We start from the raw sequence: 115,343 nt of genomic DNA, 5'->3' as shown, positions 1-115,343 counted from the left end.
GAGTTGGATCACGCCCTGGACGCGATCCTGGACTCCGGTGAGTCCGGCAGCATGCCGACCACGGTGGTGGACCTGTCCGAAGGCGACGCCGAGGTGGTCCGCGTCGGGGCTGGCGACCCCGCGCCCTTCCAGTGACTCAACCAGGGCGGTCGATCGCGGCAGCCAGGTGCCCCGGTGCCTGGACGCAGTAGGAGTCGATGAGGAGTTCGGCCAACTCGCCCCAGTCGGTCCGCCCATCGAGGACGAGCCCGACCACGTTCTCACCCCACTCGGCCCGGAAGTACGGTTCACCCAGGTGCTCGAACGCCATCACCTCGGCCGGCTCGGCGCGGAACATGATGCGGAAGAGTTGGTCCTCACCCCCGAACACGTGCGCCACGGTGGCGTTGGCGACCCGCCAGCGCACACCGGTCCAGGCGTCCTCGATCTCACACTGCGGCAAGGCGGCCAGGATCTCATCGATCCGGTCGACCCAGGCGCGCGGCACGGTGGGGCGATTGGTCACCTTGGACAGTGTGCCCCAGGCCACCGACATCCGGTGCCGGGGCCACCGGGGCGGGTGTGAGTCAGGTTTGTGGTGCCGGGGTGGGCCAGAGGATGTGAGTGCGGTGGGATTGTTGCAGGGTGCGGATGGCCAGGACGGGGTCGAGGCCTTGGATGGTCCAGTGCATGCCGGCTCGTTTAGCGCGTTGTTTGACGATGGTGTTGCAGGCTGATTCCACTGGTCCGGAGCCGATGTAGTAGCCGTTGGCTTTGAAGTCGGTGTATTGCATGCGCTGGTGGTTGCCGGTGAAGTAGCCGACCTCGATGGCGGCGGGTGCGACTAGGTCCGGTGCCCGGTGGGGTAGGTCCAGGTTGGCCACGGCGGCGGCGATCTGGTCGGTGTGGCCCAGGTCCAGGTGGGTGATCAGGTCTCGCTCGAACACAGTCGCATCGCCCAGGATGGGGGTGAGGAGTTTGGTCAGGTCGGCCAGGTGCTCGCGGGCGTGGAAGTAGTCCACGATCTGGGTAGCGGCTGGGAATCGTTCACCTGCGATGGTCCAGATCCACTTGGCGCCATCGCCGATGATGATGGGCTGGCGGATCTGGTGAAAGCCGCGCCGGCGGTATTCGCCCATCAGGTGGGTGGCGAAGGTGGCGGCCGGTTCGAAGGTGGAGATGTAACTGGCCGATCCGGGGTCCTGGACCGGTTCACCGGTGGCGCCATCCAGGCCCGATTGGGTGAATAGACAGGCGATCTTGACCTCCCGGGTCCTGGCGCGCACGCCGTCTTTGCCCGCTCGCCCGTTGGTTTCAGAGGGCAGCATCGGCGCGCCGGTGCCATCGAGGACCAGGTAACACAGGCTCATATCGCCCTGTGGTGGGGCCGGGGCCGGACCGATGCTGGGTTCGGCCATCGCGGCAGCCTCAACCTGAGCGATCACCGCCCGGGCGCGGGCCCCTTGGGCGCGGGTGACCCGGCCCAGGGTGGAGGTGGAGGCCAGATCCAGGCCTGTCACTGTGGTGATGAAGTCAAAGCCCTTGGCATAGGCCATCTCGGCCCCGGCCAACGCGCATGCCCGGGAAAGGCCCGGGGACAGGCTGGTGCCGGTGATGCCCAGACGCTCATCCAGAGGCGCAAACCCCCGGGCACATGCCCGGCAGTGATAGTAGCCACGGATCACCTCAATGGGCCCCAGCAGAGTGCGCACCGTTTTAGGCCGGGTGGCCACCAATCGCACGGTATGGCCGCTCCCACCCTTGCACACGGTGCCGGCACCCGCCTGCTGCTCAGCGGCCCAGTTGACCACACCGGCAACGGCGGCCAGCCCAATTGCCGCAGCAGACCGTTGGGCGGCACGTTCGATCGCCTCCAGCACCCCACCCCGGCCGCTGTGGGTCAACTGCGCCGCGGCGTGCACCAACGCCCGGGCCTCGGTGGCGGCCAGTTCCGCGACCGCATCGGCCAGCGCGTACAGCCCGCCGGAGTCTACTTGGCTCCCGCCCTGGCCGCAGAGCCCCCTTTTTCCCCGCCTAAGGCCGGGTCGGTCCTGCGCTCCCTTGGCCGGCCCGGTGGCCCCACCCGCGCCTTGCACAGCGCCTCGTTAATCTCCACATAGTCCTCGATCAACTCAGCGAACTGGGCGTAGTTCTCCAGTTCCTCCCGGACCTGATCGACCTGCTCCACCGGGATGTACTGACCCCGCGAACCGGCGCCCTTGGCCGTCCGCGTCCACAACCCCCGCGGCCCATGGCCCCGCTCACCCGGGCGCGCGCACCGGCACGTCTTCTTGCCGCACTTGCGATACCCCACCTGCAACGATCCCCGTCGAAACGCCGGCACCGACCCGATCCGGTCCAACGCCACCGACCGCAACCCCTCCAACTCACGGATCGACATCGCCGAATAGTCCCTGGTCATCACGCCCTCCTCAATCTGATTATTGCAGCAATAATCAGACTACGAGTTGACCAGCACAAACACCGGGACCGACACGTCCATGACTCACACCCCACCGGGGCGCATCGGCACCAACTAGGCTGGTCCGACCCCTACGAGAGAGGTCACGCATGCCCGGCTCCTTCACCCTGCTCCCGCAACCCCGGTCCACCGAGGTTGGGCAGGGGTCCTTCACCTTCGCCGAGGATCTGGCGATCACCGGCCCCAGGGAGTGGGCCGCCGTCGTCCGCCGCCTGCTGGCGCCCGGGACCGGCCTGGACCTGCCCGGCAGGGATGATGGCGCGCTTCGCTTGCACCGGGACGAGTCGCTGCCGGACGAGGGTTACCGGCTGGAGGTGACCGGCGACGGGATCGACGTGCACGCCGGAGATCACCGGGGCCTGACCTGGGCGGTCCAGACGTTGCGACAACTGCTGCCGGCGGCGGTGTACCGGCCCGCGCCCGTCGGCGCCCAGTGGCAGGTCCCCGCGGTGACGATCACGGATGCCCCGCGATTCGCCTGGCGCGGACTGATGCTCGATGTGGGCCGGCACTTCATGCCACTCGCGGACCTGTACTCCTTCATCGACCTCCTGGCGATGCACAAGTACAACGTCTTCCACCTGCACCTGAGCGAGGACCAGGGGTGGCGGATGGAGTCGAAGTCCCACCCCCGGTTGCATGAGGTAGGCAGCACCCGGCACCAGACTCGCAGACCTGGGGCTGAGGACGGCGACGGAACCCCGCACGGCGGCTACTACACCCAGGACCAACTCCGCTCACTGGTGTCCTACGCCGCCCAGCGCGGCATCGAGATCGTGCCCGAACTGGACTTCCCGGGCCATGTGCGCGCCGTCCTGGCCGCCTACCCCGAACTGAGCAACAACCCCGGGGAAGGGCACACCGTCGCCGACACCTTCGGCATCTTCGATGAGGTGCTGAACCTGTCCGATGAGGCGATGGAGTTCGTCTTCTCGGTGTTCACCGAATTGCTGGACGTCTTCCCCTCCCGCTACATCCACGCCGGCGGCGATGAGGCCCCCCGCACCGAGTGGCTGGCCAGCCGGGCCGCCGCCGCGCTCGCCGAACGCCGCGGACTGCCCGATGCCTCCCATCTGCAGAACTGGTTCACCCGGCAGGTGCGGGACTGGTTGGCCGAGCGTGGCCGGGTGTTGGTGGGGTGGGACGAGATCAACGACGAGGGTCACCTCGACGGTGCGGTCACGATGGCCTGGCGAGGCGCCGGGTACGGGGTCGAGGCCGCCCGCGCCGGGGGAGAGGTGGTCATGGTCCCGACCTCCCACCTGTACCTGGACTACTACCAGAGCAACGATCCGGACGAGCCGTACAGCATCGGCGGACACCTGCCGGTCGAGAAGGTCTATGCCTTCGACCCCCTCGAGGGTGTGCCACCGGAGCACAGTGAAAAGATCCTGGGCACGCAGGCCAACGTGTGGACCGAGTACATCCCCACGATGCGCCGGGCGCAGTACCACCTGTTCCCGCGCGCCTGCGCCCACGCCGAGGTCGCCTGGTCCGACCCGGCCGGGCGCACCTGGGACGAATTCACACCCCGTTTGATCGGGCACCTGGAGCGTCTGGACGCCGTGGGCGTGAACTACCGGCCCCTGGGCGGCCTGCAGCCCTGGCAGCGTGGCGGCACCGGGGCCTTCGAGCGTCCCGCGGCTCACCTGGGCGACGCCGACGGCCAGGTGGGGGAGTAGTGGCCGCACCGCAGGACCCATCCCGCAGGCGCTACTAGGCTGGGTGGACCCGAGGTAAGGAGCCGATGTTCATGTGCAAGCCGGTCCAGTGCGCGCGTTGTCGCAAGACCACGTGGGAGGGCTGCGGAGATCACGTAGCCGAGGTCCGTGCCCAGGTCGCCGACGCCGACTGGTGCACCTGCCCGCGCTCAGTACCTGCCTAGCCCCTGCGCACGCTGAACGCGGCACCGCCCCGGTATCCGCGAAAGGGGCTCATCATGACCAAGCAGGAACCTTTCCCACGGCGTGTCCGCGAACGGATGGCCAAGACCGGGCAGAAGCACGGCGCCGCCCGCCGGAGGTTGCCGCCGGCCGCCGGCGAACCCGGCTGGGTACACCAGCCCCAGCACAGCGACGAGCAGGTCGTGGAACGCACCGGCCGCACCTGGAACCAGTGGCGCGAGGTGATCGACGCCGGTCCGGGCCGTGGCGCGGCACACGCCGCGATCGCCACGTTCCTGGAGCAGGATCACGAGATCAGCGGCTGGTGGGCGCAAGCGGTGACGGTCGGGTATGAACGGATCACCGGGATACGAGCGGCTCATCAACGCGCTGATGGCTCCTTCGAGGCGGGCGTCTCACGCACCCTGCCGTTGGACGGCACCGCACTGCGCGCGGGCCTGCTCGATGAGTCCGACCGCGCCGATCTGCTCGGCGGGTTGGCCTCCGCACTGCGATCCAAACCGACCTCGAAGGCAGTACGGCTCGGGGTGGACGAGGGTGTGGTGCTGTTCACCTTCGACCCGCGCCCGGACGGCCAGGTCCGGGTGAGCGTCACGCACAGCAACCTGCCCGGTCCGGCCGCTGTGGCGCATTGGAAAGCGTTCTGGGGCGAGTGGCTGCAGGCACTGCATGAGGAAGCCGGCGACGACGGAACCTGAGACGGTCCGGCCACCCCCTGGAGGTCCGCGGCCGGCTTACCTCCGAGCGCCACGCCCGGAGTTTTCACAAGTTGACCTAGAAGAATGCCGTGACCAGCACTAGGCTGCGAAACCGGGGCCATTTCAACGGTCCTCGACCCATCGATGCACACATGGAGGCGGCTGTGGCCCTGGTACCGGACAACACACTCATCACCGATACGCCCGAGCAGGGCCGCGAGTTGGCGATCATGCTGGCCCGCAAGACCGTCGGTGCCATGCAGCCCGACGCCGGCGTCCGTCAACTGCTTCGTCCTGGCTACGCCACCAACCCGGACTCGCTGACTGCCGCCGCGCACGTGGTGGCGGTGGAGTTCGCCACGGTGGCGGCGGCGAACAACTACTGGCGCAACTGAGCACCGCTGGCGGCTGGGCGCTCGCCGCTGGTGGCTAGCCCGGGCCGACGGCCAGAACCTTGTGCAGGTCGGTGGGGCGCTCGGCCAGATCGACCAGTGCGAGGGCGTAGTCCTCCATCGAGATCACCGAGGCCCCATCGGGTGCGATGACGAGTTCCGCCTCGGCCAGGGTGTACCGACCGGTGCGGCTACCAGGTGCGAAGTGTGCCGCGGGCGCGAGGTAGGTCCAGGTGACGTCGGTGTACTCACTCAGGACCTCCAGCTGGCGGTTGCTCGCGATCGCGACGGCCCGAAACTCCGACGACACCCAGTGCGGGTCGTCGAGCACCCGGCGCCCTGATCCCGGTAGGCGCAGGGGCGCGGCACCACCGACCACGAGCAGCCGGCTGCCGGCGTGGCGAATCCCGGTCGCCAGTCCATGGGTGAGGTCGATGATGTCGCCCTCCATGCCCGCAGCAGGGCGGGTCGCACCGACGACGACGTCATGACCTTCGGCGCGGGAGGCCACCGCATCCACGTCGGCGGAGTCAAGTCGGACGGTCTCCACGCGCTCGTGCCCGCCGAACTCACCGGGTCGGCCGCTCCTGGACGCGATGGTCAGGCCATGTCCGCGCTCGAGCGCCTCACGGGCGATCCGGGAGCCGGCGCTGCCGGTGCCACCGATGATGAGGATCTTTATCGCTGCAGCTCCATTCTGGGGGCGAGTTCTTCGTGGCGGGCAGGGCGTGGGGAGGTCCGCTGCGCGGCCGAGACGGCGATCAAGGCGATCGCGAAGCCGACAAGTTGAACCTGGGTGAGTTTCTCGCCCAGGAGGGCCCAGCCGAGGAAGGCCGCGACGAGCGGCGAGATGAGTGGCAGGAATGACACCGCACCGGCGCGGAGGCGCCCGACGCCGCGGAACCAGAGCACGTAGGCGATGAGTGCGCCCATCAGGGACAGCCATAGATAACCAGCGACTGCCGGGGCGTCCAGGGTTGGGGGAGGCCCCTCGACCACGAGGGCGATCGGAATGATCACGAGCCCTCCTGCGGTCAGCAACCAGCCCGCGTAAGGGACCGCTCGGTCCGGCCTGCCCCACTTCTTGGACGTGTCCCCGTTTGCGGCCAACAGACCGATGTTCCGGGGATTCGCCACGATCAGTTTCTACGCCGACGACCTCGCCAAGGCGTGGCGCGCCCTTCCGGAACCTTCCGTGCGGACTCCGCGGCCGCCGCCGACGCCGTGACCGCCGACACCGCCGGATGGGGCGCGGACGGCCGGGCACGGCCGCCAGTCCTGGAGACGCTGCAAGAGGCTGTCGTCGGCCGCCGCCGACTCTTGCTCGAGTACGAGGGCCGCACCCACGCGGCGGCCACGCGCACGGTGGACCCGTGGGGGCTCGTCGACAAGGGCGGCGTCGGGTACCTCGTCGCCGGAACCCAACATGGCCGGCGCACCTTCCGGGTGGACCGGATCCGCGAGGCGACCATGCTGACGGAGGCGGCGGCCCGGCCGGCGGGCCTGGATCTGGGCCGGGAGTGGGAGCAGGTGGTCGAGGAGGTGGAGCACCTGCGCTCGGGCGTCGCCGCGACGGTGCTCGCGCCGGCCCGCGCGCTCCCCGTCCTCGAGCGCCAGTTCGGCCGGCACTGCGAACTGCTCGAGACCTCCGGGGACGGGCGCGTGCGCGTCCGCTTGGCGGCCCACCTGCCGCTGTCGATCGCCGAGCGCCTCGCCGGATGGGGCGCGACCGTCGAGGTCCTCGAACCGGAGTCGGTGCGGGCCGAACTCGCCCGGTTTGGCGCGGAACTGCTTTGCCGGTACGGGGCTCCTGATGGTGCCTACGAATGCCCCGATCGCCGTCGCGGGTTCTAGTCCTCCCGGCCCAGAACCCGGGCGACGGCGTCACATTGCCGCTCGGACAGGTGCACCCGGCCGGCGGACGCGTTGGTCTCCAACTGGGCCGGGGTCGAACTGCTCGGGATCTGGGTGCCCATTCCCGGCAACGTGAGGAGGTAGGCCAGGGTGAGTTGGCTGACCTGCAGGTCCCAGGATTGTGCGAGTTCGCCGAGTTGGCGCACCACCGCGATCTGAGCGGGGTCGATCTCGATACCCTCATCGTGCAGCCGGTCTCCGGGGCCGACCGCGTCGGCATCGAGGTAGCGGTCGGTGAGCAGCCCTTGGGCCAAGGGGGAGTACGGCACGAATGCCAGGCCCTGGTCGGCGCACACCTGGAGAACCCCGGGCAGCACCTCACCGTTCAACGGGTCGAAGCGGTTCTGCACCGCGATCGGCCGGGTTCGCCGGGAGATGCCTTCGCTGACCTCCAGGTAGGCGCGCACTTGATCGGCGGTGAAGTTCGAGACCGCCAGGTAGTGCACCTTGCCCTGGCTGACGAGGTCGGCGACCGTTTCCAGGCTCTCCTGGATGGGGACCACCGGGTCGAACCGGTGGAACCAGAGCACGTCGATCCAGTCGGTCTGCAAGCGCGCCAAGGAGGCCTTGACCGACTCGGTGATCTGCAGCCGGGACAGCCCGGAGTGGTTCGGGGTGTACCCGTCCATACCGCCATGGGTCTTGGTGGCCAGCACCACGTCCCGCCGGCGGCCGGGGTTTGCGCTGAGCCACCGGCCGATGATCCGCTCGGAGTTGCCCGAGGCGGCGTTGTAACGGTTCGCCGTGTCCCAGAACAGCACGCCCAGCTCGTGTGCGCGGTCCAGAATCTGCAGGGCGGTCTGCTCATCGGAGCGGGCACCGTCTCCGGTGTCGGGGAAGCCGAATTTCCACGTGCCCAGGCCGATCGCGGGGGAGCGCAGGCCGGAGGAACCCACGTAGCGGTAGGGCATGCCCTGGAAGTCCTCGGCCTGGTAAGCGACGTTGTACAGATCCGGGTTCGGGGTGAGGTGATCCATTGATCGAGACTACCTGGGCGCGACGCTGGAGACCGCTGACGTCATCCGGGGGAGCGGGGCGAACCCGGCGCAGCAGGACCGCCGAACCCCGCTGATGCCGTGCTAACCTACCCCTCCGGCCGGAGGGACCAGCGGTGCAGAAGCGCACAGCGGCGATCACCACCACAGTCTTCGCGTTCGCCGCGCCCGGGATGGTGGCCGGCGTGCTGCCGTGGCAGGTGCGAGGGGAGGCCTCGCCACACCTTCCGAGCGGCCCGCTGTCACGGATCCTCGGTTCGGGGCTTGTTCTCGGCGGTAGCGCGATCGTGACGGACTGCTTCGTCCGGTTCGTCCGCGCACGGGGGACACCCGCGCCCGTCGCCGAGACCGAGGACCTGGTGGCCACCGGGTTGTACCGGTATACGCGGAACCCGCAGTACGTGGGGGTGTTGTCGGTCATCGCCGGGCAGGCAGTGCTATGGCGCAGTCCGCGGATCCTGGCATACGGCGCCATCGTCGCGACATGTTTCAACCTGACCGTGCATCTCTATGAGGAGCCGCGGCTGCATCGACGCTTCGGCGATGACTACGTTCGTTTCACCGAGCAGATCCCGCGCTGGCCGCTCCCGCGCCGGTTGCTGCGGAAGCCGGGTCGCTGATACCCGTCCCCATGAGGGGAGTGGCTGTCCGGTCTCACTCAAGATGACCTATCTGACCTGCCAGTGGACAGATTGAGCGGGACGCACTGGCGGTGTGGCGTCTCACTCAACCTGTCCACTTCGTAGGTGCAGCAACGCGAGGTTCTGGTCGTCCGCAGGACTACTTGCGCTGGTCGTCGCCGTCGCGCTGGTTCCCGTCACGGTCCTTACGGATCGTGTCGTACTCGGAGTCCTGGGTCTCGACTCTCTGGGGTGGCTCGTCCTGCTCGCCGTCTGCTCGGCGCCACCGCTTGTTGTCGCGTTGGTCACTCATCTTGCTGTCTCTCCTTCTGTTCGTTCCGGCCATCTGGAGCACCGCTCCCTCGAATGGACTCGTACTTCGACTCCCACGGCTCCACGCGTTCGTCCGAGCCGGCGGTCTTCGCCTTGGGCTCATCCTTCTTCTTCTCTTCATCAGGCACGTCGCGACCTCCGCTTCTAGATGAACTCTTGTAGCCCGAGCATGATGACAGCGGCCCCAAACATGAGACCAAAGGACACGTACGCTCGACCTAGCCACTCCATCCGATCGTTCGCATGGTCCCGTGAGACGTTAAGCGGTGAAGGCTTAGTCAGCTCACCCGCTCGGAGAAGGTCAACCGCGAACTGGGTCGCGGGCACGGGCATTCGGTCTTGGGCGTTGTGTCGAGCAGCGAACTTGCGGAGCTGATCGACCGACGGCATCCCGTCCTTCCTGTTCAGGGGACGAAGAACCATGACGCAGCAGATCACCGTTGTGACTGCCGCGAGCAGGACGAGACCAAGCCCGGCCTTGTCGGGACAGGACAGGGTCTCCGGGATGATCTGGATGAGCAGGCCGACCGCAGTTGCTGTCAGCGTGAGGACCACCGCGGCCCTGGCCTGCGCGTTGTCATGCCGTTTCTCGTCTTGGTCGAACATCCACCGCGCCTGCTCCAGAATCTCGCGCGATACCGCCTCTTCGGCGGCTCGGTCGTATGGCGGCACGACTGACTGCGTTGGGGCCTTGCGGCGCTTGGATAGCATCTCGTTGCCGCCTAGCCCATGGACCAGTCGTCGTCGCTAAACCCGAGAGTGTTGAGATTCTCCCGGATCGCGGTTCGCTGGTCGGCCGACAGTTTGTCGAGCTGGTCCGACTCAACGTCGATGGTGACGCTCACCTCGACGCCGCTGGAGACGAAGTGGGACACGATCTCTTCGTAGATCTGGGCGACGTCGCGCACGACGCGATCACTGGTAAGGCTCTTCGTGGCGTGGAACCGCGTGGGCACTGGTGCGGGCGATGTTGCACCGCCGCCAGGTCCCGGAGTGGGACTGGTGCCTCCACCGCCCGGTGGGGTCGGGTCCTTCGGGTCATCCTCGTCGGTCGGGGGTGTGTCGTCAGGCTTCGTGTCCTGCTCGATCTGCTGCGCCGCAGCGTCGGGGGCGACGAGAAGGCCGCCCTGCCGGACAGCGGCCGGCTTGGTAGTCGTGAGCCCGGTGAACCGTCCGTCGTCGTACGCGTCTGCGTAGGCGAACCCGTCAAGGTCGATGCTGAGGACCTCGTCCAGGTGCCAGACGCAGTCAATGACGACTCTGGGTTGGGTGACCTTGGGCATGTAGACGTACTGGCTGAAGTACCCGGTGAGCACGTCGATCGGGACGTATGGCTTGTCCTTCCACAGGTTCAACCGGTCGATCTGCAACCGCAGGAGTGAGGGTGAGAAGGAGCGGACGACGAACTCGCCGCTGTCGGCCTTCTTCGTCACACGCTCGGCCAGGGTCCCGTCCCCGTTCATGAGGATCGGTTCGATGTCGATCTCGGCGGAGCCAGGCTCCTGTGTCGGAACGAGGATCCACCGGTATGCCTCACGGATGGAGCCCGCGACAGTCTGTTTGGACTGGGCGACCCGGGACTCAGCGACCTTGATGTTGTGCTGGTCCAGGTTGAGCGAGTCCTTGTTCGCCAGGATCGACTCCCACGCCATGCGTTGGCGGACGGCGTTCAGGAGCACGTCGACCCGGTCCACCTCGGGGGCCAGGAAGACGAGGCTGTTCTTGTGGATCCTCGCGTTCGTGCCGCGCTTGTTCAGGAACGCGAGGGCTTCTCCTTCGGCGGTGGACTTCGCGCGCTTTGAGAACGCCCGGTCGGGCCCGAAGATGACAAGTCCGATCCCTGGATCGTCCTCCACGTCACCACTGGTGGGTGGGAACCGGTGAACCCGTTGGAACAGGCCCTTGTCGGTTTCCTGCCGTACCACGGCGGCGAGCTCGTCGAAGACCTGCTCGTCGTGGTAGGAGTCTGCTCGTTCCTGGACGATCTGGGCGACGGTCTGCTGCAGCGAGAGCCAGTACCGGTCCTGGTCTCGGTTCATGTACTTGCCCTGATCCCCGAGCCGGCGTAGCCCGTCGGTGACGTGGGCCGGGTTGTCTCCCGGGTAGGTGGACCCGAGCACGACTCGCTTCTGCTCGATGCCGCGTACGGGGGCGTTGCTGCCGTCCCGTTGCCGCAGGTTCGCCATCGGGGCTGACCCGATGAACACGCACCTGGCGGCGCGTTTCGTCGCCATGGTCTTGCCGAGGATCTTGATCTCGCTGTCGATGAGGTTCGCGGTCGAGGTCTCACCAGCAATGTCCGCGTCGACGATCGGCTTCCAGGCATCGTCGAGGTGGTTCGTGAGCTCGTCGATGACCTTGGCGTTGTCCAACGGGACGAGCGCGGGCAGGATCATCGGGGACTTGTCACCGCTGCTCCAAAGAGCGGCCACGACGGTCGCCATGAGCCGCAGCACGCCACGGGTCCGCTGGAACCGCTCGAGGGTGGACCAGTCCTTGTAGAGGCGGTCGAACAGCTCGGGGTGGATCGGGTAAGCGGTTCGCATCACGGATCGGTATCCCGGCTGCATGACCTCGCTCGGAACGTCGGACGCATACCGCAGGTAGTGGTCCATGAACTTCTGCACCACCAGGTCACGGGCGGCGTCCTGCTCCCGACCGAACGGCTTGAAGATGCGTCGTCGGACGATCTCCAACGACTCCTCGATCGTGGCTGGCTGCCACGCGGACTCGAGCCGGTGGATCACCGACCGCAGGTGCCGCAACGCCTCCAAACCGGCAGTGCCGCCGATCTCGTGCTCGTTCTCGATCGGAGTCTCCGCAGCCGGCATGTCCCGCACCACGTCCGACGCAGGCAGGGACACCACCAAGAGCGCGTTCGGGACCGACTTCACCGCCTCGGTCAACGACTGGACGAACGTCATGTGCGCATCGAACGTCCCACCAGGTGGGGTCTGCTCCAACGACCACAACTGGCGCAGGTACGCGACCCACTCATCCACCAGGACGATGCACGGACCGAACGTCGACAGCACCTTCGCGAGGTCAGTGGTCGTCGGCGGGACGGATTTCTCGTCGTACCGCGCCAACATCTGGTAGCCCTCACGGCCACCAAGCTGGTACGCGAGCTCACCCCACATCGTGTTCACGACGGTCCCGTCAGCCTTCTCGGACCCTAGAACGGAAATGTCGTTCCCGACCAGCACCGCACGGTTCACACCGGTCGGCAGCTCAGCCACCCCCAACCCGTCCAGGATGTCGCGCATACCCGGCAGGTCGTCCGCAGACGCCCCCGAAGCGGCGTGGTACACCGCCAGCAGGGAGTGTGTCTTGCCGCCACCGAACGTCGTCATCAGGTCCAAGACCGGTTCCCCACCAGTCCCCGTCAAACGCTTCACGGCCTGCTCCAACAGATACCGCAGACCACGCGTCAGGTACGTGCGACCGAAGAACTCCGCAGGGTCGCCATACTCCGCAGACGCGATCCCCTGGTGCACCTGCCGCAGGTCAGCCGCGAACTGAGCCAGCTCGAACGTGCCAAGAGCGACATCGTCATGAGGTTCGACCACGTCCCGCCACGCCGGCAGACCCGCCGAGTCCACCTGCACCGAAAGCGCCTTCTCACGGGCACGCTGTAGGCGCTTCTGGTCCTCCTCAAAAATGATCCGCCGGTACTCCCGGCGCATCTCATCAGCCTTGTCCGCCTGCTCCACCGCACCGATCGACCGCAGCAGGTGCTCACCGTCCATGAGAACCCGCTCGGTCCTCTCCGAGCTGATCCTCTCTCCGTGCGCCCACTCCTTCCGGGCGTCCCACAACGCCGACGCCGCACGCTTGTCCTCGTACGACAGGACATCCTTAAACACGGCATGCCACTGCTTGTCGAACGCCCAGAACAAGTACGCCGGGTCAGCGACCTTCGGCGTGGAGTCACGACCAGTCAACCCAGCGGTCTGACCCACGACGGTCGCCCAGTCATTCCCGTACTTCCCTTCGAGCAACGTGACCATCCAGGGACCAAGCCCCTCGGCGACCAGGTCAATGGCGCGCCCGACCCGTTCCTTGTTCGTCAACCCAGCCATGTCAGAACAGCTCCTCCATCGTCGTGGCACCGTCGCCGCTGAGCCTCACCAGCTCGGCCCATGAGTTGATCAGGGCGTTGTACCTCTCCTGATCGACCGTGCGGCCCTTCTTTGCCGCAATGTCGTGCAGTCGGTATGTGAGCGCCATCGTTGAGTCCTGCAACGGACCGAGCCGGGCCATCAGCTTGGCTGCCTCCAACTCGCCACCACCGTCGATCAAACGATCGGCCAAGTGATGCACAGCCTCCCAGGCAGTCGGGGCACTGTCCCTGCCCGGCGTCCAAGCTCGGTCGAGCGCACCATCGCCGTTCAACTGGACCCGGTTGGCATGACTACTAGCAACCTGAGCCCGCACCACGTCATCGACGCTGATTCCCAAAGGTCGAGCGGTCTTGTCCGCCTCCCCAAACGAGGCGCTGCTCCACGCGTGCGACTCCCACCAGCGGACGGCGAAGCGTGACTCAGGATCCAACTCACCCTCCTGCTCGTCCAGAACCTCGGACAGCGCGGCGTTGATCAGGTGCAGGGCCTGCTCGACCGGAACCGCACGACCAGACTGATCTAGCACCGCGCGGTAGCGCGAGAAGATCTGCATGCCTGGTCCCATGGCCGCCTGTGCAAGATCAACGGGCAAGATCGAGGCCGCCTGGAGGTCCCGGATGGCAGGACCGAGTTCACGGCGGAGAGCCCGATTGAAATCGGTCACGCTCGACGTATTTGCGGCAAGGTCGCGAGGGCGGCAGACCATCACGATGTAGCTTGCAACCGCATTAGCCCCGAGTCCGATCATGCGTGTGGAGCCAGTGCCATGGATAGGCCAGGTGCCCACGATCTCCAGGTCTGCGCGCATCATGGCCGTCAGGATGGAGGACCAACGGGTTTCCTCGTCGCGCCCTCCCTTTTGTTCTTTCGAGGCATACACAACGAGCATCGGGAGGTCTGGGTGTGCAGACTTCTTCAAGTTCTCGAAGGTTTCCGTGAACCCGTCGATGAAGTACGTGCGAGCAGCATCACGCTTGCTCCCATGCTGGCTCGGTAGGGCTGTGAGCTCGCCCGTCTTGGGCGTTGCGACCGTCTGGTAGAGGTCTGGGTGGATGTCCCGTAGCGCCCGTCGGTGCCACACGTAAAAGTAGTCAGACAGGTCTGCGTACGCGATGGCGTCGAAGTAGGGGGGATCTGTCGCCACCAGGCCAGGACTTGGGAGAGCGCTCGTCCGGGCATCCGCACGGACGACGATTCCGGCCCCATGTGCGGTGTACTTCGTGGCTGCCGTGACGCGCCGCACGATGTTGAGCCAATCTCCGACGGCGCCGCCCATGAAGAAGGTCTCAGCAAAGTCCCATGTCACGGGTAGGTCGTTCCGCCCGAACGCAGGCTCTGCCTTTGATGGGCCTGTGACGCGATCGCGCCAGCGCGTCTGGGTCGAGCCCGTGATTGCCAGCCCTCCGAGAGCAAGTCCGAGCATCGTCGTGATGAGGTCGGCCCACTGCTCGTCTCCACCGTCGTCCATGACGCGCGAACGCGTGCTGCGGATGAGGTCGCTCATCACGGATAAGGTGAGCATCTGGCGTGGGAGGTAGAGATCCGCTTGTGTGGCGAGACCAAACCGATTCCGGCTGCCCCCATCGGATGCAGGAACTGAATCGGGTACGTCAACGCCTGAGAGGTCTACCGACTGGGCGGCGACTACCTCCTCCTGCGTCGGTTCCCGGTAGTAGCGGCGGCCGGCTGCCTCCGCGACCACGGCCGTCATGCGCAATCCGAGGCCACCAGCACGTACCTGCTTGTCCAGGTCCGTGTCCTTCACAGGATTGCTGCATCCCAGGCACCGGAACGTTGCGCCACGCGCCGACTTTGTGGCCTCCGTTGGGCCACCAGACCGTTGATTACTGACGACCTTAATGGCCACGACACCCTCATCCACTGAGGGTTCGATCCATGCGAGGTCACCCTTCTTCTTGGACAACCACCAGGACGTGGTCAAGACTGTCTCAACCCCGCATGTGGGGTTGGGGCACGTGGCCGTACGAGCCCAAAGCCACGCGAGCGGCTTCTCTCCGGCCGCCATCGGGTAGTGCGGAGCGACTCGATCCCAAGCAGCGAGCATCACCTCCTCTGCGTAGTGCGACACGTCGCGAACGATGCCCTCGTAACCGACATAGGTTCGACGCACGGTCGTTGAGTCGCCCAACGCAAGGGTCTCCGGGGCGCTGGACTTCCCCCGCACCTTCGTGGCCGTGTGCGCCTCCCCATGAAGGGGTTGACGCCCGTAGGCCGGGGGCAGCAACTGGGTGAGGGTGCGCGAGATGAGCGTCGGAATCGGGTTCAGATCGCTACCAAACGTCTCCAGCCCGAGCCGCTGTGCCTCGACGAGCGTCGAACCCCCACCACAGAACGGGTCGAATACTGTCGGGGTCCCTTGTGGGTAGGCCCGGGCCACGAGCGCCTTCGCTTCATCCAGGTCCGCTGAGGCAGGAAGGTCGGCCCGTTTTGCCACCAGCCGCTTGATCAGGTCGAGCAGGTACACGCGCTGGTTGTCGTCCTCGGGGTCATCGACCAATGCGGCAAACAGCAGCGCACGCCAAGCGGGGAGAGGCATGGGGGCGAACCACTTGTGGATGTTGCGGAGAGTGCCGACGCCGCGCTCCTTGTCGGCCTTGCACGCGGCATTGATCTCCTCGAGCGGTAGGGCGACTTCGATGAGTTTTCTCTTGCGAGGGGTGCTGTCGGTCACTGCTGGCTCATCTCTGTGGCGTCGTTCCAGAATGGGTCCCAGTCGAACTCGACGCGGGCTGCTCGGGGGTCGATGGGTTGGGTGATGGGGTGTCGGAGGTATCGGACGGTGGTCGTGTCGTCGTCACCGACGCGCACGAGCGCGAGCACGGATCTGTCGCCCTTGTTGAGCGCGGTGACGGCTTCCTGCCTAGTCAACACGAAGGTGGTGCCACCGCTGACCCGTCCCTTCACCTCGATGAAGTCCAACCCGTCCGGGGTCTGGGACTCGATGTCGTACCCGGGGTTTTTGTGCGGCATTTCCGTTGGGTCGTGACGGAGGGTGTTCTCGACCCGCAGGACTGCGTCGACGGCGAGCCGTTCGATACGGATGGTCTCTTTCGCGCGGTGCTCTGCGGCTTCGGGGTCGACCTGGGCGTCGAGCCAGCCTTGGGTGATGACGAGGCAGGCGCCGGTCACGCGGGGTGGGCGGACGGAGATGTCACGTTCCTTGTCGAGGTCGGCCAGGCGCCGGTCGAGCCGGCGGGAGAGAGCCTCGGCCCGTTGACGCATCTGAGAGGCAGGCAGTCGAGTCTTCTTGCCTGCGCGTTCCCGTTCCGCGAGCTCGAACGCACGCTGGTCCCAGTAGTTGATCTCCCGGGTGAGCCGGTCCCGGACGAGTCGTTCGGTCTTATCCACCTGGGCGATCGTGCGCTGGGTGACCGTCTCTGCGTGCTGGCGGGCGAGCGTGACGGACGCTTCGCGGACGACCCGGGTGTTCAAGTCGGCCGCGTTGGCCCACGACTCTGTGAGGATCTGCTGCGCCGCTTCACGTTCGTCGTCACTGGTGGGGTCGTAGTTCGGGATGGGTGAGCCGTCCAGTGGGCTGATCGTCCCGTCCGGGTCCACCCGTACGTACTGGGCGCGTCTGGAGAGCACCCACGGTTGGCCGTCACGTCCAGTGCGTCCGTCGGTGACGTCATGCTCGAGCAGGCAGACGACGTACGGTTGAGTGTTGAGGTCGGCCCGGTCCACTAGGACCGCGCCGCGGCGGAGCGCGTCGTGGTGCCGGTCGGTGGTGACGCTCAGGGTTGCAGCCAGCAATGGGTGACCGGGGTGCAGGAGCGTGGCGACGTGGTTGTTCCCAGGAGCCTTCACGTACTTCGGGTCGAACGCAACGCGGTGGTAGGAGTTCACGACGGGTTGCCCGTAGCCGGTGATCCTGTCTCGTTCCTTGATCACCGCAGGGACGGTTCGGATCTCGAACCGGTGGCTCTCCCGCATCCGCAGTTGTCCGCCGACGTCCGCGAACGCCCGGTGGAAGAACGCTTCCACGTGGTGTGGTTGCAGACGAGCAGCCTCGGCGCGTTCCATGTCGCGCCGAATCTCGTCGATCTCGCCCTGGTCAAGGCTGGAAGGAACGAGCTGGTTCGCCTGTAACAGCTCGGGGATCCCTTCGGCGATCTTGGGGTCAATGACTTCCTCTAGGTAGCGTTGCCGTTCGGGGCCGTTCGCTTCCCGGATCGCGGCAACCATGAGGTCGCGCAGGGCGTTGCCCTGGAACAGCTGGCCGAGGACGTCGTAGACACGGTCGTTGTTGAGCGCTGCACGTTGGGTCTCCATCTTCTCCAGGAGCCGGATGTACACGTCGCCCTCGCGGGTGTCCTGAGCGACAAGGGACCACATGAAGCAGGGGTTCGGTTGACCGATGCGGTGGATCCGGCCGAACCGTTGTTCGATCCGGTTCGGGTTCCACGGCAGGTCGTAGTTGATGAGCAGGTGCGCGTTGCGATGCAGGTTCACGCCCTCACCTGCAGCGTCGGTCGCGATGAGGAAGATGCACTGCTCGTCCTGCTCGAACGTCTCCTTGGCCTTCTTCCGGTCCTCCCGCCTGGTCCCACCGTGGATCGTGGCGACGGCGTCGTCACGTCCTAGGTACTGGGTCAGGCGGGTCACGAGGTCATCGAGGGTGTCCTTGTGTTCGGTGAAGATGATGACCTTGCGGCGGGCCCCGGTGTCGTCACGCATCTCCTCGGTGTCGTCGAGGGTGTCCCGCAGCGCGTCCCACTTGGCGTACGTGGGCGAGGTCTTCACCGTGGTGGACTTCACGATGAGCTGGTCCAGGACGGCGATCTCAGTCTCCAGCTCCTCCGGGGTTCGGGATGCTGTGGCGCCGGCGACCGCACGTTCTTCGAGCGCCTGCTGCTCCTCGTCCGTGAGGTCTTCCAGGTCGTCCCAGTCCGGGATGTCCACGTCGTCGCTGATCGTCTTGGGCCGGAGCCGGGCTTCCCCCAGTTCGGACTTCAGCCTGTTGCGGCGACGTTCGAGGGACCGGTGGATCGCTGCCGGGGAGGACGCGAGGCGACGTTGCAGCGTGGTGAGGGCGAACCCGACCGCGTTGCGGCGGCGACCGTCGGTGTTGGTCTCATCGACCCGATTCATCTCTTCCCGCACGTAGTCCGTGACTGCGGTGTACAGGTCCTTCTCCGGCTGCGTCAACTCATATTCGACGGTGGATGCGAATCGCCGCGGGAAGAGGCGTTTCCCATCGAAGGTGCGCAGGTCTTCCTTGATGAGTCGTCGCATCAGGTCGGAGACGTCTACCTTGCGGGTGCCCTCCCTGGCGACTCCCTCGAACCGGTCGGAGTCCAGCAGTGCCATGAACAACTGGAACTGGTCCTCCTTGCCGGAGTGCGGCGTCGCAGTCATGAGAAGCAAGTTGCGGGTGTGCTTCCCCAGTTCCTCCGCCATCTGGTACCGCTTGGTCTTGTTGACCGCAGTGCCCCACACGGACGCGGACAGCTTGTGGGCCTCGTCAAAGATGATCAGGTCCCAGTCCACGTCGCACGCCTTGTCCAGGATCCCCTCGCTGTTCCGGGAGAGCACATCCAGGCGGGCCAACCACAACCCGCCCCTCGCGAACGGGTTTCCCTCGTGGGTGACCTTGTCCCGGGTGAGGACCTCGAACTGAAGCCCAAACTTGGTCCGCATCTCCTCATCCCACTGGTCCGCCAGGACACCGGGGGCGACGACCATGACGTTCGCCGCGTCGCCGCGCAGGAGAAGCTCTTTGATGAGTAGGCCGGCCATGACGGTCTTGCCCGCACCGGGGTCGTCCGCGAGGACGTAGCGCAACGGTTGTTTGTCCAGCATCGTCTTGTAGACGGCACGGAGCTGGTGCGGCAACGGTTGCACATCGCTGGTGCCGAGTGCAGCGAGGGGATCGAACAGGTGCGCAAGGCTCATCCTTCGTGCCTCGGCTGCCAGGAGGAACGCGTTCGGGTCAGCGTCGAACGTGAACGCCAGCCCCGCGCTGACCGACCGGACGTGGTTCAGGTTGTCGGCGAAGACGATCTTCTCCACGATGCCCGTATCCGTGCGGTAGGCCACGTTCGCGGAGTCGTCGGTGAGGCGTTCAACCGCGATCAGTTGCACGGGCTGCGGACCGGCGAGCCCGGTGACGGTCGCCCCCACGGTGAGCGCGTCAAACATCGACTTCGTCTGTGTGCTCGTTACGCCATCGTTCACGTTGTGACCCTATCCGTCCGTCCAAGTGGCTTCTTGCCTGGCCACGCCGACCTGCTTCGTTGGCGCACACCTGGAGTAATCGGCGCACCTGTCTCCTCAGTGACATGGTGGCCGGGCCCTCTGACAGACCTAGGATCAACCGCCCGTCCCGGACGCGCCCGCTTGGCATACGGCGAGGGCAGTAGCATCAGCGTCAGCCTCGCCAGCTGAGCTGAGGCCGACCCCGGATCCATCAGGAGGGCCGATGCCGACGATCCAACCCCAGTTCGACATTCCGACAGACATCGCGGACCGGCTGGCGTCAGGGGAGCTTGTCCGGTGGGGTGGCGTGGTGCGCGACCACGGTGGGCAGATCGTGAAGCATCTCAAGGAGAGGGTCCCTGAGGATGCTCCTCAGGAGCTGGCCGAGAGGCTGTCCGCCGCGGTGAAGGATCAGAGGCTCGTCGTCATCGGCGTTGGGGTCGTCACCTTAGTGGCCGCGGCGGGAGGAGTGGCGTACTGGGCGAAACGCAGGAAGTCACCACACCGTCCAGCGGTCGCGGTGGAGGTCCCGCCCAGCTTTGAGCGCTACAGCGCATCACTCACGCGGTACCTAGAGGCGGCGCGAGACGGCAACCTGGATGCTGATGTGATCGACCGCCTCGTCGCAGACCTGGACGCGATCGAAGCTGAGTCCGAGAACGGTGCCATTCGCATTGAGGTGACGCCGGAGGATGCTCGCACCCTCGTCCAGCTCGTCGCAGACCACACGCACCGGCTCGCCCAGGCCAATGACCGCGATCTAGGTGAGCTGCCCGCACTGTCGGGTGGGGATGGGGCAACCATCATCGACCTTCGCCCCTACCTGGCAGCCCAGGCCGCCATCTTCCGTGAGGATGAGGCCCCGGTCCCACCGGAGCACCCGGCGGGCTCCGCAATGTAGGGGCTGCGCACGGCGAGTCGGCTGGTCCCGGATCCTGTTTGCGTGTGAACTGGTGTGGTGGTTGTCCCTGATCCGCGCTGGCTCGTGTACACGCTCACGGATTCGGCGTCGTCGATCCCGGGGATGTTGCATGTGGGCGCGCACCCGGCGTTGGCGGCCCGTCCGGTCCCCGCTGTGCTGGACTCGTCTTGGCTTGCGTCGGGGGAGGACTTCCGGGTCACGAACCCGGGCACGTACGAGCGGGTGCAGGAACTGTGGAACCGCGGTGAGCCGCCGACAGTTCATGTGATCTCCGACCACGGCACGTGGGGGACCGACGCTGAGGCGTTGGGTGAAGGCTTGGTCGCGGAGGTCGAGGGGATCGACGCATTGGAGGGGCTGGCGTTTCGTGGCCGTCCTGGGTTCCGCTACTCGGGGAACACCCTGGATCGGGTCGTGCTAGCGCGTCGTGGTGTCCTGCCAGACTGGACTCGGATCCTGGTGTTTCAGGTGCAGCGACCGGACGGGTTGGGGTCGGTCGAGGAGATGCTGGGGTCCCCGCCGGTGAATCAGTTCGCCCGGTTGCGTACCCAGCTCGGCCCGGATGTGACTGCGTCCTTCCGGACGGCGTCGGAGGACCATCCGGCGTTTCTGCTCGCTGTCGCAGGCCCTCGCCTGGGTCCGCACATGATCCCGACAGGGTTTGTGCTCGGCCTGTGGGAGATCCGAGGCAGGTTCGGGGACGCCCGGGAACGTGGGGACTACTACGCGGTGGAGACACCCAAACTGGCGGCGTTGCGGGCGTCCTTGGTCGGGACTGTCGTTGATGCCCCGGCCGTGACGCACAAACGCTGGGCCTGACCGTCGGTCGCGGGGCCTGTGTCAAGGGTTGTGTGGCGGAGCAGACCCCACGGATCAGTGACCGGGGCGCCTGGGGGTGCGTTGCGGGCGAAGGAGCGGACGCGGAACAGGATGGTCTGCAAGCGGGTGGACGCGCGCCATGGCTCGTTGTTCCCTTCTTCGGGGACGACGTGACGAGCGCGAGCGTCGAGGAGGCGCCGCACGGCTGCGGGGTCCGTACCCGGGTCGGTGACCCAGGTGAGCAGGCCGGGACTGGTGACGAGGCGGGCGAACGCGACGTGTTCGGGGTAGATGACCGCGTCCAGGGACAGCCCGGCCCGGTCCTGTCGGGCAGTGATGGTGCTGGGGGAGAGGGCGACCCGGGCGCACTCGGCGCCGACGAGCATGGGTGGTGAATCGAACATGACGTCCCTAGTCGCGAGCCGGGCCCGGTAGTGCCGTTCCGCGGTGAGCAGCTCTGGGTGGGCGTGGAGACGTGGTTGTCCTGGTGCGCCGAGCCAGCGACGGTGACGGACGCACACGAGACCCACCCGGGGGAGCTGGCCGTGCGCCGGGTTGCCGCGCGTGCACTGGATGCACAGGTCCCGGTCGGTCACCCATTCCCCGTTGATGGTGTCCGGGGTCGTGAACGCGGACTCGTGCAGCCCGCCGAGTTCACGCCACGCCTGCAGGCGTGCCGGGTGGTGGGGTGAGAGCGTCCGGGCGGTCCCGGTCTCCCAGAGCATCTTGTCGATCCACCGTGCCTGCGTGCCGTTGCGGGTCGCCGCGCGTCGCGCGTACGTGTCCACGCCCTCCCCGCCGTACACACGGGTCGGGACCGGTAGCGGGGTCAAGGTCATTGGGCGCGTTTCAGCTTTGCGCGTCCAGAACGTGGGGGCGTGGTCGTGGTCGCGCGGAGCTGGCCTTCGGCGTTCTGGTCGATGCGGACCCTGTCGAGCTTGGCCCGGTCGACCTTCTCGGTCCCGTCGTCCATGGCGAGCTGGGCTGCCTTGGACACGAGGAGACGCAGTGACCCGATGGACCCGCCGGTCCTGTCGAACAGGTACCCGGCCAGGCCCTCGAGCGTGCCGGTCTTGTGCTTCGCGAGGGGGATGAGGTCTTCGATGGCGGCGACCAGGTCGGCCCAGTCGTCCCTTTGCTGCTGAGTGGACGCCCCGAAAGACTGCATCTCGTACATGGTGACCCGCCCGGCGAGCTGGGCACCGATGGTGCCGGTGAACAGGTCGGAGGACGGCAGGTCGATCCCGGTGTACACGAAAACGGCGTCGAGCCGTTCAGCGAACCCCTTCAGTGCGGACGCGGCGTCCGCGCCGGTGCTGGAGCGGGTCTTCAAGTTGTGGATCTCATCGAGCAGGACCATGGACGTGCCCATCGTGCGGAGCACGGTCACGACCTGTTCGGTCAGGTCCTGTGCGGTCGCCTGCCGGTGGATGGGCAGGCCGAGCCACTGGCAGAACGCGGTCATCATCCCCTTCGTGGTCGTCCCGGCGGGGGTGGGCACGTACACGACTGGTGCGTACTCGGGGTCGTCCCCCCGTCCGGTCTTCTCGCGCATCCGTTGTTCGTGCTGCTTCGCGACCCACATGGTCGCGGTGGACTTGCCGAGGGTGGACTGCCCGGACACGGCCAGGCCGGGCCGTGCGGTGAACTTCTTCGACGCGAGGGACCCGACGAGCAAGCGAGCGTTCAGGTCGATCGCGTCGGTGTCTGGGGTGGACAGGACGATGTTCCCGTCGAGGAACGCGACCCTCGCCTCGTCATGGGCGGTCTTCTCCTGCGGTGACAGGCGTCCGAGGGTGGCGGGGGTGAGGGTGTCAGGTTCGACGGGTGCGTCGGCCACGTACTCACGCCACGCGGTCAGGGTGTCGGGGATCGCCATGCGTGTCTCCTAGTTCAACCGTCGGGTGCGACGCTTGCGTGGCGCCGGGTTGTCGGGTCCCTCCGTGTCGGGCGGGGGAGGGGAGTGCTTGTCGTCCGCTCCGGCCTCGTCGCCGGGCTGCTCGTCTTCCGTGACGTGTTCGTCGGGCAAGAGTGGGTGGCCCAGCGCGGAGCGGCGTGCAGCCCGCTGTTCCTTGGCAGTCAGGCCCTGGTCGAGTGTCTGGATGCGGTAGACGGCTTCGAGGATCTTCACCGGGTTGTTCGTGTCGCGCTCGTCCAGCCCGGAGCGGGCCACCTTCAGCACGTCGAGGGAGAACGGCGGGGCCTGGTTCGCGAGCGTCCACGGCACCTCGATCCAGGTTCCGGCGATGTGGTCACGCACCCAGATCGTGTTCAGCCGGCCAGGGTCGTACCTCACCTCCCACTTGCCTGCGGCCGCGCCTTTGAGCCCGGACTTGCGTCCGCGCAGGTGGTGCAGGTCGGGGGAGTCGTACCGGAGCCCGGCGAAGTTGATCCCGTACGGTTGCACGCCCCGCCACGAGACCGGGAGCAGCTCCAGGTAGTCCGCCGCCTCGAACGCGACGTGGACCGGTGGTGCGACCCCTGCCAGGGCGGCGTACATCTCGTTCGGGGTCAGGTCCTTCTGCGGCATGGCAGGGTGACGCAGGCCAGGGTGCGGTCGGTTCTGCCACTCCGCGACGACCCACTGGTCGAGTAGGTTCTGCACCTCCTGCAACGGCCAGACAGCCTCCGCTGCAGGGTCTTTCCCGCGGCGGGTGACGGACCGTCCGGTGTAGCCCGTCAGGTACTGGACGAACAACGTGTTGACCGCGGAGAACAACCGTTCGATGTGAGGCTTGTCTGTCGGTGTGCGGGGTGCGGACTTCACCACGGAAATCTGCAGCCGTTCGCAGGCGGCCGTGAACGTGCGCCCCACGTACACCTTGCCCCGGTCGATCGTGATCGACTCCGGCTGGATGATGGGCCGGGCAGCGATCTTCTCCGTCAGCTCGTCAGCCTCCATAAGGACACCCGGCGGGAGGATGCTGCGGGAGAACGCCAACGACGCGTCCCACCCGGGTTGCATCGGCAACGGGGTGAGCGCCTTCGCGAGCAGGAACGCGGCCACGTCCACGGACTTCGTCGCGTCAGCACGCAGCATCGTCGCGGACAGGGTGCGGGTGGCGATGTCGAACAGGATCGTCAGGTCGGGCCGGCCGGTCGTCCCGTCGGGGTAGAGGACCATCAGGTCGAGCGGGGTGGAGTCGATCTCCATGAGCTCACCGGGCCGAGACGGTGCGCGCCGCCCGAATGTGCGGTCTGGCCTGTTCGCGAGGGACCGGCGAGTGGTCGCGTCCCCGAACGGGTGCCGGTTCCCTTCGAGCACCCCGACGGTCCGGTACATGGTCGCGCGTGAAGGGATCGGCAGGCCCTGCTGCTTCGCTGCGAGGGTGACGTTGTGGATGACCCGGCCACGGGTGCCCGTGGACTTGTCCGTCTGGCCGTGCAGCTCGGCTTCAATGAGAGACACGACGCGCGGGTCCACGCGCCCGGTCGTCCCGGACGCCCGGGTGGATCGGCCATCCACGAGGCCGGCGACGCCCTTGTCTCGGTACGCGTACACGTGCCGCCGCAGGGTCCGTTCCGTCATAGGGGAGCCGAGATTGGCGAGCTCAGCCACCTTCACGCGGACGCGCTCCATGAACGGCACCCCAGGGTCGTACTCCGCACGTGGCTGCGCATCTGGCACGTCGTCTGGTCCAGCCCCGTCGTGGTCCGGGAGCTGGGCCCCGTACAGCAGTTCGTGCACGTGCCCGTGCAGGAACCTCACCCGGGCCGCAGCAGCAGGCTCGAGCGTCTCGTACACGGACAACCCAGTCATGTCCGGCAGAGAAGCGGGGGAATCATGCAGGTAGGAGTCGTCATCCAGGAGAACGCCGACCGCGACCTTGCGGATCCGGCCAGTCGTCAACGACTTCAACGCCAACGTCGGCCCGTCCTGGGCGACGACCTGCCACGAGTCACCGTCGAACTGGATGAAATCCCACAACCGAACCGACTTCACGACACCACGGCCTTCGTGCTCATCGACAACGGCCGCGTCAGGTCAACGGTCAACGTCCGGTCCCACAACAGGTGGTACACGTTCGCCAGCACGATCTCGGCCGGGACGGCAGCGAACCGCACCACCTGCTCCACGCCGTCGCCGAGCCTGGCCCCGTCCGCGAACGCTGCCAGGATCCGGTCGTGCGTCTCAGGGGAGGGGGCACACCGGTCCTGCCGGTACCCGGCGAGCCACCGCAACGACTCGGCCATCCCAGCGGGCAGGGCGGGCCAGACCTCGTACTGCCAGCCCACCAGGTTGCACACCTCGCGGGTCAGAGCGAACTGAGCGAGCGCCTTCTTGGACTGGTGAGCCTCAGAGCGGACGTCCACGAGCTTGCCGTCGCCGTCGGCGAGCCGGACAAAGTAGTCCGGGACGTGCGACTTGTGACCAGGCGTGCCCTTCGGCCACAGGAACGCCAGCGGCTGGCTGCTGATCGCGACGGCGTCGGTGTCCCAGTCGAGCCACAGGAGCGCGTCACGCTCCAGGAGGCTCTCGAACCCGATGTGCGCCCTGGTCGTGGAGGACCACCACAAGCCCTCGTAGTTCCGCTTGCCCGGCCAGGACACGAACTCACGAGCAGGCCGGGCGCGCTCAAGGCGGACGCCCGCAAGGTCAGGGCCCACCGACTGTGTCTGCCAGTCGGCGGCCTCGTCGGAGGACCACAGGGCCAGCGTCGTGTCAGTGACGTTCGCCGGGAGGGAGCGCAGCCGAGCAGGCATGGTTCCGCCTCGCGTTGGATAGTTCTAGTCAGACTGATTATACGATCCGTAAGAGGACATGTCTACTGCGACAGAGGACAGGTTGAGTGAGACCGGACAGTGGCGACGCGCACGCAGGTGTGCACCCCTCCAGGTGGAATGACATAATGTGCATTATCGGCTATCGGGACTCGTCGTGCGTCACCGAACATCGCAGGACTACCGCCCTGGCCCAGGCCCAGGCCCAGGCCCAGTCGCTAGTTGCAGCAGCCGGCGCGCCACGAGCACGGCGAACACCGACCACGGCACGAGCGATGCCAACGCGAAGACGAGGCCGACTGTGCCGAAATTCGACGGGACCGCCATGAGTACCGCCGCAACGAGGCCCCAGAGCGCGGTGGCGCGGCTGAACACCGTGCTGCGGTACATCAGGACGGCCAGGATGAGTAGCGTGACCAGGTTGAAGAAGTAGTAGATGTCGAACGCCGTGCCCATCCACGTCGCGAGCATCCCGTCGCCGGTGGCGACGAGTGCGACCCGCTCGGCGGCGTCGGCCTCGCCGTAGGCTTGGGCGAGCCTCAGCATCTCCACTGCTCGTGGCGAGGCCATGTACGCGGCCATACCGAGCACGCCGAAGGAGAGTGCCACCACCACCGCGGACCGGCTGACTCGCCATAGAACGACGGCAAGGGCGAAGTACAGCAGGAACGCCAGGAGGTTGCTCACGATGTAGAGCACGTCCAGAGCGATCACGCCCCGGAACGGGTTGTTCAGGAGCACCTCGAAGTACTGCACCGTAGTCTCTGGCGGCGGCCAGACGAGGTAGATCGCGATCTGCACCACGATCAGCACCACGCTGGCCAGCGTCACCCACGCCCCGGTGACCACAAGCCCCGTCCACTCCTGGACGTCCTTGCGCACTATGCCCTCGTCGACGACCATCGCGATCCTCCGTTCCCGGGGCCGGGAGTCTCGCCCGGCCTCCCGTCAATCACGTCGGCCGATGAGTTCTTCAGCGTCTCCGGGGCATCCAGCACCCGGCAGACCCGGAGGTCGCGATCGACGGAGTCCACCGGTTCCTACGAACAGTGCAGGACCGGCGGCGGTGAGTCCGCGGCGCCGGACTGCCACGCCGGGGACAACTCCATACGTGCGAGCCTACGTGGCAACCCCTCACTTAGCGAGAGTCTGAGCGACCCGCACCGCACCACTTCCGTCGGGTCCTTCACCGGCTCTGGATGTCACCGTAGAGTGAACGCCATGAAGCAACGAACAATCGGTAACGGCACAGTCGGGCGCGTCGAGGTCGGTGCGATCGGCCTGGGCCTGATGACCTTCGACCAGACCGGCGAGCAGCCACGGGAGCAACTCGCCGAGACGATCCGGACCGCACTCGCTGCCGGAGTGACACTGTTCGACACTGCCGATGCCTACGGGCCCGGTGAGCAGCTGGGTGCGGCGGCACAGGGCGAGAACGAGAAACTGGTCGCTGGACTGCTCGACGAACTCGGGGTCCGGGACCAGGTGTACCTGGCCACCAAAGGCGGCAGTGTGCGCGGCGACGGCGGTTCCTGGTCCCAGGACAGTTCACCGGAACACCTGCACGCCGCGGTCGACGCGAGCCTGTCCCGGCTCGGCGTTGACCAGATTTGGCTCTGGCAGCACCACCGTCCTGATTCGGCCCGTGACTATGACGAGACGATCGGGATCCTGAAGGAGATCGTCGACACCGGTAAGGTCCGCATGGTCGGTCTGTCCAACGTCGACCCAGCCCAGATTCGGTCCGCGCACGCCGTCCTCGGTGACTCTCTGGTGAGTGTGCAGAACCAGTTCAGCCCGAAGTTCCGCAGCAGCCTGCCCGAGGTCGCTGTCTGCGCCGAACTCGGCCTGGCGTTCCTGGCCTGGAGTCCCCTCGGTGGGCTGACCGATGCCAAGGAACTGGCGGCGAAGCACCCGGCATTCGCGCAGGTGGCGCAGGACCGCGGAGTGAGCCCGCAGCAGGTGGCCCTCGCCTGGGAACTCGCCCAGAGCGAGGTGGTCATCCCGATTCCTGGGGCGAAGCGCCCAGCCTCGATCGCCGACTCCGCCGCTGCGGCGGATCTGGCGCTGACCGCCGAGGAGATCGCGCTTCTCGACGCCGCCTGAGCCAAGGAGCGCGAACGGTATCGGTGACCGGGGGTGCGAATCCGGTGTCACACTCGCGGCGGCGCAGGCGTCCTCTGGGATGACACCCGATCCCGAATGCCAGGAGGACACGATGCCCCGCATGCACCTACAGAAGGTCATTCCGCTCGCCTACGCCCCCGTGCTGGCGCTGGAGAGTTACGCCCGCAAGGTCAATGACAAGCGCACCTACGAACTGGTCAAGATCAGGGCCTCGGCCATCAACGGGTGCAGTTACTGCCTGGCCATGCACACCCGCGACGCCCGCAAACTCGGTGAGTCCGATGAGCGCATCGCCGCGTTGGAGGCCGGATGGAGCGGGCTGGACCTGTGGTCCCCCGCCGAGGAAGCCGCGCTCGCCCTGACCGATGAGGTCACCAGACTCGGCGAACACGGAGTCAGTGATGCGGTCTGGGACGAGGCGGTGCGGCGCTGGGGGGAGAAAGGCACTGGACATCTCATCATCGCGATCGCGACCATCAACGTATGGAACCGGATCGCGATCGCCACAGGTATGGAGGCGCAGGATCTGTGACCTCGGCCCCGGCCGAGCCGCTCGGACTGACCAAGGAGGAGTTCGAGCGGCTCAATGGGCGGATGCTCGGCGTGGCCTACCGGATCCTCGGCAGCTGGGCCGATGCCGAGGACGTCGCGGCCGAGGCCTGGATCCGTTGGCAGACCCGACGCCCGGAGCACGTGCGCGAGGTCCAGGCATGGCTGACCACCGTGGCCACCCGGCTGAGTCTGGATCGGCTGCGCACCATGCAACGTCGCCGGGAGGACTACGTGGGCTCCTGGCTACCGGAACCGATCGACACCGCGCTGCTGCCGCATGAGAGCGCGGAGCAGCGCCAGAGCCTGGACTTCGCCCTGTTGCACCTCATGGACCGGCTGGGTCCGGAGGAACGCGCGGTGTACGTGCTGCGCCACGCCTTCGACTACCCCTACACCGAGATCGCCCCGATGTTGGGCCGCACCCCGACCAGTTGCCGCCAACTCGGTCACCGCGCCGGGGCCAAACTCGGTCCCCTCCCCCAGGAGGCCGACCTCGACCGGCACCGGAGCCTCCTGAATCGGCTCGGCACGGCGATCATGGCCGGCGACGTGAGCGAGGCGATGTCGCTGGTCTCCCCCGATGTGGTGCTGCTCAGCGACGCCGGCGGCAGAACACGCGCCGCGCTGCGCCCGATCTACGGCCCCGATCGTGTGGTCCGGTTCCTGGTGGGCGTGACAACCAGGACACCACCGAGCCGATCCGTCCTCATCGGCGTCAACGGATGTCCGGCGTTCCGACTGATCTCCGACGGCGTGGAGCGCGTCTTCAGAATCGACATCGGTGACGGTGTGGTCACCAGGGCCTATGTCCTGGGCAACCCGGACAAGCTCACCCGGCTGCGCTAGCGGAGTTCGGTCACGAGGGAGCCTTGCTGCCTCGTACCGGCGTTTCGGTACCACGTCGTCGTGGACGCCTGCCGGAAACCGAGGCCGTGGTAGAGCGCGGCTGCGGCGCCGGACTCATAGGAGACCTTCACCCGCCGTGCCCCGGCCCTGGCCAGGCGATCGATACCGGTGCCCACCATCGCCCTGGCGAGCCCACGCCGGGCGAACTCGGCCTCGACGCGTACCGGTTCCACCAAACCCACCCTGGTGAGCGGGTCGAACCAGTACAACGAGTACCCGGCCGGACGGCCGTCATCGGTCTCCACCGCCAGATCGAGCGTCGGGTCATACAGCGAGCACTCCCCCAGTCGGGTCTCGACGTCGTCGCCGTTCCGGTGGCGCATCGGATGCGGAGTGCCGCGCCGTTGCGTGCGATCGACCAGCACAAAGCCCTCCGGAAGCCCAGGAACCTGCGGCCGCGCGGAGGCCTCCATCCACGCGGTCCCGTCCCCCTCTCCGGCTATCAGCCCGGACTGTCTGGCGAGGGCGGCGAAAACCGGGTCGTGGTCACCCACCGGGACCTCGAACCCCTCCCCCGCATGCTCGCCGGCGTGTTGGAGTGCCCGGTGCCACACGTCAGCGGGCTCGAGGCCGAAGGCCCCCGGGACGAGGATCGGATCGCATTGCCAGCCGGGGTTGTCACTGGTGAGCCACACCCCGGCGACCGGTCCGTCATCGTCGACCCAGAAGAGTGTGTCGACTCCGTCGGAACTACGCGGCAACCGCCAGGACCACTGCACATCGGCCGCTTCCCACACCCCCGCCCGGGGATCCTGCAGGCGGGCCCGCTGCAGCAACGTCGTGGTCAGAGACAGGGCTTCGCGGCCGTTCGCGCGGATCTGTCGGGGCGATCGGGAGGACACAAGGCATGACTCCACCACGAGAGGTGCTCCCGGACAACCGAATATTCGGCGGACACCAGGAGCACCTCGTCCGGCCCCACGCGTGTGCAGCGCTACATCTGATGCGTGTGCCCGCCGGGTAAAGTGGATCAGTCATCACAGCCGGATGACCTGGACAGCAAAGGTGGTACGGATGGCAGGCGACGAGAGGATTTTCGTGGAGACGGTCAGCGAGGACGGCCGGGCGATCGGGGTGGCGGAGAAGCTCGAGGTCCACCGCGAACCCGGCACGCTGCACCGCGCGTTCTCGTTGTTCGCTTTCGACGACGACGGCCGGCTGCTGCTGCAGCGGCGGGCCGCGGTGAAGTATCACTCCCCCCTGATGTTGACCAACAGCACCTGCGGGCACCCCTTCCCCGGTGAACCGCCGGCCGACGCCGTCGCGCGGCGCCATCAGGACGAACTCGGCGCCCCGGTCACCGACCTGGTGGAACTGGGCACCGTCCGGTACCACGTACATGACAGCGCCAGCGGCTTGTACGAACACGAGTACAATCACGTATTCGCCGGGCGGGTCGACCCGGCCTCGCTCGTGCCCGCGCCGGGCGAGGTCGACGAGGTGGTCTTCGTCACCGGGGACGACCTGGCCCGGTTGCGCGCCGCGGAGCCGTTCACGGCCTGGTTCGACCATGTGTGGCAGATCGCTCGTCCCCGGCTCCCCGAGTGGGGTTTCAGCGCCCGCTGAGTCATTAGGATGGTCTCCGTTCACGTCCGCCTTGCCGAAAGCCGTTGGATGCCCCCACCCGCCGTCCTGCCCACGGGCTCGGCGCACGCCAAGGCGATCCTGGTCGGTGAGCACGCCGCCGTCTATGGCCACCCGGCCATCGCACTGCCGATCACCCCGCTGCGCACAGTTGCCGAGGTACACCACTGCCCCGGTCCGCTCCGGCTGAGCACGGGCGACGCGAGCCTGCCGGTGACCGAGTTACCCCAGCAGTTCGCCTCGGTGGGCGTCGCCGCGGTCGAGTCGCTGACGTTCTTCGGATTGCCGGCCGAGGATGTCGAGATCGTCGTACGCAGCGGAATCCCACCTCAGGCGGGCCTGGGGGCCAGCGCGGCTGCCGCGAACGCGATCGTCGAGGCCGTGCGGGCGTATGCGGGGGTAGCACTGGACGATGCGAGCCGCTTCGCACTCGTGCAGACCGCCGAGCGGGTGGCCCACGGGAACCCCAGCGGCATCGATGCGCACGCCACCCGGGCCCGGGAACCGCTGCTGTTCGCCGACCACGTCGCCACCCCTCTGACCCTGGGCGCCCCGGTGTGCTTCGTGGTCGCTGATACCGGCGTGCGGGCCTCCACCGATGATGCCGTCGCCGGCGTGCGCCAGATCGTGGACGCCGACCCGGCCCTGGGCCGCTCGCTGCTGGCCCGTCTCGGGGATCTGACCCGAGCCGCGGTGCTGGATCTGGAGCAGGCGCACCTGACCGCGTTCGGCCGGCGGCTCACCGAAGCGCAGGACGCGCTCACCGACCTGGGCGTCGGGCACCCGGCGATCGACCGCCTGGTCACGGCAGCCCTGGACGCCGGCGCAGCGGGAGCCAAACTCACCGGCGCCGGACGCGGAGGCTGCGTGATCGCCGTGACGCCGGACGCCGCCAGTGGGCAGGTGGTGCAGTCGGCGATGACGGCCGCGGGTGCCGTCGCCGGGTGGATCGTCACGCTGGGGGCGACATGAGCATCACCGCCGTGGCATATCCGAACATCGCGCTGATCAAGTACTGGGGCAAGCGCGATGAGACGTTCAACCTACCGGCCACCGGAAGCCTGTCGATGACTCTCGACGTGGCCCCCACCCGAACCACCGTCACGCTGGCGCCCGGGGCCGACGACGACGTCGCGACCTGGCGCGGAGAGGCCATGAGTGGCGATGACCTCACCCGGGTGCGCTCCTTCCTCGATCTGGTGCGCGAACTGGCCGGAAGCCGGGTTCGGGCCGTCGTCGAGACCGCCAACGAGATGCCCACCGGCGCCGGATTGGCATCGTCCGCCTCGGGCTTCGCCGCACTTGCCGCTGCGGCGAGCGGCGCCTACGGACTGGACCTGAGCGAGCGGGACCTGTCCCGCCTGGCACGCCGCGGTTCCGGCTCGGCGGCCCGATCCGTCTTCGGCGCCCTGGTCCAGTGGCACGTCGGCCGCGACGACGCCTCCTCCTACGCCGAGCCCCTCCCCGCGTCAGCGCTCGAGCTGGCGCTCGTCGTCGCAGTCCTGTCCCCCGGGCGCAAGCCCGTGGGCAGCCGGGAGGCGATGCGCCGCACCGCGGCGACCTCCCCGTTCTTCCCGGCTTGGGTGGCCTCGGTACCAGCCGAACTGGAGGCCATGCGCCGGGCGATCGCGGACGCCGATTTCGGGGCGGTCGGGGAACTGGCCGAGGCCAACGCGCTGCGGATGCACGCCACCATGCTCGGCGCCGCACCGCCGGTGCGGTACTGGAACGCCGACACGGTCGCCGCGCTCGACCTGGTCGCGCAGTTGCGCGCCGACGGCGTGCCGGCCTACGCCACCATGGACGCCGGACCCAATGTCAAGGTGCTGTGCCGCCCATCGGACACGGCAGCCGTGACCGAACGGTTCGCCGGGGCGTTCGAGGGTGTAGACCTTCTCATCGCCGGCCCCGGGCCCGGCGTGCGCGTCGAGAGCACCCGATGATCCACGCGCCGGGCAAACTCTTCATCGCCGGTGAGTACGCAGTCGTCGAACCCGGCGGCAGCGCTGTGCTCGTGGCCGTCGACCGGTACGTGAGCGTGCGCGTGGCCCCCGCGCAGCGGCACGGCACCGTCCGCTCGGCGCACTACGGGCCGCAGCCACTGCGCTGGGAGCGGGACGAACGTGCCCGGGTGGTGCCCGAACCGCGGCACCGTCCGCTGGACCACGTGCTGTCGGCGGTCCGCACGGTCGAGGCACTCGTGGCCGATCTGGGAATCGAGCCCCGCTGGCACAGCCTGGACATCACCAGCGAACTCGACGACGCCGACGGCCGCAAGTACGGGCTCGGCTCCAGCGCGGCGGTGACGGTCGCCGTGGTGCGGGCGCTCGATCAGTTCTACGGACTGGGCCTGACCGCGTTCGAACAGTTCAAGGTGGCGCTGCTCGCCACGGTCGAGGTGGCGCCCTCGGCCTCCGGGGGCGACGTCGCGGCGAGCACCTTCGGCGGGTGGCTCGCCTACCACTCCCCCGACCGGGCCGTGGTCGCGGCTCTTCGCCACCGGGTGGGTGTGCTCGCCGCGATGCGTGCGTCGTGGCCGCTGCTGCAGGTCACCCCGCTGCCCGCACCGAGTGGCCTGGACCTGATCGTGGGCTGGACCGGCGCGGCGGCCTCGACGACGTCGCTGGTCGCTGAGGTGCGGGAGCGAGGTCGGTCCCAGGATGTGCGCTACGAGACGTTCCTGGCGGGTAGCCGCGCCCGGGTGCAGGACCTGATCACGGGCTTGCAACAGCACGATAGTGCGGCCGTGCTCGCGGCGGTGCGGGAAGCGCGGAACCTGCTGATCGGTCTGGGCGCAGGACTGGGAATAGAAATCGAGACACCGGCGCTTGCTCACCTGGTGACCTCCGCCGAGCGCATCGGGGCTGCCGGCAAGGCCTCCGGGGCCGGCGGGGGTGACTGCGGGATCGTGCTCGCCCCCTGCGGCAGCGACCTCGAGCCGATGTTGCGGGACTGGGAACGGTCCGGTGTGCGCCGGCTGCCGCTGGCCGCGGCCCCACGCACGAGCGCCGTGACGGCGCAGTGAGGATGATAGAGCGATGAGCGAACAGGCGGCGCCCGTACCCCTGAGGTGGGTCGGGCCGATACGACTGAGCGGGAACGTCATCACCGGCGAGCACGAGGTCCCGCTGGCTACCTATGAAGCCCCGCTGTGGCCCTCGGTGGGCCGCGGGGCCCGGATCTCCCGGCTGATCGAGGACGGTATCGGCACCACTCTGGTGACCGAGCGGATGAGCCGTTCGGTCTACTTCGAACTCGACGGCGCAGGCGTCGCGGTGCAGGTGCTCAGCGAGATCCGCAGCCGATTCGCCGAGTTGCAGCAGGTGGTGTCGGCGAGCAGCCGGTTCGCCGAACTGATCGACATGCACAGTGAGATCGCCGGGCGGCTGCTGTTCCTGCGCTTCGAGATCCTCTCCGGGGACGCCTCGGGCCACAACATGGTGACCCTGGCCAGCGAGCGGTTGATGACGCACTTGATGGCGCAGTGGCCGCAGCTGCGCTACGGCTCGATCTCGGGCAACTACTGCTCGGACAAGAAGGCGACGGCGGTCAACGGAATCCTGGGCCGAGGCAAGCACGTGGTCACCGAGGCACATATCCCCCGCGAGGTGGTGCAGAAGTGGCTGCGCAGCACCCCGGAGAAGATCGCGGAGCTGAACACCCGCAAGAACCTCGTGGGCACCATCCTGGCCGGTGGTATCCGGTCGGCGAACGCCCACTACGCCAACATGCTGCTGGCCTTCTACCTGGCCACCGGACAGGACGCGGCCAACATCGTGGAGGGCTCGCAGGGCATCACCCAGGCCGAGGTCGACGGTGGTGACCTCTACTTCTCCTGCACCCTGCCGAATCTGATCGTGGGAACGGTCGGTAGCGGCAAGGGTCTGACGTTCGTGGAGGACAACCTCACCCGCCTCGGGCTGCGCGCCGATCGCGCACCGGGGGAGAACGCGCGTAGGCTCGCCGGATTGTGTGCCGCCGCGGTGTGGTGCGGGGAGTTGTCCCTGCTCGCAGCCCAGACCAACCCCGGTGAACTCATGGCGGCACACGTGGCGATCGAACGCAAAGAACGCAGCACCCAGACATCCAACCCCTCGAACCAGGAGTGAGCAGTTCCGTGATCGGTATCGACGACCTCGCGATGTCCACCGGCGGCTTCCGCATCGACCTGGCGGACATCGCCGAACGGCTCGGGGCCGACCCGGCGAAGTACTACCGGGGCCTCGGCCAGACCGAGATGAGCGTCGTGGCCGAGGACGAGGACATCGTCACCCTCGGGGCGGCGGCGGCTCTACCGGTGGTGGAGCGGGCCGGTCGCGAGCGAATCCGCACCCTGTTGTTCGCCACCGAAACCGGGATCGACCAGTCGAAGTCGGCCGGTGTCTACGCCCACCGGCTGCTCGGCCTGCCTCCGAACGTTCGGGTGGTCGAACTCAAACAGGCCTGTTACTCCGCTACCGCTGCCATGCAGTTCGCCGCCGCGCTCGTGGCCCGTAACCCGGCCGAGAAGGTGCTGGTCATCGCCAGCGATATCGCCCGCTACGAACTGGGCTCGACCGCCGAGCCCACCCAGGGTGCCGGGGCGGCCGCGTTCACCGTGTCCGCCGATCCGGCGTTGCTCGCCCTGGAGCCGGCCGCCGGGGTGTTCACCGAGGACGTGATGGACTTCTGGCGCCCCAACCACCGGGTGACCGCCATCGTGGACGGGCACAGTTCGATCAGCGCCTACCTCGACGCCGTCGCCGGTGCCTTCGATGACTACCGCGCCCAGGGTGGATCGGCATTCGAGGCGATCAACCGGTTCTGCTACCACCAGCCGTTCACCAAGATGGCCGCCAAGGCCCACCAGTACCTGGCGAAGCACGCCGGCGCGGATGTGCCCACCGAGACGCTCACCGCCCAGGTCGCGCCGACGATGGGTTACAACCGCCGGATCGGGAACAGTTACACCGCCTCGGTCTACCTGGCGCTGCTGGCCCTGCTGGATGATCCCGCGGATCTCACCGGTGAGCGGGTGGCGATCGCCAGCTACGGGTCCGGCGCGGTCGCGGAGTTCCTCACCGGCACTGTCATGAGCGGCTACCGGGCACAGATCCGCAACGGCACCAACGAACAGATCCTGGCCGATCGTCCCCGGATCGATGACAACACCTACCTCGCGCGTCAGCGCATCATGCCGCGCAGTGACCCGTCGAACTACAGCAACCGGCACGAGACGCGCGGCCCGTTCCGCTTCGCCGGCGTGCGCGACGATCAACGCATCTACGAGGCCACCGCTCCCCGCTGAGACCCGCTGTCGGGCGTTCGCCGACCGGTGCCTCCGTCAGCCACGTCGGCGAAGCGGCGGCGCAACGACGGCGTCACCGGGTTCTGAGGTAGTCGGCCAGGTGCCGGCCGGTCAGGGTGGCCCGGGTGGCCACCAGGTCGGCGGGGGTTCCCTCGAAGACGACCTGCCCGCCTTCATGCCCGGCGCCCGGCCCCAGGTCGATGATCCAATCCGCGTGTGCCATCACCGCCTGGTGATGTTCGATCACGATCACCGAGGTGCCCTGCTCCACCAGGGAGTCCAGCAACTCCAGCAGTTGCTCCACGTCGGCCAGGTGCAAACCGTTGGTGGGCTCATCCAGCACGTACACTCCGCCGTTCTGGCCCATCCGGGTCGCCAGTTTCAGCCGCTGTCGCTCGCCGCCGGACAATGTCGTCAGCGGCTGGCCGAGGGTGAGGTACCCAAGGCCTACGTCGACCATCCGGCGCAGGATCTTGTGCGCCGGCGGGGTCCGCGCCGGACCGTCGGCGACGAACTCGGCGGCCTGGGCGACCGACATCGCCAACACCTCGGCGATCGTGCGCCCATCCAGGGTGTACTCCAGCACCGCCGCCTGGAACCGGCGGCCCTCACATTCCACGCACACCGACTCCACGGTCTCCATGAAGCCCAGTTCGGTGTAGATCACCCCGGCGCCCTTGCAGGCCGGGCAGGCGCCCTCGGAGTTGGCGCTGAACAGTGCGGGCTTGACGCCGTTGGCCTTGGCGAACGCCTTGCGGATCGGCTCCAGCGCGCTGGTGTAGGTGGCCGGGTTGGAGCGCCGCGAGCCCTTGATCGCACCCTGGTCGATCACGACCACGCCGTCCCGGCCCGCCACCGAGTCCTCGATGAGCGAGCTCTTGCCCGACCCGGCCACCCCGGTGACCACGCACAACACTCCCAGCGGAATATCGATGTCGACGTCCTTGAGGTTGTGCGTGCCGGCGCCTCGGACCTCCAGAGCGCCCGCGGCGGTGCGCACGTGGTCCTTCAGGGCGGCTCGGTCATCGAGGTGCTGGCCGGTGATGGTCCCGCTGGTGCGAAGATCGGCGAGGCCCCCCTCGAACACCACCTGCCCCCCGGCGCTCCCGGCGCCCGGGCCCAGGTCCACGATGTGGTCGGCGATCGCGATCACCTCCGGCTTGTGCTCGACCACGAGCACGGTGTTTCCCTTGTCACGCAGCCGCAGCAGCAGGGTGTTCATTCGCTCGATGTCGTGGGGGTGCAACCCGATGGTGGGCTCATCGAAGACGTAGGTGACATCGGTCAGCGCCGAACCGAGGTGCCGGATCATGCGGGTGCGCTGAGCCTCGCCCCCGGACAAGGTGCCGGAGGGGCGGTCCAGCGACAGATAGCCCAGTCCGATCTGGACGAAGTTGTCCAGCGTGGCCGCCAGGGTATCCAGCAACGGCCCGGCGCTGCCATGCGCCTGGTGGGTACCCCCCGTGCCGCCGTCAGCCTCGTCGGCGAGGTCGCGCACCCACCCCGCCAGATCGGTGATCTGCATCGCGGAGACCTCGGCGATGTTGAGGCCGTTGATCCGAGAGGACCGGGCGGTCTCGTTGAGCCTGGTGCCCTCGCAGTCCGGGCAGGTCCGGAACGTGATCACCCGGTCGACGAAGGCCCGCACGTGCGGTTGCATCGCCTCCTTGTCCTTGGCCAAGATCGTCTTCTGCAGCTTGGGGATCACGCCTTCGTAGGTGACGTTGACGCCGTCGACCTTGATCTTGGTCGCCGGTTTGTACAGCAACGCATCGAGTTCCTTGGCCGAGAAGTCCGCGATCGGCTTGTGGGCGTCCAGGAAGTCGGTGCCCTGGTAGATACGTCCGTACCAACCGTCCGGGCCCCACCCCGGGATGCTGAACGGCCCCTGCGCCAGGGACTTGGAGGAGTCATACAACGCCTCCAGATCGAAGTCCGAGACCGTTCCCCGGCCCTCACAGCGCTGGCACATCCCGCCGACGATGGTGAAATCCCGCCGTTCCTTGACCTCGCGTCCGCCGCGTTCGAACGCCACCGCCCCGGCGCCGCTGATCGAGGCGACGTTGAAGGAGAACGCCTGTGCCGAGCCGATCTGGGGCTGCCCGAGGCGTGCGAACAGGATCCGCAGCATGGTGCCGGTGTCGGTCACGGTGCCGACCGTGGAGCGGGGGTTGGCGCCCATCGGCTCCTGGTCGACGATGATCGCGGTGGTCAGACCATCCAGCAGGTCCACGTCCGGGCGGGGCATGGCGGGCATGAAGCCCTGCACGAACGCCGGGTAGGTTTCGTTGATCATCCGCTGGGACTCTGCGGCGATCGTGTTGAAGACCAGTGAACTCTTGCCCGACCCCGACACTCCGGTGAACACGGTCAAGCGGCGCTTGGGGATCGTCAGGTCCACACCGGTCAGGTTGTTCTCCCGCGCCCCGTGGACCCGCAGCAGGTCGTGACTGTCTGCCGGGTGCCTCTCGACAGAAGCGGTGGTTGCTGTCGCCGTGGTCATACCGCTCCATCCGATCGCCGAGGTGCAGGTCTCGGAGATTACTCCTTCCGACCCACGCCCCCAAGGGGAATTCCTGTCCACCCGGACCGGAGTGACCGTGCTCGGCTCCGGACGCGGACGTCGATTACGTGGCCGTGTCGGTGATGCGATCCAGTTCGGCCAGATCGTCCGGCTCGGGGTGCCACAGGGCCGCGGCGTTGGAGCGCACCTGCTCGGGCCTGGAGGCTCCGGAGATCACCGAGGCAACGCCGGGTTGAGCCGCCAGCCAGCCGATTGCCACCTGCAGCATGGACAGGTCCCGTTCCTCGGCGAAGTGCTGCAGGGCTTCGATCATGTCGAAGTCGGCGCCGGCAAGCCGGTCCGGCCGCCGCGCCAGCCGGGTGCCCTCCGGGGCGTCCTGCCCGCGCCGGTACTTGCCGGTGAGCAGACCGGAGGCGAGCGGGAAGAACGGCAGCAACCCGCCGCCGATGTGCTCCAGCGCCGGGATCACCTCGTCCTCCAGGCCCCGGCTGAGTAGGTTGTACTCGTTCTGGGCCGAGACGAACGGCGTCGTTCCGGCGGTGTGCGCGGTCCAGTCCGCATCGATGATCTGCCATCCGGTGAAGTTCGACGAGCCCAGGTAGCGCACCTTGCCCTCGGCGACGAGTTCGTGCAAGGCTGCCAAGGTCTCGGCAACCGGGGTGTGTGGGTCGGGCCGGTGCATCTGGTACAGGTCGATGTGATCGGTGCCCAGACGGCGCAGCGAGCCCTCCACCGCCTTCCGGATATACCGCCGGGAGCCACGAACACCCCAGTCCGGCCCGTTCAAGCCGCCGGTGTCCATCCCGAACTTCGTCGCCACCACCGCATCGGCGCGCCGGGAGCCGAGCGCCTTTCCCAGCAGTTCCTCCGACTCCCCGGCTGTGGACCCGTAGGTGTCGGAGACGTCGAAGAACGTGATCCCGGCGTCCAGTGCCGCCCGGACCACATCCGTGACCCGTTCTGTGGGCACCGTTACCCCGAACGAGTTGCAGCCCAGCCCCACCACTGAGACAGTCAAACCGGAAGGGCCGAGTTGCCGGTACTTCATCGTGATCTCGCTCATACCCCACAGCCTAGGCCTACCGGCAACGCACGTACCCCGCGCGTGAATTTCACAGCACCTTCACCCGCGACCCGGAACACCGGGCCATGCTTACTGGTTGTAGTAGGTGGACGCACCATCTATCCCGGAAGGAGAGGGCGATGGCTGAACGAGCACTACGAGGCATGCTGATCGGCGCGAACAGTCTGGAGACCGAGGAGGGCGTGGAACTTGCCCCCCGGATCGAGGCGGTCTACGACTGCCCGGACGGGCGCACCCTGGTGATCCCCTTCGCCGCCGATGCCGATATCCCACCCGTGTGGGAGGCACCCGGTGGGGGCGAAGCCCTACTGCGTGATGCCTCCCGGCCCGAGCCGAAACAGACGAAACCGGTGCGGACACACTGGGACATGCTGCTGGAACGGCGTACCGAGGCTGAACTGCAGGAACTGCTGGACGAGCGCCTGGCCCTGTTACGCAGCGGTCAGTTGCGCCGCCAGAGCGCCTGAGCCCAGGCACGTAACCGCGTGGCGCGGGCCTGCACGCCCCACGCGGTCACCCGCCACAACGCTTCCACGACGATGGCCCGGTCCATCTTGGAGGTGCCCTGTTCACGCTCCACGAAGATGATCGGGACCTCCACGATCGGTCCCCCGCCGCGGTGCACTCTCCAGGTCAGATCGACCTGGAAGCAGTACCCCTGGGAGGCCACCCCGGCGAGGTCGAGGCCTCGCAGGGCGTCGGCGGGATAAGCCCGGAAGCCGGCTGTAGCGTCGCGAACACCCAGGCCCAGGGCCACCTTGGCGTACCGATTCGCACTCCTGCTCAGCCACCGCCGGTGCGCGGGCCAGTTCTGCACCGCTCCCCCAGGGGTCCAGCGTGACCCGATGACCAGGTCCACCCCCGGGGTGAGCGCCGTCAGGAGCGCGGGCAGATCCTCGGCACGGTGAGATCCGTCGGCGTCCATCTCCACCACCACGTCGTACTCGCGGTCCAAGGCCCAGGCGAACCCGGCCAGGTAGGCCGGGCCGAGGCCCTCCTTGCCGGCGCGGTGGAGGACGTGCACCTGTGGGTCGTCCGCCGCCGCAGCCTCCACCCAGGCCCCGGTGCCGTCCGGGCTGGCGTCATCGACGACGAGGACGTCCGCGCCCGGTACCTCCCGACGTAACTGGGACAGAGTCACCGGGAGCGAGGTACGCTCGTTGTAGGTGGGGATGACCACCACCACCCTGGCGGCACTCGCGGTCACCGTGTCCCTTTCGTAGCCACCGCCCGCCTCGGAGCGCCGGCCCTGGACCCCTCCGACGTCCCCCGTCGGGGTGCGGAGCCCTGACGGGGTCGTCCTGTCCCTGATCCGGCGGCCGCACGTCGGCTCGACCGCCCGGTGACGATGCCGGCCCCGAACAACAACAGAACCGCCACGGTGGAGGCGATGATCGGCCAATCCCCGATCCGGTCGGCAATCGTCAGGGTGGAGCGCAACGGCACCGTGGTCGCGAAGTGGTCCGGGGTGAACAGCTCGGTGGTCCGGGTGAGCACCCCGTTGGGCGTGATCACGCCGCTGACGCCCACGGTGGAGATCTGGATGGTGGCCCGCCCGTGTTCGACCGCCCGGAGCCTGGACATGGCCAGTTGCTGGGTGGATTCGGCGGTGAACCCGAAGGAGGCGTTGTTGGTGGGCACCAGCAGCACCTCCGCGCCGGCGAGCACCGCCTCACGGTTCAACGCGTCGTAGGCCACTTCGAAGCAGATCGGGGTGCCCACCAGCACCTGCCGGTCCAGGGCGGGCGCCGGTACGGGCACGACGGCAGGAGCGGTGCCGCCCACCATGTCGGTGCGTACCAGGTCCACGGCCGGGGAGAACAACCGGGCGACATCGCGCATCGGGATGTACTCGGCGAAGGCAGCCGGGATCTGCTTGGCGTAGGCGAAGGTATCGCCCTGCCCGGGCTCCCACAGCACCATCTCGTTGAACCTGGCGTCCCCGGCGTGCCGGTCGGTTCCCATCAGCAACGGAACGTCTGCGGCCCGGAGGACCTCCTCGACGCCGGCACCGGCGATCTCGTCAACACGCGGGTTGTAGTCGGAGGAGTTCTCCGGCCACACGATCAGGTCCAGTCCCTCTCCGTGCTCGGCGAGGAGGTTGTGGGTGCCGGAGACGTGGTTGTCCAGCACCTCCCGGGCCTGGGCGAAAGCGTCCAGGCCCGGGGTGGCCACGTTCCCCTGCACCGCCCCGATCCGCAGGGTGCCCTCCTCGGCCTGGGTGGGCAGCGGGATCAGCGCCGAGACACCCACCAGGGCGAAGGCGGCGACCAATGCCCCCGGCCCGCGCACCAGGTCCATCCGCGCCAGCCGCACGACCGCACTGGCCAACAGGTACCCGATGCCGACCACCGCGGCCGAGACCAGCGGCGCACCCGCTACCGAGGCCAGCGCGAGCAGTGGGCCGTCTGTCTGGGAGAAGCCGAGGCGGCCCCAGGGGAAGCCACCGAAGGGCCAGACCTGGCGCACCTGCTCGGTGATCACCCACACCAGCGCGAACGGGATCGCGGCCATCAGGTGCAGGCGTTGCATGTGCGAGCCACGCCGGACCCACACCCAGATCGCCAGCCCCGCGCCGGTGATCAACGACTGTGACAGCGCCAGCGCCACCCACGGCACCGCCCCGACGGCGTAGTTGGCCCACCACAGGTGCGGCAAGAAGAACCCCAGGCCCCACACGGTGCCCATCGCGAAGGCCCACCGGGCCGAGTCCCTCCGGATGGACAGCACCAACAGCGCGACGCCGACGAAGGCCAACGGCCAGAGGGAACGGTCCGGGAAAGCCGTGTCGGTGAGCACGCCGCCAAGGGCGGCCAGCAGCGACGCCGGGAGTCGGCGGGAGGTCGTGTGGGGCACCACCTGAGGATACGTCGTCGGTGCGCACCGGGGGGACGGCCGGCAGCAGCGCGCCGGTGAAGGGGCACCGACCGGCCCGCACATCCTTCGGTCCGGAACCGCAGGAGGGTTCACGTTTTCTATGGAACGTACGGGCCTGGTCGGTCACTGCCTGCCTCAATGGCTCCCCAGCAGTACGAGAGAGAAGATACCTGCCCGGCCCGGTTCCGCCAACCTGGTGTTTGTGCAGGTCAACAATGTCCACGCAGGTCAGGCGGGCGCAGGAATCGTGATCTGTCGGCGTGTCGCCGGATGGCGTGGCCCGGTGCCCCGGGCGGGCGGGATGTCACCAGGTGCCGTGGGCCACGATGCCCCGTCGAACCGTCCGGATCGCCTCGCGAGCGTTGGTCCTCAGATCCTCTTGCGGGGCAGCATGGGTCAACTGGTCGAGCACGTCCAGGACCTGCTTCGCCCACCGCACGAAGTCACCGGCAGCGAGTTCGTCGGCTTCCAGCACATCCTCCAAGCCGCGGCCGGAGGCCCACCGGTACATGGCCCGGACCATGCCCAGGTCCACCGGCTCGGTAGGGCTGAGGCCGCGATCCGCCTCGGCTGCGGCGATCTGCCGGGCGATGCGCGCGGTACCGGTGGCAGCCAGCGCCAGCACACCGTCGGGTGGGCCCGGGATCGGTGGTACGGCAGGTTCATCCGAGCGGGACTGGAAGAGCACGCCCGAGACCACCGCAGCCAGTTCCGCCGGGTTCAGCCCGTCCCACAGTCCCGAGCGCAGGCACTCAGCCAGCACCAGGTCCTTCTCCGAGTACAGCCGGCGCAACCACGACCCCTGACCCGTCAGGCTCCACTCATCGTCCTTGTGCCGCAGATAGCCCAGCGAGAGCAGGACGTCACAGACGCGGTCGAAGTCGCGGGCGATGGAGGAGGTGCGACCCTCGATCCGCTTCATCACACCCTCGCGCTCGCGGCGCAGTTTGTGCCAGCGTTCGAACCACCGGGCGTGTTCCTCCCGGTCCGAGCACCCGTGGCAGGGGTGGGCACGCAACTGCTTCTTCAGCGATCCGAGGGTGTCATCGGTGGCAGCGGTGGAAGGAACCTTGGCGCGGGCCTTCTTCATCGTCGCCGGGTCATCATGGGCCAGTGCACCCAGTGCGGTGCGCATCGCCGAGCTCACATCCCGCCGTTCCGCGGGCTTGCGCGGGTTGAATCCCTTCGGGATGCGGACCCGGGTCACCGCAGTGGTCCCGTAGGGCAGGTCCGCCCCGGAGAGCTTGCGCAGTCGTGCATCGGCGGTGATCACCGACACCACCGGTCCGTCCAGGCCCGGAGCCGAGGGGGCCTCCAGCACCACCACGTGCCCGGAGCGGCGCCCGGAGGGCACCTGGATCACATCTCCGCGCCGCAGTGTGGCGGCTAGATTGGAGACCGCCTGGCGCTGGGCGCGCGAACGCGCCCGGGACAACTCGGACTCGCGGTCGGAGATCGACCGACGCAGGTCCATGTACTCGGCGAAGTCCCCTAGGTGGCAGCGCATGGACTCGGCGTAACCGTCCATCGCCTCGGTGAGCCGACGGGCCCGGCGGGCCAGGCCTACCACGCCGCGGTCAGCCTGGAACTGGGCGAAGGAGGTCTCCAGGACCTCCCGCGCCTGGGCGTAGCCGGCGCGGGCGATCAGGTTGACGGCCATGTTGTAGGTGGGCCGGAAACTGGAGCGCAGCGGGTAGGTGCGCCGGGAGGCGAGGCCGGCCAGCGCCACCGGGTCCAAGCCGGATGAGTACAGGACGACGGCGTGTCCCTCGGTGTCGATACCGCGTCGCCCCGCTCGGCCGGTCAACTGGGTGTACTCCCCCGGAGTGACTTCGGCGTGGGTCTGCCCGTCCCACTTGGTCAGCCGTTCCAGCACCACGCTGCGGGCCGGCATATTGATCCCCAGTGCCAGGGTCTCGGTCGCGAACACCACCTTGACCAACCCGGCGGTGAACAGCGCCTCCACGGTCTCCTTGAACACCGGCAGCATGCCGGCGTGGTGCGCGGCGATCCCGTTGCGCAGCGCCTGGGACCAGGACCAGAAGTTCAACACCTGCAGGTCCTCGGGAGGAAGGTCGGCGCAGCGTTCCTCGATGATCGCCGCGATCCGCTTCTCCTCCGCCACGGTGGTCAATCTGATCCCACTGGCCTGGAGCTGGGCCACCGCACCCTCACAGCCGGCCCGGGAGAAGACGAACACGATGGCCGGCAGCAGTCCGGCGCGGTCCAGTTGCTCCACCACCACCGAGCGCGGCGCGGGGCGCACCACCGGGCCCCGGGGACGACGGCCCGAGTGGCGGTTGCGGCCGCGGGAACGGTTGTCCCGAGGCCGTTCGGCGGTGCGGATCGCCTCGATCAGATCGGGGCTGATAGGCGGGTCCACCCCCGGGTCCGTGGGATCGACGTCGTGGGCGTACAGGTCGTGCATGCGTGAGCCGACCATGACGTGCTGCCACAAGGGGACCGGACGACGCTCGGCCACGATAACGGCGGTATCGCCCCGCACAGCGGTGAGCCACTCGCCGAACTCCTCGGCGTTGGAGACCGTCGCGGACAGCGAGACCACTTGCACGTCGCCGGCCAGGTGCAGGATCACCTCCTCCCAGACCGGGCCGCGGAACTTGTCCGCGAGATAGTGCACCTCGTCCATCACCACGAACCCCAGGCCGGCCAGGGTGGGTGAGGAACCGTAGAGCATGTTCCGCAGCACCTCGGTGGTCATCACCACCACCGGTGCCTCGGAGTTGATCGAGGTGTCCCCGGTGAGAAGTCCGACCCGTTCGGTGCCGTACTCGCGGGCCAGATCCAGGTACTTCTGGTTCGACAGCGCTTTGATGGGGGTGGTGTAGAAGGCCTTGCGACCGGTGGCCAGTGCCAGGTCGACCGCGAACTCCCCCACCACCGTCTTGCCCGCCCCGGTGGGGGCAGCCACCAGGACTCCGTGTCCGTCCTGGACCGCCAGGCACGCCTCGCGCTGGAAGTCATCCAGTTCGAACTCCATCCGAGCCTCGAAGGTTCCGAACTGGCTACGTTCGATCCGGGCCCTCGCCCGTGCGGCGGCATATCGTTCGGCAGGACTGGCCATACTCACCACCCTAAGTGCCGTGGCACCCCGCTGCCGTGCCCGCAGCGCCCGAGCGGCTTCAACGCCGGTGTGCCGGGCGCCGTGGCGACGATTCCGGGCTGGGTGCCAGCAACGGAACCGCCCGAGGCAGCACCTTCGCCGTCAGCGGCAATGCGAACAGGTCCTCTCCGTCGCCGAATGCTCGTGGCGGGGGGACCTCTCCCCCGGGCTCGAGGGTCACCTCCCGCGCCCGCATCACGTGTACGGCCGGGTGAGACAGGTGCGTACCGTTGTACAGCCGCGGGAAGATCCGAAGGATCTGGCGCCGGTTCAGCGCGTCGGCGATGACCACCTCCATCAAGCCGTCGTCGAACTCGGCGTTCGGGGCGATCTTCAGGCCGCCACCGAAGGTGGGCCCGTTGGCCAGTGCCACCAAGGTGGCGGACTGGGTGCGCACCTGTCCATCGATGGTGATCCGGTAGTGGTACGGCGTGAAGGTCGCCAGTTCCGCCACCACTCCGCGCAGGTACCGCGCCGCACCACCGGGCCAGCGGTAGGTGTTCGCCCGGGCGTTCACGGCCGCATCCAGGCCCGCGGAGAGCACACAGGCCGTCCAGCGCGGAACCCGGGCCGGAGCGACGGTGGAGTTGGTCGCGATCGCGTCGATGTACCGGGGCCCCTCGGCCACGGCCTGCAGGATCATCCGCACTGCGCCGGGTACGTCACCGACCGGGACGCCCAGCGCGCGGGCCAGGTCGTTGCCCGAACCGGCCGGCACCAGTCCGAGCGCGACACCGGTGCCGGCGATCGCGTTCACGCCCAGGTGCGCCATCCCATCACCACCGACCACCACCAGTGCGTCGAGGGTGTCCAGGGCGGCGCGGGCCAGGGCCAGGGCGTGCTCGGCGTCCTGTCCGCTCAGGTCCACCGTGCGGACGCCGTTGGCGCGCAGCGCCGCCATCACCTCAAGGCCCCGTCCCTGCGCTCGCCCGTTCCCGGCGGTCGGGTTGATGACCACACCGACGGTGGTCACACGGGTGCCCTGCAGCCGGGAACGGGCCCACTGGGCTGGGGACGGCTCACGCCGGGGCGGTGCCCGAGCCGGTCCCGCGCGGAAGTTCCTCAACCGGGTCGTCCGGGGCGGTCTCTGCTGCACCGCCCCCGGCGATCTGGCCGGCCGGTTCGACCGACCCCTCACCCACGGTGCCGCCGCCGCCTGGTGCGCCGTCGTCGTCGCCTGTTCCGCCTTGTGCTGGTCCCTCGTCCCCCGGCCCCTCGGCCGCTGAGTCGTCGTCGTCCGCGGCGGCCTTCTTGTCCCTGCTGCGGTCGCGCAGCACGCACACGCCCACCGCGATGAAGTACAGGATGATCACCGGGATAGCCATCAGGATGAAGGTGACCGGGTCAGCCGTGGGGGTGGCCAGTGCGGCGATGACGAAGATCAGGATGACTGCCCAGCGCCACCCCCGCAGCCACGTGACGCCACGCACCACACCGAGGAACGTCAGTGCCACCATGATCAGCGGCAGCAGGAAGGCGAACCCGAAGATCAGCACGAACTGCATGACGAACTTCAGGTAGACGGTGGCGTTGATGAAGTTCGAGGCGGTATCGCCCGAAGGGGTGAACTGGGTGAGCAGCCGGACCGTGTTGGGTAGGGCGATCCACGCCATCGCCACCCCGCCGACGAACAGCGGGACACCGGCGCCCACGAAGCCGACCGTGTAGCGCTTCTCCTTGGTGGTCAGGCCCGGGTTGATGAAGGCCCAGACCTGGTACATCCACCACGGGCTGGACAGGATCAGGCCAAGCGTCAAGGAGACCCGCACCTTCACATCCAGTGCGGAGGTGACGTCCTGGAAGTTCAGTTGCGCGCTCAGGCCCTCGGCCTGGAGCCGCTCGATCGGCTCCTGCATGATTACCAGCACCTGATCGGACAGGAACCAGCCCGCGATGGCGCCGACGAGGACGCCCACTGCACCCAGAATGAACCGCCGCCGCAACTCCCTCAGGTGGGCGGACAGGGACATCCGTCCCTCAGGGTCGCGGCGCCGGGTGTTGCGCTGCGGCACTCCTACTTCGGAGGCTCAGCGGGTGAACCGGTGTGCCGGGTCGCCTGCGGTGGCTGGTGCGTGCTCGCCGTGGGCTGGTCGTAGGAGATGGTGGCGGTACCGGAGTCTTGCTCGGACTTGGCCTCACCATCTTCCTGGAGTTCGTTGACCTCCTTCTTGAAGATCTTCAGCGACTTGCCCACGCTGCCGGCCAGGGCTGGGAGCTTGTTCGCCCCGAAGAGCAGCACGATGACCAGGAACAGGACGACCCAGAAGGCCGGATTGCGCAACATAAAAGATCCCTCCACGACGAGGCGCATTTCCACCCAGTCTACCTGCCGAGTGTATCCCCCGTTGACCGGTGCCGTCAGGTTCGCTGAACGAACACGTCGTGAACACCCCGGATCCGCCCCTACCCGGACCGCACCGGCAACGCCGGCCTCAGAACGGCTGACCCAGTTCCCGCCATCGGGCGTAGGTGCGGGCTCTGCGCTCGGCCTTGCGATCTCGCCGGATCTGCCTGACCTCATGACGCAGCCGCGCGAATCCCTCGCGCTGGGCGGCATCGGCGAACACGTCCGGGGTGAACACCGGGTCCGGGTGGGCCTGCTGCAACTGCGCCACCTGCTCCGCCAGGCGACCGGTGACCTCTGCGGCCCGGCCGAACTCGACCAGTAGCGGCTGGATCGAGCCCCGCCACAACCGCCATCCCAGGTAGGCGAGGAAGGCCAGCGCGCCCAGGATGAGCAGCGTCCAGATCGCGAACCACATACCCCACAGTCTAGGCGCCCCCGGCCTCGCGCGGGTCCCCCCGCTACTGACCGGTGGCTGCCGCGTCCTCGTCGTAGGCTCTGAGCGCCTGGCGAGCGAAGTCGGACAGTTCCGCGGCGACCTCGGGCGGGCTCACCGCCAAGACGTCGGGGCCGAGGGAAACTACCAGGTTGCGCAACCAGGACGGGTCCACCACATCGATCTGTACGGCGAAGCGGCCCTCGCCGAGTTCGGTCACCCCGGCCACCTCGAACTGTTCGGTTACCCACCGGGCCCGGGACGCCAGTTCCAGGCGGACCCGCCAGCGCGCGCTGGCCAGTTCCGGATCGGGTGTGTCGGCGGTGTGCAGGTCGGAGTGGTCGGCAGCCGATACCTCCAGGACCTCCAGGTCCAGGATGCGGTCCACCCGGAACTGGCGCAGGTCCTGTGCGCGGTGGCACCACGCGTGCAGGAAGTAGCGCTGGGAGTCGGTCAGCAAGCGCAAGGGGTCCACCGTGCGATGCGAGACCACGTCGGCAGCCGAGACATATCGCAGGTGAAGCTGGCGGCCCTGTTCGATCGCGGTACGCACCTGGTCCAGCCGATCATCGATCCCGTCGGTTCCGGACCGACCCGTGCCTACATCGATAGACCTGGCCGCGTGCGCGGCGCTCCCGGCAGCGGCGGTGAGCTTCTCAAGCGCCGAGGCGACCACCTCCTGCTCCCCCGCCCCCGCGGTCTCGGCCAGGGAGCGCAACGCCACCAGCAGCGAAACCGCCTCGACGGCACCGAGTCGCAACGGGGTCTCCATCCCCTGGGGCTCGATCAGGGTGAGGATGTTGCGCTCATGATCATCGGCGGCGAAGTCGATCAGGTCGTTGTGCTGATACCCCGGAGTACCGGAGACCCACAACGTGTCCACATCCTTGAGCACCTGGGCCTCGCTGACGCCGAAGTGCTCGGCGACCTGGGCCACCCTCACCCCGGGGTGATCGTCCAGATAGCTCACCAGAGCCAGCAGGCGCACCACCCGATCCGCGGAGTTCTCAGCCCGCACGGGGTCCTCCGTCCTGGCCGGGGTGGACGTGCGCGATCGCCCGGAGCCGTCGCAACACCGCCTCGCGCACCTGCGGCGGATCCAGCACCACCACGGCCTCGCCGTACCCGGCGAGCTCCTCCGCGATCAGTTCGGGGTCGGCAGCCTCGACCTCCAGCACCTCACGACTCCCCTCCGGGTCCGGCTGCGCGGGGGCGGTGGCCCTGACCCGCAGCGCCGCGGCTCGCTCGGGCAGTACCGCCACCCGGACCCGGGTGCGCGGGGTCTGGTCCCCACCAGCCTCCGGGCCGGGGATGACGACGACACCGGCCGGCCCTTCCCGGTGCACGCGCCCGGCAATACGGGAGAGCCGGAAACGGCGCTGGGCGTCCCGGTCCCGGTCGAATCCGACCAGGTACCAACCCCGGTCCTTGGCGAACAGTCGCCACGGCTCCACGGTGCGCCGGGCCACGGTCCCGGTGTTGGCCGCCCGGTAGTCGAACTGCACGGCCTGGCGGGCCATGATCGCCTCCAGAAGTTCGTCGAAGGCAGCATCGGGGCCCCGTACCCGGAGCGCCAGGGCGGGCTCCAGTGCCTGGGCGCTGGCGCTGGTGGCCCGCAGTTTCGTCAGGCCGCGCTGGGCCTGGGCCGATAGTCGCGAGTCCTGCCACACCCGGGCCGCGAGCGAGAGCACCCCCACTTCCGCCGGGGTGAAGTCGACCGCCGGCAGTGCGTAGGCGGTGGTGTCGATGCGATAGCCGACATCATCCTCGTGGGTCGGGTCCGTCAGCGTGACCAGGGGCACGCCCAGGCTGCGCAGGGTGTCCTTGTCCCGCTCGAACATGCGCTCGAACGACTCATCCGAGCGGGCATCGGCGTACCCGGCCACGCCCGCACGGATCTGCCCCTTCGTCATCCGGTGGGTGGTGTGGGACAGCGCAATCACCAGCGCCAGCAGCCGTTCGGCGGCGTCCAGGCGTGCACTCATACCCCCAGGCTAATGCCGAACCTCCCGGTGGAGCACCGCAGCCCTGGCTCGAGACCGGGGCCGTGAGGCGCCGCTCCGCCGGTCATCGCAGCCCGGGAGCGCCAGGAAGCGGGTAGGTTGCCCAGGTGATCACGTGGCGCGAGGGTGTGGTGACCGAACTCGGTCGGGCCTGGACCGGGTCGATCGAGGTGCAGGTGAGCGTGGGCGATGAGACGATGCGCGCCCTCGCCTATCCCGATCTGGTGGGACATCCGCGCCCGGGCGACCGGGTGCTGCTGAACACCACCGCCCTGGCCCGCGGCCTGGGTACCGGCGGATACGCCTTCGTGGTGGCGCTCCCGGATCGGTTGCCCCCGGATCCACCGCCCGGACCCGGCCACATCATCAAGTCCCGCTACACCCCGCTGCAGACCATGGTGCTGGCGGCCGATGAGCAGGAGTCCCCGTTCCATTCCCAATTGGCCGACGCGGCTGACCTGGACGGTCTGCCGGTGGTGGTGGCGGACCTGCACTCGGCGCTCCCGGCGGTGCTGGCCGGCGCCCGGTGGGCGGCCGGACAGGCCGGTGCAGCCAGGCCCAGGGTCGCCTATCTGATGACCGACGACGCCGCGCTGCCGGTGTGGTTCTCCCGCGCCGTGGCAGGTTTGCGCGAGGCAGACTGGCTGATCGGGACCATCTCGGTGGGGCAGGCCTTCGGCGGAGACCACGAAGCGGTGAACGTCCACACCGGCCTCCTGGTGGCCCGGCACGTGCTGGGCGCAGATCTGGTGGTCGTGGCCCAGGGTCCCGGGAACGTGGGTACCGGGACCGCCTGGGGCTTCTCCGGCGTGGCCGTGGGCGAGGCCCTGAACGCCGCCGCGGCTCTCGGTGGTGCCCCGGTGGCGGTATTGCGGGTCTCCGGCGCCGACCGGCGCACCCGTCACTACGGCATCTCGCACCACTCCCTGACCGCGCTGACCAAGGTGGCCCTGCGTCCGGTGGACATCCCGGTTCCGGTACTGCCGGCCGCGTTGGCCGAGGTGGCCGATCGAATCCAGGAGCAGTCCGGTGCGCTGACCGCGGCGGGGCACCGCCTGTGTTCGGTCGGCACCGACGGGCTCACCGAGGCGCTGGCGCAGAGCCCGGTACCGCTGTCCACCATGGGACGTGGGTTGGACCAGGACCCGGCCTCATTCCTGACCGCGGCGGTGGCCGGGGTCCTCGCCCACACCCTCAGCGGCGGTGACCAGGGCCGATAACCGGGCGGCCTCCTGGCGGGCGTAGGTCCCATCGGCGCGCTGGACCGCCATCACCGACAACGTGGTGCCGTCAGCGATGTCCAGTTGGACCCAGGACCGGTCCCCGAAGTGCACCGAGACGATCCGCTGCCAGGGCAGGTGGTGGCGCAGCACGATGTTGTACACCCGCAGCCCCTCGGTGTCGGGGACGGCGCGGATCGCCAGCACCCGGAGCAGGAAACTCACCACCAGGGCCAGCACCAGGACGACCGAGAGGATCTGGGCGGAGTAGTCACTGGAGAACTGCACCAGACGCACGATGATTGCTGCGGATCCGGCGATGCAGGCCACCAACAGGATGGGGATGATCACGCGCGTGGCGCGGGGCCGGAAGGGCCGGTACGGATCGTCCTGGCGGGACATGGTGCGGTGAGACCTCCTGCTCCATCGTGCATCCGTGGCTGCTGGGACGCATCCGCAGCGGCCACCTGCTCGTGCGCAGCCCGGGCGGGGTGGCGCCGCTAGATCCTGCTGGCGTGGATGGAGGTCACGATGATGGCCCGGGCGCCCACCTCGTAGAGCTGATCCATGATCTGGTTGGTGCGGTCCCGCTCCACCATCGCCCGGACCGCCACCCACCCCTTGTCGTGCAGCGGCGAAACCGTGGGTGATTCGAAACCGGGTGTCACCGAGACCGCACGCTCGACCACGCTGACCGGGCAGTCATAGTCCATCAGGACGTACCGCTGGGCCACCTGCACCCCGTGCACGCGGCGATCCAGGACCACCAGCCCGGGAGCCTCCGGCCCGGCCGGGCGGATCAGAACCGCCTCGGACTGCAGGATCGGCTCGCCGAAGACCTCCAGTCCCGCGGCTCGGAGCGTGGCCCCGGTCTCGACCACATCGGCCACCGCATCGGCCACCCCGAGGCGCACCGTCGACTCGATCGCCCCGTCCAGCCGGACCACCTCGGCCTCGATGCCCCGGGCTCTCAGGTGGTCATCGACCAGGGTTGCGTAGGAGGTGGCGACGCGCTTACCGGCGAGGTCGGCCACGGTTGCGATCTGGTCGGCCGGGGCGGCGAACCGGAACGTGGAGCCGGCGAAGCCCAGCGCACGATGTTCCACCGCGTCCACCCCGGAGTCCAGCAGCAGGTCCCGGCCCGTGATGCCCGCGTCCACGGTTCCGGCCCCTACGTAAACCGCGATGTCGCGGGGCCGGAGGAAGTAGAACTCCACGTTGTTGTCGGGGTCGGGCAGCACCAGTTCGCGTCCGTCGCGACGCTGGCGGTAGCCGGCCTCACGCAGCATGTGGCTCGCGGGCTCGGCGAGAGATCCCTTGTTCGGGAGGGCGATTCGCAGCACGCGTCTCTCCTTGGTCAGCGCCGGGTGGTCACAGATGGCGGTAGATGTCGGACAGGGTCAGCCCGCGGGCGAGCATCAGCACCTGAAGGTGGTAGAGCAACTGGGAGATCTCCTCCGCGGTGCGTTCGGCACTCTCGTGCTCGGCCGCCATCCAGGCCTCGGCAGCCTCCTCGATGACCTTCTTCCCGATCGAATGCACACCGGCATCCAGGGCCGCCACCGTGCCCGAACCTGCCGGGCGGTCGGTAGCACGTTGCTGCAGTTGATCGAACAGCTCCTCGAACGTCTTCACGGAAGCCCAGCCTACTGCGCTCAGCGCCACTGCGTGGTGTAGGCCTCATCTGCTGGGACGGGCTCGTCGAGCAGTCCCACCTGGTCCATGAACTCGGCCATCTCCTCCCACGCCTCCGGGTCCTGCGCGCCGAACTCTCCGGTGCCGTAGAGCTCGACCATCGCCTCCGCGGTGAGCAGCGCCGCTGCCTCATCCTGGTCGGTCATGGTCCCGGGGATGTGCGCGCTGGCAGCGTCCACGGCGACCTGCGGATCGGCGCGGATGTCATCCACCGCTCGTTCCACAGCCCGGATCAGACCGGGTACGGCCTCGGAGTGGTCGTTGAGCCACTCCTGCGAGGCACCCAGTCCGACGCTCACCAGAGGGAGCACGTCGGGATCAGCGATCGTGCGCACCGGGAAGTCGGCGGTGGCAAAGGCAGCGGCGTCGGCGGTGACGAAGCCGACCACGGCGTCCACGTGACCCTCGGACAGCGCGTTGAACAAGGTGAAACCCACGTGCTCGATGTTCACCTCATCCTCGCTCAGACCGGCGCGGTCCAGGTAGCCCAGGAGCCCGAACCAACTCTGTCCGAAGGGCCCGGGAACCCCGAGGTTGCGCCCGGCCAGATCAGCGACCTCGGTCAGTTCGGAGTCGGCCGGCACGAAGATCTGCACGGGGTAGTCCTGGTAGATGGTGGCCAGCGACACCACGTCGGTGCCGTGGCTGACCGCCTGCAGGATCTCATCGTTCCCGGCGATCACCACGTCCTCCTCCCCCGCTTCCAGAGCGCCGAACAGCGACTCCGAGGCGCCGTGGTGGCGCAGGTCCACCTCCAGACCCTCGGCCTCGAAGTATCCGGCGTCCTGCGCCAGGTAGAACGGCGCGAACTGCACGTCGGGGATGTAGGTCAGGCCGATGGTCACCTCGGTCGACTCCGCGGCGTCGGGTTGCTGCCCGGCGCCGGCTCCCTCCTCGTCCCCCGGCCCGGACTGTCCGGCGCAGCCCGCCAGCACGGCGACGGCGAGTGCGGCCGCAGCGATCGTCCCCCGGGCGCGGGTGGTACGCCGTCGGCCCCGGTGGCCGCGGATGCGGGGGCGGGAGCGGCGGAGGGCGGCGGGTGCGTTCATGGTTCTCCTTACCAACGCAGTCGTCGTTCCAGGTAGCGGATCGCGAAGAAGAAGGTCATCGCCAACACCGACAGTGCGATGAGGACGGCGAACAGGCCGGCGGTGTCCTGCCGGTCCCGGTAAACCGTGAGCAGCATCCCCAGGCCCTGACCGCCCATCACGAACTCCCCGACCACAGCGCCGGTGACGGACAGGACGAAGCCGTTACGTACCCCGGCGAGCAGGGACGGCAGCGCCAGCGGTGCCTCGATGTGCCAGAGCAACCGGCCCCGGCCGGCTCCGTCCACCCGGGCCGCATCGATGACATCGGGGTCCAGCGTGGTCAGGCCGAGGGTCGTGTTGATCAGGATCGGGAAGAAGACCAGCAGGGCACATAACAGCGCGATCGGCACCAGGCCGTACCCGATCCACAGCACCAGCAACGGCGCCAGCGCCACGGCGGGGATCGCCTGGGTCGCGGCCACGTAGGGTCCCAGGGCGGCGGAGACAGCCGCCGAGCGGGCGATCAGGTAACCCAGCGGCACCGCGACCATGAACCCGATGAGACAGCCCAGCAGTGCCTCGGCCATGGTGGTGGTGGCGTATCCGGCCAGGCCACCCTCACGCCACTCGGTGAGCAGCCGCGGGCCCAGGGCGCTGGGCGCTGGCAGGGAACGGGAGTCCAACGACCACGCGAGGAGTTCCCAGCCCAGCAGCACCGAGATGCCGGCCACCACCGGGGCCAGGACGCTCAGCGCGGGTCCTGCTCGGGGCGCCACCAAGGTGACGGTGCTGCGGGCCACGGCGGCCTCTCCTTCCCAGGCGTGACCCGGGGTCCGCCTGGGTTGCGCGGCGCAACCTCGGCCGGCGCCGATACGTATCGGCGCCGCGTGCATCCTCCCATCCGGACTTTCACCGTCGGTCCCGGAATTCCACCAGGTCAACCGCCCGCCGCACGAATGCGTAGGCCGGGTCGCGGACTATCACCGCCGGTTCGGACTTTCACCGACCCCGGAGCACGTCTCTTGCTGACCTTATTGTGCCACATCCGGGTCCGGTCGTGCCCGCACGGCCCTTTCCCCGGGAGGCCCGTCAGGCCGGGTAGGCGGCGGTGGCGAGGTCGCGCAGGGCGGCGATTTCCGCGTTCGGGTCCGCGGCCCGGTACACCGCGGATCCGGCGACGAACATGTTCGCACCGGCGCCGGCGGCCTGGGCGATCGTGTCACGGGAGACCCCGCCGTCCACCTGCACCCACACGTCCAGGCCGGCTTGCTCGATCGCGCGTCGGGCCCGGGTGATCTTCGGCAGCATTGAGGTCAGGAACGGCTGGCCGCCGAACCCCGGTTCCACCGTCATCACCAGGACCATGTCGAACTCGCCGAGCAGGTCCAGGTAGGGCTCCACCGGGGTGTCGGGTTTCAGCGCGATCCCGGCGCGCGCACCTGCTTCACGCAGCCGCCGGGCCAGCCGGATCGGGGCGACGGACGCCTCGGCATGGAAGGTGACCGAGGCCGCACCCGCCTCGGCGAACTGCGGCGCCCAGGTGTCCGGGTCCTCAATCATCAGATGAACATCGGCCGGGGTGGAGACGTGCTCCAACAGTGCCCGTACCACCGGTAACCCGAACGTCAGGTTCGGGACGAAGTGGCTGTCCATCACGTCCAGATGCACGAAGTCGGCGTCGCTGATCCGTTCGACCTCCTCGGTGAGCCGGGACAGGTCCGCGTTCAGCACACTCGGTGAGATGAGGATCGCCATGGCTCGCCAGCCTACTTCCTCGACCGGCACCTCATGGCCGCGGCCGTCACCGCCGGATCAGTGCCAGGAACATCGCGTCGGTGCCGTGCCGGTGCGGCCACAGTTGCGCCATCGGCCCGGTGAGGTCATCGGGCGGGGTGACCGAGACCCGGCCGAGCGCGGCAGCGGCGCCCAGCAGCGTGGCGCCGGGGAAGTCTCGCAGCACGTCGGTGACCACCACACTGGTCTCGGCCATGTGCGGGGAGCAGGTGACGTAGGCCACCACTCCCCCGGGACGGACGGCGCGCAGGGCCGAGGTGAGCAGTTCCCGCTGCAGGGTGGTCAGTGCGGCCAGGTCCTGCAGGGTGCGACGCCACCGGGATTCGGGCCGACGGCGCAGCGCCCCCAGGCCGGTGCACGGCGCATCGACCAGGACGCGGTCGTACCGACCCGGCTCGGCGGTGCCCACGTCGCGACCATCACCGGTGCGCACCTCCAGTCCCGGCAGTACGCCTCGCACCGCCCGCACCGAGTCGGCCACCAGCGCCGCCCGGTGCGGGGCCAGTTCGTTCGCGGTGAGCACGCCTTCGGGCGCGCGTTCGGCGAGCAGGGCGCCCAGGAGTGCGGATTTGCCGCCCGGGCCGGCGCACAGGTCCAGCCAGGTGGAGTCGGTGCCCTCCAGATCGGTGTCCGCCAGAGCCAGGGTGACCAGTTGGCTCCCCTCGTCCTGTACGCCGACGGTGCCGGCGCGCACGGCGGCCAAGGCGCCGGGGTCCCCGGAGGTCAGCATCTGCGCCGTCGGCGCCCACCGGCCCGGTGTGGCGGTGTCGGCGGGCAGGTCCCCGGGAACGGCCAGGCCGGGACGCAGGCACAACGAAACCGCCGGCGCGGTGTTGTTGGCCGCCAGCGCCGCCTCGACCTGGTCCGCGCCGGCCTCCGGTCCCAGTGCGGCCCGGATTGCCCGGACCACCCATGCCGGGTGGGAGTGGACCATGGCGGCGGCGTCCACGTCCAGTCCGGTGTCGGTGACCGGCCTGGGCAGTTGTGTGAGCCAGTGCTCCAGTGCATGTTCGCTGATCCGGCGCAGGATCGCGTTGACGAAGTTGCCCGGGCCGGCCCCGATGGTGCCTCGTGCCAGGGCGACGGACTCCGAGACGGCGGCGTGGTCGGGCACGCGCATCGCCAGGATCTGATGGGCGCCCAGCCGCAGCACCCGGGCCACCGCCGGGTCCAGGTCCCTGGCCGCCCGGTCCGAGACCAGGCCGATGATGGCGTCATAACGGCCCTGCAGTCGCAAGGTGCCGTAGGTGAGTTCGGTGGCGAACGCCGCATCACGCCCGCTGATCCCGCGTTCGCGTAGTAACGGTGGCAGCACCAGGTTGGCGTAGGCGTCGGACTCGGCGACCGCGGTGAGCACCTCCAGTGCCACCACACGTGCGGGGGAAGCCTGGGCGCGCGGGCTCCTGGTGCCCGTGCGGGCCCCGGGCGTACCGGACGCGTCCCCGCGGCTGGGCCGGCCCGAGGTCTGCCGCCGGTCCGCACGCCTGGGTCCACCTCGCGCGCCGTCCGGCCCTCTTCGGGACCCGGGCCGGCCGGCGCCCCGGCGCCCGCGGTGCTCCTCAGTCATCATCGGTCCCCTCGAACCGGGCGTCGCTGGGCAACCTGGCTCCGCGGGCCCAGTCGGTGGCATCCATCCATCCCTTACCGGCCGGCGCCAGATCGGTCAGGCGCACCGGGGTGGAGCCGGTGCCCACCAGCACGGCCTGCGCACCGGCCTCGAGCACCCCGGGCGCCAGGGCAGCGGCCTCCGCATCGGGACGGACCGGCCCGATCTTCATCCGGCGGCCATCATAGGTCGTCCAGGCCCCGGGTGCCGGTGTGGCGGCCCGGATCTGCCGGTCCACCACCTGTGCCGGCGCGCGCCAGTTGACGTGACCGTCGGCGGCACTGAGTCGTGGGGCGTGACTGACCCCGGTCTCCGCCTGCGGAACCGGCGAAATGGTGCCGGCTTCGATCTCATCCAGGGTGCGCACCAGCACCGGCGCACCCACATCGGCCAGTTCGGTCAGCAGGTCTCCCGCCGTGTCCCAGGGGCGGATCGGGTGGTCCTGGGTGAGATACACCGGGCCGGTGTCCAGCCCGGCCTCGATCCGGAAGGTGCTCACTCCGGTCCGGGTGTCCCCGGCCCGGATCGCGTGCTGGACGGGAGCAGCACCGCGCCAGGCCGGCAGCAGGGAGAAGTGCAGGTTGACCCATCCGTGGGGCAGCGCGGACAGGGCGGGCTCGCGCAGCAGCGCGCCGTAGGCGACCACGGCACTGACCTGGGGTTCCAGGGCGGTGATCTGTGCGAGTTCATCCTCGCCGTGGGGCCGGTCGGTGGTGACGACCGGTAGACCGTGCTCCGATGCTGCCTGGTGTACCGGGCTGGGGGTCAACCGGCGTCGCCGCCCCACCGGCGCGGGAGGGCGGGTCAGGACGCCGACCACGTCGTGGTCGCTGTCCAGCAGGGCACGCAGCGTCGGCACCGCCACGACGGGAGTCCCGCAGAACAGCACGCGCATCGATCTCGCCTCTCCCTCGTCCACGACCGCACCCGGTGGCGGCCTCCCGAGTCTAGGTGCTGGCCCTCACCACAATTGCACCGGGTCCACCTGGACGCGGACGGTACCCGGCTCCTTGCGCGCACTGCGGTGGGCCTGGGTGTGCAGCAGTGCGATGTTGATCGGCTCGCGCTGGCCCAGGGGCCCGCGCACCAGGGCGCGCACCATCGTCTCCTCCCCCTGCGGCCCGGAGCCGGGGCCCTCGGCGTGCGGGTCGCCGGGCAGGTCGACCGGCCCGAGCACCTCCGCACCGGGGGGCAGTTGGAGGGCACGCAGGAAGGAGCGCACCGCGGAAGCCGGGCCGGACAGCGCGGCCATGTGGGCCTGCGGGGGGAAGCCCAGCTCGGCCCGCTCATCGAGTTCGCGCTGCGCCAGCCCGATGGGGTCCCACCGCACCAGGGCCTGAGACGGCACCGGTGCACCGTGACCGAGCAGGATCACCCCGCCCCCGTCCGCGGCCGATCGCACCAGCGCCGCCGCCCGCAACCACCGCCGCAATGCCTCCACCCCGGCGTCCAGTTCGGGACGTTCGGTGGTCACCGCCGCATCGAGCAGCGCGGCGGCGTAGTAGCCGCCCTCGGCCACCGGCTCGGCCCCGGGGGTGGCCACCACCAGCCGGGGCCGGTCATCGACACCGGGCACCACTCCCCCGTCCCGGCCGGAGACGAGCACCGGCACACCGGGAAAGGCGCGGCCCAGTTCCTCCGCTGTTCGGTCGCTACCCACGCGGGCGGACCGCAGTTCGGCGCGCCCGCACTCAGCGCACCGCCAGCCGGTCGCGATTCGCCCGCACCACCCGCACCCGGGTGTGGCGCCCCGGGCCGGTAGGCGCAGTCGGCCGTGACACGCCCGGCACCGGGCCGGGGTGCGACAGCCCGCGCACGAGATCGCGGGCACGTACCCCCTGCGCGGCACCTGCACCAGAACCGGGCCGGACTGCAAGCCGCTCCGTAGCAACCGCCACGCCACCCCGGGGATGCGAGCCCGCCCGGCCGGGCCCTCCGCTTCCAGTTCCACCTCGCCGGGCGCCTGTACCCGGGGTGCCGCGGCACGCACGGTGGTCCGGTCGGCGTGCAGTGACCGGGCCCAGCCCTGCTGCACCAGCAACTGGGCCGCCGGCGTGCGGACGTACCCCCCGATCAGCGCACCGGCGCCGGCACCGGTGGCACGCTGGACCAGCACCGTGCGGGCGTGCGGGTACGGGGCGCGCATCTCCGCGAGGGAGTCGTCACCGTCGTCCCAACACACCACCAGGCCCAGGTCAGGCACCGGCGCGAAGGCGGCCGACCGGGTCCCGATCACCACCTGCACCTGTCCGGTCAGGGCGAGGACGAACCGGCGGTACCGGGCCGAGCGGCCCTGATCGGCGGCGAGGACCTCGTGCGCCACGCCGGCGCGGGTCAGGGCGGCGCCAAGGGTGTGCACGTCCGTGGTGTCCGGCAGCACCACGACGGCGGATCGCCCGGAGGTGCAGGTGGCCAGCACGGCGTGACTGATCGCCTCGGCCCAGTGGGCTCCCTGGATGGCGCGCGGAAGCGCCGACCAGACCGCGCGGGGCGACTCCCCCGCCGCCAGCCGGCGCAGGAACGCAGAACCCCCGGGATACGGCGACCACGCCTGCTCATCCGCGACTGCCGTGACCTTGGCCCAGCGGACCTCCCGGGTCGAGCCCGGGCCGACCCCGTCGCCACCGGACGTGGCCTGCTGGGCGGGGGCGTCGTCGTCGGCGTCCGATTGGCCCTGCCCGCTCGCGGCGAGGATGCGCTGCAGGGCCGCCTTCTCGGCGCCGGCGTGCCGGGGCGGGACGGCCAGGCGCAGCACGTCGGTGACGGTGCCGGCGTACCGCCGGGCCACCGCCCGGCACAGGGCCAACACCTCCTCGGTCAGCACCGGCAGGTCCGAGACCACCCGCCGTAGCGGCGACAGGGCACGCCCGGCAGTGGCCGGTGGGCCGAGGGAGATGACGAAGCCATCGCGTTCGGTACCGGCGAACCGGACCTTGACCCGGACCCCGGGACGCACTGCGGCCGACATCTCCGGTGGCACGGCGTAGTCGAAGGGGCGGTCCAGGTGCGCCAGCGGGGTCACCACCAGCACCTGGGCCACGAGCCCGGGCCCAGTGTCGGATTCGGGGCCGGGAGCATCCACCTGAAGCAGGGCGGGTTGGTGGGTGCTCATGCTCCGATCCCACCATGAAGCGCCCACAGCGGGAAACCCGCCGCGGTGCCGGTCCGGGTGCGGCGGTGCTCAGCCGGCGGCTGCTCGCAGGTCCGCCACCTTGTCGGTGCGCTCCCAGGTGAACTCGGGTACCTCCCGGCCGAAGTGGCCGTAGTTGCTGGTGGCGGCGTAGATGGGCCGGATCAGGTCGAGGTGGTCGATGATCGCCAGCGGACGTAGGTCGAACACCTCGGTGATGGCGTTCTGGATCGACTGCGCCGGAACGGTCTCGGTCCCGAACGTCTCGACGTACACCGCCACCGGGTGGGCCCGACCGATCGCGTAGGAGACCTGGACCTCACAACGGCTGGCCAGACCGGCGGCAACCACGTTCTTGGCCACCCAGCGCATCGCGTAGGAGGCCGAACGGTCAACTTTAGAGGGATCCTTTCCGGAGAACGCCCCGCCTCCGTGCCGGGCCATCCCGCCGTAGGTGTCGACGATGATCTTGCGGCCGGTCAGCCCGGCATCGCCCATCGGCCCGCCCAGCACGAACGCACCGGAGGGATTGATCAGCGTGGTGACGTCGGAGACGTCCAGGTCCATGCCCGCGGCGAACCCGCGCAGCACGTGGTCGATCACGTGTTCGCGCAGCAGCGGCGGTAGGTCGCGTTCGGGGTCCAGGTGCGCCTCGTGCTGCGTGGACAGCACCACGGTGTCCACCGTCACCGGGCGTTCGCCCTCGTAGCCGATGGTGACCTGTGTCTTGGCATCGGGTCGCAGGCCGGCTGCGATGCCCTGCTTGCGGACCTCGGCCAGACGCTGGGTGATCCGATGCGACATCAGGATCGGCAGCGGCATCAACTCGGGGGTGTCGGAGCAGGCGTAACCGAACATCAGGCCCTGGTCCCCCGCGCCCTGCAGGTCCTGGTCGTCGACAGCGGTGCCCTGGCGCGTCTCCAGGGAGGTGTCCACCCCGGCGGCGATCTCGGCGGACTGCTGGTCGATGGAGATCGACACGCCGCACGAGCGACCGTCGAAGCCGATGTCGGAAGAGGTGTAGCCGATCTCGGTGATGACATCACGAACCAGCTGCGGGATCTCCACGTAGGAGTCGGTGGTGACCTCACCGGCTACGTGCACCAGCCCCGTGGTGACCATCGTCTCCACGGCGACCCGGGAGGCCGGGTCCTGCTTCAACATGGCGTCCAGGATGGAGTCGGAGATCAGGTCGCAGATCTTGTCCGGATGCCCCTCGGTGACGGACTCGGAGGTAAACAGTCGAATACTCACGACGCGAGCCTAGTGGTTCGCGCCCACACGAGCCCGTCGGGACCGGGGCACGCCCGCGTTCCGTGCAACCCCTTCCAGCCCTTGCCGTTGGCGACGTTGGCTCAGGAGTGCGCGGCCGAGCCCAGGCGGGCTGCGATCGCGTCCAGGATTCCGGCCGCCACCTCGGTCTTGGTGCCCCCGGCGCGGCCGATCTCGCCGCCGTCGGAGTCCAGGATGACCACCTCGTTCGGGACATCCCCGAATCCGGCGCCCGCACCCACCCGGTTGACGGCGAGCAAGTCCGCCCCTTTGCGGCGTGCCTTTGCGCGGCCGTGCTCCAGCACCTCGGCGGAATCGGCGCCGGTCTCCGCGGCGAAGCCGACCACGACCTGCCCGGGCGGCCGGGAGGCCACCAGGGCAGCAAGGATGTCCGGATTGGCGACCAACTCGATCGCCGGGGTCTGCCGCCGGTTACCCTCGGCGTCGTGGGTCTTGATCTTGGCCTCGACGGTGCTGGCCGGCCGGAAGTCGGCCACGGCGGCGGCCATGATGACCGCGTGGGCGTTCGCTGCGGCGGTGGTCATCGCCGCCTGGAGCTCCGCGGTGGTCTCCACCTGCTCGATCCGGACCTGCGGTGGCAGGTCCGCCAGCAGGGCGGCCTCGACATTCGCCGCGGCCAGGTGAACCGTGGCACCCCGGTCCGCGGCGAGCCGTGCCAGGGCCAGGCCCTGCCGGCCCGATGACCGGTTTCCCAGGAAGCGGACCGGGTCCAGGGGCTCGCGGGTGCCGCCTGCGCTGATCGCCACGGTGCACCCGGCCAGGGGCGCCGACGGCGCCACGGCCTGTGGATCGGCGGCGCCGGGGGTTTCGTCCCGGTGCACCAGCGCAAGGGCCGCGGCCACGATGACGGCGGGTTCGGGCAGCCGCCCGGGGCCGGTGTCGGCACCGGTGAGGCGCCCGCTGTCCGGGTCCAGCACATGCGCGCCGTGGCGGCGCAGGGTGGCCACGTTGTCCCGGGTCGCGGGGTGGTGCCACATCTCGGTGTGCATGGCTGGGGCGATCAGCACCGGACAGTGCACGGTCAGCAAGGTCGCGGTGAGCAGGTCATCGGCACGCCCGGTGGCGGCCCGGGCGAGCAGGTCCGCCGTCGCCGGTGCCACGATCACCAGGTCGGCTTCCCGGCCCAGCCGCACGTGGTCGACGGTGTCCGTGCCGTCGAAGACCGATGTCGTCACCGGCTGGTGCGACAGTGCCTCCCAGGTGGGCCTCCCCACGAACGCCAGTGCGGCCTCGGTCGGGATGACCCGCACCTGGTGGCCGGCCTCGGTGAGGAGGCGAAGCGCGAGGACTGCCTTGTACGCGGCGATCCCCCCGGAGACACCGAGGATGATGCGCACGAGGGACTCAGACCTTGTTGGGTTCGACCGTGAGCAGGCCCTCGTTGATCTCCCGCATCGCGATCGAGAGCGGCTTCTCCTGGAGCTCGGTCTCCACCAGCGGACCCACGTACTCCAGCAGCCCCTCGTTGAGCTGGGCGTAGTAGGAGTTGATCTGCCGGGCGCGCTTGGCCGCGTAGATGACCAAGGCGTACTTGGAGTCAGCAGCCTCGAGCAGTTCGTCGATGGGTGGGTCGGTGATGCCCTCGGGTGCAGCGACAGTTCCTGCCATGGTGTTCAGTGATCCTCACGCGACGTCGATAGATGGTCCAACGACCCATCCTACCCGTCGGTCATGAGGGAAACCAACTCATCGGTGGCGCGCGCCACATCGTCGTTGACGATGATGTGGTCGAACTCATCCACCGCGGCCATCTCCACCCTCGCGGTGGCGAGACGGCGCTCGCGCTCCTCGGCGTCCTCGGTGCCCCGTCCGGTGAGGCGGCGCACGAGTTCGGCCCAACTGGGCGGGGCGAGGAAGACGAACCGGGCATCGGGCATGCGCATCCGCACCTGGCGGGCACCCTGCAGGTCGATCTCCAGCAGCGCAGGCTCCCCGGCCCGCAGCCGCTCCTGCAGGGGCGCCAGCGGGGTTCCGTAGGAGTTCCGGCCGTGCACCACCGCCCACTCCAGCAACTCCCCCTGCTGTTGCATCTGGGTGAAGCGCTCGGGGCTGACGAAGTGGTAGTGCACGCCCTCGACCTCTCCGGGCCGGGGCGGGCGGGTGGTGACCGAGGTCGAGAGCCAGACGCGGGGATAGCGGCGACGCACATCGGCTGAGATGGTGCCCTTCCCCACCGCGGTAGGGCCGGCCAGGACGGTCAGGCGGGAGTGGGTGGTGGCGGGTAGGTCGTGCTCAGCCAAACTTCTCAACCAGTTTGGCACGTTGGTGCGGACCGAGTCCACGTACCCGGCGGGACTCGGAGATGCCGATCTCACCCATCACCGAGCGTGCGGTCACCTTGCCGACTCCGGGCAGGGACTCCAGCAGGGCGAGGACCTTCAACTTTCCGACGGCGTCGACGCTGCGTCCCTCCTCCAGGATTTCCGAGAGGGTGGCTCCGGAGTACTTCAGGCGGTTCTTCACCTCGGCGCGCGCGGCACGTGCGGCTTTTGCCTTCTCCAGCGCCACGCTTCGTTGTTCGGGTGTCAACGGCGGTAGGGCCACGGTGCTCGACCTCGATTCGACGAATGGGATGAGTTGCAACCTAGCCCACTGCGGGTAGGCAGTTCAATCGAACCGCGCACGCCCGCGGCGGCGGTCGCTGGGTCTGCCGGCATCAGCGACCGGTGACCTCGGCCAGTTCCCCGGCCAGGGCACGAGCAGTCCGGGCCATCGCGGCCGGGTCGGGTCCGGCACCGAGCACACTGCGGGAGGCGGTGGCCAGCACCGCCGGGATCGCGTCTGCGAAGGTGCCGGGCAGGTCGGCGGCGCTGGCGCCCTGGGCGCCCAGCCCCGGGGCGAGCAACGGGCCCCGCACGGCGGCCAGGTCGGTTCCGGTGATCTCCGGAGCGTTCGCCACGGTGGCTCCGACCACGAGTCCGACGCTGCCCAGGGGGGCACCGGCGGCCACCTCGGTGGCGTTGCTGCGAGCGGCGTGGGCGGCGATCGTGGCAGCCACGGTGCGTCCGTCCTCGGCGCGGGCGTGCTGGATGGTCGCACCGGCGGGGTTGGAGGTCAGGGCGAGCACGAACACCCCACGGCCGGTGCGGCCGGCCAGGTCCAGTGCAGGTGCCAGGGACTCATAGCCCAGGAACGGGGAAAGGGTCACTGCATCGCCGGCCAGATCCGAGTCGTCGCCGAGGAAGGCCTGCGCGTAGGCCGCCATGGTGGAGCCGATGTCACCGCGCTTGGCATCGACGATGCACAGCACCCCGGCCGAGCGAGCCGCCTGCACCACCTCGGCCAGCAGGGCCGGGCCCGCGCTGCCGAGCCGTTCGAAGAAGGCCGCCTGCGGCTTCACGGCGGCCACGTGCGGGCCGACCGCCTCCAGGGCGCGCAGGGAGAACTCACGCACGCCGCTCGTTCCGTTGTCCAGGCCCCAGTGCGCCAGCAGTTGCGGGTGCGGGTCAATCCCCACGCACAGGGGACCGCGCGCGTCCATCGCCGCGGCCAGCCTGCTGCCGAACCCGGTGCTTCCCGGAGCCGGCGCCGCGGCGGAGTCCGCGCTCACGGCCCGACCCGGTCGACTTGGGCGTAGGTCTGCAGGGACCGCACCTCATACGGGCCGCGCCGGCGGGCCTCGATGCCCTGTACGGCGGCGCTGAGTTGCTGGGTGGTGGTGACGATGGCCTTATCCGCCGCGGTGGTCGCGGCACGGATGTCATACCCGTCGGCGCGGGCTCGCCGGGAGCCGGGTGTGTTCACCACCATGTCCACGCCGCCGGCGTTGATCAGGTCCACGATGGTGCCCTCACCGCCCGGGCCCGGGCCGTCGGAGGCCTTGCGCACCACGGTGCACGGAATCCCGTTGCGCAGCAGCACGCTGGCGGTGCCGCTGGTGGCCAGGATCGTGAAGCCGAGTTCGACCAGCCGGCTGACCGGCAGCACCAGGGAGCGCTTGTCCCGGTCCGCCACGGAGACGAACACGGTGCCGCTCTCCGGCAGCCCACCGAAAGCGGCCGACTGGGACTTGGCGAAGGCCAACGGGAAGTCCACGTCGAAGCCCATCACCTCACCGGTGGAGCGCATCTCCGGCCCGAGCACGGTGTCGACCACCCTGCCCTGGGCGGTGCGGAACCGCTTGAACGGTAACACCGCCTCCTTCACCGCGATCGGTGCATGCACACCGGTGGCCGCCGCGTCCTGTTGGGGCAACAGGCCGTCGGCGCGCAACTGCGCGATCGTGGTGCCCGACATCACCAGTGCCGCGGCCTTGGCGAGTGGAACGCCGGTGGCCTTCGACACGAACGGAACGGTCCTGGAGGCACGCGGGTTGGCCTCCAGCACGTAGAGCACGTCCGCGGACAGGGCGAACTGGATGTTCAACAGCCCCCGTACCCCGACCCCGGCCGCGATGGCCTCGGTAGAGGTGCGGATCCGTTGCACCATCGAGTCCGAGAGCGTGATCGGGGGGAGCACGCAGGATGAGTCTCCGGAATGGATCCCGGCCTCCTCGATGTGCTCCATCACCCCGCCCAGGAACAACTCCTCGCCGTCGTAGATGGCGTCGACGTCGACCTCGATGGCCTGGTCCAGGAACCGGTCCACCAGGACCGGGGCCGGCAGCGCGGCGTATTCAGCGTGCTCCCCGTGCACACCGGTGGCGCGGGAGAGGTAGTCCCCGAGCTGCGCCTCGTCGTAGACGATCTCCATGCCGCGTCCCCCCAGCACGTAGGAGGGCCGCACCAGCACCGGGTAGCCGATCCGGTCGGCCACCTCCCTGGCCTGGTTGAGGGAGATCGCGGTCCCGAACGCGGGCGCGGGCAGTCCGGCCGAGACCAGCACCTGGCCGAACTGGCCGCGGTCCTCGGCGGCGTCGATCGCAGCCGGAGGGGTGCCCCAGATCGGCAGGCCGGCGGCCTCCAGGTCCGCCGCCAACGACAACGGGGTCTGCCCACCGAGTTGGACGATCACCCCGGCAACCTCGCCCACCGCGCACTCGGCGCGATAGACCTCCAGCACGTCCTCGAGAGTGAGGGGCTCGAAGTAGAGCCGGTCCGCGGTGTCGTAGTCGGTGGAGACGGTCTCGGGGTTGCAGTTGATCATCACCGTCTCGTACTGCTCTTGCAGCGCGAGTGCGGCGTGCACGCAGGAGTAGTCGAACTCGATCCCCTGCCCGATCCGGTTCGGTCCCGATCCCAGGATCAGCACGGCGGGACGGTCCCGCGGTACCACCTCGGTCTCGGACTCGTAGGTCGAGTAGTGGTAGGGAGTGCGCGCCGCGAACTCCGCCGCACAGGTGTCCACCGTCTTGTACACCGGGTGCAGGTCGAAGGCGTTGCGCAACTCCCGCACCGTCGCGGCACTCAGGCCGCGGATCGCGCCGATCTGGACGTCGGAGAACCCGTGCCGTTTGGCTCGGGCGAGCACGTCACGGTCCAGGCGCTGGGACCCGGCGAGCTCTTCGGCCACCTCCTGCAGCAGGACCAGCTGGTCCAGGAACCACGGGTCGATCGCGGTCGCCTCGACGATCGCTTCCACGGTGGCGCCTCCGCGCAGCGCCTGCTGCACCTGCATCAGGCGGTCCGGGGTCGGGGTGGACATCGCCTCGAGCAACTCGGCCGTGGCGTCCGCGTCCGGTGCGGGACCGGAGTAGTCGAAGGCGATCTCCGGGGCATCGATCGAACGCAACCCCTTCTGCAGGGCCTCGGTGAAGTTGCGTCCCAGCGCCATCGCCTCCCCCACCGACTTCATGGTGGTGGTCAGCAGCGGATCGGCGGCGGGGAACTTCTCGAAGGCGAACCGGGGCACCTTGACAGCCACGTAGTCCAGCGTGGGTTCGAACGCCGCGGTCGTGCTCGGGGGCCTGCCTTCCCGTGCCGACCCAGGCGGCAGCGCTCCTCCGGGTGAGGTGATGTCGTTCGGGATCTCGTCCAGGGTGTACCCGGTGGCCAGTTTCGCGGCGATCTTGGCGATCGGGAAACCGGTGGCCTTGGAGGCCAGCGCGGAGGAGCGCGACACCCGCGGGTTCATCTCGATCACCACGACCCGGCCGGTGCGCGGGTGCACGGCGAACTGGATGTTGCAGCCGCCGGTGTCCACACCGACCTCGCGGATCACCGCGATGCCCACGTCCCGCAGTTTCTGGTACTCCCGGTCGGTCAGCGTCATCGCCGGCGCCACGGTCACCGAGTCACCGGTGTGCACCCCCACCGGGTCGACGTTCTCGATCGAGCAGACCACGACCACGTTGTCCGCGGAGTCGCGCATCAGTTCGAGCTCGTACTCCTTCCACCCCAGGATCGACTCCTCCAGGAGCACCTCAGTGGTAGGCGAGTAGTGCAGGCCCGTGCCGGCGATCTGGCGCAACTGCTCCTCGTCGAAGGCGATGCCCGAGCCGAGCCCGCCCATCGTGAAGGAGGGGCGCACGACGACCGGGTAGCCCAGGTCCTCAACCGCCGCGACAGCCTCCTCCAGGGTGTGCACGATGGTGGACCTGGCGCTCTCGGCACCACAGCGCTCCACCACCTCCTTGAACGCCTCACGGTCCTCGGCCAGGTGGATCGAGGCGGTATTGACCCCGATCATCTCCACGCCGTACTCCGCCAGCACCCCGGCCTCGTCCAGGGCGATCGCGGTGTTGAGCGCGGTCTGTCCGCCCAGTGTGGGCAGTACCGCGTCCGGCCGCTCCTTGGCGATGATGGAGGCGACCACCTCGGGGGTGATCGGTTCGACGTAGGTCGCGTCGGCAAACTCGGGATCGGTCATGATCGTGGCCGGGTTGGAGTTGACCAGGATCACGCGCAGGCCCTCCTCGCGCAGTACCCGGCAGGCCTGGGTCCCGGAGTAGTCGAATTCGGCGGCCTGGCCGATCACGATCGGCCCGGAGCCGATCACCAGCACGCTGGAGATGTCGGTGCGACGGGGCATCAGGTGTCCTCACCGGCGGACATGGCCGCCGTCTCGGGGGCGATCATCGCCACGAACCGGTCGAACAGGTAGGCCGCCTCGTGCGGTCCGGCGGCGGCCTCGGGGTGGTACTGCACGGAGAAGGCGGGAATGTCCAGGCACTGCAGGCCCTCGACCACACCGTCGGTCAGGGAGACGTGCGAGACCCGGACCCGGCCGTAGCGGCCGCCGTCATACGGGGAGTTCGAGGGCTCACCCACCGGAACGTCGACGGCGAAGCCGTGATTATGGGTGGTGATCTCCACCTTCCCGGTCAGGACATCCCGGACCGGTTGGTTCAGTCCACGGTGCCCGTAGTCGAGCTTGAAGGTGTCATAGCCCAGGGCGCGGCCCAGCAACTGGTTGCCGAAGCAGATGCCGAAGAAGCCGATGCCGGCCTCCAGCACACCGCGGAGCAGGTCCACCTGCGCGTCGGCAGCGGCAGGGTCACCGGGACCGTTGGAGAAGAACACCCCGTCCGGGCGGTGCTCCAGGATCTCGTCGAGGGTGGTGGACGCGGGTACCACGTGCACCCGCAGCCCCCGCTCGGTCAGTCGCTGCGCCGTCATCGCCTTGATGCCCAGGTCCACCGCGACCACGGTGCCGCGCACCGGGGTTCCTTCGGGTGGTTCCACGGTATAGGCCCGGGAGGTGCTGACCTCCTCGGACAGGCTCTGCCCGGCCATCGGCCGGATGGCCCGGACCCGCTCGACGAGTGCGGCCACACCCTGGGCCCCGGGGACGGTGGGCAGGTCGGACCCGGAGAAGATACCGGCGCGCATCACGCCGAGTTCGCGCAGGTGCCGGGTCAGGGCCCGGGTGTCGATCTCGGCAATGGCCACCACACCCTGCTCGCGCAGTTCATCCTCGAGTTCGGCGTCGGCCCGCCAGCTGGAGGCCCGCGGGGCCGGGTCGCGCACCACGAATCCGCTCACCCAGATCCGCTGGGACTCCGGGTCCTCGCTGTTCATGCCCGTGTTGCCCACGTGCGGGGCGGTCATCATCACGATCTGACGGTGGTACGAGGGGTCGGTGAGCGTCTCCTGGTAGCCCGTCATCCCGGTGGCGAACACGATCTCTCCCAGGGCGGTGCCCCGGGCTCCGTAGGCCCGCCCGCGGGCGGTGGTGCCGTCCTCCAGCACCAGGAGTGCCTCGCGCTCGCCGTAGGCCGGGTCGATCGGGTTGCTCATGAGGTCCTCCGGTCATCCTGCGGCTGCCCGTCCAGGACGGTGGGCCGTCCGCGGAAGAACGTGGCCACCACCGCCGCGGGAAGGGTCTGTCCCGCATAGGGGCTGTTCGGGCTGGCGGTGGCCTGGGTCAGCGGGTCCACCACGGTGCGTGCGCCCGGGTCGATCAGGGTCAGGTTCGCCGGAGCGCCGGCCACCAGATCCTGGCCCTGCCCGGTGACCCCGCCGATCCGCGCCGGGGCGCTGGAGAGTACCCGGGCGATATCGGACCAACCGAAATCGTGCTCGCCGGAGGTGATCATCGCCTCGGCCACCACGCTCACGGCCGTTTCCAGGCCGGTCATCCCGAAGGCGGCCGCGGCGAACTCGCAGTCCTTGTCCTCCACCGTGTGCGGCGCGTGGTCGGTCGCGACGATGTCGATGGTGCCGTCCGCCAGGCCCGCGCGCACCGCGGCGACGTCCTCGGCCGTCCGGAGCGGCGGGTTCACCTTGTACGCAGGGTCGTAGTCGGTGAGCAGGTCATCGGTGAGCAGCAGGTGGTGCGGAGTGACCTCGGCGCTCACCGCGATGCCGCGGGCCTTGGCCCAGCGCACGATATCGACCGACCCGGCCGTGGACAGATGGCAGATGTGCACCCGGGAGCCGACATGCTCGGCGAGCAGCACGTCGCGGGCGATGATCGCCTCCTCGGCGACAGCCGGCCAGCCGGTCAGGCCCAGCCGGGAGGAGACCCGCCCCTCGTGCATCACCGCGTCCTGGGTGAGCCGGGGCTCCTGGGCGTGCTGAGCGATCACGCCGTCGAAGGCTTTGACGTACTCCAGTGCCCGGCGCATCAGCACCGGGTCGGACACGCACTTTCCGTCGTCGGAGAAGACCCGCACCGCAGCCGCCGAGTCGGCCATCGCGCCGAGTTCGGCCAGTTGTGTCCCGGCCAGACCGACCGTGACCGCGCCCACCGGTCGTACCTGAGCCCAGCCGGCCGCATCGCCCAGGTGCAGCACCTGCTCGACCACGCCGGCGGTATCGGCCACGGGATCGGTGTTGGCCATCGCGTGCACGCAGGTGAAGCCTCCGGCCGCGGCGGCCCTGGTCCCGGAGGCCACCGTCTCGGCGTCCTCCCGGCCCGGCTCCCGAAGGTGGGTGTGCAGGTCCACCAGCCCGGGCAGGGCGATCAGGCCACGAGCATCGACCACCTGCGTGCTGCCGCCGGCGGCCGTTCCGGCCTCGGCGCCGACGGCGGCGATGGCACCCTCGGTCAGAAACAGATCCGTGGGCTCACCCCCCACGAGCGCGGCACCACGCACCAGGTAACTGTTCGGCATCGACTCAGGACTCCTCTAGCGAGACTTCGGTTCGGTCGGACGGATCGGCGCCGGCGAGCAGCAGGAAGAGCACTGCCATCCGCACCGCGACACCGCCGGTGACCTGTTCCACGATCGTCGAACGCGGTGAGTCCGCGGCCGCGGCGCTGATCTCCAGGCCCCTGTTCATCGGTCCGGGGTGCATGATGATCGCGTGCTCGGGCAGGGCGTTCACCCGGGTGGCGTCCAGGCCGTAACGCCGCGCGTACTCCATCGGAGAAGGGAAGAAACCTCCCCCGGCGCTGGACATCCGCTCCCGCTGCACGCGCAGCGTCATGATCGCATCGGGTTCGAATTCCGCGATCGCGCCGTCCAGGTCGAACGTGACCTGGCAGGGCCAGGCCCGCACCCCCACCGGGAGCAGCGTGGGCGGCGCCACGAGCAGCACCTGCGCCCCCAGGGTGTGCAGCAGGTCCACGTTGGACCGCGCCACCCGGGAGTGCAGCACATCCCCCACAATCACCACCCGTCGCCCGGCCAGGTCCGCCCCGCGCGGCTGCCCGCCGAGCAGGCGCCGGCGCATCGTGAAAGCGTCGAGCAGGGCCTGCGTGGGATGCTGGTGCGCGCCGTCGCCGGCGTTGAGCACCGGGGCGTCGATCCACCCCGCGCGCGCGAGCCGGTGCGGAGCGCCGGAGGCACCGTGCCGGATCACCACCGCGTCGGCACCCATGGCCTGCAGTGTCATCGCGGTGTCCTTGAGCGACTCGCCCTTGGACACCGAGGATCCCTTGGCTGAGAAGTTGATCACGTCAGCGGACAGCCGTTTCGCAGCCGCCTCGAAGGAGATCCGGGTCCGGGTGGAGTCCTCGAAGAACAGGTTCACCACGGTCAGGCCACGTAGCGCCGGCAACTTCTTGATCTGGCGCGACTGGGTCTGGGCCATCGTCTCGGCGGTATCGAGGATACCGATCGCCTCGGCCCGGGACAGGTCGGCGGTGGAGAGCAGATGCCTCATGCCAGTACCACCGCGTCCCGCCCGTCCAGTTCCTCCAGGTGCACGCTCACCCGCTCTGCGCGTGAGGTCGGCAGGTTCTTGCCGATGTAGTCGGCTCGGATGGGCAGCTCCCGGTGGCCGCGGTCCACCAGGACCGCCAGTTGGACCGCACGCGGACGGCCCAGGTCCGAGATCGCGTCCAGGGCCGCGCGTACGGTCCGGCCGGAGTAGAGCACGTCGTCGACCAGCACGACGACGACGTCGTCGATCCCCCGTGCCGGCAGGTGGGTGGGGGTCAGCGCGCGGGTCGGGTTGATGCGCAGATCGTCGCGGTGCATCGTGATGTCCACCGCCCCGACCAACTGCTCGGTGTTCCCGGCCGGGCCGAGGTCGGGTTCGGCCTCCACGATGCGGCGGCCCAGTCGCTGCGCCAGTGGGACACCTCTGGTGGGGATGCCCAGCAGCACCACGTCCGCTGCGCCCTTGTTGCGTTCCAGGATCTCGTGTGCGATCCGGGTCAGTGCCCGGGAGATATCGCCGGGACCGAGAACCTCGGTCCCCGGGCTGCCAGAGTTCATCCGGCGTGCCTCCTTCCCCGCCTCACGGGACGGGCTTAAAGGATCAGTGCCGAGGAACACCCTACCGCCTCGCCGGAGGCGATCACGCCGCCCGGGAGGTGTCCGGACCTCGACCCGTCTCAATCCAGTAGGCTGGAACCCATCTGCGCGATCCGTCCGAGCAACCCGTTGACGAACGCCGGTGACTCATCGGTGGACAGCGACTTGGCCAGCCGCACCGCCTCATCGATCGCGACCGCGTCGGGGACCTCCTCGTGATAGAGGATCTCCCAGCTCGCCAGCCGCAGCACGGCCCGGTCCACGGCCGGCATCCGGGACAGGGTCCAGCCCTGCGAGAAGGTGCTCAGCGCCTCATCGATGCGGTCCACGTGCTCAGCGACGCCTTCGACGATCTGCACCGAGTACTCCGGCAGCGAGGTCTGCGTACCCGGGTGGGCGATTCGGTCCGCCAGGACCTGGACCATCACCGCCCGCACGTCGCCAACCGGGGGTGCGCCCTCTCCGGCTTCCTCGCCGGCGGAACTGCGGATGCGCTGATCGGCCTCGTAGAGCACGTCGAGGGCCCGTTTGCGGGCCTTGCTGCGGGCGCTCACCTCAGCCGCTCACGCGACCGAGGTACTCCCCGCTCCGGGTGTCCACCTTCACCGTGGTGTCGGCGTCCACGAACAGCGGTACCTGGATCTCGTATCCGGTCTGCAGCGTGGCCGGCTTGGTCCCGGCGGAGGAACGGTCGCCCTGCAGGCCGGGCTCGGTATAGGAGATGGTCAGGTTCACCGACGGCGGGAGCTCCACGTACAGCGGGGTCCCGTCGTGCATCGCCACGATGACCTCCTGGCCCTCGACCATGAAGTTCGCGGCATCGCCCACGATCGAGCCCGGTACCGGGAACTGCTCGTAGTCACTGGTGTCCATGAAGACGTAGTCCTCGCCGTCGGCGTACAGGTACTGCATGTCCCGCTTGTCGACGTTGGCGGTCTCCACCTTCACACCGGCATTGAAGGTCTTGGAGACCGTCTTGCCGGAGAGCACGCCCTTGATCTTGGTACGCACGAAGGCCGGTCCCTTTCCGGGCTTGACGTGCTGGAACTCGACCACGGACCACAACTGTCCGTCGATCTTGAGCACCATGCCGTTCTTCAGGTCGTTCGTCGTGGCCACACGTGGTCCTTCGTCGTGGAGGGGAAAGGGCGCCTCAGCCTAACGCGTCCAGGCCCCACAGTGCGCCCAGGCCCACCGCGGCCGCCCAGAGTCCCGAGGCGAGGGTGCCGATGATGAAGCGTTCGGAGACCCCCGTGGCGGTGTTGAGTTCGGGGAAGCGGCCCAGCCCCTTGACCGCGACGACCACGGCGATCGCGGCCGGGTACCCGGCCAGAATGGCTCCGGTGATCGCCAGTCGCTCCAAGATGCCGACCCAGGTGCCCCCGCGCAGCACCTCCTCCGGGCGCATCATCGGTGCACGGCAGGCCCCGGGGTGCGCAGCACCGGCTGCGGCAGGAGGGCCATCGTCAGCAGGGACCTCGGCTTCCCCGTCGACGCGTTCTGCCCGATCGACGCGTTCGGCTCGTCGAAGCACCCAGACCGTCACCGGGTAACCCACCCCGGCCGACGAGCCCAGTGCCGCCAGCACCACCAGTACGGTGAACAGCACCGTCATCGCCCCTCCCCGTGGGTGTCGGCGGACCGGTCCAGTCCGGCCAGCAGGCGTGCGGCGAGTGGGTGCACCGCCTGCTCCTCGCTCCACAGCGCCACCCGCAGCCGCTGCCCGACCGCCTGCGGGGTGATGCCCAGTTCGGTCGCAACCGCCCGCTGACTCCCGGCGCCATCGCGCAGGAGGTCGGCCACCTCCCATCCGGCGTCGCTGCGCCTGCGCACCACCGCTGCGAGAAGCTGCACGAGCGCCTCGACCTCATCGGCGGCCCCCTCATCGACGCCGTCGGCCACCACCGCAAGCGGTACGGTGACCGCCTTGCTGCTGGCCCGCTCCACCGCGGTGCGGGCGCACACGAACGCCGCGCCGGAGGAGGATCGGGCCTCCTCGGCCAGGTCCACCGCACCGATACCGATGCCCACCGCCCAGTCCTGGGCCCGGGTCAGCTCCAGCGCGGAAGCCAGCACCACCGGCGCGGAGTCGAACACCGCCTGGATCTCATCGCCCACCGTCCGCTGGAACGGCAGCACCACGTCCTGGGCCGGGATCGTCCCGGCCATCCGCCTCAGGATCTGCTCGACCTTGTCACCGGTCCTGCTGGAGGCGTCCTGGTCAGCCGTGATCACAAACATGTGAGCAGGCTAGAGGCTTGATTCGATGGAATCAACGTCTTGTCCTTGATCGCTCAACGCATGCAGGGCAAGCCGGTAGGAGTGCGCCCCGAACCCGGCTACGGTGCCCGAGGCCACACCGGCGATGACGCTGGTGTGTCGGAAGACCTCCCGGCTCGCCGGGTTGGACAGGTGCACCTCGATCAACCGCCCGCCGGCGTCGGTGACCTGTTTGGCCGCGTCGCGCAGCGCATAGGAGTAGTGCGTGAAGGCGGCCGGGTTGATGACCACGTCGGTGCCGTCATCGGCTGCGGTGTGCAGCAACCGCACCAGTTCGGCCTCGTCATCGCTCTGGTGCCACTGCACGCTCAGGCCGAGCTCCGCGGCCCACCCGGTCACGGCGGAACGGAGGCGCTCGGCGTCCCAGCGCCCGTAGATCTCGGGTTCCCGGGCGCCCAGCCGGGACAGGTTGGGTCCATTCAGGACCAGCACGGTAGCCACCCTCGAATCCTAGGGCGCCACAGCCCCGGAGGTGCTGACCGACTCGAATGCGGCCACGAGTTCCTCCTCATCCGGGCCCTGCAGCCGTACCGGGGCACCGATGCCCTCCAGGATCACGAACCGCAGCACACCACCCCGGGCCTTCTTGTCGCGGCGCATCGCCTCGGCCAGCCGTGTCCAGGGCGCCCCGTCGTAGTGGATCGGAAGCCCGAGACTCGTCAGGACCCGACGGTGCCGCTCCAGCACGTCCGCACCAAGATGGCCGGTGCGCCAGGCCAGTTCGGCCGCGAAGACCATCCCCACCGCGACCGCGTCGCCGTGGCGCCACCGGTATGACTCAGCGTTCTCGATCGCGTGGGCCAGGGTGTGCCCGTAGTTGAGGATCTCGCGTTGGTCGGCCTCGCGCAGATCGGCGCTGACCACCCGGGCCTTCACCGTGATCGCCCGGTGCACCAGCTCGGTCAGGACCGCACCGGCCGGGTCCAGTGCCGCAGCGGGGTCGGACTCGATCAATTCCAGGATCGCCGGGTCGGCGATGAATCCGCACTTGACCACCTCGGCCATCCCGGCACGCAGGTCCGCCTCGGGCAGGGTGCCCAGCAGGGCGGTGTCGCACAACACCGCCAGCGGTGAGTGAAAGGCGCCCACCAGGTTCTTCCCGGCCGCGGTATTGATCCCGGTCTTGCCTCCCACCGCAGCGTCCACCATCCCCAGCAACGTGCTGGGCAGGTGCACCACCCCCACGCCCCGCAACCAGGACGCGGCGATGAACCCGGCCGCATCGGTGACCGCACCCCCACCCAGGCCGACGACGACGTCGGCGCGGGTGAACGCGTGCTCGCCGAGCAGATCCCACGCCCGGGCGATCACCGGTAGTTCCTTGGCGGCCTCGCCGTCCGGCAGTTCCATCGACACCACGCTGCGACCGGTGGCCCGCACCTGGTCGGCCAGGTCGGCGGCGGCGCCGCCGCCCAGTGCCCGGGCGTGCACCAGCAGCACCTGGGCGGCTGCGCCGGGCAGGTGCCCGGGCAGCGCGGTGCGCAACCCGGTTCCCACCTGCACCGGGTAGCGGTGCTCGGCATCGACCCAGATGGTGTTCATCGGTGCTCCAGCACCGCCAGGACCGCGTCGCGGGACTGGGTGGGGCTCAACCCTGCGGTGGAGACCTCCGCGTCGGCCACCTCCATGTAGAGCGGGCGCCGGGCCTGCATCAACTCCTGCCACTGGCGGCGCGGGCTGCCCAGGAGGAGCGGGCGGGCGGTGTTCAGCCCGACCCGTTTGGCCGCATCGGCCAGGCCCACGGACAGGAAGACCACCGTATGCGCAGCCAGATCGGCGCGGGTGCGTTCGTCGAGGATCGCGCCACCGCCCAGGGCCAGCACGCCCTCGTGGGTGGCCAACGCCTCCTGAACCGCGCGGCGTTCCATCTCCCGGAAGGTCTCCTCGCCATCGACGATGAAGATGTCGGAGATGGTCCGCCCGGAGGTCTGTTCCACGATGGCGTCGGTGTCGGCGAACGGAACCTCGAGCACCTCGGCGACCATGCGTCCGATGGTGGACTTTCCCGCGCCCGGCGGGCCGACCAGCACCGCGGCGGTCATCGCAGGTGCTCCGGGATCGTCTGCAGGTAATGCTCGAGGTTGCGGCGGATCTCGGGGAGGGAATCGCCGCCGAACTTCTCCGTCAGCGCCTCGGCCAACACCAGCGCCACCATCGCCTCGGCGATAACCGCCGCGGGCGCAGCGGCGCAGACGTCGCTGCGCTGGTGGATGGCCTTGGCCGCCTCGCTGCTGGTGGTGTCGATGGTGTCCAGCGGGCGAGGCACGGTGGAGATCGGCTTCAGCGCCCCACGGACCCGCAGCACCTCCCCGTTGCTCATCCCGCCCTCGACGCCGCCGGCCCTGTTGGTGCGCCGCCGCACGCGGCCACCAACCCGCTCGATCTCGTCGTGGGCCGCTGAGCCACGCCGTCGCGCGGTGGCGAAACCGTCACCGATCTCCACGCCCTTGAACGCCTGGATGCCCATCAGCGCGCCCGCGAGGCGGGCGTCGAGCTTGCGGTCCCCGTGCACGTAGGAGCCCAGCCCGGGCGGCAGTCCGTAGGCCAGTACCTCCACCACTCCCCCGAGGGTGTCCCCGTCCTTCTTCGCGGCGTCGATCTCGGCCACCATCCTCGCCGAGGTCTCCGGGTCGAAGCACCGGATCGGGTCGGCGTCCAGTGCCGGCACGTCCGCCGGGGTGGGGCGCGCGGCGTCGTCCGGCAGTTCCACCTCACCCACGGCCACCACCTGGGAGACCAGTTCGATCCCGGCGCTCTGCCGCAGCAGGGTTTCGGCCACGGTGGCGAGGGCAACCCGGGTGGCGGTCTCACGCGCTGAGGCCCGCTCGAGCACCGGGCGGGCCTCGTCGAAGCCGTACTTGATCATCCCGGTCAGGTCGGCGTGGCCGGGCCGGGGCCTGGTCAGCGGCCTGTTGCGGGCCACCTCGCGGGCGTCGCCGGTCCCGGCGTCGACCTGCAGCAGCGCCGGATCGACAGGGTCGGCCGCCATCACGTGCTCCCACTTGGGCCACTCGCTGTTACCGATCTCGATCGCCACCGGTCCACCCTGGGTCCGGCCATGGCGCACCCCACCGAGCAGTCGCACCTCATCGGCCTCGAACGACATGCGCGCGCCCCGGCCGTACCCCAGCCGGCGCCGGGCCAGGCGGTCCTGGATCTGCGCGGTAGTCAGTTCCACCCCTGCCGGGATTCCCTCGATCACCCCGACGAGCGCCGGTCCGTGGGACTCGCCTGCGGTCAACCATCTGAGCATCCGTCCATCCTCCCACGCCGGGTCCGGCCCGATCACCCGCCGTCCGCGCTGTGGACCAGGCCGGTACCGGCTTCCCGACGGCACGGCGGATCGCCCCGGCACGATCGATGCGGTTGGATCGGGACATGGACGCCGAACTGGCCGAGATCCGGGACTTCCTGGCCGCACACGAGCCGTACCAGGATCTCCCCCCCGAACTGCTGGACGAACTGCCCCGGTCCCTGGAGGTGGCCTACTTCCGACGCGGAACGGTCGTGGTCGAGCTCGGAGCGGGGAACGATTACGTGCACATCCTGCGCTCCGGGGCCGTGGACATCCTGGACTCCCTGGGTGCCCTGGCCGATCGGGACGAGCCGGGCAGTTCGTTCGGGTTGTCCTCGGTGCTGACCGCCGGTCCCTCGCTCTACCGGATCGTGGCGGTGGAGGACTCGCTGTGCTACCTGCTGCCCGCCCGGGACTTCCGGCGGTTGATGGCGCGATCGGATGCGTTCGCCCAGTTCTTCATGCGCCAGCAGGTTGGCCGGCTGCGCGATACGGTTCCCACCGTCCACGTGCAGGACCCGGGCAGCGCATTGCTGCGGACCCGGATCAGTCAACTCGTGCACCGCGCCCCGGTCACCACCACCCCGACGGCCACCGTTGCCGAGGCCACCGATTTGATGGAGGCAGAAGGGGTCTCCGCGCTCCTGGTCACGGAGAAGCAGGACCTGGTCGGGATCTTCACCGACCGGGACGTGCGCTCGCGGGTGGTGGCCCGTGGCCTGCCGGTCTCCACCGCGGTCTCGACGGTGATGACGCCCGACCCGGTCACGATCCCCTCGGACCGGCTGGCGATGGAGGCGCTGGCGGAGTTGACCCTGCACGGCTTCCATCACCTCCCGGTGATCCACAACGGCGGGCTCCTCGGTGTCATCACCGCCGGGGACCTGATGCGCTTGGCCCGCGACAACCCCACCCTGCTACTGACCGAGATCACGAAGCAGACCTCGACGCGCGCCCTGGCGGCGGTGGTCTCGCGGCTGCCGCAGGTGGTCAGTTCCGCCACGAGTACGCACGCCGCGCCGGGTGATGTGTCGCGGCTGATCACCGCGGTGGCCGACGGCGTCACCCGCCGGTTGCTGCACCTGGCCGAATCCGACCTGGGCCCGCCCCCGATACGGTACTGCTGGGTGGTCCTGGGGTCCCAGGGCCGGATGGAGACCGGGTTGCACTCGGACCAGGACAACGCCCTGGTCCTGGCCCGCAGGCCGGACCGTGCCGAGAGCCGCTACTTCGCCGAACTGGCCGAGCGTGTGGTCGATGGCCTGGAAGCCAGTGGGTACCCGAGGTGCCCGGGCGACATCATGGCCACCAACCCCCGGTTCCGGGTTCCGGTGGACCAGTGGCGCAACTACCTCATTCACTGGATCGGGGATCCGGAGCCGCAGGCCCTGTTGCACGCCCAGATCTTCTTCGACATGCGCCCGGTGTCCGGCGATCGTTCCCTGTTCGAGCCGATCCGACAGGTCGAGCTCGAACGGGCCCCGCAATCCCGGCTCTTCCTGGCCCACCTCGCCCATGCCGCCCAGCGGACCAAGCCACCACTGGGATTCTTCCGCGAGTTCGTCCTGGAGCGCTCGGGGGAGCAGCGTGCCACCTTGGACATCAAGGCCGGCGCACTGGCGCCGATCACCCAGATCGCCCGGCTGTCCGCGCTGGCCTTGGGACGGCGTGCGCTGAGCACCGTGGACCGGTTGCAGGCCGCAGCCGGTACCCGAGTTCTCTCGGCGGACCACGCCGCGGATCTGGTCGATGCCCACGAGTTCGTCACCGCCCTGCGCACCAGGCACCAGGTCGAGCAGCATGCGCGCGGGCAGTCGCTGAACTCCCGGGTGCTGCCCGCGCAGTTGTCCCCGTTCGAACGACGCCACCTCAAGGGTGCCTTCGCCGTGGTGCGGCGCGTCCAGGCCACGCTCCCCTACCTGTACCGCACCGAGATGGTCTCCTAGATCATGGTCACCTGGTTCGCCGACTCCCTGCGTCGCCGCCGGGCCAGGGCCGCACAGGATGCACGCGGTCCCCTGGCGCGTTACTACCGCGAGCCGGCGCCCGCGGACTCCACCCCCGCCGGCGACCTCGCCGTGCTGGCCCTGGATCTGGAGTGCACGAGTCTGGACCTGGACTCCGCCGACATCCTCAGCATCGGTTGGGTGCCGGTGCAGGAGCGGCGCATCCTGCTCGGCCGCGGCCGCCGGGTGGTGGTCAACCCGGGCCGGGAGGTGGGGCCGAACGTGACCGTGCACGGCCTCACCGACGATGTGGTGGCCGCGGGAGCGCCGCTGCCGGAGGCGGTCGAACAGATGCTGCACGCATGCACCGGACGGGTCCTGGTAGCCCACCACGCCACCATCGAGACCACCCTGCTCTCCCGTGCGTGCGAACTGCTCTACGGCGCCCCGTTCGTGCCGCCGGTGATCGACACGCTCGCGCTGCAGCGCCGGATCCTGGGCTGGAACCGGGGCGATCAGGAGAACACGGGCCTGAATCTGGCGGCGGCGCGCGGGCGGTACGGGCTGCCCCGGTACGCCGCCCACGACGCCTTGACCGACGCGATCGCCTGCGCCGAGTTGTTCCTGGCCCAACTCTCCCACTGGGGCACCTCGGGCGGGCCGACGCTGCGGACGCTCAGGCTCCGCTGAGCCGTCGGCTTGCGGGCCGGTGCGCCGTCATGGCCCTTGTCTCCTCATCCGCCGAATACCGCGCCGCCCCAGACCAGGCCCACCACTGACCCGAGGACCATCCATGGTCCGAACGCCACCTGGGTCTTCCGGTCGGCCCGGGCGGTGACCAGCAACACCACGGCGAACAACCCCCCGAGCACGAACGCAGCGATCGTGCCGGTGAGTACCTCCTCCCAGCCGTACCAACCGAGCACCACGCCGAGCAGGCCGGCGAGCTTCACATCCCCCATCCCCATCCCGGAAGGAGAGATCAGCGCGAGCACCAGGTAGCCGGCGGCCAGTGCCGCACCGGCGAGGACGGAACGCCACAGGTCGGAGTAGTCCCCCTCCACGACACCAAGCACCGCGAAACAGCCCAGCGCGATCGGATAGGGCGGAGTGAGGAGGATGTCGGGCAACCGGTGCGCGGCCAGGTCCACCACCACCAGCAGGGAACAGGCCAGTGCCACTGTACCCAGCACGAGAAGCTCCAACACGCTATCAGCCCAGGAGGCCGCCCCGGCACCACCCAGCGTCGCCAACAGCGGGTGCAGCCCGCTGCGCAACCAGACCGACTCGGTCCGGGCCAGGGAGACCAGCCAGGGGGTGAGCGCCATCGCGGTCAGGCCGAACAGCCCGGCCACCCCGACGACCACCACCGGCCCCATCAGGACCGCTCCGCCAGTGCCCGCTCCAACGCAACGCGCATCACCTCGGTCGGGGCGCTGCGTCCGGTCATCAGGCGCACCTGTTCCACGCCCTGGTGCAGCAGCATCAGGTGTCCGCCGGCCACCGGCGCACCCCGCGCGGCCCACGCCCGGCCCATCGCGGTCGGCCAGCCCTCGTACACCACGTCCAGCAGCACCTGCCCGGGATGCAGGTCGGCCTCGACGATCAACGGGACCAGGGAGTCTGCTGCGCCCCGGGGTGCGGTACTGACCACCGCGTCGGCGCGCAGCAGCGCCTCGTCGGCCCTGGGTGTGCCCCAGGTGAGCAACGACGGCGACACCCCCATCCGTGCCGCGGCCCGCACCACGGCGCCTGCGCGCCCGGGTGAGCGCACCACCACCGCAGGGGAGGTGATTCCCAGCTGGCCCAGCGCCGCCAACGCTGCACTCGCAGTGGCTCCCCCACCCAGGATCACCCCGGTACGCGGCTGCCACTGTGTGGGCGCCACCTCTGTCAGTGCGGTCACGATGCCGTATACGTCGGTGTTCGTTCCTACCCGGACCCCGCCACCGGGGAACAGCACGGTGTTGACCGCCCCGACCACCTCGGCGAGCGGCTCGATGTGATCCACCGAGCGCAGCGCCACCTGCTTCAGGGGCATCGTCACCGACAGCCCGGCCCAGCTGGGATCGAGCCCGGTAAGGAAAGCGGTGAACCGATCCTCGGTCACGTCGTGCCGCTCATACGTCCAGTGGGTCAGGCCCAGTTCGGCATAGGCGGCCCGGTGCAGCACCGGTGAGAGCGAGTGCGCCACCGGATGGCCGAGCACCGCTGCGCGGCGCGGGTCGGGCATTGCTCAGTCCTCGCCGTCCTCGTCCTCGTCCCCGTCCTGCTGGGCGAGCCACTCCCGGTACAACTCCTGGTTATGCCGGTGCTCGTCGATGTCGTCGGTGAACCGGGTCTCGCCGGTGTTGGGGTTGACGGTGACGAAGTAGCACCAGTCACCCTCCGGCGGGTTCAGCACAGCGTCGATAGCCGGTTCGCCCGGTGCACCGATCGGGGTGGGGGGCAGGCCCGCCACGCGACGGGTGTTGTAGGGGTGGTCCTCCTGCCACTCACTGCGGGTGATCTCCCAGGCCGGCTTGTTCAGACCGTAGGCGTAGGTGGTGTCCATCCCCAGGGTGCCGTCACCGGAGCAGCCGGCCAGGCGGTTCTCGACCACGCGGGCCACTTGGCCCCAGTGCTCCGGGTTGTTCACCTCCAGTTCCAGGATGGAGGCAATGATCAGGGTGTCCTGCCACTCGTCCTCGGGGACCTCCCGCTCCTCCAGCTGGCGCACGGTCAGGTCAACCATCTGCTGCAGCAGTTCCGCCGGCTCGGTGTCGGTCTCCACGGTGTAGGTGGACGCGAACAGCCAACCCTCGATCTCACCCTCGGCCGCATCCGGGAGTTCGGAGGCTGCGAACTCCTCGGCGGCGGCCTCCACATCCTCCAGCGGCACCTCCAGCCGGGCGGCGACACGTTCGTAGATCTGGGTTGCCCGCCAGCCCTCCGGGATGGTCACGGTCAGGTCCGCGCGACTGCCGGGGTCCAGCAGTGCCTGCACCGCATCGACCGCGGCCATCTCCTCGCGCATGGTGTAGGTGCCGGCCTGGATCTGGACGGCCTGGGGGTTGTTGTTGTACGCCTCAGTGAAGGCGCCGACGGTGGCCACCACGTTGGCCTCCACGAGTGTGCGCCCGATGTCGGTGCCAGTGTCGCCGGTGTTCACCACGACCTCGACCTCGCCGGATCCCGGACCGGGGAAGTCGGTCACCTCCGGCTCCTCCGGAGACCCCTGGAACAGGGGGCGGATCAACACGAACGCACCGCCCAACAGCAGCGCGATCGATGCGACCATCACCACGAAGGTAATAGCGTTGCGCCGCCGCTGGGCCCGGCGCTTCGCGGCACGCTCCCGACTGGCCCGGCGGTGCCCGGTGGATGTCTCGGCAGCGGGGGTCTCCTCGGTGCCGAATTGTTCATCGAACAAGTCGGTCACGTCCGCGCCTCCTCATCGACCGGTGGATCCTCACACACCTTAACGACTTCACCGACCTCCCGACCGCCACGCATGGCGTCCAGGGCGCTCTGCAGGATCACAGTGGCCGCGACCTGGTCCACCACCTTGCGGTGTTGCTTCTGACGTCGCCCGGCGCTGTGAAGTTGGGCGTGCGCGGTGACGGTGCTCAACCGCTCGTCGACCAGGCGCACCGGTACGGGGGCGATCGCGGCTGCAACCCGTGCGGCGTACGTCCGGGCATCCCGGGCCGCAGTTCCCTCCCGACCCGACATGTGCAGGGGCAGGCCGACCACGACCTCGATCACCCCGGCCTGGGCGACCTGCTGCGCGATCGCGGCCACGCCGTCGTCGTCCCGGGCCCGTACCAGGGTTCGGTCGGGCGTGGCGAGCAAGCCCTCGGGGTCCGACAACGCCAGGCCCACCCGGACCTTGCCGGCGTCCACGCCGAGACGCACGCCGGTGCGCACCGGGGCCGGATGGTCTGGCGTCTCAGGCATCATCACCGCCCAGATCGCTGATCAGTGCGGACAGTGCGGCGCCTACCGCCCCCGGGTCGGTACCGCCACCCTGGGCGATCTCATCCTTACCGCCGCCACCGCCGCCGAGCACCCGGGCCGCGGTACGCACCAGGGCGCCGGCCTTGACGCCGGCAGCACGGGCCGGCCCCGTGGTGGCCACCACGATGACCGGACGGTCGTTGCTGACCCCGGCCAGCGCCACGACCGCCGGGGTGTCGGCGCCCAGCCGCTCGCGCACGTCGAGGACCAGCGAGCGCAGTGCGTCGGTACCGGAGATCTGTCCGGTGTCGGCGGCGACCACCTGCACCGTACCGACCTTCCGGGCGCGTCCGGCCAGTTCCCCGGCCCCGGCCAGCAACTGGGCCGAACGCATCTTGTCCAGTTCCCGTTCGCTCTCCTTGAGCTTGCCCAGCAGGCCCGAGATCCGCTCGGGCAGCTCCTCCGGCCGTGACCCGACCAATTGCGTGAGCTGGCCCAGCAGCACGCGCTCCTTGGCTCCCTGGGCGTAGGCGCCGTAACCCACCAGGGCATCGACGCGACGGATCCCGGAGCCGATCGAGGACTCCCCGAGCAGGGTCACCTGCCCGACCTCGCCGGAGCGGCGCACGTGGGTGCCTCCGCACAGTTCCTTGGACCAGTCCCCGTCGATGGAGACCACCCGGACCCGGTCGCCGTACTTCTCCCCGAACAGCGCGATGGCCCCCTGGTCGCGCGCCTCGTCCTGGCTCATCACCTCGTCGGTGACGTCCAGGTCCTCGATCAGGCGCAGGTTGACCCGCTCCTCGATCTCGGAGACCACCGAAGCCGGTACTGCCGAGCCGTGCCGGAAGTCGAACCGCATCCGGGACGGGGCGTTCTCGGATCCGGCCTGGGTGGCCTGGGTGCCCAGGAACTCGTGCAGCGCCTTGTGCACCATGTGGGTGGCGGTGTGGGCCTGGGCGATCTGGCGGCGGCGCTCGGTGTCGATCGCGGCCACGCCGGTCTCGTCCAGCGCCAGGGTGCCCTCCAGCAACCGGCCACGGTGCACCGACAGCCCGGTGACCGGGCTCTGCACGTCGGCGACGTCGACGATCCCGCCGCCGGAGAAGTTGATGGTGCCCTGGTCGGCGAGCTGACCGCCGGCCTCGGCGTAGAAGGGGGTACGGTCCAGCACCACCTCCACATCGGCCGGCGCCTGGGCCGAACGCACCGGTTCGCCGTCCACCAGCAGCCCGATCACACGGGCCTCGGCCACAGCGTCGGTGTACCCGAGGAACTGCACCGGTGCATCGAGCCGGCGAGCCAGGTCGGCGTAGGTGGCGACCTCGACCTGGCCGGTCTTCTTCGCCAAGGCATCGGCACGGGCGCGTTGGCGCTGCTGTGCCATCAGGTCGGCGAACCCGGCCTCGTCCACGCGGACACCCTGCTCGGCGGCCATCTCCAAGGTCAGGTCGATCGGGAAACCGTAGGTGTCGTGCAGTGCGAACGCCTGGTCTCCCGACAGTTCCGGGGTTCCCGAGCCGGATTCGGACCGTGCGCGCGACACCGCGGTGTCCAGGATGGTGGTCCCGGTAGTGAGTGTGCGCAGGAAGGCCTCCTCCTCGGCGTAGGCGACCTGACTGATCCGGTCGAAGTCCTGCGCCAATTCGGGGTAGGACGGGCTCATCGCGTCACGCGAGACCGGGAGCAGTTCGGGCAGCGCGGCCGTGTCCACACCGAGCAGCCGTGCGGCCCGCACGGCGCGGCGCACCAGGCGCCGCAGTACGTACCCACGGCCCTCGTTGCCCGGACGGACGCCGTCACCGATGACCATCAGGGCCGAACGCACGTGGTCGGCGATCACCCGCAGCCGCACGTCACTCTCGGGGTCGGCGCCGTAGCGCTTGCCGGAGATCTCCTCCATCCGGGAGATGACCGGGAAGACCTCGTCGATCTCGTACATGTTCTGTTTGCCCTGGAGCAGGTAGGCGATCCGTTCCAGGCCGGCGCCGGTGTCGATGGACTTCTGCTCCAACGTCCCGACCAGCGGGTAGTCCTTGCCGGTGCCCTCCCCCCGGATGAACTCATCGAAGACCAGGTTCCACACCTCGATGTAGCGGTCCTCGCCCTCGGTGCTGCCGGGCCAGACCGCCTGGGCACCACCGGCCGCCTCGGGACCGTACTCGGGGCCGCGGTCGTAATGCCACTCCGCGGTCGGACCGGCCGGCCCGCCGCCCTGTCCGGTGTCCCAGAAACTCTCCTGCTGGGGCAGGCGCACGATGCGGCCCGGGTCCAGGCCCAGACCCTTCGTGAGCACTTCCAAGGACTCGGCGTCCTGGTCCCACAACGTCACCCAGAGACGGTCCGCATCGAACCCGTAACCACCGGACGCGACCGAGCCGGTCAGCAGTTCCCAGGCAAGGTTGATCGCCCCTTCCTTGTGGTAGTCACCGAAGGAGAAGTTGCCGGGCATCTGGAAGAACGTGCCGTGCCGGGTGGTCCGGCCCACGTTCTCGATGTCATTGGTGCGCAGGCACTTCTGAACGCTGGCCACGCGCGGCCAGGGTGCCTTCTGGGTGCCCAGGATGTAGGGAATGAACGGCACCATCCCGGCGATCGTGAACAGGATCGACGGGTCGGGCGAGACCAGCGACGTGCTCGGCACGATCGCGTGGTCACGCTGCCGGAAGAACTCCAGCCAGCGGTTGCGGATCTCGGCGGTACGCATACGTCCTCGATGGGTGCTCTGGTTTGTCGATCGTCAGGGGGGATGGCCCGGCGTCAGAAGAAGGCGTCCTCGTCGTCGTCCCAGCCGCGGGGCTCCTCGGCCCGGGCGGAGCGACGGTGGGCCCGGGCGCGCTCCTGTTCTGCTTCGCTGGGCAGCAGGGCCGCAGACAGGGCCGCCTCGTTCTCGGCCATCGACTCACGCAGGGTGGTGACGGCCTCCTTGAGGTTGCGAGCCATTGAACTCACCGAGTCGGCGATGCCGGCGGGACTGACGGCGTGGGCAACCTCGCCGATCTGGCTGTTCACCTGCTGGACCTTGCGCAGCACCACCACCGAGGCCGCGACTCCCACTCCGATCCAGAAGAGGCGCTTCACGGCGTGCCCTTGCGGCCGAACATGGACCGGACCGCCAGGGAGAACGCGGCCACCTTGACCAGGGGAGCGCCGATGGTGGCGGCCACCAGGGAGGTCAGGGCCGAGACGTTCGTGCTCACCTCCGCGGCCGCGGTCGTGACGGTGTCCACCTTGCTCAACTGACTGTTGGTGGAGCGGATCGTCTCGGCGGTCTCATCGATGACCGGCAGTGTCTGGGTGGTGATGTTCCGGACCGAGAGGCGGGCCTCGTCCAGCACCCGCCCGAGTTTGAGGATCGGCACGGCCAGAAACCCCACCAACGCCACGAACGCCACGGCAGCGATCAGGCCGGCGATGTCTCCTACGGACATGACTCCTCCAATACTCACGATCCGGGCAACTGGTCAGACACTACCCGGGTTATAGACACCGGCGCCCCGGTACACGGCAAGGGCCATGAACCAGGGCGCCGGACAGATCGGGTGCCCGCGGGATCAGCGGGAGTAGTGCTCCACCACCAGTTGCACGTCGGCGGTGACCGGGACCTCGACCCGCTTGGGTCGGCGCACCAGTTCGAAACTGAGCTTCTCCAACTGCACGTCCAGGTAGGCCGGAACCTCGGGCAGCACGTCCCGATGGGCGCCGGCCGCGGCGACCTGGAACGGCACCATGGTCTGGCTGCGGGGCTTGACCTGCACCACCTGACCGGGCTTGACCCGGTAGGAGGGACGGTCCACCACCCTGCCGTCCACCAGGATGTGACGGTGCACCACAGCCTGACGGGCCTGGGCCATGGTGCGGCCGAACCCGGCGCGCAGCACCAGGGCGTCCAGACGCATCTCCAGCAACTCCACCAGGGACTCACCGGTCAGGGCCTGCTCGCGGCGTGCCTCCTCGAAGGCGCGGCGCATCTGAGCCTCACGCAGACCGTACTGGGCGCGCAGACGCTGCTTCTCCTTCAGTCGCACGGCGTAGTCGGACTCGGTCCGGCGGCGAGCGCGCCCGTGCTCACCCGGCGGGTAGGGTCGCTTCTCGAAGTACTTGACCGCTTTGGGGGTCAGGGGAATACCCAGGGCCCGGGAGAGCCGGACCTGACGGCGGGTTTGGTTCTTGCTGGCCATGTGTGTTGTGTTCTTCCTGTCGTGTTCTCGTGACGTCACACCCGCGGATCCGCTGGCGGCGCGGGTGTGGGGCCGACTCTGAGCGGAAGGACACCGGCTGTCTCGGCCGGTCGATTCTCGCCGCTGCTGGCTAGGACCCCAGGTGTGCCCGGACTGGGCAACTTCCCTAGTTTAGCGCACCGTGGCACGCCGTTCGATCAGCCTCGGACGTGGTGGTGCTCACCCGGGCCGGCCGGTCGGCCCGGCGGCATCCCCCAGCGCGGGACCCGCCCACGGCCGTGCGATAGTGGCCCGCGTGAGGCAAGCACGGCCGGATCGACTCCCGCTGACCACCACGATCGCCTTCGGCCTGGTGGTCATCTGTGCCTTCGGTTCATGGCTGTACGGGTACGGGGTGCTACTGGAACCGATCCGCGTCGACACCGGGTGGAGCGAGTCGGTGCTGTCATCGGCCTACGGCATCGGCATGCTCGCGGTGGGGCTGGGCACCGTCACCGCCGGCCGGGTGGTGGACACCGTTGGGCCGCGCCCTGTCTTCGTGGTGTCCGCGGCCGGAGTGATCGCCGGCACCGCCCTCGTGGTCACCGCCCACACGCCCCTGGCCTTCGGTGCCGGGGCGGTCCTGACCCAGGGCTTCGTCGGCACTGCCGGCTACTACACCGTGGTGCACGCGACGATCGCCCGGCGGGTCCCGGCCGATCGGACCCGGGCGATCACCGTCAACACCATGTGGGGCGCCTTCGCCAGCCCGGTGTTCCTGCCGCTGCTGGGTTTCGTTGCCCAGGCTTGGGGTTGGCGAACCGCGATGGTGCTGTCCGGGGTGCTGGTCACGGGGAGTTTCCTGTTCGGGGCCGCGGTGAGCCCGTCGGGCACCGGGGTCTCCCGGGGCGAGGCGGGCACACTGCGGGCCGCTCTTGCCGAATCGATCCGAGATGAGACGATGCGCCGCCTGCTGTACGTGGCGGTGTGCTCGGGAGTGGCCTCCTCGGTGCTGTTCCTCTACCAGGTCCCGGCGATGGTCTCCGCCGGTCTCGTCCTCGGCCTGGCGTCGGCGTTGGCCGGCCTGCGTGGCTTGTTCCAATTGCTCGGCAGGCTGCCACTGCCGTGGCTGGTGAACCGGTACGGCGCCCGGCAGGTGTTCCAGGTGGGCTTGGCGCTGGTGGGCGTCTCCTCCCTGCTGCTGCTGGTCTCGGGCAATGTGGTGGTGGCCGTGGCCTTCGCCGTCGTCGCCGGTGCCTCCGTCGGTGCCTCCTCGACCCTGGAGAGCATCTACTCGGCCCAGGTGGTGCAGGTGCGCCTGATCGGGTTGTTCCTGGGGTTGTACTCGATGATCTGGGGACTGGGTTCGGCCGTGGGCCCGGTCATCGCCGGGTTCGTGACCGAGGCCACCGGCACCCGGCTGCCGGTGTTCGTCGGTATCGCGATCATCGGGGTGCTGGGCGCGCTGTTCATCCCCCGCGACCCGGGTCGCACGGACCCCTGAGCGGGGCCGGGGCGCACCACCCGGCGGGATCGGTCCCGTTCACCCCGGTGCGATCGGACTAGGTGTCGGGAGCCTCCGGCTCGGTGCGGCCGAGCAAGGTCTCGATCCTCTCCAGGCGCTCGCTGATGGAGCGTTCGTACCCGCGGTCGCTGGGCCGGTAGTACCGCGCACCGCGCAACTCCTCCGGCAGGTACTCCTGGGCGGCGACCGCGTGCGGTTGGTCGTGGGCGTAGACGTAGTCGGCGCCGTGACCCAGGCGCTCCGCGCCGGCGTAGTGGGTGTCGCGCAGGTGCACCGGGACCGAACCGGACCGGCCGGCCCGCACATCGGCCAGCGCGGCGTCGATACTGCGGTAGGAGCGGTTGGACTTCGGGGCGGTGGCCACGTGCACCACCGCCTGGGCCAGGATGATGCGGGCCTCGGGCATCCCGATCATCGCCACCGCCTGAGCGGCGGCGACCGCGGTCTGCAGCGCGCTCGGGTCGGCCATGCCGACCTCCTCACTCGCCGCGATCACGATCCGCCGGGCGATGAAACGCGGATCCTCCCCGGCGTGGACCATCCGGGCGAGGTAGTGCAGCGCGGCATCGACGTCGGAGCCACGCATCGACTTGATCAGTGCCGAGGCCACGTCGTAGTGCTGGTCCCCGGCCCGGTCGTAGGCCACCGCGGCCACGTCGATGGCCCGTTCCACCGCGGACAGGTCGATCTCGGTCTGCCCGCCGGCGCTGGCGGTGCCCGCGGCGGCCTCGAGGATCGTCAGGCCCTTGCGCGCATCCGCACCGGCCAGCCGGCGCAGGTGCGCCCGGGCGTCGGCGGCCAGGCTGAACCGGCCCTTCAGACCACGCTCGTCGGCCAGGGCCCGGGTGAGTAACTCGTCGACGTGCTCGGGGGCGAGTGGGTGCAGGGTGAGCATCAACGACCGGGACAGCAGCGGGGAGATCACCGAGAAGCTCGGGTTCTCGGTGGTGGCCGCCACCAGGGTGACCCACCGGTTCTCCACCGCCGGCAGCAGCGCGTCCTGCTGGGTCTTGGAGAACCGGTGCACCTCGTCGACGAACAACACCGTCTCCACGCTGCCGGCCAGCCGGCGCCGGGAGTCATCGATCACCGCCCGTACGTCCTTGACCCCGGCGGTCACGGCGGAGAGTTCGACGAACCGCCGCCCACCGGCACGTGCCACCAGGTAGGCGATAGTGGTCTTTCCGGTACCGGGCGGACCCCAAAGAATCACCGACGACGGCGGCAGCGAGCCCGCCTCCGACGGCGTCACCAGGCGGTTCAGCGGGGCGCCCGGGGCCAGCAGGTGGTCCTGGCCGAGCACCTCATCGATTCCGGCGGGGCGCATTCGCACCGCCAGCGGTGCCCGGTCATCCACCCGGGGCACCCCGGCCTCATCGGTGCTGACTGAGTCGAACAGGTCCACGACCCAAGCCTAGGCCGCCCCGTGACGGCACCGGTCCCGCGCGCGCCCCGGCCGCCATAGAATCACATCGTGTTCGACCGACTGGGGCGGCTGGCAGCCCGCTATCCGCGCAGGATCGTCCTGGCGTGGTTCCTCCTCACGGCGTTCCTCTTCACCCTGACGATGACCGGCTTCGGTGGCCAGGGCCTGTTCGAGCGGCTGCACTCCGGGGAGCCGACCGTGCCGGGTTCGGAGAGCACCGAGGCCCGCGAACTCCTCGATGAGCACTCCCCCAGCGGCGAGGAGATCTCCCTGATCGTGCTGGGGTTGGATCTGGACAACCCCGACGGGGTGGCCGAGGCCGGCCGGGCCGCAGCGACGCTGAACTCCCGGTTGCTCAACATCGATGGGGTGGACGGCGTCCTCAGCCCGTTCGTGTTCCCCGGCGGGCTGTCCGATCCCCGGGCGGCGGCACTGACCTCGGCCGACGCCGACGGGTTCCTGCTGACAGTCACCCTGCAGGTCGGCCTGGACCCCGAGGTGCACGACGCCGCGGTGGCCGAGGTCACCGACCTGTTGCGGGACTTCCCCGGGCGGGTCTCACCGGTGGCCTCCGGGATCGTGGCCAGCAGCGACCTGATGACCGAGGCGGTGATCTCCCAGATGGAGCGGGACCTGATCACCGGGGAGCTGGTCGCCCTGCCGGTCTCGCTGTTGATCATGGTGGTGGTCTTCGGTGGCTTCCTGGCCGCGGGGATGCCCCTGGCCGGCGCGCTCGCCTCCATCGCCGGCGGACTGGGAGCGCTGCTGGCGTTCAGCCACGTGATCGAGTTGGACTCGGTGGTGGTCAACGTGGTGACCATCCTGGGTCTGGGCCTGTCCATCGACTACGGCCTGCTGGTGGTCTCGCGCTTCCGGGAGGAACTCTTCCACGCCCATAGCGCCGAGCTGTCCGCCGCGGCCGCCGCGGCCGACGCCGTACCCGACCGCCGGCGACGGCGCCGCTCCACCGGGGGCGATGACGTGGTGCGGACCGCCGTCCGGGCCACGCTGAGGACTGCGGGCCGCACGGTGAGTTACTCGGCCCTGATCGTCGCGATCTCGATCCTGGGCCTGCTACTGCTGCGCCCGGACATCCTGCGCTCCCTGGGAGCGGCCGGCGTGGCGGTGGTGTTGATCGCCCTACTCACCGCCATCACGCTGGTGCCGGCCCTCCTGGTGCTCATGGGCCGGCGGATGCTGAAACCGCCCCTGCTGCGGCGCGTCCCCGGCCTGCGGCGGATCGTGGCGGGTCTGGGCGACGTGCCCCCGGCCGATGGGATGTTCTCCCGCCTGGCCGGACGGGTGCAACGCCGTCCGTGGCTGGTGCTGGTGCTGGTCTCGATGCTGCTGGTGCTGGCCGCCTCACCGCTGATGAACCTGCAGTTGCGCAACTCCACCACCGAGCTGCTGCCCAGCGACTCCGACCAGCGCGACTTCCTGACGATCGTGAACGAGGATTACCCGCTGGCCGCAGCGCCCACGATGGGGGTGCTGGTGGAGGGCACCGAGGCCGAGGCGGACGGCCTGGGTGACCGGATCACCGACATCCCCGAGGTCCTGGGCATCGACCCGGGCCAGCAGGTCGGCGCGGACTACGTGTTGCTCGGGGTGCGTGTGGATACCGACGACCCCGGTGGCCCCCTGGCCACGGACGTGGTCGAACAGATCCGGCAACTGCGCGAGAGCGAGCCGTCGCTGCCGACGTTCTGGGTCTACGGGGAGGGTGCCAACCAGGTTGACTTCACCCAGGCCCTGCTGGACGGGCTGCCCTACGCCGCCGCCGTGGTTGTCCTGGCCGTCTTCATCCTGCTGTTCCTGATGACCGGATCCCTGCTGATCCCGGCCAAGGCCCTGGTGGTGAACCTGCTCTCGCTGGCTGCCTCGCTGGGGATCACCACCTGGATCTTCGCCGAGGGGCATCTGGAGGGCCTGCTCAACTTCACCTCGGTGGGTGGGCTGGAGTCCTACGTGGTGGCGGTGGCAGTGGCGTTCGGGTTCGGCCTGGCGATGGACTACGAGGTGTTCCTGCTCGCCCGGATCAAGGAGATCTACGACGCCACCGGCGACAACGATCACGCGGTGAAGTACGGCCTGCAGCGGTCCGGGCGGATCATCACCTCCGCCGCACTGGTCATCATCGTGGTGTTCCTGGGGTTCGTGACCGGTGACCTGCTGGCCATCAAGCAGGCGGGCGTGGCCCTGGCCGTGACGGTCTTCATCGATGCCACGCTGGTCCGGATGCTGCTGGTGCCGGCCTCGATGACACTGCTGGGTCATTACAACTGGTGGGCGCCGCGCCCGATGCGCGCCCTGTACGCCCGGTTCGGCATCACGCACTGATCTCGCCGTGCCACCTCCAGGTGGACCGCGGCACCTCAGGTGCCCGCGGTTCCGTCGCGGTGCCTCGCCGCCTCAGGCGGCGACGTGCCGGGAGTCCAGCTCATGCCCGACGGCGTAGCCGATCCGGGCGTAGAGCGCCTTGGCCCGAAGGTTGTCGGCGTACACACCGAGGCTGACCCGCCCGAATCGGGCCACCCCGGCGCGGGTGATGGCGGCGGTCAGGGCACTGCCCAGGCCGGAGCCGCGCAGGTCCGGGCGGGTTCCGATGCCGCCCAGGTGCACCGCGCTCACCCAGTCGAAGGACCCGGCCACCGCGGCCAGTTCGGCGGCGCCCCGCCAGATGCCGAACCAGGTGCTCCCGGGCCGGTCCGGCCCGAAGTGGGTTCCGGGTAAAGCCACCGCCTGCACCGCGTGGATCTGCTCGAGGTGCCGGGGGATCTCCAGGGGCACCACCTGGTCCTCGAGGGGGTGCGCCGGTGGTACCTGCTCGGTCCACATCCAGTCCCAGCGCCCCCGGCGCGGCAGGTTCCACCGGTCACGGAGAGCGGCCGGCAGCAGGTCCCAAGCGCCCGGTGGCAGGGACACGCTCTGCGGCGCGAACCCGTGCAGCACCTCCTCGCTCCGGTTCGCCACCAACTCGGCCACCGCGCCGGGATCCCCGAGCGCCGTGATCGAGCGGGCCCGCCCCGGGTGGTGACCGGCCCGGGAAGCCATGCCCACCACCAGCGCACCCGTGGCGCACAGGAACCGGGCCTCGTGCCAGCGCCACCGGTCCCCGATCACGAACGGGTGCTGCGCCCACTGCGCGGGCAGGTCGGTCAGGGGTGGTGCGGGCGGGGTCGGGCTACCGCCCACCGCCTGCTCCAGCGGATGCGCCCTCGTCCCTGCCGCCGTCCCGATCCCCGTCGTCGCCACGCGCACCCGCCGGTGCCGGGCGGGCGTCCACGCCGGCCTCCTTGCGCTGCTGGGCGGTGATCGGTGCCGGCGCGTCGGTGAGGGGGTCGATCCCACCGCCGGACTTGGGGAAGGCGATCACGTCGCGGATCGACTCGCTACCGGCCAGCAGCGCCACCACCCGATCCCAGCCGAAGGCGATGCCGCCGTGCGGGGGCGCCCCGTAGGCGAACGCCTCGAGCAGGAACCCGAACTTCTCGTTCGCCTCCTCCTCGGACAGGCCCATGATCGCAAAGACGCGCTCCTGCACCTCGCGCTGGTGGATCCGGATCGAGCCGCCCCCGATCTCGTGTCCGTTGCAGACCAGGTCGTAGGCGTGGGCCAGGGCTGCGCCCGGGTCGTCCTCGAGAGTCTCCAGGAACTCCGGCTTCGGTGCGGTAAAGGCGTGGTGCACCGCGGTCCAGGCACCGGTACCCACCGCCACGTCCCCGGCAGCGACGGCCTCACCGGCGGGTTCGAACACCGGAGCGTCCACCACCCACAGCAGCGACCACGCGTCGTGATCGATCAACCCGCACCGTTGCGCGATCTCCACCCGGGCCGCACCGAGCAGGGCCCGGGACGCCTTGACCGGTCCGGCGGCGAAGAAGATCGCGTCCCCGGGTGCGGCGCCCACGTGTGCGGCCAGGCCGTCCCGTTCGGTGTCGGAGAGGTTCTTGGCCACCGGGCCTCCGAGGGTGCCGTCGGTGCCAACCGTGACGTAGGCCAGGCCCTTGGCCCCGCGCTGGCGGGCCCACTCCTGCCAGGCATCGAACTGCCGGCGGGGCTGGTCGGCGCCACCGGGCATCACCACGGCGCCGACGTAGGGGGCCTGGAACACCCGGAAGGGAGTGTCGGTGAAGTACTCGGTGCACTCTGTCAGCTCGAGGTCGAAGCGCAGGTCCGGCTTGTCGGTGCCGTAGCGGGCCATCGCCTCGGCGTAGGTGATCCGCGGCAGCGGGGTGGTGATGGGCACGTCGATGAGCGCCCAGAGGGCAGTGACGATCCGTTCCGAGAGGGCGAGCACGTCCTCCTGGCTGACGAAGGCCATCTCGATGTCGAGTTGGGTGAACTCCGGCTGCCGGTCGGCGCGGAAGTCCTCATCCCGGTAACAGCGGGCGATCTGGTAGTAGCGCTCCATCCCGGCCACCATCAGCAGCTGCTTGAACAGTTGCGGGCTCTGAGGCAGCGCGTACCACGAGCCGGGCTGCAGCCGCGCCGGCACGAGGAAGTCCCGCGCCCCCTCGGGGGTGGACCGGGTCAGCGTGGGAGTCTCCACCTCGACGAAGTCGTGGGCGGCCAGCACATCCCGGGCCGCCGCGCCCGCCGCCGAGCGCAGCCGCAGCGCGCGCGCCGGGCCCGGGCGGCGCAGGTCCAGGTAGCGATGCTTCAGCCGCGCCTCCTCCCCCACCGCCGCGCTCTCCTCCAGTGCCGTGGAGACCTGGAATGGCAGCGCGGCTGCGGAGTTGAGGACGACGACGTCGGTCGCGGTGACCTCGATCTCACCCGTGGCCAGGGCCGGGTTCTCGTTGCCCGCCGGTCGCGCCCCGACGGTACCGGTCACCGAGAGCACGTACTCGCTCCGCAGGGGGTGGGCTACCTCCTCGTCCCGGATCACCACCTGCACGATGCCGCTGGCGTCGCGCAGATCGATGAACGCCACCCCGCCGTGGTCACGGCGACGATCCACCCACCCGGCCAAGGTCACGGTGGAACCGGTGTCGGTGGTGCGCAGGGCACCTGCGGAGTGGGTGCGTAGCAACGGGTGGTCCTTCCTCATCGGTGCACCGGTCACGGCTTGACGCGGCGCACCGACGATCCTAGATCACCGCCGAGCCGGCTCGCCGTCCGGCCCGTGGCCCCTCCCGGGCGGCCTGCACCGCCTCGGCGTAGCGTGCCCCGATCTGCGCGGCGCGCCGGGCCGGCGCCAGGACGGCCTCATCCACCCGGGAACCCACCGCCCGGGTGAGGTCGCGCACGGCGCGAGCGCCCCGCCGTCGGGCTCCGATGCTGGTTGCGATCCGGGAGATCCCGGCGAGGAGCAGACCGCCGGCCAGGCCGGCCAGGAACAGTGCGGTGGGCCACGGGATCGCCGGCAGCACGGCGCCGTGCTGGCCGAGCGGAACCGGGCCGAGTCGGGGCGGTGGACCGGTGGGAATCTGCAGGTAGCCGGCCGCTGCCAGCACACCGAGCCACAACGCGCCGGCGGCCAGCACCGCCAGCAGCACCCAGTGCAGCAAGGAGACCGCCGGCCACCACCGGGCCGGCCGGGGTCGCGGGGTGCTGCGTACCACCACGGCGTCCAGGGTGTCGGTCAGCGCCTCAGCGGGCACCTGTGCTGCGGTGCGCAGGTAGGTGTACCAGGGCTCGTGCGCATCCTGGGCGAGGGTGCGTCCGATCCGTGACAGGGCCGCGTCCACCCGGGCCACCTCGACCGCCCCCGGGTCCGGGCGTGAGGTGACGGTGGTCACCGGTTCCTGCTCCTCGCTCCGGTCAGGCCCCCGGGGCATGATCTGCCTGGCCCGGTCCGGCTCGGTGGTGGGCAGGCGGAGCCTGCTGAGCGGGTCGGGTCGCAACCGCCGCAGCCAGCGGGTCAACGGCCACCCGGTGCGCGCCCGGGAGCGGTGCCGGAACGAACCCGCCACGGCCGCACCGACCCGGTCGACCCCGGCCGCCTGCGCCATGGCCGTGTGCACGTCGCGCATCTGGGCCGTGCTCAGTGATGCCGACGGCGGAGGCGGGTAGGCCCACGCGAGTTCGTCTGCGGCGGCGGTCACTTCGGCCGCCAGGCGGGCGTGCGCCGCCGTGCGGGCACCGGCGAAGTCGGTGACCACCTGCCGCAGCCGCGCCACGCCGGTTCCGGTGGTTGCGGAGGTGGCCAGCACGTGCGCCGGGGCGATCCCGTCCTTGGCCAGGCGTCGGTCCAGGTCCGCCAGCACCGCCTTGAGGTCTCCCGGGGTGAGCGTGTCGATCTGGTTCAACACCACCACCGTGACCTCAGCATGCTGTGCCATCGGGCGCAGGTACCGAGTGTGCACCACAGCGTCGGCGTACTTCTGGGGGTCCAGCACCCAGACCAGCACATCCACCGCCTCGATCAGCGCGTCGGCGATGCGGTGATGGTCAGTGTGGACCGAATCGACGTCCGGCAGGTCCAGCAGGATCAAGCCCTCGGCCAGGTCGGGCTCGTGCCGGCGTTGGTCCACCGCGAGCCAGTCCAGCAAGGCGGCCCCCTCGGCGTCGCCGGAGAAGACCCCCACCGCGGTGGCCGTGGTGGGCCGGCGGGCTCCCACGGTGGCCGCCTTGGTTCCGCTGACGGCGTTCACCAGCGAGGACTTGCCCGACCCGGTGGCGCCGGCGAAGGCGACGACCGTGTGCGCGGTGGACAGACCCTGCCGGGCCGCCACCCGCTCCAGCACCGCCCGGGCCTGCTGCACCGGGCCGGGTGTGGGCAGGGTGGCGGGGTCCAACCCCTCCACCAGGGCGGTGGCTTGCTCCAGTGCGCCGATACGCGACGTCAGGTCGTCGCGACCGCGCCTCACGTGTCCATCCTCGCGCGCACCTGCGCCACTGCCTCGGTGAGCCGGGCGCGGGCGTCTCGGGGCTGGTCCGTGGGCACAAGTTGGGTGAACCGGGCGACCTCGGCGGCCATCAGGTCCTCTACCCGCGCGAGCACATCAGTACGCGCGGCGGTGGTCAGCCGTCGCACGGCGTCGTCGCCGAAGACCGCCTCCAGGACCTTCTGGGCGACGACGGCGGTGCCACCGGCGACGGCCACCTCCCCTCCGGTCAGGCCGCCGGTGGAGGCGAAGACGAGCACCATCAGCGCCACTCCGACGCCGTTCACCCCGAAGGCCAGCAACCGGGCGGTGGTGCGCTTCCCGGCACCCTCGGAGCCGACCAGTTCGAGCAGGTGCCGCTGCCATGCGCGGATCTGCTCGGCGGCCCGCTCGGAGAAGTCCGCACTCGCCCGCCCGGGCAGGGCCCGGGCAACCAGATCACGTCCGGCGCCGTCCCTGGCCCATGCCGTGCGGGCCCGCTCGGCACTGGCATCGGCGTGGGCGGTGAGCAGTGCGTGCAGCCCGTCGGTGATCGCCACCTCGACCTGCTGCTCCGGCGGGGGCCTCCGGGTCACATAGGCACTGACCCGGTCCCGGGCGCGGCCGATCCGGGACTGCAGTTTCTGGAAGAATTCCCCGGCGCCGACCAGGTCCTGCCAGCGGGCCAGCACCTCCCCGCGCAGCATCGCGCCGTCGCTGAGGGCCTCGCGCACCGCATCGGTGCGGTAGGCCTGTGTGGCAAGGGTGTGTAGATGCTGGGCTGCGGCGTCCTGGTCGGTGAGTGCCTCGATCAGGGTCTCGGCCTGGCCCAGGGCGTGGCCGGTGGCCCCGGTGAGGGTGCGGCGCACCACCTCACCCCGGGCCTGGGCGTCCGCGCTCAATCCGTGCAGCCAGTCGCGCACCGGTTGCGCCGCGCCGGCCGGCAGCAGGCCCTGGCTCGTCAGGTCGGACTCGGGGATGTCGAACAGGGTCGCCTCGGCCAGGCCGTTGGCGCGGAGCATCCGGGTCAGGTCGGTGTGCACCTCCTGCCGCACCCGGGGCGGGATCCGGTCCAGCACCACCGCGATAACCACGTTGCGCTCGGCCGCCAGGTTGAGGAGTTCCCACGGCACCGCGTCGGCGTACCGGTGGGCTGTGGTCACGAACAGCCACAGGTCGGCCGCGGCGAGCAGTTGATGAGCGAGTTCCCGGTTCTGTTCGACCACCGAGTCCAGGTCGGGGGCGTCCAACAGCGCCAGACCCGCGGGCAGTGCCTCCGACGTCACCATCCGCAGGGCGGCGCGCCCCGGGGCTACGTCCTCGGAGCCGGGTTGTGCGGTGGTCCCTTCGCCGTGGGTGCGCACCAGGGTCGGAAGCACCCGGTTCCCGGCGAACCATTCCCGGTCCTGCGGGTGGTGGATCAGCACCGGGCTGCGGGTGGTAGGCCGCAGGGCTCCGGAGGCACTGACCGGGGCACCGATCAGGGAGTTGACCAGGGTGGACTTGCCCGCCCCTGTCGACCCGCCCACCACCGCCAGCAGCGGTGCGTCCACGTCCGCGTAACGAGGCAACAGGTAGTCGTCGATCTGATCCAGCAGCCGCGACCGGTCCCGGGTGGCCGCCGCACTGGTCGCGGTGGTCAGCGGAAACTCCGCGCGGGCGATCGACGCACGCAACTGTCCCAGCGCTGCCTCCATACTGCGATCATGCCAGCCGGGCGTCGTCGCGGCACACGCGTGCCGACCCGCTCGCCGGCCCTGCGATGTGGCCGCGCGAAGGCCGGTGAGGTTGCGCACACTGCCGGGGCAGGCGGAGCGCTGGACGATACAGTGGTGGCTTCTGGAGCGCACGAGCCGCGCACAGGCCCTCCGATGGCACCTTCGTGGCCATCGACCGTGGTGCGAGAAGCGCATCGGCGGCGTCGGGCCGAGGCGGACGCGGACCAACCGGGTCCGCACAGTTCCACCTCGTCTGCGATTGGACACCGCCATGCCTGACGCCCGCACCCCTGCCACGAACAGTTTCGCGGACCTGGGTCTTGCCCCGCACCTGCTCATCGCGATCACCGAGATGGGCTATCGCGAGCCGACCCAGATCCAGACCGCGGCCATCCCGCCGCTGCTGGCCGGACGCGACGTCACCGGTGTCGCCCAGACCGGGACCGGCAAGACCGCCGCCTTCGGCCTGCCCCTGCTGGCCGCCGTCGACCCCGACCTGGCGGGCGTGCAGGCCCTGGTGCTGACCCCCACACGGGAACTGGCGATCCAGGTGGCCGACGCCCTGACCCAGATGGCCTCGACCTCCCCCGGCCTGGACGTGCTTCCCATCTACGGCGGCGCCTCCTATGTCACCCAGCTCCGTGCCCTCAAGTCCGGCACACAGGTGGTGGTGGGCACCCCCGGCCGGGTGATCGATCTGGCCGAGCGCGGCAGCCTGGACCTGAGCGGGGTCTCCTATCTGGTGCTGGACGAGGCCGATGAGATGCTGCGGATGGGTTTCGCCGAGGACGTCGAGGTGATCCTCACCCACACCGGTACCGACACCCCGAAACAGGTCGCCCTGTTCTCCGCCACGATGCCCTCCGCGATCCGCAAGGTGGCCCGGGAGCACCTGAACAACCCGGTCGAACTGGCCACGTCCGCTCCGTCCTCCACCACCACCATGATCACCCAGACCTACGCCGTCGTGCCGTTCCGGCACAAGGTGGGGGCGCTGTCCCGGGTGCTGGCCACGACGGCGGCCGATGCCACCCTGGTCTTCGTGCGCACCCGCGACACCGCCGAGGAAGTCGCCCTGGAGCTGACCGCCCGCGGTACCCCCGCGGCGTCGATCAGTGGGGACGTGCCCCAGCGGGAACGCGAGCGGATCGTGCAACGACTGCGCAGCGGCGGCCTGGACGTGCTGATCGCCACCGACGTCGCCGCTCGTGGCCTCGATGTGGACCGGATCGGCCTGGTGGTCAACTTCGATGTGCCGCGCGAGGTCGAGGCCTACGTGCACCGGATCGGGCGCACCGGTCGGGCCGGACGCTCCGGTACCGCACTGACGTTCTTCACCCCGCGCGAGCGCAGCCGGCTGACCGCGATCGAGCGGGTCACCGGCAGTTCGCTGCAGGAGGTGGACATCCCCACTCCGGCCCAGGTGAGCAAGCACCGCGCCCAGCGCGTGCTGGCCGAACTGGGCGAGCGGATCGGCCGGGGCCGCCTGGACCTCTACCGCGAGCAGTTACAGGCCTACACCGACGACGGCGCGGTCGAACCCCTCGAGGTGGCGGCGGCACTGCTGGCACTGCAGGTGGGTGACGACGGCCCGGCCCCCCGCCAGGACCGCGCCGGAGGCGAGTCCGGTTCGGTCGGGGTGGCCGGCGGCGAGCGTTCCGGCACCGCTCGGCGCCAGGACACCGAGGCAGCATCGGCACACAGCGGCCGCGATGAGCGGCCGGCGCGTGCCAGGTTCGACTCCGCCCGTTCCGGGGCCGACCGGCCCATGACCCGGCGCACCCCCGGGCGCACCTCTCGGGGCACGGTCTACCGGGTTGCCGTCGGGCACACCCACGGCGCCCGTCCCGAGGCGATCGTCGGTGCGATCACGAACGAGGGCGGGTTGCGCGGATCCGACCTGGGCAAGATCGAGATCTTCTCCCGCTTCTCGCTCGTGGAGGTCAACGCACAGGTCACCGACGAGGCCTCTCGTCGCCTCGACCGCGCGGTCGTGGCCGGCCGGCCGATGCACTTTCGTCCCGACACCGGAGCACCCGGCGGCACCGGCGATCGGGGCGGCGCCCGGCCCCGTCGCGGGCATGACGCCGGCAGCGGACGGCGTGCGATGACGAAGCCGGCGAGGGCAGCCAAAGCCCCCACGGCCGCCAAGCAGGGCCGCAAGCCCCGGCACACCGCTGCGCGGACGCGCCCCGGCCGGCAGCGCTGACCACGGGCGGGTTCGGTGTGCGCGGCCGCGGGTTATGCCCGGCCGGCTGCGCCGGATCGGGCCCTGCGATCAGGCCGGAGCCGGTCCCGGCAGCACCCGGGGCCACAGGTCGTCAGCCGGCGGTGTCCACGCGGCGGCGTCGGCGGCGACCTGCTCCCCCGACCGGATGTCCTTGACCTCGGCGCGCTCGCGCTGGGTCCCGGCAGGGAACCACACGAACGGGATGCCCCGCCGGTCGGCGTACCGGATCTGCTTGCCGAACTTCGCCGCGCTGGGAGCCACCTCCGCCGGGATGCCACGGGCACGCAACCCTGCCGCGTCGGCGTTGCTGCGGGCACGCTCGTCCTCATCGGTGACCGCCACGAGCACGGCGGCCGGTACCGACCGGGTGGCGTGCATCAGGCCCGCTGAGAGGACCCTGGAGGTCAGCCGGGACACTCCGATGGACAGGCCCACCCCCGGATAGGTGCGCCGTCCGTCGGTGGCCAGGGAGTCATACCGGCCCCCGGAACAGATCGACCCGAGGTCCTCGTGCCCCACCAGCACCGTCTCGTAGACGGTCCCGGTGTAGTAGTCCAGGCCACGGGCGATCCGCAGATCGGCGGTGACCACGCCCGGCACCTCGGCCTCGGCGGCGTCGACGAGTGCGCGCAGTTGCCCCAGGCCCTCCTCCAGCAGGGGGTGGCTCACCCCGAGGTTGCGCACCCGGGCTTCCACCTCCGCGCCGGAGCCACTGATCCGGGCCAGTTCGAGGGCAGCCTCGGCCTGGGACCGGGTCAACCCGATCTGGTCGGTCAGCATGGCACGTACGCCGTCGTCGCCGATCTTGTCCAGTTTGTCGATGGTGCGCAGGGTGCCCTCGACGTCGGTGACCCCGACGCCCTCGTAGAACCCTTGGGAGACCTTGCGGTTGTTCACTCCGATGCGCACTGCCGGTAGGCCGTCGCCGGTGAGCGCGTTCAGCGCGTGCGCGGCCACCAGCACCGCCTCCACCTCGTAGTGGAAGGGCAGTTCATCGGCGCCGACCACATCGATATCGGCCTGCAGGAACTCCCGGTAGCGGCCCTCCTGGGGCCGCTCCCCGCGCCAGGCCTTCTGGATCTGGAAACGCTTGAACGGGAACTGCAACCGGGCGGCGTTCTCCACCACGTAGCGGGCCAGCGGCACCGTCAGGTCGAAGTGCAGGCCCAGCGTGCGGTCGTCGGTGGTGTCGGTCTCGTCCGCGTGCAGCCGCCGCAGCAGGTAGACCTCCTTCGACGTCTCGCCCTTGGCCACCAGCCGGTCCAGGGGCTCCACGGCCCGGGTCTCGATGCCGGCGTAGCCGTGCAGGCTGAACACGCGCCGCACGGTGGCGGTGATGTGTTCCTCCACGATGCGTTCGCCGGGGAGGCGTTCGGGGAATCCGGACAGTGGTGCGGGACGGGCCATGGGCACATTCTGGCACCGAAGCGGCCGGCCCCGACGCATCGGCCGCATCGTGGGCCGTGCCCGGAACCGGCGGTACCGGCACGCACCGTGCTTTGTGACCATCCCGTGACCCATAAGAGCGCTAGTGGCGGCCGCAGATATGGCAGCGTCTATCTAGACTGGTGTGCGCTCAGCAAGCGCCAGCACCGACGCACTACAGGAGGAACCGGGCTTGAGCCCCAGCAAACGAGAGCGCGAACGGGCGCGCCAGTTGCACGACAAGCGCCTCGGTCGCCAGCAACGGGCCAAAGTCCGGCGTCAGCGCACCATCGCAATCGTGGTGGTGGGCACCCTGGTGCTGTCCGGTCTGGTCATCGCTCTGCTTACCTATGGCTTCGGTGGTGACGACTCCGATCAGGCCGAGACCCCGACCGACCCCGGCGCGCAGACCGATCCGATCGATGAAGCCGACCAGGACGCGCCACCGGCCGATCCCGAGCCCCTGGCGAGCATCGACGCCCCCCAGTACGACGCCGCGCCGGACGCCTCGCTGGCCGAGGACCGGACCTGGCAGGCCACCATCGATACCAGTGTGGGCACGGTCCAACTCGAACTCGACGGTGCTGCGGCACCCCAGGCGGTGGCCAACTTCGTGCACCTGGCATCGGACGGGTACTTCGACGGCACCGCCTGCCACCGGCTGCTGCCCGAGTCCCTCCTGCAGTGCGGTGACCCCACCGCAACCGGAACGGGTGGGCCCGGGTACAGCTTCGGCCCCATCGAGAACGCACCCGAGGACGACGTCTATCCCGCCGGTACCGTGGCGATGGCCCGCGTGGGCGGGGATGGGGAGTCCATGGGCTCCCAGTTCTTCCTCGTCTTCGCCGACGTGCCGCTGCCGGCCGACGACGCCGGTGGGTACAGCGTGTTCGGTACTGTCACCGAAGGTCTGGATCTCCTTGCCGAGGTCGGGGCCGCCGGACTCGGGACCGAGGGCGAACGACCTGCGATCGACGTGATCATCGAGAATGTGGAGATCCAATGAGTGCACCGGAGCACCCCAGCACCCCCGAGGCGCAGCCCGAGCCCTTGGGAACCACACACGACGGAGCAGATCAGGTGATCCACGATGCCGACGCCGTCAGCGCACCGGCTGATGGAGGCGATGTAGCCGCAGCCACCGAGCAGGACACAGGCGCCGAAGCGGGCGCAGCCACGGACGAGGCTGACGGCACCGAGGACGCAGGAGCCGAGCCGGTTGCGGCCGAGGAGTCGCCCGCGCGAGAGCCAAGGCCGACGCCCAAGCCGAGTTCGGTACCCAAGCCGAGCATGCTCGCCCGGCCCCGCCCCGGTGGTCCGCCCGCACCGGTGGCTGCGGCCGCTCCGAGCCCGCCTGCCGCTCGGGCCACTGCCGCGCAGCCCGGCGGTGCCGAGGCACCGATGGACCCCGAGCAGGTCGCGGCGGCCGCGGAGTTCGGCAGGATCGACGACGATGGCACCGTCTACGTCAAGGAACCCTCAGGTGACCGGGTGGTGGGCCAGTACCCCGGAGTCTCCGCCGAGGAGGCCATGGCACTGTACATCCGCCGGTACCTGGACCTGAAGGCTCAGGTGGACCTGTTCGCCGCACGGTTGGGTCAACTCGGGGCCAAGGACCTGGATGCGACGCTGGCCACCCTGGGTGAGGCCATTGCCGAACCCGCTGTGGTGGGCGATCTGCAGGCCCTCCGCGACCAGGTGGCCGCCCTGGAGGCCCAGGCCCAACTGCGCAAGGCCGAACTGGCCGCCGACCGTGCCGCAGCCAAGGAGAAGGCGCTGGCCGAACGCAACACCATCGTGGAGCGGGCGGAGAAGATCGCCGAGCGCGACCCGGCCCGCATCCAGTGGCGCCAGGACGGGCAGCGACTGCGGGACCTGCTCGAGCAGTGGAAGCAGGCCCAGCGTTCGGGGCCACGACTGGACCGTGGCACCGAGGACGCGCTCTGGAAGCGCTTCTCCGCAGCCCGCACCCATTTCGACCGGGTGCGGCGCCAGTACTTCGCCGAACTCGACCGCGTCCACGCCGAGGTCAAGGCCACCAAGGAGAAACTGATCGCCCGCGCCGAGGCGATGAACACCTCGACCGACTGGGGCGGCACCTCAGCCGCCTACCGTGAGTTGATGGAGGAGTGGAAGCGCGCCGGCCGTGCCTCCCGTAAGGACGACGACGCCCTGTGGGCACGGTTCCGCGCCGCGCAGGACGTGTTCTTCGAGGCCAGGCAGGCCGCGAACAACGCGATCGACGCCGAGTACGGCGAGAACCTGAAGGTCAAGGAACAGCTGCTCAGCGAGGCCGAGGCCCTGGTGCCGGTGCGCGACCTGGACCGGGCCAAGGCGGCACTGCGCGACATCCAGGACCGCTGGGAGGCCGCCGGCAAGGTGCCCCGCGCCGATATCGGCCGGGTCGAAGGGCGCCTCCGGGCGGTGGAGCAGGCGATCCGGGACGTGGAACAGGCGCAGTGGCGCAAGTCGAACCCGAGGGTGCGGGCCCGTGCCGAAGGCGCCGCGGCCCAGTTGGAGGCGGCGATCGAGGGCCTGGAGAAGGACCTGGCCCGGGCCGAGGCGAGCGGCGACGAGAAGGCGATCACCAAGGCCTCCGATGCTCTGGCCGCCCGGAAGGCCTGGCTCGAACAGGTACTGCAGGCCGCCGACGACGCCCGCTGAGACTGCGCCGCTGAGAGGGTGCACCGGCAGCGGCGACACAGTTCGGCGACGACGGCCGGTGTGGGTGCTGACCGGACCCACCCGCCGGCGAACCGGTTCAGGTTTCCTCGACGCTGCGTCCGGTGAGCACCTCGCGGGGCGTGCGCACCGGCGGGACAACGCGCTCGCCCTCGGCACCCTGTGGCTTCTTGGCAGGCTTGTCCTGGTCCGCCTTGGCGCCAGAGGACACCTTCGCCGGAGGTGGATCGGGCGACTCCGGCCGCTCCGGCGCCTCAGCCCCGGTGCTTGCGCGTTGCGGCGGACCGGCCGGTTTGGTTCCGGTGAGACGGAACACGTCGAAGACACCGTCGATCTGGTTCACCGCGCGCAGGACGTGGCCCAGGTGTGACGGCTCGGCCATCTCGAACACGAACTTCAGGATCGCCACCCGGTCCTGGGAGGTCGTCACGTTCGCCGAGAGGATGTTCACGTGATTGTCCGAGAGCACCTTGGTCACGTCGGAGAGCAGGGCGCTGCGGTCCAGTGCCTCCACCTGGATCTGCACCAGGAAGACACTCTGGGCCGAGGGTGACCACTCCACCGCCACGATCCGGTCCGGTTGATCGCGCAAGCCCTCCAGGTTGCCGCAGTCCTCACGATGCACCGAGACCCCCGAGCCGCGGGTGATGAACCCGACGATCGGGTCGCCCGGCACCGGCGTACAGCAGCGCGCCAGCTTGGTCCAGACATCGGCGTCGTCCATACCGGCCACGATGATGCCGGACTCCCCGGTGCGGGATCGCGTCCTGGCCGCCCCCGGGCGGGCGACCTCGGCCATATCCTCCTCAGCACCGTCCTCACCGCCCAGACCCGCCACCAGTTTGCGCACCACGGTGCTGGCGGAGATGTTCCCCTCCCCCACCGCCGCGTACAACGCGGAGACATCCTGGTACTGCATCTCATCGGCCAGGACGATCAGTGTGTCGTGGCTGAGCATGCGCTGGATGGGCAGGTTCTGCTTGCGCAGGGCGCGGGCGATCGCGCCCTTACCCTGTTCGATCGCCTCCTCGCGGCGCTCCTTGGTGAACCACTGGCGGATCTTGTTGCGGGCACGGGGGCTCTTGACGAAACCCAGCCAGTCCCGGCTCGGGCCGGCGCCCTCGGCCCGGGAGGTGAAGACCTCCACGGTGTCGCCGTGCTCCAGCCCGGACTCCAGCGGCACCAACCGCCCGTTCACACGGGCGCCAACCGTGCGGTGACCCACCTCGGTGTGTACCGCGTAGGCGAAGTCGACCGGCGTGGACCCGGACGGGAGCGCCAGCACGTCCCCCTTGGGGGTGAACACGTACACCTCGGTTCCCGACATCTCGAACCGCAGGGAGTCCAGGAACTCACCGGGATCAGCGGTCTCGCGCTGCCAGTCCACCAACTGGCGCAGCCACGGCATCTCGTCGGCCTCGTCGCTGCGCCTGCCCGCACTGCGCGCAGCCTGCTTGTACTTCCAGTGCGCGGCCACGCCGTACTCGGCCCGGCGGTGCATGTCATAACTGCGGATCTGGATCTCCACCGGCTTGCCCGTGGGGCCGATCACCGTGGTGTGCAGGGACTGGTACATGTTGAACTTCGGCATCGCGATGTAGTCCTTGAACCGCCCCGGCACCGGGTTCCAGCGCGCGTGCAGCGCACCCAGCACCGCATAGCAGTCCCGCACCGACTCCACCAGCACCCGCACCCCGACCAGGTCATAGATATCGGCGAAGTCACGCCCACGCACGATCATCTTCTGATAGATCGAGTAGTAGTGCTTCGGCCGCCCGGTGACCGTGGCTTTGATCTTCGCCGCCTTGAGGTCATCGATCACCTGGGTGCGGACCTTGTTCAGGAACTCCTCGCGTGCCGGCGCGCGCTCGGCCACCAGGTGCACGATCTCCTCGTACACCTTCGGGTAGAGGGTGGCGAAGGACAGGTCCTCCAACTCCCACTTGATGGTGTTCATGCCCAGCCGGTGGGCCAGCGGGGCGTAGATCTCGATCGTCTCGCGGGCCTTGCGGGCCGCGGACTTGGCCGAGACGTGTTTCCACGTCCGGGCGTTGTGCAGACGGTCAGCGAGCTTGATCATCAGCACCCGGATGTCTCGCGCCATCGCGATCACCATCTTGCGCACCGTCTCGGCCTGGGCGGCCTCGCCGTAGGAGACGCGGTCCAGTTTCGTGACGCCGTCGACCAGGAGCGCGAGTTCGTCGCCGAACTCCTCCCGCAACTGCTCCAGGCTGTAGCTGGTGTCCTCCACCGTGTCGTGCAGCAGCGCGGCGGCCAGCGTGGGCGGGGTCAGCCCCAGCTCGGCCAGGATCGTGGCCACCGCTACCGGGTGGGTGATGTAGGGGTCCCCGCTCTTGCGCGACTGGCCCTCGTGGGAGCGGGCGGCAACCTGGTAGGCGCGCTCGATCAGGGACAGATCCGCTTTGGGATGGTTGGACCGCACCACGGCCAGCAGCGGCTCCAGCGCCTTCGGGGTGGTGGTGGTCCGGGCACCGAACCTGCCCAGCGCAGATCGCACACGCGATCCGGGCACCACCGGGTCCGCCGGGGCGGGGGTGGTGGTGCTCACCGGGGTGCGTTCATCCATCTACCCATGGTACGCAACCTTGCGCCGATTGAGCCGCCTCAGTCCGTCAGCAGCGCGTGCACCGGCCAGTCGGTCAGATTGCCCCGGCCACCTAGTTCCGCCAACTCCAGCAGAACCGCGATGCCCTGGACCCGAGCGCCGATACGCTCGAGCAACTGTGCCGCGGCCCGCGCGGTGCCACCGGTGGCGAGCACGTCGTCGAGCAGCGCGACCCGCTGCCCGGACCGGATCCCGACGCCGGAGACCTCCAGTTCGGCGCTGCCGTACTCCAGGTCATAACGCTGCTGGTGCACCGGTGGGGGCAGTTTGCCGGCCTTGCGTACCGCGAGCACGCCGGTGCCGAGGACCGCCGCCAGCGGGGCGGCGAGCAGGAACCCGCGCGCCTCGATCCCGGCCACCACATCGACCTGTCCGTCGAAGAAGCCGGCGAAGGCCTCGATCACCGAGCCGAATGCCTTCGCGTCGGCCAGCAGCGGCGTGATGTCGCGGAACAGCACGCCGGGCTCAGGGTAATCCGGTACCTGGCGCAACCCAGCACGGATCGAGGCCGCCAGGGCATCGGGGCTCACCCGCGCCCCCGAGGTTTGCGGCGCCTGGGCTGGGCTGCCTGGCCAAGGTGCTCCCCCGCGACCAGGCCACCGGCCCGGGCCGCGGTCAGTGAGGAGTCCACGCTTGTGCCCTCGGCCTCGGCCTGGGCGACTCGACGCTCCCGGAGTTCCAGGACCTTGGCTGTGTGCTTGCGCACGGCCGGGTCGCGCTCGCGCAGCGCCACCTCGATGGGCGTGGCGATGAAGATCGAGGAGACCGTGGAGGCGGCCAACCCGATGAACAGGGCCAGCGCGATGTCACGCAACGTTCCGGCACCCATCAGGAAGGCGCCCACGAACAGGATCCCACCCACCGGCAGCAGACCCACGATCGAGGTGTTGATGGAACGGACCAGGGTCTGGTTCACCGCCAGGTTCGCGGCCTCGGCGTAGGTGTACTTGGTCTGCTCGGAGTACAGCGTGGTGTTCTCCCGGACCTTGTCGAAAACCACCACCGTGTCGTAGAGCGAGTAACTCAGGATGGTCAGGAACCCGATCATCGAGGCCGGGGTCACCTCGAAGCCCACCAGGGCGTAGATGCCCACGGTGACCAGCAGGTCGTGGACCAGTGCGGTCAGGGCGGCGACCGCCATCTTCCAGTGCCGGAAGTAGGCCGCCATCACCACCGCCACCAGGACCAGGAAGATCAGCATGCCCTGCAACGCCTTGGCGGTCACGTCCTGACCCCAGGTGGGTCCCACGAACGAACTGGTCACGTCATTGACCGGCACCTCATAGGCCTCGGCGAGCAGTTCGCGCAACCGGGTCGTCTCGGCGTCATCGAGTTGCTCGGTCTGGACGCGGATGGTGTCGGAACCGATGTTGGAGACACGCGGTACCTGGCCGGAATCCATCTCCGCGACCGCATCATGGGCGGGTTGCTGGTCGGTGATCTGGGTCCCGGAGACGGTGAACTCCGAACCACCCCGGAATTCGATTCCCGGGTTCAACCCGCGGATGCCCAGCACCAACAGCGAGGCCACGATCAGGATCAGACCGATACTCAACCACCGGCGCCGGTTCTGCACGATCGGGAAGGACTTCTTCCCGGTGTACAACTCATTGCCCAACTCGGAGAACTTCCTCATCGGTCCTCACCTTCGCTCGTGGTGGCCGAATCCGGATCCTCGGGTTCAGCGCCGATGGGCTCGTCCGCGCTCGCCGAGGCACGTGCGGAGACCGCTGCCAGGGCCTCGGCCCGGCGTCGTTCGGCGATGGTCCCCTGACCGGCCGCGGCGTTGTCCTTGATGGCCTCACGCTCCGCGCGGGAGCGGATCTGGCCCCGGCCACGGTAGGCCGAGACGACCGCACCCAGATGCTCGGGATCGAGCCCGGAGATCTTCGAACCCTCCTGGAAGAAGCGGGTGCGGACGAGCACCTTCATGAACGGGTGGGTGAAGAAGACGAACACGAGCAGGTCGATCAGGGTGATCAGGCCCAGCATGACCGCGAAGCCGCGGACCCCGCCCACGGCCACGAAGTACAGCACCACCGCACCCATCAGGTTCACCGCATCGGAGGCCACGATGGTGCGCCGGGCACGTTTCCAACCCTGATCGACCGCGTCCTCCAGGCGTCTGCCCTCTCGGACCTCGTCCCGGATGCGTTCGAAGTACACGATGAAGGAATCGGCGATGATCCCGATCGCCACGATCAACCCGGCAACGCCGGCCAGCGACAGGCGGTAACCCATCTGCCATGACATCAGCGCGACCACCAGGTAGGTCAGGCTGCCGCCGAGTACCAGGCTGGCCAGGGAGATGATCGCCAGCGCCCGGTACTGGATCAGGGCGTAGACCACCACCAGGCCCAGCCCGATCAGACCGGCAAGCAGCCCTCGCTGCAACTGCTCTGAACCCAGGGTGGCCGAGATCTGCTCCTCGCTCTGCACCTCGAACTCGATCGGCAGTGCCCCGAAGTTGAGCTGGCTGGCCAGGCGCTGGGCCGATTCCCGGGTCAGGTTGCCGCTGATCTCAGCCGAACCGCCCGGGATCGGGTTCTGCACGGTGGGTGCCATCAGCACCAGACCATCCAGGACCATCGCGAAGCGGTGGGTTCCGGACTGGACGTACTGCGGCTGGGAGATGCGCTGGGTGACCTCCAGGAACGTGGCCGCACCCTCGCTGTTGAACTGCATCGACACCGCGTACTCGTTGGTCACCACGCCACCCTCGGTGACGCGGAAGCCCGAACTGGCGCTCTCGATGTCGGTACCGGGGATCTCCATCGGCCCCAGGATGAACTTGGAGGTGCCATCCACCGAGCAGGCGACCAGGGCGGCATCGGGATCGTCCCCGCCCCCACCGACCAGGTTCTCCGGGTCGGTGCAGTCCAGGGTGTAGTAGTCGAACAGGATTTGCTCGGTCACCCACGCCTGGTCGGAGGCATCGGTCGGGGTTGACTCCGGGGTATCGGAGAGTTCACCGTCACCGTCCAGGTCCGCAGCCGCGAAAGCCGCTTCCTCGATCTCCTCTCGGGTCGGCGGTGTCGGTGCGGCCTCCTCCTCGGCCCCCTCCCCCACGCTCTCGTCCTCGGTGCCCTGGTCCTCCGTGGTGGCCGCCACGACGCCACCGGTGGCGCCATCGGCGCCGGTGTCCTCGGTGCCCTGCTCCTCCTCGACGCCGTCGGACCCGGTGAGGTCCTCCAGGTCCAGGTCCTCGGGGTCGAGATCCCCCAGGTCCAGGTCCTCGGGGTCGAGATCCCCCAGGTCCAGGTCCTCGGGAGCCTGGGTCAGCATGTCCGGGTCGATCGGTCCGGGGCCGGTCTCGGCCAGGAAGGACCGGAACCGCATCTGCGCACTCTGGCGCACCAGGTTCAGCGTCTCCTCGGTCGGCTCCCCGGGCAGCCCGACCACGATGTTGGAGCCACCCTGGCTGGAGATCTCCGCCTCGGCCACACCCGAGGAGTCCACCCGCTGGCGAATGATCTCGATGGCCTGGCCGACCTGCTCCTCGGTGATCTCGGCGGCGTCATCGGTGCGCGGGGTCAGGATGATCTGCGTGCCGCCCTCCAGGTCCAGCGCAAGGTTGGGCCGCCATGTCGCGTCACTGAGCACGGTGCCGGCGGTGAGGGTGCCGAACAGCATGCCGAACACGATGAAGAACATCACCAGCGTGCGCACCGGGCGCACGGCTGAGGGAGTTGGTTTCGCCACGAACGTCGTCTTCTTCCCGTCCGGCACCCGCGGTACCGGTGTCAGCGGCCCGGTGGCGGGCCGAGTGGATCAGTCCTTCTTGTCGTCCCGGTACGGGCGGCGCACCTGGTCCTCGGACAGGAATCCGTCCGGGGTCGAGGTCCCGGTGCCGCCCGCATCGGACTCGGTGGCTTCCGCTTCCGATGCGGTGGTCTCATCATCGGCGCTGGCGTACTCGGTTGCCGGGTCGACCTTCTTGCCGATCGCCGGGAGATACCAGCGCGAGGGGACCCCGGGGGTCGACTCGATCGTGACCACGTTGCCATCGACGGAGGTCACGGTGCCGTACATGCCCGAGGAGGTCATCACCTCATCGCCCACCGACAACGAACGCCTCATCTCCAGGTCATCGCGCTGCCGCTTGCGATTCTTGTTCATCATCAACAGCAACAGCCCGAAGATGACAACAAGGAAGATGAGCATTACGGGATCCATGGGCACGTCTCCACCAGCGAACGGAAAGGGTCTGGCCGATTCTAGGCCATCGGGGCGCCGGTCAGGACCACAGGGTCCCTTCCGGCGCCGGTGGGGACAGGCCCAGATGGGCGAATCCCTCGGGCGTGGCGACCCTGCCGCGGGGGGTCCGGGCGATCAGCCCCTCCCGCACCAGGAACGACTCGACCACGGTCTCCACCGTCTCCGGTTCCTCCCCGATCGCGACCGCCAAGGTGGCCAAACCGGTGGGACCGCCACCGAACCGGCGACACAGCGCGGTAAGCACGGCCCGGTCCAGCCGGTCCAGCCCGCGGGCGTCGACCTCGAAGACCTCCAGGGCGCGTTTCGCCGCCTGCAGGTCCGCCGCCCCGGTGCCGCGCACCTGGGCCCAGTCCTGGACCCGGCGCAGCAATCGGTTGGCGATCCGCGGGGTGCCCCGGGAGCGGGTGGCGATCTCGGTGGCAGCCTCGGGCTGCAGGTGCACGTCCAGCAGCCGTGCGGACCGGGTCAACACCTGTTCCAGTTCGGTCGGGGAGTAGAAGTCCATGTGTGCGGTGAACCCGAACCGGTCCCGCAGCGGTGCCGGCAACAGCCCGGACCGTGTGGTGGCCCCCACCACCGTGAACGGTGGCAACGTGAGCGGAATGGCGGTCGCTCCGGGGCCCTTGCCGACCACCACATCAACCCGGAAGTCCTCCATCGCCAGGTACAGCATCTCTTCCGCGGGACGGGCCAAGCGGTGGATCTCATCGATGAACAGCACGTCCCCCTCCATCAGGGAGGACAGGATCGCCGCCAGGTCGCCGGCGTGCTGGATCGCCGGCCCCGACGTCAACCGCAAGGACCCCTCAACCTCGGCCGCCACGATCATGGCCAGGGTGGTCTTACCCAGCCCCGGAGGGCCGGCGAACAGGATGTGGTCGGGGCTGCGCCGCCTGGCCCTGGCCGCGTCCAGGACCAGGGAGAGCTGGTCGCGCACCACGGCCTGTCCGATGAACTCCTCCAGCCGGCGCGGGCGCAGGGCCGCCTCGGCGGCGCGTTCGAGTTCGTCGGCCTCGGTGGCCAGCAGACCCTCGGTGTCCTCCTCAGCCATTCCCGCCGCCTCCCAGGTGCTGTAGCGCGATGCGCAACGCCGCTGCCGTCTCCAAGCCGGGGTCCTCGGTGAACACCTTGTCCACGGCCTTGGCCGCGGTCTTGGCGGGCCATCCCAGCCCCTCCAGCGCGGCCGACACGTCCTCCTGGGCACGCGAACGCGCCCCCGGGACAGCCGCCTGTGCCGGTGCGGCACCGGAACGCGGTGGCCCGAGTCTGTCGCCCAGGTCGACGATGATGCGCCG

At 69.5% G+C, this 115,343-nt stretch carries 104 protein-coding genes and 1 riboswitch (2 of these 105 running past the window's edge); of the genes, 26 read left to right on the top strand and 78 right to left on the bottom strand.

Annotated elements, in window-relative coordinates:
* A protein-coding gene (locus ACPL7H_RS06390) for an L-threonylcarbamoyladenylate synthase (RefSeq protein WP_424796203.1) crosses the window boundary here: on the top strand, positions 1-135 show its 3' end. It extends 486 nt beyond the left edge of the window; 135 of the gene's 621 nt are visible here — the last part of the coding sequence; its start codon lies beyond the left edge, outside the window; the stop codon is at positions 133-135.
* A gap of 1 nt (position 136) precedes the next feature.
* Here ACPL7H_RS06390 and ACPL7H_RS06385 read toward each other — a convergent pair whose 3' ends face one another.
* The 3 genes from ACPL7H_RS06385 to ACPL7H_RS06375 form a co-directional block, all read right to left on the bottom strand.
* Positions 137-505 (bottom strand): MmcQ/YjbR family DNA-binding protein, encoded by a 369-nt coding sequence (locus ACPL7H_RS06385; RefSeq protein WP_424796202.1) that lies wholly within the window; start codon positions 503-505, stop codon positions 137-139.
* Between the two features lie 61 nt (positions 506-566).
* Positions 567-2,075: an ISKra4 family transposase gene (locus tag ACPL7H_RS06380; protein ID WP_424796201.1), complete on the bottom strand. Its 1,509-nt coding sequence runs from the start codon at positions 2,073-2,075 to the stop codon at positions 567-569.
* On the bottom strand, positions 1,970-2,401 hold the full coding sequence (locus tag ACPL7H_RS06375) for a DUF6788 family protein (protein ID WP_424796200.1): 432 nt from the start codon (positions 2,399-2,401) through the stop codon (positions 1,970-1,972). The genes ACPL7H_RS06380 and ACPL7H_RS06375 overlap by 106 nt, the downstream gene beginning before the upstream one ends.
* Positions 2,402-2,550: 149 nt before the next feature.
* On the opposite strand from ACPL7H_RS06375, the gene ACPL7H_RS06370 reads away from it, so the two are divergent.
* From ACPL7H_RS06370 to ACPL7H_RS06360, 3 genes are all read left to right on the top strand, one after another.
* The gene (locus tag ACPL7H_RS06370) at positions 2,551-4,143 is read left to right on the top strand and encodes a beta-N-acetylhexosaminidase (RefSeq protein WP_424796199.1); all 1,593 of its coding nucleotides are present in this window, start codon (positions 2,551-2,553) and stop codon (positions 4,141-4,143) included.
* Positions 4,144-4,400: 257 nt separating this feature from the next.
* Positions 4,401-5,063: a DUF4287 domain-containing protein gene (locus ACPL7H_RS06365; RefSeq protein WP_424796198.1), complete on the top strand. Its 663-nt coding sequence runs from the start codon at positions 4,401-4,403 to the stop codon at positions 5,061-5,063.
* Positions 5,064-5,152: 89 nt separating this feature from the next.
* Complete coding sequence (locus ACPL7H_RS06360; RefSeq protein ID WP_424796197.1) at positions 5,153-5,458, top strand: hexameric tyrosine-coordinated heme protein; 306 nt, start codon at positions 5,153-5,155, stop codon at positions 5,456-5,458.
* 34 nt (positions 5,459-5,492) lie between these two features.
* On the opposite strand, the gene ACPL7H_RS06355 is transcribed toward ACPL7H_RS06360, so the two are convergent.
* The gene (locus ACPL7H_RS06355; RefSeq protein WP_424796336.1) at positions 5,493-6,122 is read right to left on the bottom strand and encodes an NAD(P)-dependent oxidoreductase; all 630 of its coding nucleotides are present in this window, start codon (positions 6,120-6,122) and stop codon (positions 5,493-5,495) included.
* Positions 6,123-6,133: 11 nt separating this feature from the next.
* The gene (locus ACPL7H_RS06350; protein WP_424796196.1) at positions 6,134-6,592 is read right to left on the bottom strand and encodes a DMT family transporter; all 459 of its coding nucleotides are present in this window, start codon (positions 6,590-6,592) and stop codon (positions 6,134-6,136) included.
* Positions 6,593-6,625: 33 nt separating this feature from the next.
* Here ACPL7H_RS06350 and ACPL7H_RS06345 point away from each other — a divergent pair, with 33 nt between their 5' ends.
* Complete coding sequence (locus tag ACPL7H_RS06345) at positions 6,626-7,309, top strand: WYL domain-containing protein (protein ID WP_424796195.1); 684 nt, start codon at positions 6,626-6,628, stop codon at positions 7,307-7,309.
* Here ACPL7H_RS06345 and ACPL7H_RS06340 read toward each other — a convergent pair.
* Positions 7,306-8,346 carry an aldo/keto reductase gene (locus tag ACPL7H_RS06340; RefSeq protein ID WP_424796194.1) on the bottom strand — a complete coding sequence of 347 codons (1,041 nt, stop codon included), beginning with the start codon at positions 8,344-8,346 and terminating at the stop codon, positions 7,306-7,308. The two genes, ACPL7H_RS06345 and ACPL7H_RS06340, sit on opposite strands and share 4 nt — an antisense overlap.
* A 134-nt stretch (positions 8,347-8,480) precedes the next feature.
* On the opposite strand from ACPL7H_RS06340, the gene ACPL7H_RS06335 reads away from it, so the two are divergent.
* Positions 8,481-8,984, top strand: coding sequence for a methyltransferase family protein (locus tag ACPL7H_RS06335; protein ID WP_424796193.1), 504 nt, complete (start codon positions 8,481-8,483; stop codon positions 8,982-8,984).
* 160 nt (positions 8,985-9,144) lie between these two features.
* Here ACPL7H_RS06335 and ACPL7H_RS06330 read toward each other — a convergent pair whose 3' ends face one another.
* From ACPL7H_RS06330 to ACPL7H_RS06305, 6 genes are read right to left on the bottom strand one after another with little or no spacing between them, the layout of a single operon-like run.
* A complete protein-coding gene (locus ACPL7H_RS06330) occupies positions 9,145-9,297 on the bottom strand; it encodes a hypothetical protein (protein WP_424796192.1) in 153 nt (50 codons plus the stop codon).
* Entirely contained in the window at positions 9,290-9,445 is a 156-nt protein-coding gene (locus ACPL7H_RS06325; protein ID WP_424796191.1) for a hypothetical protein, read from the bottom strand. The genes ACPL7H_RS06330 and ACPL7H_RS06325 overlap by 8 nt, the downstream gene beginning before the upstream one ends.
* A gap of 16 nt (positions 9,446-9,461) precedes the next feature.
* Complete coding sequence (locus ACPL7H_RS06320) at positions 9,462-10,028, bottom strand: hypothetical protein (protein WP_424796190.1); 567 nt, start codon at positions 10,026-10,028, stop codon at positions 9,462-9,464.
* Positions 10,029-10,039: 11 nt separating this feature from the next.
* On the bottom strand, positions 10,040-13,399 hold the full coding sequence (locus tag ACPL7H_RS06315) for a DUF499 domain-containing protein (RefSeq protein ID WP_424796189.1): 3,360 nt from the start codon (positions 13,397-13,399) through the stop codon (positions 10,040-10,042).
* 1 nt (position 13,400) lies between these two features.
* Positions 13,401-16,133: a DUF1156 domain-containing protein gene (locus tag ACPL7H_RS06310; protein WP_424796188.1), complete on the bottom strand. Its 2,733-nt coding sequence runs from the start codon at positions 16,131-16,133 to the stop codon at positions 13,401-13,403.
* Positions 16,130-19,603: a helicase-related protein gene (locus ACPL7H_RS06305; protein WP_424796187.1), complete on the bottom strand. Its 3,474-nt coding sequence runs from the start codon at positions 19,601-19,603 to the stop codon at positions 16,130-16,132. The genes ACPL7H_RS06310 and ACPL7H_RS06305 overlap by 4 nt, the downstream gene beginning before the upstream one ends.
* 280 nt (positions 19,604-19,883) lie before the next feature.
* Between ACPL7H_RS06305 and ACPL7H_RS06300 the strand changes: the two genes are divergently transcribed.
* Together ACPL7H_RS06300 and ACPL7H_RS06295 are read left to right on the top strand one after the other, a co-directional pair.
* Entirely contained in the window at positions 19,884-20,561 is a 678-nt protein-coding gene (locus ACPL7H_RS06300) for a hypothetical protein (protein WP_424796186.1), read from the top strand.
* Between the two features lie 57 nt (positions 20,562-20,618).
* Entirely contained in the window at positions 20,619-21,401 is a 783-nt protein-coding gene (locus ACPL7H_RS06295; protein WP_424796185.1) for a hypothetical protein, read from the top strand.
* On the opposite strand, the gene ACPL7H_RS06290 is transcribed toward ACPL7H_RS06295, so the two are convergent.
* The 5 genes from ACPL7H_RS06290 to ACPL7H_RS06270 form a co-directional block, all read right to left on the bottom strand.
* Positions 21,305-22,240 (bottom strand): hypothetical protein, encoded by a 936-nt coding sequence (locus tag ACPL7H_RS06290; RefSeq protein WP_424796184.1) that lies wholly within the window; start codon positions 22,238-22,240, stop codon positions 21,305-21,307. The two genes, ACPL7H_RS06295 and ACPL7H_RS06290, sit on opposite strands and share 97 nt — an antisense overlap.
* Positions 22,237-23,280 carry a TniB family NTP-binding protein gene (locus ACPL7H_RS06285; RefSeq protein WP_424796183.1) on the bottom strand — a complete coding sequence of 348 codons (1,044 nt, stop codon included), beginning with the start codon at positions 23,278-23,280 and terminating at the stop codon, positions 22,237-22,239. The genes ACPL7H_RS06290 and ACPL7H_RS06285 overlap by 4 nt, the downstream gene beginning before the upstream one ends.
* Positions 23,281-23,289: 9 nt before the next feature.
* Complete coding sequence (locus ACPL7H_RS06280; protein ID WP_424796182.1) at positions 23,290-25,344, bottom strand: Mu transposase C-terminal domain-containing protein; 2,055 nt, start codon at positions 25,342-25,344, stop codon at positions 23,290-23,292.
* The gene (locus tag ACPL7H_RS06275; protein WP_424796181.1) at positions 25,341-26,105 is read right to left on the bottom strand and encodes a TnsA-like heteromeric transposase endonuclease subunit; all 765 of its coding nucleotides are present in this window, start codon (positions 26,103-26,105) and stop codon (positions 25,341-25,343) included. Before ACPL7H_RS06275 ends, ACPL7H_RS06280 begins: the two co-directional genes overlap by 4 nt.
* Before the next feature lie 198 nt (positions 26,106-26,303).
* Positions 26,304-27,026: a DUF4386 family protein gene (locus ACPL7H_RS06270; RefSeq protein WP_424796180.1), complete on the bottom strand. Its 723-nt coding sequence runs from the start codon at positions 27,024-27,026 to the stop codon at positions 26,304-26,306.
* 318 nt (positions 27,027-27,344) lie between these two features.
* Here ACPL7H_RS06270 and ACPL7H_RS06265 point away from each other — a divergent pair, with 318 nt between their 5' ends.
* The 3 genes from ACPL7H_RS06265 to sigJ all read left to right on the top strand — a co-directional run bounded on the left by ACPL7H_RS06265 (position 27,345) and on the right by sigJ (position 29,648).
* A complete protein-coding gene (locus tag ACPL7H_RS06265; protein WP_424785928.1) occupies positions 27,345-28,229 on the top strand; it encodes an aldo/keto reductase in 885 nt (294 codons plus the stop codon).
* Between the two features lie 121 nt (positions 28,230-28,350).
* Positions 28,351-28,782, top strand: a complete 432-nt coding sequence (locus ACPL7H_RS06260; RefSeq protein WP_424785929.1) for a carboxymuconolactone decarboxylase family protein — start codon at positions 28,351-28,353, stop codon at positions 28,780-28,782.
* Complete coding sequence (gene sigJ / locus ACPL7H_RS06255; RefSeq protein ID WP_424796179.1) at positions 28,779-29,648, top strand: RNA polymerase sigma factor SigJ; 870 nt, start codon at positions 28,779-28,781, stop codon at positions 29,646-29,648. Before ACPL7H_RS06260 ends, sigJ begins: the two co-directional genes overlap by 4 nt.
* Here the strand turns inward: sigJ and ACPL7H_RS06250 are convergent.
* The gene (locus ACPL7H_RS06250) at positions 29,645-30,550 is read right to left on the bottom strand and encodes a GNAT family N-acetyltransferase (RefSeq protein ID WP_424796178.1); all 906 of its coding nucleotides are present in this window, start codon (positions 30,548-30,550) and stop codon (positions 29,645-29,647) included. The genes sigJ and ACPL7H_RS06250 overlap by 4 nt on opposite strands.
* 172 nt (positions 30,551-30,722) lie before the next feature.
* Between ACPL7H_RS06250 and idi the strand changes: the two genes are divergently transcribed.
* The 6 genes from idi to ACPL7H_RS06220 are packed head-to-tail and all read left to right on the top strand — an operon-like array spanning position 30,723 to position 36,579.
* Entirely contained in the window at positions 30,723-31,274 is a 552-nt protein-coding gene (gene idi / locus ACPL7H_RS06245; RefSeq protein ID WP_424796177.1) for an isopentenyl-diphosphate Delta-isomerase, read from the top strand.
* Positions 31,275-31,322: 48 nt separating this feature from the next.
* A complete protein-coding gene (gene mvk / locus ACPL7H_RS06240) occupies positions 31,323-32,264 on the top strand; it encodes a mevalonate kinase (RefSeq protein WP_424796176.1) in 942 nt (313 codons plus the stop codon).
* Complete coding sequence (gene mvaD / locus ACPL7H_RS06235; protein WP_424796175.1) at positions 32,261-33,235, top strand: diphosphomevalonate decarboxylase; 975 nt, start codon at positions 32,261-32,263, stop codon at positions 33,233-33,235. Before mvk ends, mvaD begins: the two co-directional genes overlap by 4 nt.
* On the top strand, positions 33,232-34,317 hold the full coding sequence (locus ACPL7H_RS06230) for a phosphomevalonate kinase (protein WP_424796174.1): 1,086 nt from the start codon (positions 33,232-33,234) through the stop codon (positions 34,315-34,317). The genes mvaD and ACPL7H_RS06230 overlap by 4 nt, the downstream gene beginning before the upstream one ends.
* 13 nt (positions 34,318-34,330) lie before the next feature.
* Entirely contained in the window at positions 34,331-35,401 is a 1,071-nt protein-coding gene (locus ACPL7H_RS06225) for a hydroxymethylglutaryl-CoA reductase (protein WP_424796173.1), read from the top strand.
* Entirely contained in the window at positions 35,398-36,579 is a 1,182-nt protein-coding gene (locus ACPL7H_RS06220) for a hydroxymethylglutaryl-CoA synthase (protein WP_424796172.1), read from the top strand. Before ACPL7H_RS06225 ends, ACPL7H_RS06220 begins: the two co-directional genes overlap by 4 nt.
* Positions 36,580-36,652: 73 nt before the next feature.
* On the opposite strand, the gene ACPL7H_RS06215 is transcribed toward ACPL7H_RS06220, so the two are convergent.
* Both ACPL7H_RS06215 and ACPL7H_RS06210 read right to left on the bottom strand, forming a co-directional pair.
* Positions 36,653-39,082 carry an ATP-binding cassette domain-containing protein gene (locus tag ACPL7H_RS06215; RefSeq protein ID WP_424796171.1) on the bottom strand — a complete coding sequence of 810 codons (2,430 nt, stop codon included), beginning with the start codon at positions 39,080-39,082 and terminating at the stop codon, positions 36,653-36,655.
* Between the two features lie 124 nt (positions 39,083-39,206).
* The gene (locus ACPL7H_RS06210; protein WP_424796170.1) at positions 39,207-40,166 is read right to left on the bottom strand and encodes an aldo/keto reductase; all 960 of its coding nucleotides are present in this window, start codon (positions 40,164-40,166) and stop codon (positions 39,207-39,209) included.
* Between the two features lie 140 nt (positions 40,167-40,306).
* On the opposite strand from ACPL7H_RS06210, the gene ACPL7H_RS06205 reads away from it, so the two are divergent.
* Positions 40,307-40,654 (top strand): RNA polymerase-binding protein RbpA, encoded by a 348-nt coding sequence (locus tag ACPL7H_RS06205; protein WP_424791026.1) that lies wholly within the window; start codon positions 40,307-40,309, stop codon positions 40,652-40,654.
* On the opposite strand, the gene ACPL7H_RS06200 is transcribed toward ACPL7H_RS06205, so the two are convergent.
* The 9 genes from ACPL7H_RS06200 to ACPL7H_RS06160 form a co-directional block, all read right to left on the bottom strand.
* Positions 40,630-41,394 carry a polyprenol monophosphomannose synthase gene (locus ACPL7H_RS06200; RefSeq protein WP_424796169.1) on the bottom strand — a complete coding sequence of 255 codons (765 nt, stop codon included), beginning with the start codon at positions 41,392-41,394 and terminating at the stop codon, positions 40,630-40,632. The two genes, ACPL7H_RS06205 and ACPL7H_RS06200, sit on opposite strands and share 25 nt — an antisense overlap.
* Positions 41,391-43,043, bottom strand: a complete 1,653-nt coding sequence (gene lnt, locus ACPL7H_RS06195; protein ID WP_424796168.1) for an apolipoprotein N-acyltransferase — start codon at positions 43,041-43,043, stop codon at positions 41,391-41,393. Before lnt ends, ACPL7H_RS06200 begins: the two co-directional genes overlap by 4 nt.
* Before the next feature lie 325 nt (positions 43,044-43,368).
* Positions 43,369-46,149: a DEAD/DEAH box helicase gene (locus ACPL7H_RS06190; protein WP_424796167.1), complete on the bottom strand. Its 2,781-nt coding sequence runs from the start codon at positions 46,147-46,149 to the stop codon at positions 43,369-43,371.
* 58 nt (positions 46,150-46,207) lie between these two features.
* Positions 46,208-47,161, bottom strand: a complete 954-nt coding sequence (locus tag ACPL7H_RS06185) for a diacylglycerol/lipid kinase family protein (protein WP_424796166.1) — start codon at positions 47,159-47,161, stop codon at positions 46,208-46,210.
* A 46-nt stretch (positions 47,162-47,207) separates the two neighbouring features.
* Complete coding sequence (tatC, locus tag ACPL7H_RS06180) at positions 47,208-48,200, bottom strand: twin-arginine translocase subunit TatC (RefSeq protein ID WP_424796165.1); 993 nt, start codon at positions 48,198-48,200, stop codon at positions 47,208-47,210.
* A 2-nt stretch (positions 48,201-48,202) separates the two neighbouring features.
* Complete coding sequence (gene tatA / locus ACPL7H_RS06175; RefSeq protein ID WP_424796164.1) at positions 48,203-48,472, bottom strand: twin-arginine translocase TatA/TatE family subunit; 270 nt, start codon at positions 48,470-48,472, stop codon at positions 48,203-48,205.
* Positions 48,473-48,620: 148 nt separating this feature from the next.
* The gene (locus ACPL7H_RS06170; RefSeq protein ID WP_424796163.1) at positions 48,621-48,950 is read right to left on the bottom strand and encodes a hypothetical protein; all 330 of its coding nucleotides are present in this window, start codon (positions 48,948-48,950) and stop codon (positions 48,621-48,623) included.
* 43 nt (positions 48,951-48,993) lie between these two features.
* Entirely contained in the window at positions 48,994-49,986 is a 993-nt protein-coding gene (locus tag ACPL7H_RS06165; RefSeq protein ID WP_424796162.1) for a helix-turn-helix transcriptional regulator, read from the bottom strand.
* Positions 49,976-50,953, bottom strand: coding sequence for a helix-turn-helix transcriptional regulator (locus tag ACPL7H_RS06160; RefSeq protein ID WP_424796161.1), 978 nt, complete (start codon positions 50,951-50,953; stop codon positions 49,976-49,978). The genes ACPL7H_RS06165 and ACPL7H_RS06160 overlap by 11 nt, the downstream gene beginning before the upstream one ends.
* A 125-nt stretch (positions 50,954-51,078) precedes the next feature.
* On the opposite strand from ACPL7H_RS06160, the gene ACPL7H_RS06155 reads away from it, so the two are divergent.
* Positions 51,079-52,191: a DUF3866 family protein gene (locus ACPL7H_RS06155; protein WP_424796160.1), complete on the top strand. Its 1,113-nt coding sequence runs from the start codon at positions 51,079-51,081 to the stop codon at positions 52,189-52,191.
* Here the strand turns inward: ACPL7H_RS06155 and ACPL7H_RS06150 are convergent.
* The 28 genes from ACPL7H_RS06150 to aroC form a co-directional block, all read right to left on the bottom strand.
* Positions 52,123-52,593, bottom strand: coding sequence for a PH domain-containing protein (locus tag ACPL7H_RS06150; protein ID WP_424796159.1), 471 nt, complete (start codon positions 52,591-52,593; stop codon positions 52,123-52,125). The genes ACPL7H_RS06155 and ACPL7H_RS06150 overlap by 69 nt on opposite strands.
* 98 nt (positions 52,594-52,691) lie before the next feature.
* Positions 52,692-53,534: an ATP phosphoribosyltransferase gene (gene hisG, locus ACPL7H_RS06145; protein ID WP_424796158.1), complete on the bottom strand. Its 843-nt coding sequence runs from the start codon at positions 53,532-53,534 to the stop codon at positions 52,692-52,694.
* Between the two features lie 28 nt (positions 53,535-53,562).
* Positions 53,563-53,826 (bottom strand): phosphoribosyl-ATP diphosphatase, encoded by a 264-nt coding sequence (locus ACPL7H_RS06140; protein ID WP_424785953.1) that lies wholly within the window; start codon positions 53,824-53,826, stop codon positions 53,563-53,565.
* Positions 53,827-53,846: 20 nt separating this feature from the next.
* Positions 53,847-54,935, bottom strand: a complete 1,089-nt coding sequence (locus ACPL7H_RS06135) for an ABC transporter substrate-binding protein (RefSeq protein WP_424796157.1) — start codon at positions 54,933-54,935, stop codon at positions 53,847-53,849.
* 8 nt (positions 54,936-54,943) lie between these two features.
* On the bottom strand, positions 54,944-55,717 hold the full coding sequence (locus tag ACPL7H_RS06130; protein ID WP_424785955.1) for an ABC transporter permease: 774 nt from the start codon (positions 55,715-55,717) through the stop codon (positions 54,944-54,946).
* A gap of 84 nt (positions 55,718-55,801) precedes the next feature.
* Positions 55,802-55,937: riboswitch (FMN riboswitch) on the bottom strand.
* 69 nt (positions 55,938-56,006) lie between these two features.
* Positions 56,007-56,672 carry a ribulose-phosphate 3-epimerase gene (gene rpe / locus ACPL7H_RS06125; protein ID WP_424785956.1) on the bottom strand — a complete coding sequence of 222 codons (666 nt, stop codon included), beginning with the start codon at positions 56,670-56,672 and terminating at the stop codon, positions 56,007-56,009.
* A gap of 46 nt (positions 56,673-56,718) precedes the next feature.
* Positions 56,719-58,278 carry an RsmB/NOP family class I SAM-dependent RNA methyltransferase gene (locus ACPL7H_RS06120; protein ID WP_424796156.1) on the bottom strand — a complete coding sequence of 520 codons (1,560 nt, stop codon included), beginning with the start codon at positions 58,276-58,278 and terminating at the stop codon, positions 56,719-56,721.
* Positions 58,271-59,212 (bottom strand): methionyl-tRNA formyltransferase, encoded by a 942-nt coding sequence (gene fmt, locus ACPL7H_RS06115; RefSeq protein WP_424796155.1) that lies wholly within the window; start codon positions 59,210-59,212, stop codon positions 58,271-58,273. Before fmt ends, ACPL7H_RS06120 begins: the two co-directional genes overlap by 8 nt.
* 66 nt (positions 59,213-59,278) lie before the next feature.
* Positions 59,279-61,429 (bottom strand): primosomal protein N', encoded by a 2,151-nt coding sequence (locus ACPL7H_RS06110; RefSeq protein WP_424796154.1) that lies wholly within the window; start codon positions 61,427-61,429, stop codon positions 59,279-59,281.
* A gap of 69 nt (positions 61,430-61,498) precedes the next feature.
* On the bottom strand, positions 61,499-62,701 hold the full coding sequence (gene metK / locus ACPL7H_RS06105; protein WP_424796153.1) for a methionine adenosyltransferase: 1,203 nt from the start codon (positions 62,699-62,701) through the stop codon (positions 61,499-61,501).
* Between the two features lie 101 nt (positions 62,702-62,802).
* Positions 62,803-64,077: a bifunctional phosphopantothenoylcysteine decarboxylase/phosphopantothenate--cysteine ligase CoaBC gene (gene coaBC / locus ACPL7H_RS06100; RefSeq protein ID WP_424796152.1), complete on the bottom strand. Its 1,275-nt coding sequence runs from the start codon at positions 64,075-64,077 to the stop codon at positions 62,803-62,805.
* Between the two features lie 7 nt (positions 64,078-64,084).
* Positions 64,085-64,348 (bottom strand): DNA-directed RNA polymerase subunit omega, encoded by a 264-nt coding sequence (rpoZ, locus tag ACPL7H_RS06095; protein ID WP_424796151.1) that lies wholly within the window; start codon positions 64,346-64,348, stop codon positions 64,085-64,087.
* A gap of 50 nt (positions 64,349-64,398) precedes the next feature.
* Positions 64,399-64,980, bottom strand: coding sequence for a guanylate kinase (gene gmk, locus ACPL7H_RS06090; RefSeq protein ID WP_424796150.1), 582 nt, complete (start codon positions 64,978-64,980; stop codon positions 64,399-64,401).
* Positions 64,973-65,284, bottom strand: a complete 312-nt coding sequence (gene mihF, locus ACPL7H_RS06085; RefSeq protein ID WP_424785964.1) for an integration host factor, actinobacterial type — start codon at positions 65,282-65,284, stop codon at positions 64,973-64,975. Before mihF ends, gmk begins: the two co-directional genes overlap by 8 nt.
* Positions 65,285-65,396: 112 nt before the next feature.
* Positions 65,397-66,290: an orotidine-5'-phosphate decarboxylase gene (pyrF, locus tag ACPL7H_RS06080; RefSeq protein ID WP_424796149.1), complete on the bottom strand. Its 894-nt coding sequence runs from the start codon at positions 66,288-66,290 to the stop codon at positions 65,397-65,399.
* Positions 66,287-69,649, bottom strand: coding sequence for a carbamoyl-phosphate synthase large subunit (gene carB / locus ACPL7H_RS06075; RefSeq protein WP_424796148.1), 3,363 nt, complete (start codon positions 69,647-69,649; stop codon positions 66,287-66,289). The genes pyrF and carB overlap by 4 nt, the downstream gene beginning before the upstream one ends.
* Positions 69,649-70,857, bottom strand: coding sequence for a glutamine-hydrolyzing carbamoyl-phosphate synthase small subunit (gene carA / locus ACPL7H_RS06070; RefSeq protein ID WP_424796147.1), 1,209 nt, complete (start codon positions 70,855-70,857; stop codon positions 69,649-69,651). Before carA ends, carB begins: the two co-directional genes overlap by 1 nt.
* Complete coding sequence (locus tag ACPL7H_RS06065) at positions 70,854-72,176, bottom strand: dihydroorotase (protein WP_424796146.1); 1,323 nt, start codon at positions 72,174-72,176, stop codon at positions 70,854-70,856. Before ACPL7H_RS06065 ends, carA begins: the two co-directional genes overlap by 4 nt.
* A 4-nt stretch (positions 72,177-72,180) precedes the next feature.
* Positions 72,181-73,170 carry an aspartate carbamoyltransferase catalytic subunit gene (locus ACPL7H_RS06060; RefSeq protein ID WP_424796145.1) on the bottom strand — a complete coding sequence of 330 codons (990 nt, stop codon included), beginning with the start codon at positions 73,168-73,170 and terminating at the stop codon, positions 72,181-72,183.
* The gene (pyrR, locus tag ACPL7H_RS06055; protein WP_424785970.1) at positions 73,167-73,727 is read right to left on the bottom strand and encodes a bifunctional pyr operon transcriptional regulator/uracil phosphoribosyltransferase PyrR; all 561 of its coding nucleotides are present in this window, start codon (positions 73,725-73,727) and stop codon (positions 73,167-73,169) included. The genes ACPL7H_RS06060 and pyrR overlap by 4 nt, the downstream gene beginning before the upstream one ends.
* Positions 73,728-73,846: 119 nt before the next feature.
* Positions 73,847-74,320 (bottom strand): transcription antitermination factor NusB, encoded by a 474-nt coding sequence (nusB, locus tag ACPL7H_RS06050; protein ID WP_424796144.1) that lies wholly within the window; start codon positions 74,318-74,320, stop codon positions 73,847-73,849.
* Position 74,321: 1 nt separating this feature from the next.
* A complete protein-coding gene (gene efp / locus ACPL7H_RS06045) occupies positions 74,322-74,885 on the bottom strand; it encodes an elongation factor P (RefSeq protein ID WP_424796143.1) in 564 nt (187 codons plus the stop codon).
* A 34-nt stretch (positions 74,886-74,919) separates the two neighbouring features.
* Entirely contained in the window at positions 74,920-75,381 is a 462-nt protein-coding gene (locus ACPL7H_RS06040; RefSeq protein WP_424796142.1) for a hypothetical protein, read from the bottom strand.
* On the bottom strand, positions 75,378-76,007 hold the full coding sequence (locus ACPL7H_RS06035) for a hypothetical protein (RefSeq protein ID WP_424796141.1): 630 nt from the start codon (positions 76,005-76,007) through the stop codon (positions 75,378-75,380). Before ACPL7H_RS06035 ends, ACPL7H_RS06040 begins: the two co-directional genes overlap by 4 nt.
* A gap of 9 nt (positions 76,008-76,016) precedes the next feature.
* Positions 76,017-76,487 (bottom strand): type II 3-dehydroquinate dehydratase, encoded by a 471-nt coding sequence (locus ACPL7H_RS06030; RefSeq protein WP_424796140.1) that lies wholly within the window; start codon positions 76,485-76,487, stop codon positions 76,017-76,019.
* 9 nt (positions 76,488-76,496) lie between these two features.
* On the bottom strand, positions 76,497-77,588 hold the full coding sequence (gene aroB, locus ACPL7H_RS06025) for a 3-dehydroquinate synthase (RefSeq protein ID WP_424796139.1): 1,092 nt from the start codon (positions 77,586-77,588) through the stop codon (positions 76,497-76,499).
* Complete coding sequence (locus ACPL7H_RS06020; RefSeq protein ID WP_424796138.1) at positions 77,585-78,088, bottom strand: shikimate kinase; 504 nt, start codon at positions 78,086-78,088, stop codon at positions 77,585-77,587. The genes aroB and ACPL7H_RS06020 overlap by 4 nt, the downstream gene beginning before the upstream one ends.
* On the bottom strand, positions 78,085-79,299 hold the full coding sequence (gene aroC / locus ACPL7H_RS06015) for a chorismate synthase (protein WP_424796137.1): 1,215 nt from the start codon (positions 79,297-79,299) through the stop codon (positions 78,085-78,087). Before aroC ends, ACPL7H_RS06020 begins: the two co-directional genes overlap by 4 nt.
* Before the next feature lie 125 nt (positions 79,300-79,424).
* Here aroC and ACPL7H_RS06010 point away from each other — a divergent pair, with 125 nt between their 5' ends.
* Positions 79,425-81,287 (top strand): DUF294 nucleotidyltransferase-like domain-containing protein, encoded by a 1,863-nt coding sequence (locus tag ACPL7H_RS06010; protein WP_424796136.1) that lies wholly within the window; start codon positions 79,425-79,427, stop codon positions 81,285-81,287.
* A gap of 3 nt (positions 81,288-81,290) precedes the next feature.
* On the top strand, positions 81,291-81,977 hold the full coding sequence (locus tag ACPL7H_RS06005; protein WP_424796135.1) for an exonuclease domain-containing protein: 687 nt from the start codon (positions 81,291-81,293) through the stop codon (positions 81,975-81,977).
* Positions 81,978-82,021: 44 nt separating this feature from the next.
* Here ACPL7H_RS06005 and ACPL7H_RS06000 read toward each other — a convergent pair whose 3' ends face one another.
* From ACPL7H_RS06000 to rpsD, 8 genes are all read right to left on the bottom strand, one after another.
* Positions 82,022-82,666: a prepilin peptidase gene (locus tag ACPL7H_RS06000; RefSeq protein ID WP_424796134.1), complete on the bottom strand. Its 645-nt coding sequence runs from the start codon at positions 82,664-82,666 to the stop codon at positions 82,022-82,024.
* Complete coding sequence (locus ACPL7H_RS05995) at positions 82,666-83,520, bottom strand: shikimate dehydrogenase (RefSeq protein ID WP_424796133.1); 855 nt, start codon at positions 83,518-83,520, stop codon at positions 82,666-82,668. Before ACPL7H_RS05995 ends, ACPL7H_RS06000 begins: the two co-directional genes overlap by 1 nt.
* Before the next feature lie 3 nt (positions 83,521-83,523).
* Positions 83,524-84,708, bottom strand: a complete 1,185-nt coding sequence (gene mltG, locus ACPL7H_RS05990) for an endolytic transglycosylase MltG (RefSeq protein WP_424796132.1) — start codon at positions 84,706-84,708, stop codon at positions 83,524-83,526.
* Positions 84,705-85,226: a Holliday junction resolvase RuvX gene (gene ruvX, locus ACPL7H_RS05985; RefSeq protein ID WP_424796131.1), complete on the bottom strand. Its 522-nt coding sequence runs from the start codon at positions 85,224-85,226 to the stop codon at positions 84,705-84,707. Before ruvX ends, mltG begins: the two co-directional genes overlap by 4 nt.
* On the bottom strand, positions 85,219-87,933 hold the full coding sequence (gene alaS, locus ACPL7H_RS05980; protein WP_424796130.1) for an alanine--tRNA ligase: 2,715 nt from the start codon (positions 87,931-87,933) through the stop codon (positions 85,219-85,221). Before alaS ends, ruvX begins: the two co-directional genes overlap by 8 nt.
* Before the next feature lie 53 nt (positions 87,934-87,986).
* A complete protein-coding gene (locus ACPL7H_RS05975) occupies positions 87,987-88,307 on the bottom strand; it encodes a hypothetical protein (RefSeq protein ID WP_424791069.1) in 321 nt (106 codons plus the stop codon).
* A complete protein-coding gene (locus ACPL7H_RS05970) occupies positions 88,304-88,657 on the bottom strand; it encodes a DUF948 domain-containing protein (protein ID WP_424785987.1) in 354 nt (117 codons plus the stop codon). The genes ACPL7H_RS05975 and ACPL7H_RS05970 overlap by 4 nt, the downstream gene beginning before the upstream one ends.
* Before the next feature lie 123 nt (positions 88,658-88,780).
* The gene (gene rpsD / locus ACPL7H_RS05965; RefSeq protein ID WP_424785988.1) at positions 88,781-89,407 is read right to left on the bottom strand and encodes a 30S ribosomal protein S4; all 627 of its coding nucleotides are present in this window, start codon (positions 89,405-89,407) and stop codon (positions 88,781-88,783) included.
* Positions 89,408-89,702: 295 nt separating this feature from the next.
* Here rpsD and ACPL7H_RS05960 point away from each other — a divergent pair, with 295 nt between their 5' ends.
* Complete coding sequence (locus ACPL7H_RS05960) at positions 89,703-90,890, top strand: MFS transporter (protein WP_424796129.1); 1,188 nt, start codon at positions 89,703-89,705, stop codon at positions 90,888-90,890.
* A 58-nt stretch (positions 90,891-90,948) separates the two neighbouring features.
* Here the strand turns inward: ACPL7H_RS05960 and ACPL7H_RS05955 are convergent, their stop codons facing one another.
* Positions 90,949-92,316, bottom strand: a complete 1,368-nt coding sequence (locus ACPL7H_RS05955; protein ID WP_424796128.1) for a replication-associated recombination protein A — start codon at positions 92,314-92,316, stop codon at positions 90,949-90,951.
* A gap of 69 nt (positions 92,317-92,385) precedes the next feature.
* Between ACPL7H_RS05955 and ACPL7H_RS05950 the strand changes: the two genes are divergently transcribed.
* Positions 92,386-94,677, top strand: a complete 2,292-nt coding sequence (locus tag ACPL7H_RS05950) for an MMPL family transporter (RefSeq protein ID WP_424796127.1) — start codon at positions 92,386-92,388, stop codon at positions 94,675-94,677.
* 72 nt (positions 94,678-94,749) lie between these two features.
* Here the strand turns inward: ACPL7H_RS05950 and ACPL7H_RS05945 are convergent, their stop codons facing one another.
* From ACPL7H_RS05945 to ACPL7H_RS05930, 4 genes are read right to left on the bottom strand one after another with little or no spacing between them, the layout of a single operon-like run.
* A complete protein-coding gene (locus ACPL7H_RS05945) occupies positions 94,750-95,532 on the bottom strand; it encodes a GNAT family N-acetyltransferase (protein ID WP_424796126.1) in 783 nt (260 codons plus the stop codon).
* Positions 95,522-97,372, bottom strand: a complete 1,851-nt coding sequence (aspS, locus tag ACPL7H_RS05940; protein WP_424796335.1) for an aspartate--tRNA ligase — start codon at positions 97,370-97,372, stop codon at positions 95,522-95,524. The genes ACPL7H_RS05945 and aspS overlap by 11 nt, the downstream gene beginning before the upstream one ends.
* 58 nt (positions 97,373-97,430) lie before the next feature.
* Positions 97,431-99,152: a GTPase gene (locus ACPL7H_RS05935; protein ID WP_424796125.1), complete on the bottom strand. Its 1,722-nt coding sequence runs from the start codon at positions 99,150-99,152 to the stop codon at positions 97,431-97,433.
* Positions 99,149-100,846 carry a dynamin family protein gene (locus ACPL7H_RS05930; protein WP_424796124.1) on the bottom strand — a complete coding sequence of 566 codons (1,698 nt, stop codon included), beginning with the start codon at positions 100,844-100,846 and terminating at the stop codon, positions 99,149-99,151. The genes ACPL7H_RS05935 and ACPL7H_RS05930 overlap by 4 nt, the downstream gene beginning before the upstream one ends.
* 292 nt (positions 100,847-101,138) lie before the next feature.
* Between ACPL7H_RS05930 and ACPL7H_RS05925 the strand changes: the two genes are divergently transcribed.
* A complete protein-coding gene (locus tag ACPL7H_RS05925) occupies positions 101,139-103,076 on the top strand; it encodes a DEAD/DEAH box helicase (RefSeq protein ID WP_424796123.1) in 1,938 nt (645 codons plus the stop codon).
* Positions 103,077-103,145: 69 nt separating this feature from the next.
* Here ACPL7H_RS05925 and hisS read toward each other — a convergent pair whose 3' ends face one another.
* Positions 103,146-104,504, bottom strand: a complete 1,359-nt coding sequence (gene hisS, locus ACPL7H_RS05920; protein WP_424796122.1) for a histidine--tRNA ligase — start codon at positions 104,502-104,504, stop codon at positions 103,146-103,148.
* Positions 104,505-104,667: 163 nt separating this feature from the next.
* Here hisS and ACPL7H_RS05915 point away from each other — a divergent pair, with 163 nt between their 5' ends.
* On the top strand, positions 104,668-105,528 hold the full coding sequence (locus tag ACPL7H_RS05915) for a peptidylprolyl isomerase (protein WP_424796121.1): 861 nt from the start codon (positions 104,668-104,670) through the stop codon (positions 105,526-105,528).
* Entirely contained in the window at positions 105,525-107,186 is a 1,662-nt protein-coding gene (locus ACPL7H_RS05910; RefSeq protein ID WP_424796120.1) for a DUF349 domain-containing protein, read from the top strand. Before ACPL7H_RS05915 ends, ACPL7H_RS05910 begins: the two co-directional genes overlap by 4 nt.
* A 97-nt stretch (positions 107,187-107,283) precedes the next feature.
* Here ACPL7H_RS05910 and ACPL7H_RS05905 read toward each other — a convergent pair whose 3' ends face one another.
* From ACPL7H_RS05905 to ruvA, 7 genes are all read right to left on the bottom strand, one after another.
* Positions 107,284-109,791, bottom strand: a complete 2,508-nt coding sequence (locus ACPL7H_RS05905) for a RelA/SpoT family protein (protein ID WP_424796119.1) — start codon at positions 109,789-109,791, stop codon at positions 107,284-107,286.
* A gap of 38 nt (positions 109,792-109,829) precedes the next feature.
* On the bottom strand, positions 109,830-110,360 hold the full coding sequence (locus ACPL7H_RS05900) for an adenine phosphoribosyltransferase (protein ID WP_424796118.1): 531 nt from the start codon (positions 110,358-110,360) through the stop codon (positions 109,830-109,832).
* Positions 110,357-111,466 (bottom strand): protein translocase subunit SecF, encoded by a 1,110-nt coding sequence (secF, locus tag ACPL7H_RS05895; protein ID WP_424796117.1) that lies wholly within the window; start codon positions 111,464-111,466, stop codon positions 110,357-110,359. The genes ACPL7H_RS05900 and secF overlap by 4 nt, the downstream gene beginning before the upstream one ends.
* Positions 111,463-113,532 carry a protein translocase subunit SecD gene (gene secD, locus ACPL7H_RS05890; protein ID WP_424796116.1) on the bottom strand — a complete coding sequence of 690 codons (2,070 nt, stop codon included), beginning with the start codon at positions 113,530-113,532 and terminating at the stop codon, positions 111,463-111,465. The genes secF and secD overlap by 4 nt, the downstream gene beginning before the upstream one ends.
* 69 nt (positions 113,533-113,601) lie before the next feature.
* Positions 113,602-113,994 (bottom strand): preprotein translocase subunit YajC, encoded by a 393-nt coding sequence (yajC, locus tag ACPL7H_RS05885; RefSeq protein ID WP_424796115.1) that lies wholly within the window; start codon positions 113,992-113,994, stop codon positions 113,602-113,604.
* Positions 113,995-114,067: 73 nt separating this feature from the next.
* Positions 114,068-115,099 (bottom strand): Holliday junction branch migration DNA helicase RuvB, encoded by a 1,032-nt coding sequence (gene ruvB / locus ACPL7H_RS05880; protein WP_424786004.1) that lies wholly within the window; start codon positions 115,097-115,099, stop codon positions 114,068-114,070.
* Positions 115,092-115,343 carry the 3' portion of a Holliday junction branch migration protein RuvA gene (gene ruvA, locus ACPL7H_RS05875; protein WP_424796114.1) on the bottom strand. The gene runs 360 nt beyond the window's last position, so 252 of the gene's 612 nt are visible here — the last part of the coding sequence; its start codon lies beyond the right edge, outside the window; the stop codon is at positions 115,092-115,094. Before ruvA ends, ruvB begins: the two co-directional genes overlap by 8 nt.

This window comes from Pseudactinotalea sp. Z1732 (genome assembly GCF_049724975.1).
GTDB lineage: Bacteria > Actinomycetota > Actinomycetes > Actinomycetales > Beutenbergiaceae > CALKWS01.
The sequence above is the reverse complement of the archived record's forward strand: the minus strand, read 5'-3'. Positions and strand labels throughout refer to the sequence as shown.

Coding starts and splice junctions, on each gene's coding strand:
- ACPL7H_RS06375 (WP_424796200.1), bottom strand. CDS start 2,401: ATGACCAGGGACTATTCGGCGATGTCGATCCGTGAGTTGGAGGGGTTG.
- ACPL7H_RS06370 (WP_424796199.1), top strand. CDS start 2,551: ATGCCCGGCTCCTTCACCCTGCTCCCGCAACCCCGGTCCACCGAGGTT.
- ACPL7H_RS06365 (WP_424796198.1), top strand. CDS start 4,401: ATGACCAAGCAGGAACCTTTCCCACGGCGTGTCCGCGAACGGATGGCC.
- ACPL7H_RS06340 (WP_424796194.1), bottom strand. CDS start 8,346: ATGGATCACCTCACCCCGAACCCGGATCTGTACAACGTCGCTTACCAG.
- ACPL7H_RS06330 (WP_424796192.1), bottom strand. CDS start 9,297: ATGAGTGACCAACGCGACAACAAGCGGTGGCGCCGAGCAGACGGCGAG.
- ACPL7H_RS06320 (WP_424796190.1), bottom strand. CDS start 10,028: ATGCTATCCAAGCGCCGCAAGGCCCCAACGCAGTCAGTCGTGCCGCCA.
- ACPL7H_RS06315 (WP_424796189.1), bottom strand. CDS start 13,399: ATGGCTGGGTTGACGAACAAGGAACGGGTCGGGCGCGCCATTGACCTG.
- ACPL7H_RS06305 (WP_424796187.1), bottom strand. CDS start 19,603: ATGTTTGACGCGCTCACCGTGGGGGCGACCGTCACCGGGCTCGCCGGT.
- ACPL7H_RS06300 (WP_424796186.1), top strand. CDS start 19,884: ATGCCGACGATCCAACCCCAGTTCGACATTCCGACAGACATCGCGGAC.
- ACPL7H_RS06290 (WP_424796184.1), bottom strand. CDS start 22,240: ATGACCTTGACCCCGCTACCGGTCCCGACCCGTGTGTACGGCGGGGAG.
- ACPL7H_RS06285 (WP_424796183.1), bottom strand. CDS start 23,280: ATGGCGATCCCCGACACCCTGACCGCGTGGCGTGAGTACGTGGCCGAC.
- ACPL7H_RS06275 (WP_424796181.1), bottom strand. CDS start 26,105: ATGCCTGCTCGGCTGCGCTCCCTCCCGGCGAACGTCACTGACACGACG.
- ACPL7H_RS06270 (WP_424796180.1), bottom strand. CDS start 27,026: ATGGTCGTCGACGAGGGCATAGTGCGCAAGGACGTCCAGGAGTGGACG.
- ACPL7H_RS06265 (WP_424785928.1), top strand. CDS start 27,345: ATGAAGCAACGAACAATCGGTAACGGCACAGTCGGGCGCGTCGAGGTC.
- ACPL7H_RS06260 (WP_424785929.1), top strand. CDS start 28,351: ATGCACCTACAGAAGGTCATTCCGCTCGCCTACGCCCCCGTGCTGGCG.
- idi (WP_424796177.1), top strand. CDS start 30,723: ATGGCAGGCGACGAGAGGATTTTCGTGGAGACGGTCAGCGAGGACGGC.
- mvk (WP_424796176.1), top strand. CDS start 31,323: ATGCCCCCACCCGCCGTCCTGCCCACGGGCTCGGCGCACGCCAAGGCG.
- mvaD (WP_424796175.1), top strand. CDS start 32,261: ATGAGCATCACCGCCGTGGCATATCCGAACATCGCGCTGATCAAGTAC.
- ACPL7H_RS06230 (WP_424796174.1), top strand. CDS start 33,232: ATGATCCACGCGCCGGGCAAACTCTTCATCGCCGGTGAGTACGCAGTC.
- ACPL7H_RS06225 (WP_424796173.1), top strand. CDS start 34,331: ATGAGCGAACAGGCGGCGCCCGTACCCCTGAGGTGGGTCGGGCCGATA.
- ACPL7H_RS06215 (WP_424796171.1), bottom strand. CDS start 39,082: ATGACCACGGCGACAGCAACCACCGCTTCTGTCGAGAGGCACCCGGCA.
- ACPL7H_RS06210 (WP_424796170.1), bottom strand. CDS start 40,166: ATGAGCGAGATCACGATGAAGTACCGGCAACTCGGCCCTTCCGGTTTG.
- ACPL7H_RS06205 (WP_424791026.1), top strand. CDS start 40,307: ATGGCTGAACGAGCACTACGAGGCATGCTGATCGGCGCGAACAGTCTG.
- ACPL7H_RS06190 (WP_424796167.1), bottom strand. CDS start 46,149: ATGGCCAGTCCTGCCGAACGATATGCCGCCGCACGGGCGAGGGCCCGG.
- tatA (WP_424796164.1), bottom strand. CDS start 48,472: ATGTTGCGCAATCCGGCCTTCTGGGTCGTCCTGTTCCTGGTCATCGTG.
- ACPL7H_RS06170 (WP_424796163.1), bottom strand. CDS start 48,950: ATGTGGTTCGCGATCTGGACGCTGCTCATCCTGGGCGCGCTGGCCTTC.
- ACPL7H_RS06160 (WP_424796161.1), bottom strand. CDS start 50,953: ATGAGTGCACGCCTGGACGCCGCCGAACGGCTGCTGGCGCTGGTGATT.
- ACPL7H_RS06150 (WP_424796159.1), bottom strand. CDS start 52,593: ATGTCCCGCCAGGACGATCCGTACCGGCCCTTCCGGCCCCGCGCCACG.
- ACPL7H_RS06135 (WP_424796157.1), bottom strand. CDS start 54,935: ATGAACGCACCCGCCGCCCTCCGCCGCTCCCGCCCCCGCATCCGCGGC.
- rpe (WP_424785956.1), bottom strand. CDS start 56,672: ATGGCGATCCTCATCTCACCGAGTGTGCTGAACGCGGACCTGTCCCGG.
- ACPL7H_RS06120 (WP_424796156.1), bottom strand. CDS start 58,278: ATGACTGAGGAGCACCGCGGGCGCCGGGGCGCCGGCCGGCCCGGGTCC.
- fmt (WP_424796155.1), bottom strand. CDS start 59,212: ATGCGCGTGCTGTTCTGCGGGACTCCCGTCGTGGCGGTGCCGACGCTG.
- ACPL7H_RS06110 (WP_424796154.1), bottom strand. CDS start 61,429: ATGAGCACCCACCAACCCGCCCTGCTTCAGGTGGATGCTCCCGGCCCC.
- rpoZ (WP_424796151.1), bottom strand. CDS start 64,348: ATGGCAGGAACTGTCGCTGCACCCGAGGGCATCACCGACCCACCCATC.
- carB (WP_424796148.1), bottom strand. CDS start 69,649: ATGCCCCGTCGCACCGACATCTCCAGCGTGCTGGTGATCGGCTCCGGG.
- carA (WP_424796147.1), bottom strand. CDS start 70,857: ATGAGCAACCCGATCGACCCGGCCTACGGCGAGCGCGAGGCACTCCTG.
- ACPL7H_RS06065 (WP_424796146.1), bottom strand. CDS start 72,176: ATGCCGAACAGTTACCTGGTGCGTGGTGCCGCGCTCGTGGGGGGTGAG.
- ACPL7H_RS06060 (WP_424796145.1), bottom strand. CDS start 73,170: ATGAGGCATCTGCTCTCCACCGCCGACCTGTCCCGGGCCGAGGCGATC.
- pyrR (WP_424785970.1), bottom strand. CDS start 73,727: ATGAACTCTGGCAGCCCGGGGACCGAGGTTCTCGGTCCCGGCGATATC.
- ACPL7H_RS06040 (WP_424796142.1), bottom strand. CDS start 75,381: ATGACGGTGCTGTTCACCGTACTGGTGGTGCTGGCGGCACTGGGCTCG.
- ACPL7H_RS06035 (WP_424796141.1), bottom strand. CDS start 76,007: ATGTTTGTGATCACGGCTGACCAGGACGCCTCCAGCAGGACCGGTGAC.
- aroB (WP_424796139.1), bottom strand. CDS start 77,588: ATGAACACCATCTGGGTCGATGCCGAGCACCGCTACCCGGTGCAGGTG.
- ACPL7H_RS06020 (WP_424796138.1), bottom strand. CDS start 78,088: ATGACCGCCGCGGTGCTGGTCGGCCCGCCGGGCGCGGGAAAGTCCACC.
- aroC (WP_424796137.1), bottom strand. CDS start 79,299: ATGCTCAGATGGTTGACCGCAGGCGAGTCCCACGGACCGGCGCTCGTC.
- ACPL7H_RS06010 (WP_424796136.1), top strand. CDS start 79,425: ATGGACGCCGAACTGGCCGAGATCCGGGACTTCCTGGCCGCACACGAG.
- ACPL7H_RS06005 (WP_424796135.1), top strand. CDS start 81,291: ATGGTCACCTGGTTCGCCGACTCCCTGCGTCGCCGCCGGGCCAGGGCC.
- ACPL7H_RS06000 (WP_424796134.1), bottom strand. CDS start 82,666: ATGGGGCCGGTGGTGGTCGTCGGGGTGGCCGGGCTGTTCGGCCTGACC.
- ACPL7H_RS05995 (WP_424796133.1), bottom strand. CDS start 83,520: ATGCCCGACCCGCGCCGCGCAGCGGTGCTCGGCCATCCGGTGGCGCAC.
- ruvX (WP_424796131.1), bottom strand. CDS start 85,226: ATGCCTGAGACGCCAGACCATCCGGCCCCGGTGCGCACCGGCGTGCGT.
- alaS (WP_424796130.1), bottom strand. CDS start 87,933: ATGCGTACCGCCGAGATCCGCAACCGCTGGCTGGAGTTCTTCCGGCAG.
- ACPL7H_RS05970 (WP_424785987.1), bottom strand. CDS start 88,657: ATGTCCGTAGGAGACATCGCCGGCCTGATCGCTGCCGTGGCGTTCGTG.
- rpsD (WP_424785988.1), bottom strand. CDS start 89,407: ATGGCCAGCAAGAACCAAACCCGCCGTCAGGTCCGGCTCTCCCGGGCC.
- ACPL7H_RS05930 (WP_424796124.1), bottom strand. CDS start 100,846: ATGGAGGCAGCGCTGGGACAGTTGCGTGCGTCGATCGCCCGCGCGGAG.
- ACPL7H_RS05925 (WP_424796123.1), top strand. CDS start 101,139: ATGCCTGACGCCCGCACCCCTGCCACGAACAGTTTCGCGGACCTGGGT.
- hisS (WP_424796122.1), bottom strand. CDS start 104,504: ATGGCCCGTCCCGCACCACTGTCCGGATTCCCCGAACGCCTCCCCGGC.
- ACPL7H_RS05910 (WP_424796120.1), top strand. CDS start 105,525: ATGAGTGCACCGGAGCACCCCAGCACCCCCGAGGCGCAGCCCGAGCCC.
- ACPL7H_RS05905 (WP_424796119.1), bottom strand. CDS start 109,791: ATGGATGAACGCACCCCGGTGAGCACCACCACCCCCGCCCCGGCGGAC.
- secF (WP_424796117.1), bottom strand. CDS start 111,466: ATGAGGAAGTTCTCCGAGTTGGGCAATGAGTTGTACACCGGGAAGAAG.
- yajC (WP_424796115.1), bottom strand. CDS start 113,994: ATGCTCATCTTCCTTGTTGTCATCTTCGGGCTGTTGCTGTTGATGATG.
- ruvB (WP_424786004.1), bottom strand. CDS start 115,099: ATGGCTGAGGAGGACACCGAGGGTCTGCTGGCCACCGAGGCCGACGAA.